This window comes from Guptibacillus algicola (genome assembly GCF_020171805.1).
GTDB lineage: Bacteria > Bacillota > Bacilli > Bacillales > Guptibacillaceae > Guptibacillus > Guptibacillus algicola.
The window spans coordinates 345,511-459,450 of sequence record NZ_JAIVAF010000001.1 but is presented as its reverse complement, the minus strand read 5'-3'; the positions used below and the strand labels follow the sequence as shown (position 1 = coordinate 459,450).

128 protein-coding genes, 7 tRNA genes and 1 other annotated feature (2 of these 136 cut by a window edge) are annotated in these 113,940 nt (G+C 39.4%); of the genes, 111 read left to right on the top strand and 24 right to left on the bottom strand.

Annotated features, from left to right (window positions below; all coding sequences use genetic code 11):
- The 5 genes from LCM09_RS02565 to LCM09_RS02545 all read left to right on the top strand — a co-directional run.
- A protein-coding gene (locus LCM09_RS02565) for an O-methyltransferase (protein WP_224878549.1) crosses the window boundary here: on the top strand, nt 1–372 show its 3' portion. It extends 276 nt beyond the left edge of the window; the window shows 372 of its 648 coding nt (coding positions 277–648); its start codon lies beyond the left edge, outside the window; its stop codon occupies nt 370–372.
- Between the two features lie 58 nt (nt 373–430).
- The gene (udk, locus tag LCM09_RS02560; protein WP_224878548.1) at nt 431–1,066 is read left to right on the top strand and encodes a uridine kinase; all 636 of its coding nucleotides are present in this window, start codon (nt 431–433) and stop codon (nt 1,064–1,066) included.
- An 84-nt stretch (nt 1,067–1,150) separates the two neighbouring features.
- Nucleotides 1,151–1,627 carry a transcription elongation factor GreA gene (gene greA, locus LCM09_RS02555; RefSeq protein WP_224878547.1) on the top strand — a complete coding sequence of 159 codons (477 nt, stop codon included), beginning with the start codon at nt 1,151–1,153 and terminating at the stop codon, nt 1,625–1,627.
- Between the two features lie 160 nt (nt 1,628–1,787).
- Complete coding sequence (locus LCM09_RS02550; RefSeq protein WP_224878546.1) at nt 1,788–3,452, top strand: peptidoglycan D,D-transpeptidase FtsI family protein; 1,665 nt, start codon at nt 1,788–1,790, stop codon at nt 3,450–3,452.
- Nucleotides 3,453–3,547: 95 nt separating this feature from the next.
- Nucleotides 3,548–4,219: a YrrS family protein gene (locus tag LCM09_RS02545; RefSeq protein WP_224878545.1), complete on the top strand. Its 672-nt coding sequence runs from the start codon at nt 3,548–3,550 to the stop codon at nt 4,217–4,219.
- A 46-nt stretch (nt 4,220–4,265) separates the two neighbouring features.
- On the opposite strand, the gene LCM09_RS02540 is transcribed toward LCM09_RS02545, so the two are convergent.
- On the bottom strand, nt 4,266–4,472 hold the full coding sequence (locus LCM09_RS02540; protein ID WP_224878544.1) for a YrzA family protein: 207 nt from the start codon (nt 4,470–4,472) through the stop codon (nt 4,266–4,268).
- A 168-nt stretch (nt 4,473–4,640) separates the two neighbouring features.
- On the opposite strand from LCM09_RS02540, the gene LCM09_RS02535 reads away from it, so the two are divergent.
- The 6 genes from LCM09_RS02535 (at nt 4,641) to LCM09_RS02510 (ending at nt 8,877) form a co-directional block, all read left to right on the top strand.
- The gene (locus LCM09_RS02535) at nt 4,641–5,279 is read left to right on the top strand and encodes a class I SAM-dependent DNA methyltransferase (RefSeq protein WP_224878543.1); all 639 of its coding nucleotides are present in this window, start codon (nt 4,641–4,643) and stop codon (nt 5,277–5,279) included.
- A gap of 19 nt (nt 5,280–5,298) precedes the next feature.
- Nucleotides 5,299–6,003, top strand: a complete 705-nt coding sequence (gene mtnN, locus LCM09_RS02530) for a 5'-methylthioadenosine/S-adenosylhomocysteine nucleosidase (protein WP_224878542.1) — start codon at nt 5,299–5,301, stop codon at nt 6,001–6,003.
- On the top strand, nt 5,996–6,463 hold the full coding sequence (locus LCM09_RS02525) for an S-ribosylhomocysteine lyase (RefSeq protein ID WP_318246481.1): 468 nt from the start codon (nt 5,996–5,998) through the stop codon (nt 6,461–6,463). The genes mtnN and LCM09_RS02525 overlap by 8 nt, the downstream gene beginning before the upstream one ends.
- Nucleotides 6,464–6,477: 14 nt before the next feature.
- Complete coding sequence (locus LCM09_RS02520) at nt 6,478–7,401, top strand: PLP-dependent cysteine synthase family protein (RefSeq protein ID WP_224878541.1); 924 nt, start codon at nt 6,478–6,480, stop codon at nt 7,399–7,401.
- 2 nt (nt 7,402–7,403) lie between these two features.
- The gene (locus tag LCM09_RS02515) at nt 7,404–8,537 is read left to right on the top strand and encodes a bifunctional cystathionine gamma-lyase/homocysteine desulfhydrase (protein WP_224878540.1); all 1,134 of its coding nucleotides are present in this window, start codon (nt 7,404–7,406) and stop codon (nt 8,535–8,537) included.
- A 106-nt stretch (nt 8,538–8,643) separates the two neighbouring features.
- Nucleotides 8,644–8,877 carry a YrhC family protein gene (locus LCM09_RS02510; protein WP_224878539.1) on the top strand — a complete coding sequence of 78 codons (234 nt, stop codon included), beginning with the start codon at nt 8,644–8,646 and terminating at the stop codon, nt 8,875–8,877.
- Between the two features lie 48 nt (nt 8,878–8,925).
- On the opposite strand, the gene LCM09_RS02505 is transcribed toward LCM09_RS02510, so the two are convergent.
- Together LCM09_RS02505 and LCM09_RS02500 are read right to left on the bottom strand one after the other, a co-directional pair.
- Entirely contained in the window at nt 8,926–9,615 is a 690-nt protein-coding gene (locus LCM09_RS02505) for an OmpA/MotB family protein (RefSeq protein WP_224878538.1), read from the bottom strand.
- Complete coding sequence (locus LCM09_RS02500; protein ID WP_224878537.1) at nt 9,612–11,153, bottom strand: hypothetical protein; 1,542 nt, start codon at nt 11,151–11,153, stop codon at nt 9,612–9,614. Before LCM09_RS02500 ends, LCM09_RS02505 begins: the two co-directional genes overlap by 4 nt.
- Nucleotides 11,154–11,651: 498 nt before the next feature.
- Here LCM09_RS02500 and LCM09_RS02495 point away from each other — a divergent pair, with 498 nt between their 5' ends.
- The 9 genes from LCM09_RS02495 to LCM09_RS02455 all read left to right on the top strand — a co-directional run bounded on the left by LCM09_RS02495 (nt 11,652) and on the right by LCM09_RS02455 (nt 16,252).
- Nucleotides 11,652–11,798, top strand: a complete 147-nt coding sequence (locus tag LCM09_RS02495; RefSeq protein WP_224878536.1) for a hypothetical protein — start codon at nt 11,652–11,654, stop codon at nt 11,796–11,798.
- Nucleotides 11,799–11,825: 27 nt separating this feature from the next.
- Complete coding sequence (locus tag LCM09_RS02490) at nt 11,826–11,972, top strand: hypothetical protein (RefSeq protein ID WP_224878535.1); 147 nt, start codon at nt 11,826–11,828, stop codon at nt 11,970–11,972.
- 114 nt (nt 11,973–12,086) lie between these two features.
- Nucleotides 12,087–12,230 carry a hypothetical protein gene (locus LCM09_RS02485; protein WP_224878534.1) on the top strand — a complete coding sequence of 48 codons (144 nt, stop codon included), beginning with the start codon at nt 12,087–12,089 and terminating at the stop codon, nt 12,228–12,230.
- Between the two features lie 130 nt (nt 12,231–12,360).
- Entirely contained in the window at nt 12,361–13,233 is an 873-nt protein-coding gene (gene nadE / locus LCM09_RS02480) for an NAD(+) synthase (protein WP_224878533.1), read from the top strand.
- Between the two features lie 607 nt (nt 13,234–13,840).
- On the top strand, nt 13,841–14,287 hold the full coding sequence (locus tag LCM09_RS02475) for a hypothetical protein (protein ID WP_224878532.1): 447 nt from the start codon (nt 13,841–13,843) through the stop codon (nt 14,285–14,287).
- 105 nt (nt 14,288–14,392) lie between these two features.
- Nucleotides 14,393–14,839 (top strand): hypothetical protein, encoded by a 447-nt coding sequence (locus LCM09_RS02470; protein WP_224878531.1) that lies wholly within the window; start codon nt 14,393–14,395, stop codon nt 14,837–14,839.
- A 93-nt stretch (nt 14,840–14,932) separates the two neighbouring features.
- On the top strand, nt 14,933–15,088 hold the full coding sequence (locus LCM09_RS02465; protein WP_224878530.1) for a hypothetical protein: 156 nt from the start codon (nt 14,933–14,935) through the stop codon (nt 15,086–15,088).
- A gap of 125 nt (nt 15,089–15,213) precedes the next feature.
- Nucleotides 15,214–15,927 carry an RNA polymerase sporulation sigma factor SigK gene (gene sigK, locus LCM09_RS02460; protein ID WP_224878529.1) on the top strand — a complete coding sequence of 238 codons (714 nt, stop codon included), beginning with the start codon at nt 15,214–15,216 and terminating at the stop codon, nt 15,925–15,927.
- Nucleotides 15,928–16,039: 112 nt separating this feature from the next.
- The gene (locus LCM09_RS02455; protein ID WP_224878528.1) at nt 16,040–16,252 is read left to right on the top strand and encodes a WYL domain-containing protein; all 213 of its coding nucleotides are present in this window, start codon (nt 16,040–16,042) and stop codon (nt 16,250–16,252) included.
- Between the two features lie 72 nt (nt 16,253–16,324).
- On the opposite strand, the gene LCM09_RS02450 is transcribed toward LCM09_RS02455, so the two are convergent.
- Nucleotides 16,325–17,104, bottom strand: coding sequence for a GDSL-type esterase/lipase family protein (locus LCM09_RS02450; RefSeq protein WP_224878527.1), 780 nt, complete (start codon nt 17,102–17,104; stop codon nt 16,325–16,327).
- A gap of 82 nt (nt 17,105–17,186) precedes the next feature.
- On the bottom strand, nt 17,187–18,296 hold the full coding sequence (gene yfkAB / locus LCM09_RS02445; RefSeq protein ID WP_224878526.1) for a radical SAM/CxCxxxxC motif protein YfkAB: 1,110 nt from the start codon (nt 18,294–18,296) through the stop codon (nt 17,187–17,189).
- Nucleotides 18,297–18,482: 186 nt separating this feature from the next.
- Between yfkAB and LCM09_RS02440 the strand changes: the two genes are divergently transcribed.
- Nucleotides 18,483–18,662: a YjcZ family sporulation protein gene (locus LCM09_RS02440; RefSeq protein WP_224878525.1), complete on the top strand. Its 180-nt coding sequence runs from the start codon at nt 18,483–18,485 to the stop codon at nt 18,660–18,662.
- Between the two features lie 37 nt (nt 18,663–18,699).
- Here LCM09_RS02440 and mnhG read toward each other — a convergent pair whose 3' ends face one another.
- Genes mnhG through LCM09_RS02410 form a run of 6 tightly spaced genes read right to left on the bottom strand, consistent with a single transcriptional unit; the run spans nt 18,700 to nt 23,954 of the window.
- The gene (mnhG, locus tag LCM09_RS02435; RefSeq protein ID WP_318246480.1) at nt 18,700–19,038 is read right to left on the bottom strand and encodes a monovalent cation/H(+) antiporter subunit G; all 339 of its coding nucleotides are present in this window, start codon (nt 19,036–19,038) and stop codon (nt 18,700–18,702) included.
- The gene (locus LCM09_RS02430; RefSeq protein WP_224878523.1) at nt 19,031–19,321 is read right to left on the bottom strand and encodes a Na(+)/H(+) antiporter subunit F1; all 291 of its coding nucleotides are present in this window, start codon (nt 19,319–19,321) and stop codon (nt 19,031–19,033) included. Before LCM09_RS02430 ends, mnhG begins: the two co-directional genes overlap by 8 nt.
- A complete protein-coding gene (locus tag LCM09_RS02425; protein WP_224878522.1) occupies nt 19,318–19,794 on the bottom strand; it encodes a Na+/H+ antiporter subunit E in 477 nt (158 codons plus the stop codon). The genes LCM09_RS02430 and LCM09_RS02425 overlap by 4 nt, the downstream gene beginning before the upstream one ends.
- A gap of 5 nt (nt 19,795–19,799) precedes the next feature.
- On the bottom strand, nt 19,800–21,278 hold the full coding sequence (locus LCM09_RS02420; protein WP_224878521.1) for a Na+/H+ antiporter subunit D: 1,479 nt from the start codon (nt 21,276–21,278) through the stop codon (nt 19,800–19,802).
- Nucleotides 21,271–21,609, bottom strand: a complete 339-nt coding sequence (locus tag LCM09_RS02415; protein ID WP_224878520.1) for a Na(+)/H(+) antiporter subunit C — start codon at nt 21,607–21,609, stop codon at nt 21,271–21,273. Before LCM09_RS02415 ends, LCM09_RS02420 begins: the two co-directional genes overlap by 8 nt.
- Nucleotides 21,609–23,954, bottom strand: a complete 2,346-nt coding sequence (locus LCM09_RS02410) for a Na+/H+ antiporter subunit A (RefSeq protein WP_224878519.1) — start codon at nt 23,952–23,954, stop codon at nt 21,609–21,611. The genes LCM09_RS02415 and LCM09_RS02410 overlap by 1 nt, the downstream gene beginning before the upstream one ends.
- Nucleotides 23,955–24,131: 177 nt before the next feature.
- Between LCM09_RS02410 and LCM09_RS02405 the strand changes: the two genes are divergently transcribed.
- Nucleotides 24,132–24,587, top strand: a complete 456-nt coding sequence (locus LCM09_RS02405) for a hypothetical protein (RefSeq protein WP_224878518.1) — start codon at nt 24,132–24,134, stop codon at nt 24,585–24,587.
- 39 nt (nt 24,588–24,626) lie between these two features.
- Here LCM09_RS02405 and LCM09_RS02400 read toward each other — a convergent pair whose 3' ends face one another.
- The gene (locus LCM09_RS02400) at nt 24,627–24,770 is read right to left on the bottom strand and encodes a sporulation histidine kinase inhibitor Sda (protein WP_224878517.1); all 144 of its coding nucleotides are present in this window, start codon (nt 24,768–24,770) and stop codon (nt 24,627–24,629) included.
- Nucleotides 24,771–25,122: 352 nt separating this feature from the next.
- Here LCM09_RS02400 and LCM09_RS02395 point away from each other — a divergent pair, with 352 nt between their 5' ends.
- From LCM09_RS02395 to LCM09_RS02360, 8 genes are read left to right on the top strand one after another with little or no spacing between them, the layout of a single operon-like run.
- A complete protein-coding gene (locus LCM09_RS02395; RefSeq protein ID WP_224878516.1) occupies nt 25,123–25,638 on the top strand; it encodes a YqeG family HAD IIIA-type phosphatase in 516 nt (171 codons plus the stop codon).
- A 2-nt stretch (nt 25,639–25,640) separates the two neighbouring features.
- Entirely contained in the window at nt 25,641–26,750 is a 1,110-nt protein-coding gene (gene yqeH, locus LCM09_RS02390; RefSeq protein WP_224878515.1) for a ribosome biogenesis GTPase YqeH, read from the top strand.
- Nucleotides 26,751–26,760: 10 nt separating this feature from the next.
- Nucleotides 26,761–27,600: a shikimate dehydrogenase gene (gene aroE / locus LCM09_RS02385; protein ID WP_224878514.1), complete on the top strand. Its 840-nt coding sequence runs from the start codon at nt 26,761–26,763 to the stop codon at nt 27,598–27,600.
- Entirely contained in the window at nt 27,600–27,890 is a 291-nt protein-coding gene (gene yhbY / locus LCM09_RS02380; RefSeq protein WP_224878513.1) for a ribosome assembly RNA-binding protein YhbY, read from the top strand. The genes aroE and yhbY overlap by 1 nt, the downstream gene beginning before the upstream one ends.
- A gap of 14 nt (nt 27,891–27,904) precedes the next feature.
- On the top strand, nt 27,905–28,471 hold the full coding sequence (locus LCM09_RS02375; RefSeq protein WP_224878512.1) for a nicotinate-nucleotide adenylyltransferase: 567 nt from the start codon (nt 27,905–27,907) through the stop codon (nt 28,469–28,471).
- Entirely contained in the window at nt 28,464–29,021 is a 558-nt protein-coding gene (gene yqeK, locus LCM09_RS02370) for a bis(5'-nucleosyl)-tetraphosphatase (symmetrical) YqeK (RefSeq protein WP_224880050.1), read from the top strand. The genes LCM09_RS02375 and yqeK overlap by 8 nt, the downstream gene beginning before the upstream one ends.
- A 23-nt stretch (nt 29,022–29,044) precedes the next feature.
- A complete protein-coding gene (rsfS, locus tag LCM09_RS02365; protein ID WP_224878511.1) occupies nt 29,045–29,398 on the top strand; it encodes a ribosome silencing factor in 354 nt (117 codons plus the stop codon).
- A gap of 1 nt (nt 29,399) precedes the next feature.
- Nucleotides 29,400–30,134 carry a class I SAM-dependent DNA methyltransferase gene (locus tag LCM09_RS02360; protein WP_224878510.1) on the top strand — a complete coding sequence of 245 codons (735 nt, stop codon included), beginning with the start codon at nt 29,400–29,402 and terminating at the stop codon, nt 30,132–30,134.
- A gap of 84 nt (nt 30,135–30,218) precedes the next feature.
- Here the strand turns inward: LCM09_RS02360 and comER are convergent, their stop codons facing one another.
- Nucleotides 30,219–31,055 carry a late competence protein ComER gene (gene comER, locus LCM09_RS02355; RefSeq protein WP_224878509.1) on the bottom strand — a complete coding sequence of 279 codons (837 nt, stop codon included), beginning with the start codon at nt 31,053–31,055 and terminating at the stop codon, nt 30,219–30,221.
- A 99-nt stretch (nt 31,056–31,154) separates the two neighbouring features.
- Here comER and LCM09_RS02350 point away from each other — a divergent pair, with 99 nt between their 5' ends.
- The 3 genes from LCM09_RS02350 (at nt 31,155) to LCM09_RS02340 (ending at nt 34,668) form a co-directional block, all read left to right on the top strand.
- On the top strand, nt 31,155–31,766 hold the full coding sequence (locus LCM09_RS02350; protein WP_224878508.1) for a helix-hairpin-helix domain-containing protein: 612 nt from the start codon (nt 31,155–31,157) through the stop codon (nt 31,764–31,766).
- A 68-nt stretch (nt 31,767–31,834) separates the two neighbouring features.
- The gene (locus tag LCM09_RS02345) at nt 31,835–32,401 is read left to right on the top strand and encodes a ComE operon protein 2 (RefSeq protein WP_224878507.1); all 567 of its coding nucleotides are present in this window, start codon (nt 31,835–31,837) and stop codon (nt 32,399–32,401) included.
- A gap of 74 nt (nt 32,402–32,475) precedes the next feature.
- The gene (locus LCM09_RS02340) at nt 32,476–34,668 is read left to right on the top strand and encodes a DNA internalization-related competence protein ComEC/Rec2 (protein WP_224880048.1); all 2,193 of its coding nucleotides are present in this window, start codon (nt 32,476–32,478) and stop codon (nt 34,666–34,668) included.
- A 21-nt stretch (nt 34,669–34,689) separates the two neighbouring features.
- On the opposite strand, the gene LCM09_RS02335 is transcribed toward LCM09_RS02340, so the two are convergent.
- Nucleotides 34,690–34,821 (bottom strand): YqzM family protein, encoded by a 132-nt coding sequence (locus tag LCM09_RS02335; RefSeq protein ID WP_224878506.1) that lies wholly within the window; start codon nt 34,819–34,821, stop codon nt 34,690–34,692.
- 405 nt (nt 34,822–35,226) lie between these two features.
- On the opposite strand from LCM09_RS02335, the gene holA reads away from it, so the two are divergent.
- The gene (gene holA, locus LCM09_RS02330) at nt 35,227–36,249 is read left to right on the top strand and encodes a DNA polymerase III subunit delta (protein WP_224878505.1); all 1,023 of its coding nucleotides are present in this window, start codon (nt 35,227–35,229) and stop codon (nt 36,247–36,249) included.
- A gap of 48 nt (nt 36,250–36,297) precedes the next feature.
- On the opposite strand, the gene rpsT is transcribed toward holA, so the two are convergent.
- Nucleotides 36,298–36,564: a 30S ribosomal protein S20 gene (rpsT, locus tag LCM09_RS02325; protein WP_224878504.1), complete on the bottom strand. Its 267-nt coding sequence runs from the start codon at nt 36,562–36,564 to the stop codon at nt 36,298–36,300.
- Nucleotides 36,565–36,720: 156 nt separating this feature from the next.
- On the opposite strand from rpsT, the gene gpr reads away from it, so the two are divergent.
- The 12 genes from gpr to deoC all read left to right on the top strand — a co-directional run bounded on the left by gpr (nt 36,721) and on the right by deoC (nt 50,495).
- Nucleotides 36,721–37,839 (top strand): GPR endopeptidase, encoded by a 1,119-nt coding sequence (gene gpr / locus LCM09_RS02320; protein ID WP_224878503.1) that lies wholly within the window; start codon nt 36,721–36,723, stop codon nt 37,837–37,839.
- Nucleotides 37,840–37,907: 68 nt separating this feature from the next.
- Nucleotides 37,908–38,255 carry a DUF3679 domain-containing protein gene (locus LCM09_RS02315; protein WP_224878502.1) on the top strand — a complete coding sequence of 116 codons (348 nt, stop codon included), beginning with the start codon at nt 37,908–37,910 and terminating at the stop codon, nt 38,253–38,255.
- Nucleotides 38,256–38,430: 175 nt separating this feature from the next.
- A complete protein-coding gene (gene lepA, locus LCM09_RS02310; protein ID WP_224878501.1) occupies nt 38,431–40,263 on the top strand; it encodes a translation elongation factor 4 in 1,833 nt (610 codons plus the stop codon).
- A gap of 101 nt (nt 40,264–40,364) precedes the next feature.
- Nucleotides 40,365–41,507 carry a radical SAM family heme chaperone HemW gene (hemW, locus tag LCM09_RS02305; protein ID WP_224880046.1) on the top strand — a complete coding sequence of 381 codons (1,143 nt, stop codon included), beginning with the start codon at nt 40,365–40,367 and terminating at the stop codon, nt 41,505–41,507.
- A gap of 170 nt (nt 41,508–41,677) precedes the next feature.
- Complete coding sequence (gene hrcA / locus LCM09_RS02300) at nt 41,678–42,718, top strand: heat-inducible transcriptional repressor HrcA (protein WP_224878500.1); 1,041 nt, start codon at nt 41,678–41,680, stop codon at nt 42,716–42,718.
- 50 nt (nt 42,719–42,768) lie between these two features.
- A complete protein-coding gene (gene grpE, locus LCM09_RS02295; RefSeq protein ID WP_224878499.1) occupies nt 42,769–43,374 on the top strand; it encodes a nucleotide exchange factor GrpE in 606 nt (201 codons plus the stop codon).
- Nucleotides 43,375–43,404: 30 nt separating this feature from the next.
- The gene (gene dnaK, locus LCM09_RS02290) at nt 43,405–45,243 is read left to right on the top strand and encodes a molecular chaperone DnaK (protein ID WP_224878498.1); all 1,839 of its coding nucleotides are present in this window, start codon (nt 43,405–43,407) and stop codon (nt 45,241–45,243) included.
- 240 nt (nt 45,244–45,483) lie between these two features.
- The gene (gene dnaJ, locus LCM09_RS02285; RefSeq protein ID WP_224878497.1) at nt 45,484–46,596 is read left to right on the top strand and encodes a molecular chaperone DnaJ; all 1,113 of its coding nucleotides are present in this window, start codon (nt 45,484–45,486) and stop codon (nt 46,594–46,596) included.
- Between the two features lie 95 nt (nt 46,597–46,691).
- On the top strand, nt 46,692–47,636 hold the full coding sequence (gene prmA, locus LCM09_RS02280) for a 50S ribosomal protein L11 methyltransferase (RefSeq protein ID WP_224878496.1): 945 nt from the start codon (nt 46,692–46,694) through the stop codon (nt 47,634–47,636).
- 12 nt (nt 47,637–47,648) lie between these two features.
- Entirely contained in the window at nt 47,649–48,401 is a 753-nt protein-coding gene (locus LCM09_RS02275) for a 16S rRNA (uracil(1498)-N(3))-methyltransferase (RefSeq protein WP_224878495.1), read from the top strand.
- Nucleotides 48,402–48,405: 4 nt separating this feature from the next.
- Complete coding sequence (mtaB, locus tag LCM09_RS02270; protein ID WP_224878494.1) at nt 48,406–49,761, top strand: tRNA (N(6)-L-threonylcarbamoyladenosine(37)-C(2))-methylthiotransferase MtaB; 1,356 nt, start codon at nt 48,406–48,408, stop codon at nt 49,759–49,761.
- A 62-nt stretch (nt 49,762–49,823) separates the two neighbouring features.
- Nucleotides 49,824–50,495: a deoxyribose-phosphate aldolase gene (deoC, locus tag LCM09_RS02265; protein ID WP_224878493.1), complete on the top strand. Its 672-nt coding sequence runs from the start codon at nt 49,824–49,826 to the stop codon at nt 50,493–50,495.
- Nucleotides 50,496–50,530: 35 nt separating this feature from the next.
- Here deoC and LCM09_RS02260 read toward each other — a convergent pair whose 3' ends face one another.
- Complete coding sequence (locus LCM09_RS02260) at nt 50,531–51,466, bottom strand: Na/Pi symporter (RefSeq protein ID WP_224878492.1); 936 nt, start codon at nt 51,464–51,466, stop codon at nt 50,531–50,533.
- 192 nt (nt 51,467–51,658) lie between these two features.
- Between LCM09_RS02260 and rpsU the strand changes: the two genes are divergently transcribed.
- The 25 genes from rpsU to LCM09_RS02135 all read left to right on the top strand — a co-directional run bounded on the left by rpsU (nt 51,659) and on the right by LCM09_RS02135 (nt 74,449).
- Nucleotides 51,659–51,835 carry a 30S ribosomal protein S21 gene (gene rpsU / locus LCM09_RS02255; protein ID WP_224593651.1) on the top strand — a complete coding sequence of 59 codons (177 nt, stop codon included), beginning with the start codon at nt 51,659–51,661 and terminating at the stop codon, nt 51,833–51,835.
- A gap of 17 nt (nt 51,836–51,852) precedes the next feature.
- Nucleotides 51,853–52,296 carry a GatB/YqeY domain-containing protein gene (locus LCM09_RS02250; protein WP_224878491.1) on the top strand — a complete coding sequence of 148 codons (444 nt, stop codon included), beginning with the start codon at nt 51,853–51,855 and terminating at the stop codon, nt 52,294–52,296.
- 209 nt (nt 52,297–52,505) lie between these two features.
- Nucleotides 52,506–53,807, top strand: a complete 1,302-nt coding sequence (locus LCM09_RS02245) for an NfeD family protein (RefSeq protein ID WP_224878490.1) — start codon at nt 52,506–52,508, stop codon at nt 53,805–53,807.
- A gap of 24 nt (nt 53,808–53,831) precedes the next feature.
- On the top strand, nt 53,832–54,821 hold the full coding sequence (gene floA / locus LCM09_RS02240) for a flotillin-like protein FloA (RefSeq protein WP_224878489.1): 990 nt from the start codon (nt 53,832–53,834) through the stop codon (nt 54,819–54,821).
- Nucleotides 54,822–54,848: 27 nt separating this feature from the next.
- Nucleotides 54,849–55,307, top strand: a complete 459-nt coding sequence (locus tag LCM09_RS02235) for a YqfB family membrane protein (protein WP_224878488.1) — start codon at nt 54,849–54,851, stop codon at nt 55,305–55,307.
- Between the two features lie 136 nt (nt 55,308–55,443).
- The gene (gene yqfC / locus LCM09_RS02230; protein ID WP_224878487.1) at nt 55,444–55,737 is read left to right on the top strand and encodes a sporulation protein YqfC; all 294 of its coding nucleotides are present in this window, start codon (nt 55,444–55,446) and stop codon (nt 55,735–55,737) included.
- Nucleotides 55,738–55,775: 38 nt separating this feature from the next.
- A complete protein-coding gene (yqfD, locus tag LCM09_RS02225; RefSeq protein WP_224878486.1) occupies nt 55,776–56,963 on the top strand; it encodes a sporulation protein YqfD in 1,188 nt (395 codons plus the stop codon).
- 6 nt (nt 56,964–56,969) lie between these two features.
- On the top strand, nt 56,970–57,932 hold the full coding sequence (locus LCM09_RS02220) for a PhoH family protein (protein WP_224878485.1): 963 nt from the start codon (nt 56,970–56,972) through the stop codon (nt 57,930–57,932).
- Nucleotides 57,933–58,102: 170 nt separating this feature from the next.
- A complete protein-coding gene (locus tag LCM09_RS02215) occupies nt 58,103–60,238 on the top strand; it encodes an HD family phosphohydrolase (RefSeq protein ID WP_224878484.1) in 2,136 nt (711 codons plus the stop codon).
- A complete protein-coding gene (gene ybeY / locus LCM09_RS02210; RefSeq protein ID WP_224878483.1) occupies nt 60,235–60,702 on the top strand; it encodes an rRNA maturation RNase YbeY in 468 nt (155 codons plus the stop codon). The genes LCM09_RS02215 and ybeY overlap by 4 nt, the downstream gene beginning before the upstream one ends.
- A complete protein-coding gene (locus tag LCM09_RS02205; protein ID WP_224878482.1) occupies nt 60,686–61,075 on the top strand; it encodes a diacylglycerol kinase family protein in 390 nt (129 codons plus the stop codon). Before ybeY ends, LCM09_RS02205 begins: the two co-directional genes overlap by 17 nt.
- A 14-nt stretch (nt 61,076–61,089) precedes the next feature.
- Nucleotides 61,090–61,488, top strand: a complete 399-nt coding sequence (locus tag LCM09_RS02200) for a cytidine deaminase (RefSeq protein WP_224878481.1) — start codon at nt 61,090–61,092, stop codon at nt 61,486–61,488.
- On the top strand, nt 61,481–62,389 hold the full coding sequence (gene era / locus LCM09_RS02195; RefSeq protein ID WP_224878480.1) for a GTPase Era: 909 nt from the start codon (nt 61,481–61,483) through the stop codon (nt 62,387–62,389). The genes LCM09_RS02200 and era overlap by 8 nt, the downstream gene beginning before the upstream one ends.
- A gap of 99 nt (nt 62,390–62,488) precedes the next feature.
- Entirely contained in the window at nt 62,489–62,626 is a 138-nt protein-coding gene (locus LCM09_RS02190) for a YqzL family protein (protein ID WP_224878479.1), read from the top strand.
- Nucleotides 62,627–62,670: 44 nt separating this feature from the next.
- Nucleotides 62,671–63,420, top strand: a complete 750-nt coding sequence (gene recO / locus LCM09_RS02185) for a DNA repair protein RecO (protein WP_224878478.1) — start codon at nt 62,671–62,673, stop codon at nt 63,418–63,420.
- A gap of 123 nt (nt 63,421–63,543) precedes the next feature.
- Entirely contained in the window at nt 63,544–64,185 is a 642-nt protein-coding gene (gene ccpN / locus LCM09_RS02180; RefSeq protein WP_318246479.1) for a transcriptional regulator CcpN, read from the top strand.
- Nucleotides 64,186–64,199: 14 nt separating this feature from the next.
- Entirely contained in the window at nt 64,200–65,024 is an 825-nt protein-coding gene (locus LCM09_RS02175; protein WP_224878476.1) for a pyruvate, water dikinase regulatory protein, read from the top strand.
- 236 nt (nt 65,025–65,260) lie between these two features.
- The gene (locus LCM09_RS02170; RefSeq protein WP_224878475.1) at nt 65,261–65,752 is read left to right on the top strand and encodes a YaiI/YqxD family protein; all 492 of its coding nucleotides are present in this window, start codon (nt 65,261–65,263) and stop codon (nt 65,750–65,752) included.
- Nucleotides 65,753–65,772: 20 nt separating this feature from the next.
- On the top strand, nt 65,773–67,593 hold the full coding sequence (gene dnaG / locus LCM09_RS02165) for a DNA primase (RefSeq protein ID WP_224878474.1): 1,821 nt from the start codon (nt 65,773–65,775) through the stop codon (nt 67,591–67,593).
- Nucleotides 67,594–67,643: 50 nt separating this feature from the next.
- Nucleotides 67,644–68,759, top strand: a complete 1,116-nt coding sequence (gene rpoD / locus LCM09_RS02160; RefSeq protein WP_224878473.1) for an RNA polymerase sigma factor RpoD — start codon at nt 67,644–67,646, stop codon at nt 68,757–68,759.
- Between the two features lie 310 nt (nt 68,760–69,069).
- Entirely contained in the window at nt 69,070–70,209 is a 1,140-nt protein-coding gene (locus tag LCM09_RS02155; RefSeq protein WP_224878472.1) for an acyl-CoA dehydrogenase family protein, read from the top strand.
- A gap of 43 nt (nt 70,210–70,252) precedes the next feature.
- Entirely contained in the window at nt 70,253–71,902 is a 1,650-nt protein-coding gene (locus LCM09_RS02150) for an AMP-binding protein (protein ID WP_224878471.1), read from the top strand.
- 215 nt (nt 71,903–72,117) lie between these two features.
- Entirely contained in the window at nt 72,118–72,477 is a 360-nt protein-coding gene (cccA, locus tag LCM09_RS02145; protein WP_224878470.1) for a cytochrome c550, read from the top strand.
- Between the two features lie 143 nt (nt 72,478–72,620).
- Entirely contained in the window at nt 72,621–73,331 is a 711-nt protein-coding gene (locus LCM09_RS02140; RefSeq protein WP_224878469.1) for a tRNA (adenine(22)-N(1))-methyltransferase, read from the top strand.
- The gene (locus LCM09_RS02135) at nt 73,328–74,449 is read left to right on the top strand and encodes a Nif3-like dinuclear metal center hexameric protein (protein ID WP_224878468.1); all 1,122 of its coding nucleotides are present in this window, start codon (nt 73,328–73,330) and stop codon (nt 74,447–74,449) included. The genes LCM09_RS02140 and LCM09_RS02135 overlap by 4 nt, the downstream gene beginning before the upstream one ends.
- Nucleotides 74,450–74,482: 33 nt before the next feature.
- Here LCM09_RS02135 and LCM09_RS02130 read toward each other — a convergent pair whose 3' ends face one another.
- Both LCM09_RS02130 and LCM09_RS02125 read right to left on the bottom strand, forming a co-directional pair.
- On the bottom strand, nt 74,483–75,427 hold the full coding sequence (locus tag LCM09_RS02130; protein WP_224878467.1) for a 4-hydroxy-3-methylbut-2-enyl diphosphate reductase: 945 nt from the start codon (nt 75,425–75,427) through the stop codon (nt 74,483–74,485).
- Between the two features lie 89 nt (nt 75,428–75,516).
- Nucleotides 75,517–76,113: a YqfQ family protein gene (locus LCM09_RS02125; protein ID WP_224878466.1), complete on the bottom strand. Its 597-nt coding sequence runs from the start codon at nt 76,111–76,113 to the stop codon at nt 75,517–75,519.
- A 198-nt stretch (nt 76,114–76,311) separates the two neighbouring features.
- Here LCM09_RS02125 and LCM09_RS02120 point away from each other — a divergent pair, with 198 nt between their 5' ends.
- Nucleotides 76,312–77,592: a DEAD/DEAH box helicase gene (locus tag LCM09_RS02120; RefSeq protein ID WP_224878465.1), complete on the top strand. Its 1,281-nt coding sequence runs from the start codon at nt 76,312–76,314 to the stop codon at nt 77,590–77,592.
- Between the two features lie 100 nt (nt 77,593–77,692).
- Nucleotides 77,693–78,586: a deoxyribonuclease IV gene (locus tag LCM09_RS02115; protein ID WP_224878464.1), complete on the top strand. Its 894-nt coding sequence runs from the start codon at nt 77,693–77,695 to the stop codon at nt 78,584–78,586.
- A gap of 31 nt (nt 78,587–78,617) precedes the next feature.
- Here the strand turns inward: LCM09_RS02115 and LCM09_RS02110 are convergent, their stop codons facing one another.
- Nucleotides 78,618–78,878: a DUF2624 family protein gene (locus LCM09_RS02110; RefSeq protein ID WP_224878463.1), complete on the bottom strand. Its 261-nt coding sequence runs from the start codon at nt 78,876–78,878 to the stop codon at nt 78,618–78,620.
- A 148-nt stretch (nt 78,879–79,026) separates the two neighbouring features.
- Between LCM09_RS02110 and LCM09_RS02105 the strand changes: the two genes are divergently transcribed.
- From LCM09_RS02105 to LCM09_RS02085, 5 genes are all read left to right on the top strand, one after another.
- A complete protein-coding gene (locus LCM09_RS02105) occupies nt 79,027–79,893 on the top strand; it encodes a YitT family protein (protein ID WP_224878462.1) in 867 nt (288 codons plus the stop codon).
- A gap of 366 nt (nt 79,894–80,259) precedes the next feature.
- Nucleotides 80,260–80,799, top strand: coding sequence for a transglycosylase SLT domain-containing protein (locus LCM09_RS02100; protein ID WP_224878461.1), 540 nt, complete (start codon nt 80,260–80,262; stop codon nt 80,797–80,799).
- A 417-nt stretch (nt 80,800–81,216) separates the two neighbouring features.
- Complete coding sequence (locus LCM09_RS02095; protein WP_224878460.1) at nt 81,217–81,975, top strand: metal ABC transporter ATP-binding protein; 759 nt, start codon at nt 81,217–81,219, stop codon at nt 81,973–81,975.
- Nucleotides 81,976–82,815: a metal ABC transporter permease gene (locus LCM09_RS02090; protein WP_224878459.1), complete on the top strand. Its 840-nt coding sequence runs from the start codon at nt 81,976–81,978 to the stop codon at nt 82,813–82,815.
- A 17-nt stretch (nt 82,816–82,832) separates the two neighbouring features.
- Nucleotides 82,833–83,243: a Fur family transcriptional regulator gene (locus tag LCM09_RS02085; protein WP_224878458.1), complete on the top strand. Its 411-nt coding sequence runs from the start codon at nt 82,833–82,835 to the stop codon at nt 83,241–83,243.
- Between the two features lie 27 nt (nt 83,244–83,270).
- Here the strand turns inward: LCM09_RS02085 and LCM09_RS02080 are convergent, their stop codons facing one another.
- The gene (locus LCM09_RS02080; protein ID WP_224878457.1) at nt 83,271–83,843 is read right to left on the bottom strand and encodes a hypothetical protein; all 573 of its coding nucleotides are present in this window, start codon (nt 83,841–83,843) and stop codon (nt 83,271–83,273) included.
- A gap of 155 nt (nt 83,844–83,998) precedes the next feature.
- On the opposite strand from LCM09_RS02080, the gene LCM09_RS02075 reads away from it, so the two are divergent.
- Nucleotides 83,999–84,409: a DUF308 domain-containing protein gene (locus LCM09_RS02075; protein WP_224878456.1), complete on the top strand. Its 411-nt coding sequence runs from the start codon at nt 83,999–84,001 to the stop codon at nt 84,407–84,409.
- 51 nt (nt 84,410–84,460) lie between these two features.
- Here the strand turns inward: LCM09_RS02075 and ispG are convergent, their stop codons facing one another.
- Both ispG and LCM09_RS02065 read right to left on the bottom strand, forming a co-directional pair.
- Nucleotides 84,461–85,579: a flavodoxin-dependent (E)-4-hydroxy-3-methylbut-2-enyl-diphosphate synthase gene (ispG, locus tag LCM09_RS02070; protein ID WP_224878455.1), complete on the bottom strand. Its 1,119-nt coding sequence runs from the start codon at nt 85,577–85,579 to the stop codon at nt 84,461–84,463.
- A 135-nt stretch (nt 85,580–85,714) separates the two neighbouring features.
- Nucleotides 85,715–86,041 (bottom strand): LysM peptidoglycan-binding domain-containing protein, encoded by a 327-nt coding sequence (locus LCM09_RS02065; RefSeq protein WP_224878454.1) that lies wholly within the window; start codon nt 86,039–86,041, stop codon nt 85,715–85,717.
- A gap of 157 nt (nt 86,042–86,198) precedes the next feature.
- On the opposite strand from LCM09_RS02065, the gene LCM09_RS02060 reads away from it, so the two are divergent.
- A complete protein-coding gene (locus tag LCM09_RS02060) occupies nt 86,199–87,071 on the top strand; it encodes a DUF1002 domain-containing protein (RefSeq protein WP_224878453.1) in 873 nt (290 codons plus the stop codon).
- Nucleotides 87,072–87,137: 66 nt separating this feature from the next.
- Nucleotides 87,138–87,791 (top strand): NfeD family protein, encoded by a 654-nt coding sequence (locus tag LCM09_RS02055; protein ID WP_224878452.1) that lies wholly within the window; start codon nt 87,138–87,140, stop codon nt 87,789–87,791.
- 43 nt (nt 87,792–87,834) lie between these two features.
- Here LCM09_RS02055 and LCM09_RS02050 read toward each other — a convergent pair whose 3' ends face one another.
- Nucleotides 87,835–88,617: a DUF1189 domain-containing protein gene (locus LCM09_RS02050; RefSeq protein WP_224878451.1), complete on the bottom strand. Its 783-nt coding sequence runs from the start codon at nt 88,615–88,617 to the stop codon at nt 87,835–87,837.
- 218 nt (nt 88,618–88,835) lie between these two features.
- Here LCM09_RS02050 and LCM09_RS02045 point away from each other — a divergent pair, with 218 nt between their 5' ends.
- The 26 genes from LCM09_RS02045 to LCM09_RS01920 all read left to right on the top strand — a co-directional run bounded on the left by LCM09_RS02045 (nt 88,836) and on the right by LCM09_RS01920 (nt 109,720).
- Nucleotides 88,836–90,464 (top strand): Na/Pi cotransporter family protein, encoded by a 1,629-nt coding sequence (locus LCM09_RS02045; RefSeq protein ID WP_224878450.1) that lies wholly within the window; start codon nt 88,836–88,838, stop codon nt 90,462–90,464.
- Between the two features lie 70 nt (nt 90,465–90,534).
- Nucleotides 90,535–91,017 carry a DUF456 domain-containing protein gene (locus tag LCM09_RS02040; protein WP_224878449.1) on the top strand — a complete coding sequence of 161 codons (483 nt, stop codon included), beginning with the start codon at nt 90,535–90,537 and terminating at the stop codon, nt 91,015–91,017.
- 137 nt (nt 91,018–91,154) lie between these two features.
- Nucleotides 91,155–91,229, top strand: a tRNA-Asn gene (locus LCM09_RS02035).
- 3 nt (nt 91,230–91,232) lie between these two features.
- A tRNA-Met gene (locus LCM09_RS02030) sits at nt 91,233–91,309 on the top strand.
- A gap of 22 nt (nt 91,310–91,331) precedes the next feature.
- A tRNA-His gene (locus LCM09_RS02025) sits at nt 91,332–91,407 on the top strand.
- A 12-nt stretch (nt 91,408–91,419) separates the two neighbouring features.
- A tRNA-Ile gene (locus tag LCM09_RS02020) sits at nt 91,420–91,496 on the top strand.
- Between the two features lie 8 nt (nt 91,497–91,504).
- Nucleotides 91,505–91,597 (top strand) — tRNA-Ser (locus LCM09_RS02015).
- 77 nt (nt 91,598–91,674) lie between these two features.
- A tRNA-Met gene (locus LCM09_RS02010) sits at nt 91,675–91,751 on the top strand.
- Between the two features lie 474 nt (nt 91,752–92,225).
- Nucleotides 92,226–92,301: transfer RNA gene (locus LCM09_RS02005), tRNA-Phe, on the top strand.
- Nucleotides 92,302–92,516: 215 nt separating this feature from the next.
- Nucleotides 92,517–93,128 (top strand): superoxide dismutase, encoded by a 612-nt coding sequence (locus LCM09_RS02000; protein WP_224878448.1) that lies wholly within the window; start codon nt 92,517–92,519, stop codon nt 93,126–93,128.
- Between the two features lie 419 nt (nt 93,129–93,547).
- Nucleotides 93,548–94,798 carry an MFS transporter gene (locus LCM09_RS01995; RefSeq protein WP_224878447.1) on the top strand — a complete coding sequence of 417 codons (1,251 nt, stop codon included), beginning with the start codon at nt 93,548–93,550 and terminating at the stop codon, nt 94,796–94,798.
- A gap of 144 nt (nt 94,799–94,942) precedes the next feature.
- Nucleotides 94,943–96,937: a peptidoglycan D,D-transpeptidase FtsI family protein gene (locus LCM09_RS01990; RefSeq protein ID WP_263622856.1), complete on the top strand. Its 1,995-nt coding sequence runs from the start codon at nt 94,943–94,945 to the stop codon at nt 96,935–96,937.
- 261 nt (nt 96,938–97,198) lie between these two features.
- Nucleotides 97,199–98,146 (top strand): PstS family phosphate ABC transporter substrate-binding protein, encoded by a 948-nt coding sequence (locus LCM09_RS01985; RefSeq protein WP_224878444.1) that lies wholly within the window; start codon nt 97,199–97,201, stop codon nt 98,144–98,146.
- An 84-nt stretch (nt 98,147–98,230) separates the two neighbouring features.
- Entirely contained in the window at nt 98,231–99,163 is a 933-nt protein-coding gene (gene pstC / locus LCM09_RS01980) for a phosphate ABC transporter permease subunit PstC (protein WP_224878442.1), read from the top strand.
- On the top strand, nt 99,163–100,041 hold the full coding sequence (gene pstA / locus LCM09_RS01975; RefSeq protein WP_224878440.1) for a phosphate ABC transporter permease PstA: 879 nt from the start codon (nt 99,163–99,165) through the stop codon (nt 100,039–100,041). The genes pstC and pstA overlap by 1 nt, the downstream gene beginning before the upstream one ends.
- A gap of 45 nt (nt 100,042–100,086) precedes the next feature.
- On the top strand, nt 100,087–100,911 hold the full coding sequence (gene pstB, locus LCM09_RS01970; RefSeq protein WP_224878438.1) for a phosphate ABC transporter ATP-binding protein PstB: 825 nt from the start codon (nt 100,087–100,089) through the stop codon (nt 100,909–100,911).
- Nucleotides 100,912–100,932: 21 nt separating this feature from the next.
- Entirely contained in the window at nt 100,933–101,592 is a 660-nt protein-coding gene (gene phoU / locus LCM09_RS01965) for a phosphate signaling complex protein PhoU (RefSeq protein ID WP_224878436.1), read from the top strand.
- A gap of 121 nt (nt 101,593–101,713) precedes the next feature.
- Nucleotides 101,714–103,687 carry a glycoside hydrolase family 15 protein gene (locus tag LCM09_RS01960; protein ID WP_224878434.1) on the top strand — a complete coding sequence of 658 codons (1,974 nt, stop codon included), beginning with the start codon at nt 101,714–101,716 and terminating at the stop codon, nt 103,685–103,687.
- An 87-nt stretch (nt 103,688–103,774) separates the two neighbouring features.
- Nucleotides 103,775–103,924 (top strand): 50S ribosomal protein L33, encoded by a 150-nt coding sequence (gene rpmG / locus LCM09_RS01955; protein WP_136947542.1) that lies wholly within the window; start codon nt 103,775–103,777, stop codon nt 103,922–103,924.
- An 80-nt stretch (nt 103,925–104,004) separates the two neighbouring features.
- The gene (locus tag LCM09_RS01950; protein ID WP_224878432.1) at nt 104,005–104,571 is read left to right on the top strand and encodes a 5-formyltetrahydrofolate cyclo-ligase; all 567 of its coding nucleotides are present in this window, start codon (nt 104,005–104,007) and stop codon (nt 104,569–104,571) included.
- A complete protein-coding gene (locus tag LCM09_RS01945) occupies nt 104,568–105,341 on the top strand; it encodes a DUF92 domain-containing protein (protein ID WP_224878430.1) in 774 nt (257 codons plus the stop codon). The genes LCM09_RS01950 and LCM09_RS01945 overlap by 4 nt, the downstream gene beginning before the upstream one ends.
- A complete protein-coding gene (gene mobA, locus LCM09_RS01940) occupies nt 105,338–105,931 on the top strand; it encodes a molybdenum cofactor guanylyltransferase (RefSeq protein ID WP_224878428.1) in 594 nt (197 codons plus the stop codon). Before LCM09_RS01945 ends, mobA begins: the two co-directional genes overlap by 4 nt.
- On the top strand, nt 105,928–106,947 hold the full coding sequence (locus LCM09_RS01935; RefSeq protein ID WP_224878425.1) for a ThiF family adenylyltransferase: 1,020 nt from the start codon (nt 105,928–105,930) through the stop codon (nt 106,945–106,947). The genes mobA and LCM09_RS01935 overlap by 4 nt, the downstream gene beginning before the upstream one ends.
- Before the next feature lie 119 nt (nt 106,948–107,066).
- Nucleotides 107,067–107,271 (top strand) — a binding site (T-box leader).
- Nucleotides 107,272–107,351: 80 nt separating this feature from the next.
- Entirely contained in the window at nt 107,352–108,737 is a 1,386-nt protein-coding gene (gene nhaC, locus LCM09_RS01930) for a Na+/H+ antiporter NhaC (protein WP_224878423.1), read from the top strand.
- Between the two features lie 57 nt (nt 108,738–108,794).
- Nucleotides 108,795–108,968 (top strand): hypothetical protein, encoded by a 174-nt coding sequence (locus LCM09_RS01925; RefSeq protein WP_224878422.1) that lies wholly within the window; start codon nt 108,795–108,797, stop codon nt 108,966–108,968.
- A gap of 41 nt (nt 108,969–109,009) precedes the next feature.
- Nucleotides 109,010–109,720 carry an HAD family hydrolase gene (locus LCM09_RS01920; protein WP_224878420.1) on the top strand — a complete coding sequence of 237 codons (711 nt, stop codon included), beginning with the start codon at nt 109,010–109,012 and terminating at the stop codon, nt 109,718–109,720.
- Here LCM09_RS01920 and LCM09_RS01915 read toward each other — a convergent pair.
- Nucleotides 109,717–110,613, bottom strand: a complete 897-nt coding sequence (locus tag LCM09_RS01915; protein ID WP_224878418.1) for a hypothetical protein — start codon at nt 110,611–110,613, stop codon at nt 109,717–109,719. The two genes, LCM09_RS01920 and LCM09_RS01915, sit on opposite strands and share 4 nt — an antisense overlap.
- Before the next feature lie 109 nt (nt 110,614–110,722).
- Between LCM09_RS01915 and LCM09_RS01910 the strand changes: the two genes are divergently transcribed.
- The 4 genes from LCM09_RS01910 to nfsA all read left to right on the top strand — a co-directional run.
- Nucleotides 110,723–111,775 (top strand): M42 family metallopeptidase, encoded by a 1,053-nt coding sequence (locus LCM09_RS01910; protein ID WP_224878416.1) that lies wholly within the window; start codon nt 110,723–110,725, stop codon nt 111,773–111,775.
- A 100-nt stretch (nt 111,776–111,875) separates the two neighbouring features.
- Entirely contained in the window at nt 111,876–113,339 is a 1,464-nt protein-coding gene (locus tag LCM09_RS01905; protein ID WP_224878414.1) for a spore germination protein, read from the top strand.
- A 95-nt stretch (nt 113,340–113,434) separates the two neighbouring features.
- Entirely contained in the window at nt 113,435–113,641 is a 207-nt protein-coding gene (locus LCM09_RS01900) for a YqgQ family protein (protein ID WP_224878412.1), read from the top strand.
- Nucleotides 113,634–113,940, top strand: the 5' portion of a protein-coding gene (nfsA, locus tag LCM09_RS01895) for an oxygen-insensitive NADPH nitroreductase (protein WP_224878410.1). It continues 443 nt past the right edge of the window; 307 of the gene's 750 nt are visible here — the first part of the coding sequence; it begins with the start codon at nt 113,634–113,636; the stop codon falls past the right edge of the window. Before LCM09_RS01900 ends, nfsA begins: the two co-directional genes overlap by 8 nt.

The following is a 113,940-nucleotide window of genomic DNA, read 5'->3' as shown; positions in this document are numbered from 1 at the left end:
GTTTCGAACGTCGAAAAAGCAGGTTATTCTCATCGAATTAAGGTATTACTTGGAGATGCATTTGAGCTTTCCGAGGAAATAAAGTCGCATGGCCCATATCAGTCACTATTTATAGATGCTGCGAAAGGGCAATACAAGCGGTTTTTTGATGAGTTTTATGATGGTCTGCAACCTGAAGGTGTGATTTTCTCTGATAATATATTGTTCAGAGGATTGGTCGCTGAAGAAGAAGTTGAAGAAAAAAGATTCCGTTCTATGGTGAAAAAGCTCCGTCAATATAACGAATTTCTTATGTCACATCCAGATTTGGATACGACGATCTATCCAATTGGAGATGGACTAGCTGTAAGCAAGCGAAAAAACTCACGATGAAGGAGAAGCCGGCGTACGCATGTACGGACGGTTTTTCTATAATAGAAAGGGAAGGATTATGGTTAATAGACCTGTAGTAATTGGTGTTGCCGGGGGTTCTGGTTCAGGCAAAACTACCGTAACTAGAGAAATATTCAAGCAGTTTGCCGATCAATCGGTATTAGTAATAGAACAAGATTCTTATTATAAAGATCAAAGTGAGAAATCGATGGACGAGCGACTCGATACAAACTATGATCACCCACTCGCTTTTGACAATGATTTACTTATTCAACACGTAAAGGAATTAATGTCTTATAATTCCATTGAAAAACCTGTCTATGACTATACAGTTCATACAAGATCTGATAAAATTATTCCTGTTGAACCAAAAGATGTCATTATTTTAGAAGGTATATTAATATTAGAAGACGAACGCCTCAGAGACTTGATGGATATTAAGCTATTCGTCGATACAGATGCTGATATTCGTATTCTAAGAAGAATGGTTCGAGATATACGCGATCGAGGACGTACACTTGATTCGGTTGTTGAGCAGTATACTTCTGTTGTTAGACCGATGCACTTGCAATTTATTGAACCTACTAAGCGCTATGCAGATATTATTATTCCAGAAGGCGGACAGAATCGGGTTGCTATCGATTTAATGACAACCAAGATTCATACGATATTAGAGGACAAAGCAATGCTATAACGAATTATTGAGGTAATAAATACCTCTTTTTTTCATACAGTTTATTACGACTGATTGCCCTTAATTGATGAAGGAGTGAACAAAATGGCAGACGACAAGAAATATTATATGACCAAAGATGGTAAAGAGAAGCTCGAGCAAGAACTTGAGCAATTAAAGACAGAGAAAAGAAAAGAAGTAGTAGAGCGTATAAAAGTTGCGCGTAGCTTTGGAGATCTTTCCGAGAACTCTGAGTACGATGCTGCTAAAGATGAGCAAGCATTCGTTGAAGCTCGAATTACGACTGTAGAAAACATGATTCGTAATGCTGAAATTATTGAAGAAGATCAAAGTGCTTCCAATGTAGTTACAATCGGCAAGCGAGTTAAGTTTCTTGAGATTCCTGATGGTGACGAAGAGGAATATATTATCGTAGGAAGTGCGGAAGCAGATCCATTCGAAGGCAAGATATCGAATGATTCTCCTATGGCAAGAAGTCTTCTTGGCCGTAAAATTGGTGAAAAGGTTAATGTGCAAACACCAGGTGGAGAAATCCGCGTAGAGATTTTGGAAGTTAGATAATGATTTGGAAGGGACGACCACTTGGTCGTCTTTTTTTATTTACCTAATCAGATAGCCCGTACGTTTGAAACCCATTAGAAGAGGCGAGACTCTTACTGAGGTGAAGGAAATGAAGGTTCGAAGAATAACCGTAGTGGGCATCCTTTTTTTATGTGGGTTCATGTTACTTATAGGACGTTTGATACAGATTCAGCTTGTCGATACGGATTCTTTTTCGAATCATGAAGTAAATCTTGTTGAAGCAAGTATCAATCAACGTACACAATCGTTTATCCTTAGTGACGGAAGAGGAACGCTTGTAGACCGCAATGGTGAACCGATGAGAGGTTCAATTCCCTCTTTAATCCTATTTCCTTTTTTGAACGAAAGAGAATGGCCAATTCATAAAGTTTCTGAGATCATAAACGTTACTCCAGATGAGTTAAGGAGAGCGCTTCAAGGGAAGAAGCAACCCTTCAAGTTTGGGAAAACCATTACGAAAAATGAGATGGTGAAAATTAATGATCTACGTATCCCAGGGGTTTATGCTGTTTACCAGCCGGAATCTAGTGATCGGTTAGCGAGTCATTTAATAGGAAGTGTCAGAACAAATCCAGACTTAGTTAAATCCAAATATCCTGAGAAGTGGAATGAAGGATTAGTGGATCAACACACAAGGCTTGGCATATCTGGTTTACAACTAGCATTTGATCCTTTCCTTATTTCTGAAGGAGAGTCAAAACTTTTATACCACGCTGATCGAAAAGGAAATCCGCTGCTCGGCCTCGATGTTAAGATGTTTACAAATTCAGACTCATTTTATCCACTTCAAGTGAAAACAACGGTAGATACAGACCTTCAAGGAGTTGTAGAAAGCAGTCTTGATCAGACGAACATAACAGACGGTGGAGCGGTACTAATCGACATTAAGAATAGCAACGTCCTTAGTATGGCCAGTCGCCCTACATTCGATGAGAACAATCCTCTTGGAGATGGAGCGACGAACAAGATGGTAAAAGGGTACTTTCCTGGGTCTGTCTTTAAAACAGTGATACTTGCTGCTGCTTATGAAGCTGGTATCCCTAACAATAGAACGTTCGATTGCAATCAAAATGTGTATCGAGATGGTCCTGAAAAACGGGAACTTGGTGTGCTCGATTTGAAGCAGAGTTTTGCAGCGAGCTGTAACGCGACATTCGCAATCCTTGCTGAAGAATTAATCAAAAAAGATCAAGATGTCATCGAAAAGACGGCTGAGAAACTCGGTATTTCATCAACTGTTGGTTGGAATGATAAACTTTACCATTATGACCATTTCGAACAATTCCCTGATGAATCAGATCCAGTCTTTTTTAAGAGTGAAAAGGACAAAGGTATTCGAAAAGCGATCGATCAAACAGCTATAGGCCAATTGAACGTGAAAGTAAGTCCACTTTCATTAGCAAATATGATGGCTACAATTGCAAGAGGTGGAGATTCGAAACAGGTGAGGGTTGTATCTGACATCCTCTACCAGAATAATACGACTTTCTTAAGCTTTCAGGAAAAAAAGAATAATAGTAAGCCATTGCCTTCTGATGTTGTTGATGAACTACAAGGTGCGTTAAGAGAAGTTGTCGCTAGTGGTACAGGGAAATCTTTTTTAGGTAATTTACCAGTTGAAGTGGCAGGTAAATCTGGGACAGCAGAGCCTGGAGGAAATGCAGACTATGATTATCAATGGTTTGTAGGTTATTTTCCATATAATGAGCCGCGCTATGCGTTGGCAGTTGTTGATTTTGAGCGCAGAGAGAAAGAATACAAGGCATACCAAGCCTTTGCGAAAATTGTAGATGCTTTATATTAGAAAATATTCGATTATAGAAAGAAAAGTCAAGCCTTAAACGAATCCTCTAGAGATGATAAAATATGAGCAACAGTTAAATAGAGGAGTGGATGAACGTGAAATCGCGATATAATGCTCGTCATTCAAAAAGAAAACAAAATATAATATTGAATAGTCTGATTGGAATCGTCGGAGTAGTAATTTTAGTTCTTGTTATTAATATCTTTTTCAATGGTGGGAACACTGAACCAACTGCTGGGGAAGAGACTCAGTCTAATGCGACAGAATCTACACAATCAGCATCAAATAACTCAAATAACACCAATACTGAAGATACGGTTACCTCTGATGAGGCTGATTCGAGTGATTCAGCAAAAGAAGAAGAGAACGATAAAGACTCAAATGAAGAAGAGTCTAGTAAAGAAGATGAAAAAGATGCAGAAGAAAATGAAAGTTCTTCTGAAGAAGAGAGTTCAAATGATCCGAGCGGTGAGGTTAACCTCGACGGACCGTGGGAACCTGTTGGTACTGAGCAAACAACAGATGGAAACCATGTCTCAAACTATGATAAGGGTAGCGTTGACTGGAACGAGAAGCTAGAAGCAGTTGAGACAGTTGTTGGATATCCGAAAGAGGAAATGGTTGTGCATTGGCTTGGTGGAAACGGCGGACCTCAAAAATCTGAAGCCACAGTAAGTCAAAAAGGTGGCGATGATACACAGTACGTTGTCGAATTAGAGTGGGTCGAGGATAAAGGCTGGAAAGCAGTAAGTGCCAGAAAAAAATAATAAAAAAGAGGGAGTCCATCTCAATAATCGAGATGGGCTCCCTTTTTTATTTCGCTTTAAAATGAACAACAGCAGAATAGTAAGGTCTACCTGTTTTTTCGTTTGTTAGCACCTGGTGCTGGACGTTGTGCACTTGCAGCATCAATGCACGGTTGTTATCGATCTGAACTTGAATTTGTTTTTCTAAATCTTTAAGTGAAAACCCTTCGAAAAATTCTACCTTGTCATCGATTCGTTCAAGAGAAAACCCCATCTATACTCTCTCCTTTTTCTTCATACAAACACATCTTATAATTTTACACCTTCATTAGAAAACTGACAAATTGATATCTACAAAGGATTGTGATAAATTAGAACCATTAAAGCATATTATTCATACCTTAATACTATGAATTAAACAAGAAAGCGATGTGAAGGTAATATGGGGAGAGAGTTCATTGATTTATTCGAGCGATGGGCGGAGTCTTATGATACAACAGTATCAGGGCAGGATGAGGAGTATCGAGATGTATTCAAAGGATACAGTCATATCCTCACTTCTGTAGCTCACGCTTCTGTGGGTAATGTGCTTGAGTTTGGCGTAGGAACAGGTAATCTCACTGCTATTCTATTGGATAAAGGATTAAGTGTGACTGGAGTCGAACCATCCAAAGCAATGCGAGACAAAGCAGCGGAAAGGTTCCCGAAATTAACGCTTTTAGATGGAGATTTTATAGACTTTCCAGAACTTGATGATTCTGTTCAAACGATCGTAAGTACGTATGCATTTCATCATTTAACTGACACTGAAAAGGAAGTAGCTATTCGCAAATATAGCCAACTACTCAGTGAAAATGATAAAATTGTATTTGCAGATACGGCTTTCCAAAATGAGGATGCCATGAAACAAATGCATGAGAAAGTGAAGTCGAAAGGGTATTTGAATTTACTTCAAGACTTGCAGACGGAATATTATACAACCATCCCAGTACTAGAAGAATTGTTTAAGAAAAATGGATTTGAGGTAGCTTTTACTCAATTGAACGATTTTGTTTGGTTGATAGAAGCGGTCAAAAAATGAAAATGTAAAGGAGTACGTCATGAAGATCGGTATTATTGGAGCTATGGAAGAGGAAGTTAGAATCTTACGAGATCGCCTTGATAATAGAAAAGAGCACACTATTGCAAAATCAGAATTCACAACTGGTGAAATAGATGGGCAAGAGGTGGTTCTTTTAAAATCAGGAATAGGAAAAGTAAATGCAGCGATAGGGACAACGTTGTTGAACCAGTTGTTTGAACCAGATTATATTATTAACACGGGATCAGCTGGAGGTTTTAATCCTGATTTAAAAGTAGGCGATATCGTAATCTCGAATGAAGTTCGCTACCATGATGTGGATGCGACCATATTTGGGTATGAATATGGGCAAGTACCTCAGATGCCGGCTCTTTATGAACCTGAAAGAATGCTTGTAGAAGCAGCAGAACGAAGTGCAGAAAAAGTAACGGAGCATCAAGTAGTTAAAGGACTAATCGCAACTGGAGATTCCTTCATGAATGATGCTGTAAGAGTGGATTACGTAAGATCGCGTCTTAAGAACTTGGATGCAGCGGAGATGGAGGCTGGTGCAATCGCTCAGGTTTGTTACCAATTCAACACGCCATTCGTTGTGATTCGTTCACTCTCTGACATCGCTGGAAAGGAATCGAATGTTTCCTTTGAACAATTTCTTGAGACTGCATCGATCAATTCAGCCAACTTGGTTTTAAATCTTGTAGAGGAGTTGAAGAATATTGGCTAACAAAATGAACGTAGAAAGTTTTAACCTTGATCATACGAAAGTTGCAGCACCATATGTAAGATTAGTAGGCGTAACAAAAGGGCCTAAGGGTGACGAGATTTATAAATACGATATTAGGTTCAAACAACCAAATAAAGCACATATGGAAATGGCAGGTCTTCACTCGATCGAACACTTGATGGCAGAAAACATTCGAAATCACTTAGATAACGTAGTAGATATTGGACCTATGGGTTGCCAAACTGGTTTCTATCTTGCTGTCTTAAACCATTCTGATTACGATGAAGTGCTAGATGTATTAGAAAAGACGTTGAATGATGTCCTAGCTGCTGATGAAGTGCCAGCATGCAACGAAGTTCAATGTGGATGGGCTGCAAACCACAGTCTTGAAGGAGCAAAAGAAATCGCAAACGAAATGCTGTCACATCGTAACGAATGGCATGTCGTTTTCGCTGAATAGAGAGAGGCATGTTAATGGATATTTATAATAATATTCACGAGCTCGTGGGCCGTACTCCGGTCATCGAGCTCCATCATTTTAAAATACCAAAGGGCGTTCGCTTGTTCGCGAAGCTTGAGTTCTACAATCCTGGAGGTAGCATCAAAGACCGTCTGGGTCAGGAGCTTCTTCAAGATGCGGTTGAGAATAATAGAATTGAGCCTGGTGGGACATTTATTGAACCTACAGCAGGAAATACTGGAATCGGGCTCGCACTTGCCGCTGTTAACAAAGGTTACACGGTCATGTTTGTCGTTCCAGAGAAATTCAGTATCGAGAAACAAGATTTGATGAGTGCGCTAGGTGCCCAAATCGTCCATACACCAACTGAACTAGGTATGAAAGGTGCAATCGCGAAAGCAAAAGAATTGCATGAGGAGATTCCAAATTCTTATATGCCACAACAGTTCGGCAATCCTGCGAATCCAGAAACGTACTACAAAACAATGGGGCCAGAACTTTGGCACCAGCTTGATCGTGAGCTAGATGTTTTCGTAGCGGGAGCAGGTACAGGTGGGACGTTCATGGGAACAGCTCGTTATTTAAAAGAACAGAATCCTAATGTTAAGACTGTAATCGTAGAGCCTGAAGGATCGATCCTTAATGGTGGAGACTCAGGTCCTCACAAAACAGAAGGTATTGGAATGGAATTCCTCCCAGGATACATGGATGATTCATATTTTGATAGCATTCACACGATATCTGACGAGATTGCCTTTCAACGAGTGAAAGAACTTGCTGAAAAGGAAGGGTTACTTGTAGGAAGTTCTTCAGGAGCAGCACTAGAGGCAGCCCTTATCGAAGCGAGAAAAGCAGATCCTGGAACGAACATTGCAACTATTTTTCCAGACAGTAGTGAACGATACTTAAGTAAAAAGATATACCAGGGAGGCATTTAGGAATGAAGCCGAAAACGAAACTAATACATGGTGGGATAACAGGCGACCCCCAAACTGGTGCAGTGTCTGTACCGATTTATCAAGTTAGTACGTATAAGCAGGAAGCGGTTGGGAAATTCAATGGATACGAGTACTCTCGCACAGGAAACCCAACTCGTCATGCTCTTGAAGAGCTTATCAAAGACTTAGAAAATGGATATGCTGGGTTTGCATTCGGATCAGGGATGGCTGCCATTACATCTGTTATGATGCTGTTTAATTCAGGCGACCATGTCGTGATGACTGACGATGTATATGGTGGTACCTACCGTGTGATGACTAAGGTATTGAATCGTCTAGGAATCGATTCTACATTTGTTGATACGACTGATATCGATGCAGTGGAACAAGCAATCAAACCTAACACGAAAGCTGTTTTCATTGAAACGCCTACAAATCCATTACTAAAAGTAACAGATATTAGTAAGGTTTCAAAGAAGGCAAAAGAACATGATCTACTAATGATCGTTGATAACACTTTCAATACACCATATTGGCAAAATCCGATCGACCACGGTGCAGATATTGTTCTCCATTCTGCTACTAAGTACTTGGGAGGACACAGTGACGTTGTTGCTGGGTTAGTTGTTGTTAATTCGAAGAGCTTAGCAGAAGAGTTGCACTTTGTTCAAAACTCAGCAGGAGGCATATTAGGACCTCAAGACTCTTGGTTATTGATTAGAGGATTAAAAACATTAGGCGTGCGTATGGAAGAACATGAGAAAAATACAGCGAAGATCGTTCAATTCCTTAGCGACCACCCTGATGTAGAGAAAATCTATTATCCTGGATTGAGCACTCATCCTGGAAATAACATCGCTGTTAACCAATCAAGAGGCTTCGGAGGCATGGTTTCTTTTGATATCGGAAGCGCGGAGAAAGCAGATGAACTGCTTAGTAAAGTAAAATACTTTACGCTTGCAGAAAGTCTTGGTGCTGTAGAGAGTTTAATTTCAGTTCCAGCACGGATGACGCATGCATCTATTCCAAAAGATCGTCGAGATGAACTAGGTATTACTGAAGGACTGGTTCGTATCTCAGTTGGTCTTGAGGACGCAGAAGATCTGATCGAGGATCTTAAAAATGCACTAAGTTAACTTCGAACCCCCTTTTAAAAGGGGGGTTCCTTTTATTTGGAAATAGTTACATTCCTCTGTTTGTACACTTCTATGCTAGAATAGTAGTGTGAGAGGTGATCGCAACATGAAGGAACTTCAAGATAAAATGACAGATTATAAACGCTTTGCATTTATTTTATTAAGTTTAAGCGTATTCCTCTATATCGGTTCTTTTCTTCCAATGGAAGGACAAACAGATGAACGCGTCCTTATTCTGACTGGTGGAGGATTTCTATTAATAGGAATCGCGCTATTTTTCTATTCTCGTGCGATTGCCATCCAGAAAAAGTTAAACGATTCTGATACGACAAACGATTAATAAAAAGACCATTCTTTGTGGAATGGTCTTTTTTAATTCTTATCGTCATTAATACGTCATGATTTCTTTTAGACGTCCTTGCCATTTTTCATCATCCAGGATGATTTGAAAAGAAATGCGCCTGTTTTTTCTGAACGCATCACTAGTCGTACCTTCTACAACAGGTTTAAATTCAGAGTATCCTGTTGCTCCAAGGTATTTCGCATAGTCAGTGGTTGCGAGCTTAGGGTTAGCTTTCATAAGCTCTTTTACGACTGCAACTGATCGATCTGCTGATAACGTCCAATTATCATAGGGAACTTTATCAGTGTGACCTTCGATTAGAATAATATAGAGGTACTGACTGATATCTTCTTCTTCTATTAAGCTCGCAAAAACATCTGCAAGTTCATTCAGTACTTTTTTGCCTTCTGGGCTAACTTCAGCACTCCCCGTATCAAACAAGATGTCGCCCTCAACAGATATCGTATTGTTAGGACCCCTTACAATTTTGTCTTTCCCTACGTCCTCCTCTAACTGCTGCTCGATTAAATCACTTATATGTTTTTTAACATCTGCAACTTTCGCGAGCTCCTGTTTCATAACGGTTTGGTCATAAGCATCATAGATCATCTGTACAAATGCGATGATAGCTACGAAAAGCATAACCAACACGATCATTGCCATCATATCAGCAAAGCTTGGCCAGTAGTGTTCTTCTCCGTTTTCTGATTGAAAACGCCTCTTTCTACTTTTCATCGGTTATCACCAATAATACGAGAATGGATTTGTTGTTGAGCAGCTGTTTGTCTTCGTAAGTGATCCTCATATGATCGTAGTTGGAGCTGATACGACTCTGATAAATGATGCTGTATGTCTTTTAATTCCCGCGAGAGGCCTTGATACAGGGAGTCCATGCTAGTTGAAAGGGCTCTTAATTCATGCTGAAGCGGTTGATCTTTTTGTTCTCTTTCCATTTTATACATAATTGGTTCAAGTGCTTCACGTTTAATTTTATCAATTGCCGTAAACCATGCTTTTTCAAGCTGTGACACGGACTCAGCGAAGTCTTGAGATGCTCTTCCGTACTGATTTTGTTTATCTTGATAACGATAATACCACTCATCTTGCATTTGATGGATCCTTCGTTCGAGTTCTTCTTGAGATGATTGGTATCTTTGCATCTGCTCATCTAATCCTCTTAAGTAATGCTGTCCGGTTTCTTCTGCTTTCTTTTGTGTTTCCTTTATTAAGTGATCTGATCGTTGGACAAGCTGTTCGAACTTACGCTGACCATTTTCGTGATGTCTTGATAGTGCTTGAAGCTGAGAATCTAGTGTTTTAAGCTGACCAGATAGCTCTAATATACTCTGATTCACTTTTTCCTGTACGCCATCTAGCTGTGTAAAAGAACCCTGTAATTTATCAGAGAATACTTCTAGTGTAGAGGTGCTTTCTGCAAATTGATCTGTATAAGTTCGTTGTGAGGTAAGGATACCGTTAACATCCTGCATAGCTTTTTCTAATCCAGCCGTGAAATTAACCATGTTTGAAGAGAAGTCGCCTAGTGTTTCCTGGAAGCTGTCCTCGATGCGACCCGCCAGTCTATCTAAAATTCGTTCCATTTCATCATGAGGTTTTTCCTTGCTTAAACTTGCATGTAAATTATGATCGAGAAGAGCCTCACAATCAGAAATGATCTTATCGAGGTAATAGGCAGTTGTTCTACCACCAGTTAATACACCATTTTGAATCAACGTAAGAAACAACGCATTGCCAATACCAGCAATACTCGTAACAAAAGCTACACTCATCCCTTGGAATGGGCTTGAAATGGCAGCGATGACAGATGCAAGGTCTAAATTTGCATCTTCTGGTCTTTGTGATAAGAAGAGCAGGGTCTCTTGCATTGAAGCGATAGCCATTGTTAAACCGATAAAGGTTCCAAGAATTCCAATGATGATAGAAGTGGGGGGAAGCTGCTGCATGAACCTCATCATGCCACCCGCAGGTACTCTTACTAATCCAAATATGGCGACAGATTCTTTATAAAAATGTTTTTCGATTAGCGCCTGAGTATTAATAGGAGATATACCAGCAAGGTGGTACGCTTTATATTCCTCGATTACCTTCTGAAGCCACGGTGCCGCATACGTATTTTCATCGATTTTCATCTCAGAATGTTCAATATCTCTCAACCACTTTTTCATTTGAATAGCAATTTGAATTGTTGCCGTCACACCAAGAATAGCCAAAAAAACAATGATTGCGAGGACAACTGTTGTCACATTGAGCATGTACTCACCTCCGCTTTGTATAAGTGTATGTCCGGAGAATGAGAACTTTCATGCTTTCTTCGCGCGTTAGTAATGTCGAAATAAAACGATAAATGTCGTAAAATAATATTTTTACAAAATTATCAGGTAATTTAGTAGAAAAGGTTTACAAAGCCAAAAGACATCGATATACTAACCTTTGAAATCACTAATACAAAAGGAGGTCGAACAAAATGATGACAATTACAAAAGCAGTTGCAGAAGCGAAAGTTGAATATCTTAAAATGGTTCGACCGGCGCCTAATTTATAGGCATCCTTTTAGTTAATTAATTGGATATAATGCCGCAGGTCGATCCCCTGCGGTATATTTTAATTCTGCCGTAGGTATATTGCCTGCGGCCTTTTTGTGTCCAAAATTCGAGAGGAGGATTTAAATGATGTTGAAGATTGAAATGACTAGAAGAAAAGTAAGGAAGAAATGGGTGCCCTGAACTCTCGTATGAAAGGAGGTCGTTAGCATGGTACCGTTCCATTTACTGATCATTACTAGAGTAAAGAATCTGTTTGAGCCAAGTCTCTCATCTGAATGCCATCAGCGTGATATCAAACAACAACTATCTGAAAACAAGATGAAAGCATGCCGCACTGGTTCAATGTGGATGTAATAACAAAAACACTAAGGAGAAATGATCATGTTAACGATAAATTTATTATTTATAAAAGTAGGAATTACAGTTCAAGAGAAAACGGTGGAGGAAGAAATTCATTATCATAAGGTGAAAGAAGACATGACTAATCGTACTACTGGCGTAATGGAAAGACAGCCTTGGCTATTCTAACTATGAAAGGATGATTGAATGATGATGCATGCTTCAGGGAGAACGATTCAAAAATGGATGGCAGTAGAGAAAGGCTTAACCTGACAAAGTTAGAGGTAAGAGGAGGATTATCAAATGACGTTACATTTATTATTTATAACAGTGTCGATCACATTTTCAAAGAACCATAGATCGCTTAATGATGAGTTAGACGCGAAAAGAAAACGCGAACTAATCGAAAATATGGAGTATAAGAAAAGCTTGCATAGCCATTATTAAGCAACGAAAGGCAGAACGTTTCAGTTCTGTCTTTTTGAGTATATTAAAGATTGAGAACGTAATTTCGTTTTGAAATTAAGGTTGTGGGTATTGATAAGAATAGGACATTGTATAAAAATAAGGTTAATGGATGAAAAACGCTTTATCTTTTCGCCAATTATTAAACTTAGGAGTGAGAAACTTGAGAGAATTACAGAAACAGATCGTTAATGAATTAGGTGTTCAACCTTCAATCGATGTAAAAGAAGAACTAGAAAAACGAATTACATTCTTAAAAAACTACATAAAGAAAAGTGGTACGTCAGGTTTTGTTCTTGGTATATCTGGAGGGCAAGACTCTTCTCTCGCGGGGCGTCTCGCTCAACTAGCAGTTGAACAACTTCGAGAAGAAGGAACGGATGCATCCTTTATTGCAGTTCGTCTGCCATACGGAGAGCAAAAAGATGAAGACGATGCTCAAGCAGCACTCAAATTTATACAGCCAGATCAAACTGTTACGATAAATATTAAACCAGCTGTAGATGCTTCTGTTTCAGCTTACTTAGAGGCGACAGGAAACGACCTGACTGACTTTACGAAAGGTAACAACAAAGCACGTGAGCGAATGATATCACAATATAACATTGCTGGTGACGAGAATAAGCTAGTCATCGGAACAGATCATGCTGCTGAAGCAGTTACAGGTTTTTATACCAAGTTTGGCGATGGTGCATGTGATATCGCTCCATTGTTTGGTCTTAATAAAAGACAAGGTCGTTCAATGCTTGAACACCTTGGAATGCCAGACCACCTCGTTGATAAGGTACCAACAGCAGATTTAGAAGATGATCGCCCTGCACTTCCTGACGAAGAAGCGCTAGGGATAAGCTATAAACATATCGATGACTATTTAGAAGGAAGAGAAATTCCTGAAGATGCAGCCAAAACGTTAGAAAGCCACTACTTAAAAACAAAACATAAGAGAAACCTACCACCTACAATTCATGATAATTGGTGGAAGTAACAAGGAAAGAGACCTAAATAAGGTCTCTTTTCAGTTTGGAGAAAAGCCTGAATAATGTGTTCCCTATGCCGTAGGAGACCACCACTTGTCTTCGTTTATACGAACGCCCGAGCTCCCCTGCGGAAAATATGCCGTCCACTTCGAGACTGAAAGCCCGTTTTCATGGGAGTCAAGTGGTATTCACTCCTACTAGGTTGCGATCAATCAAAGCAAAATTATTATTAAGTAATCCTCAGCTTTAGTGTTCTAGAAGTAATTTATTTTGCTTTTGTCTTATTTTCAAAACCACATAATAATGTTGATTGGAGCAGAAAGATGCTCGATTCCTGCGGGACGTGTGCGACAGGTGAGACCCCACAGGAGCGTTTTTCAGCGACGAGGAGACTCACCACCCGCCCCGCGCAAAGCGAGCATGCTTAAACGAAAATCACCACGTTATTAATGGCGGGTGGTCGTCAAGACTTTCTCGACAACCTGGAAAGAGACCTGAATAAGGTCTCTTTTTTTTCATATTAATATCTATAAGTAGGACTGATTTCTTCCGTATAAAGTGCATTGTGAAGGGAAAGCATGTACATAAAATCACTATAAATAAAGGGGTCACGTAATGGGGGAATCAAAAGAATATTATTATTCGCTTGTAGCTAGTATCCTTAATTCACTTTCCTTGAACATCAGCGTTAGTATTGAGAGTCATTTCCCAGGTAACAGAAATATTGGAGGCAAATACTGTTTGAAGACAGACACGATTACGATGTATCTTGAGGAAATTAAAGATCAGTGTAGAAGTGTGCTGGGATCTGAGGAGAGACTGGTTGATTATTTTAAGGTGATTTTAGCACATGAGCTTGGTCATTCTGAAGATAGGGATTTAGAAGACCTCGCTATACGTAAATATAAAGCAAAGAGTAATTATGAAAAGCACCAGTTGGCGTTGGGAATTGAGGAGAATGCTTGGAACTATGCAAAACAAGTATTACCTGAACTTTTACCATTAATCCAGGTGATACAAAACCACTCTATGAAGATCTATGTGAATCGACATACGGGATAATTTGACAGAATATTCTGTGTACAAAACTTTTAGAAGCTGATAAAATAAAACAAACTAATCGTGCCCCCTATGTCTAAAGCCAACGAGTGTAAAGGTGTGAAGGACATGGAAGTAATCAAGACATATTATCCTAGAGTTAAGACAATCGAGGTGTTTATGATTCTTGTTTATTGTATTGTTGTCGCATTTGGCACTGTCCTCCTGTGGGTGAAAGGTGATTTAACTATTGAAAGATGGCAGACCTTTATGTTGATCGGCCTCATTTACATCGCATTCTGCATTTTATTAAGTTTATGTATACGCACTCAGCGAATCGAACTTACTGAAAAAGGAATGCAGCACAAACTGTTTGGGTTAAATCGAAGAGTCGTTTCATTTTCTTCTGTAAAAAGGGTTACATTTGGAAAAGTAAATGGTTCCATCGTAATCGCGATCGAAAAACATTACGATAAGAAAATAACGTATGTTCCTTATCTTCCATTTGAAGAAGACTGGGACGAGATTAGCTCATATATTAAACAAAAAAATAGCGAAGCCATCATTGCCATCTAAACGTCCAGTAGGACGTTTTTTGTTATATTCTCTAAAGATGGTAACAAGTTATGATCTAAACGAATACACTGCCATAAGTGAGGTGTGGCACTGATGGAATGGTTCGAGATTGTTGGTGTAGCTTCTATTGTAACTGCTCTTACGTTTATTCGTTTAAAGTTTGGACGTAATTCTAGACATTACCGCTACCTAAGAGAAGAATATATGTCAGAGAAATGGTCAAAAGAAAGAAAAGCTCATCGAGATTAGTGAAATCACGCTAATTAGGTGAGCTTTTTACTTTTTTAGGTATATAGAGATGGACAGACACAGTAGCCTCGCTTCACACATAAACTTAAGTTAAGGTGTAAGCCCAACATATGGGAGGTGAGTTTGTGTCGTTACTGGCAGCACTTGCTTACTTGTGTAAGGAAGTTCTTTTCTTTGTCTCATTCGTGAAAAACAACGCTTTTCCACAACCCTTATCCAAAAAGGATGAAAGAAAGTATTTAGAATTAATGGCACAAGGAGATGAAGAAGCTAGAAATCGATTAATCGAGCACAATTTACGTCTTGTAGCCCATATTGTTAAGAAATTCGAGAACACCGGAGAAGACCCTGAAGACCTCATCTCAATCGGAACGATCGGTTTGATCAAAGCGATCGAGAGCTATTCGACCGATAAAGGAACAAAGCTTGCAACCTACGCAGCTAGGTGTATTGAGAATGAAATCTTAATGCATCTACGCGCTCTTAAGAAAACAAAAAAAGATGTTTCCCTACATGACCCGATTGGTCAGGACAAAGAAGGGAATGAAATTTCGTTAATCGATGTATTGAAGGCTGAAACAGAAGATATTGTGGATCTAATACAGCTAAATATGGAAAAGCAGAAGATATATGATTATATTCATATATTGGATGAAAGAGAAAAGGAAGTAATCGTAGGCAGGTTTGGATTAAACCTCGAAAAAGAGCTTACCCAACGAGAGATTGCAAAGAAGCTAGGTATCTCAAGAAGTTATGTGTCTAGAATTGAAAAGAGAGCGTTAATGAAGCTCTTCCATGAGTTTTATCGTAATCGAAAAGAAAAAGGAAACGGAGCATAAGCCTGCCATTTGGCGGGCTTTTCATATGTTCCGAAAATTGGAAGTGAAATAAAGTTGATAAGAACAAGTGTTCTGAATATAATATGAGCAAAGGGAAAAAGGGGGAGCTTTTATGTTAAAGATGTTGCATCGCTGTTTACAACACCATCTCCCTATCGATTTAATTTACATGACTTCAGAACAGTTGATCACACACCGGACAGTCACGTTATATGTCATTACAGAACATGAGGTAAAAGGGTATTGTCATTTAAGAAATAGTTTGCGTACTTTCAAACTAGACGGAATCCTGGCTGCATATCCAACATCAGTTCAGAGTAAGTGAAAACCTTCTATACAAAAGAAAAGCCTCAGATTATAAAATCTGAGACTTTATCGCAAACTAAATTGCCTAACCCTATTCGATTGTGTCGCTGTCCGTGTTGTACGTGGTCATTAGTTTTTTAGTCCATACTTTATATCCTTCTCCATTTAAATGAAGGCCATCATACGTATAATCCTTATTAAGCTGACCATATTTCAAAAAGTCAGGGTGTAAGTCAATATACTGATAGTCATATAATAACGCAAGGTTCTTAATCTGCTCATTTAACTTTTTGATATCTTGATTTCTAACGTTGTGTCTCGTCAGTTTTTTATTGATTGGAAGAAGACTTTGGACGTAAACAGATGTAGTAGGAGATTTCTTTTTGATTGTATCAAGAATATACTTATAGTTAGTCTCGATTTTCTCAATGGATTGACCAGCTATCATGTCATTGATACCGATCATCAAATACAGTCGTGCAGGGTTAGCATTTGTAATTTCTTCTATCCTATTGATAACGCCTGTAGTTGTATCTCCTGCGATTCCTCTATTCAATACCTGATGATCACTTAATGCTTCTCCCCATTCGTAATAATCCGTTAAGCTATCTCCGAGAAAAATTGTTTCACTTTCCTGATGTTTATAAGAATCATATATGCTTTTCTTCGTTTGATAATATTTGGTGTAATACGTAATATTTTTCTTCTTAGATTCAGAATCGTTTTCCGGCATCTCATTTGCATTGGTTCGAATGAAGTTCGCTTGATTTTCTGCAATTAGAAGTAATAACGCTAATGCGCATGAAATAAGGGTTAGGATTAGTATTCTTTTCTTCAACATCATCACGCTCCTATTGAGTACGATAGCCATTATACCCTTTCTTCATCCAACCGAAAGGAAAAAATGCGATTTTTTTATGAAAATAGTAAAAAAACCCCCGACTATGAGGGGGTTAGAGAGTGATTTGTGTTTCTCTTGTTAGGAAATCTACGTCTTTGTAATAGGAATCTTTAACAAGAAGATTTGGACCGAGGCATTTAACCGCTGGGCAATGACAGCTAACTGATTTAGCGATTTTGCTCTCTTGCCACTTTCTATACGCTTCATTTAAGTTCGTATGTTGAATGTTTCCAAGAGGAGGTGTGTCGCCAAAGTCTGTAACGATAATATCACCATCAAATATGTTCATATTGAGGCGAGAGCGTCCATCTGGATCGTTTCGCACCGTAACATTAGGCTCAGCATATAAACGTTCCAAAAGCTTTAGGTCATCTGGATTGGAACTACATGGATAGAAAGGAAGTGTTCCGAAAAGTAACCATACGTTTGGATCTCTATGATCCAATAGTCTATGAATACCTTCTCGAATTTCTTCTAAAGAAGCTATATCCAGGTCAGAAGCAAAGTCGGATGGATACATCGGATGAATCTCGTGTCTTTGACAACCCATCTCAGCAATTTGTTGATGGATCGCTTCAATGTTTGGTATTGTTCTTCGATTTATCATCGTTTCTGCAGAAACTAAAACCCCGTTCGATGTAAGGTCTTTTGCATTTTCGACCATTCGATGAAAATATGCTTCACGTTGTTTTAGAGTTGGCTTCTTTTCCATTACAGCGAACCCTATATCCGTGAAATCATCTATGCTTCCATAGTTATGAGAAATATGTAATACATCGAGATACGGCAATATCATGTCATATCGTTTTCGATCTAATGTTAGATTCGAATTGATCTGAGTACGTGCTCCTCGTTCATGTGCGTACTTGAGAAGGGGGGCAACGTAATTCTTAACAGATTTCATTGATAGCATAGGTTCTCCACCAGTGATACTTAAAGCTCTAAGGTGTTCAACTTCATCTAAACGGTCTGTTAAAAGTGTAAGAGGCAGTGGGTCAGGATCTTTTGGTTGCAACGTATATCCTACCGCACAGTGCTCACACCTCATATTACATAAAGTTGTTGTTGTTAATTCAATGTTTGAAAGGACCTGCGTCCCATGTTCTTCAACGTCCATATAAGCTTCCCACGGGTCATTAGTGGGGGTAATGGTTGTTGTCATTATAATCGACCCCTTTTTAAATAGATAGCTATTATGTCTTCTTTCATTGTAGAACAATCACACATATAAAAATAGCCACCTCAAGGAATTCAGAAAACTCCGCTAATCCCTATACAACAATGACAAACTCTACATAAACTATCTTATCTAGGTGGAGTAGGTATAAATGAGAGAAGGAGGGGGAACATGAGTTACGGTTATGGCGGTTATGGCTGCGGATACCCCGGGTACGGATACCCATATCCACCGTACCCTTATCCAGGCTACGGCGGGTACTTTGCATTAATTGTTGTTCTTCTTGTATTGCTGCTAATAATTGGCGGCGGTTATTACTACTACACGAATTTTTACGGAAGAAGATATTGATAGGGTTTCGAACAAATAAAAAAACAAACACGTGAGGTTATCCTCTTGTGTTTGTTTTTTTTGTTGATGAACGTAAATCATCTCTTGTTGTTTTCTCCCAAAGCGGAACACCTTTTTGATAAGCGGCTCTAGAAATCATATGTCCTGATACTGGAGCAGTCATTAAAATGAATATAATTCCAAGCACCAGTTTTCCACTAACCATATTCTGTTCTACCAGAAAGTATAGAAAAGCAGCGATCATTATTCCAGCTACACCCAAAGTAGCACTTTTTGAAGCTGCGTGAAGGCGTGTGTAAACGTCGGGTAGACGAAAGACACCTAGGGCTCCAGAGAAAAGAAAAAACGTTCCGATGATCAATATGATACTAATCACGATTTCTTTCAATGATAACACCCTTTTCTAAGAATTTGGCGATTGCAACAGTACCAATGAAAGCAAGAATACCTATTAGAAGGATAATGTCATTAAAATACTGTGTTTCAAGTTTTATTGCAAGAATCCCTGCGATTGCCATTAGGTTGATTCCGATTGTGTCCAACGCTACTGCACGATCAGGATTAGATGGCCCTTTTATAGCTCTATATAACAGAAAAAGTGTTGAGATGGCAATGACGATTATACATATAGTAGATACAGTTGATAAGAGTGATGTCATCTCGTCACCTCCATGATTGCTTTTTCAAAGGTACCTTTAATTTCCTTGATGACTTCGTCAGCATCAGGTGCATCCATGGCATGTACATAAATAAACATATTGTCTGGTGAAACCGAAACGGAAAGCGTTCCTGGTGTCAAAGTGATTAGATTAGCAAGCATAGTTATTTCCCAGTTCGTTCTCACTTCGATTGGAACAGCAATAATTCCCGGTTCCATATTGAGCTTAGGACTATAGACAAGTTTAACCACTTGAATGTTTGCCATAATAAGTTCTTTTATAAATAGAAACAGTAGCTTGATGATCGACCATAGGCGGTAGAAATAGAATCGATCCGGAATAAAGCGCTCCATTAGTAACAACAGTACGATTCCTGATAGATATCCGATAAAGAATGTGCTGAATGAATAACTTTCAAACAAGAACATCCATAATACAGCGATGATCAGATTGATTATAATTTGAATTGACATGCCATCTACTCCTTCATCACCGAATCGATATAGTTGATTGGATCAATGATCTGATCTCCAATCGATTGAACGGTTGGGTAAAAGAATTCTGCACCAATTCCAAGCAGTACAGTAAAGAACAGTAGAAATGCAGCGGGCATGATCTTATTTCTAATAGAAATGTTTGGAACCTTTTCAAGTTTGTCTTCTCCCCAGAATCCTTTGATAAAGATTTTAATGATCGATATGAGGATAAGTAGACTAGTTAAAAGACCAATGACTGCTACAGTATAGTGTCCTTCTTCAAACGCCCCTCTTAAAATAAGTAGTTTTCCTACGAATCCACTGAATGGAGGAAGTCCTGCTAGTGCAAGTGCAGCGATAAAGAATAGCCAGCCAAGTACAGGTTGGTGTTTGATTAATCCACCCATTTTTCTTAAATCAGAAGTACCACTGTACGCAGCCATCGCACCCACTAGTAAAAACAATGCTGCTTTGATGATCATATCGTGAACGAGATAGTAAACAGATCCCGCAAGCGCCGTTGCGGAAAACACGCCAATGCCGAGTATCATATAACCAACCGCTGGGATGATGTTATAGGCTACGATCAATTGAATATTGTTTGTTGATAGTGCACCTACAACACCGAAGATCAATGTAAATGCAGCTAAAATGATGAATAGCTGATGTGTGAACGTAAGGTCATAAACAAAAATCAATGAAAAGACTCTTAATATCGAATATACCCCTACTTTCGTTAATAAAGCCCCAAAAAGAGCTGAGATAACGGTTGGGGGCACTGTATACGATTTTGGTAGCCAGAAATATAACGGAAATAACGCTCCCTTAGTTGCAAATACAACTAGTAACAGGATTGCGATCGTAGTAAGAATTCCGCCCTGTTCGACTTCACCAACTCGTTCTGCTAATTGAGCCATATTCACGGTCCCAACCACTGCATAGAGGAAGGATACTGTCGTGACAAACAAAATTGATGAAAACAAATTGATAATAATGTACTTAAAAGACTCTCTAAACTGTTCTTTCGTTCCTCCTAGAACAATTAACCCATAAGAAGCAATCAGTAATACCTCAAAGAATACGAACAGGTTAAACAAATCACCAGTAAGGAAGGCACCACTCACACCAGCAATCAAAAGCTGGAAGAGTGGATAGAAGTAAAACCGTTCTCGTTGTTCATCGAGTGAATGAAACGCATAAAATGCACAGGCAGTTGCAACGATGTTTGCTGTTACGACAAGCACCATTGCAAGAGGGTCTGCTACAAGAACGATTCCATAGGGAACTGTCCAGTCCCCTGCTTTTAATACCATCGTTCCATTCTGAACAACTTCATAGGCAATTGCCGACACAGCGATCAAGTTTATAATTACCATCACTTTAGTAATCATTCTGACGAGAGGAAGCTTACTGTTGAAGAATACAAGAAATATTCCGGTCAAAAGTGGTAGTAATATTGGCAATATGACTAAGTTACTCATGGTCGTTTCCCCTTAATTTCTCCATATTATCTGTTCCGTTAGTTTGATACGCTCGATACGCTAGCACAAGAAGAAATGATGTTACGCCGAAACTGATAACGATTGAAGTTAAGATTAACGCCTGCGGTAGCGGGTCGGCATAGTTCGTTACGTCTTCAGCTAAGATGGGTGGTTTTCCTCGATTAAGTTTCCCCATCGTTATAATGAAAAGGTGAGCACCGTGTGACAGTAAGGCAGTTCCTATGACGATTTTAAGTATTTGTTTTTGAAGCATCATATAGACGCCTGCTGTGAAAAGTAATCCAGCCAGCACGGACATAATTATTTCCATTATTCATTTCCTCCCTTCTTGCCGGGACGTAGTTTGATCATCGTGAAAATCCCGATTGCAGCAAGTCCGAGTACGAGAATTTCAAGCATTGTATCAAGACCTCGGAAATCCACTAGTATGACGTTTACAATATTGTCTCCTCCACCAAGTTTGTATGAATTCTTGATGAAGTAATCGGAAATTGGCTCGAACATCTTCGTGCTGTGTGAAGCAATTCCAATCAGTGTCACGATCACACCAACAGATATTGAGATGACCCAATTCACAACCTTCGTTCCTGAAGAAGATTTCTCTTTATCAAGGTCAGGAAGGTGATAGAAGCAAAGTAAAAATAAAGCTACTGTAACTGTTTCTACGATGAGCTGAGTTAGAGCTAAATCAGGTGCTCTGAAGAACACAAACAATAATGATAACCCATACCCTACGATACCCAATACAAGAATAGCCGCAATCCGATTATTCATAAATATTGTTCCAAAAGCTGCAACAGCCATAACGACCGCAATCATTACTTCAGGAAGAGCTATTGGGGCAAGGTCGTCGAACGATAGTGTAAAACCTCCTGTTACACTCATTGTTATCGCTAGTAGTGCAATGAAGAAGGTAAGGATGTATACAAGATAATGTCTTAATGATCCAGTCATATAGATGTTAGTTACCTTCTCAGATCCTTTAACCATACCGTTCATTAACGCATCAAATACTTTTGCGGCAGACATTTTACCTGGTAAAACATCGTATATGCGTACCCACTTTGTTCTCGTCATGTAGAGAAGCGTTCCAAAAATCAGAACAGCTAAACTCATGTACAGCTCAGGATTATAAAGTCCATGCCAGAACTTGATATGTGGATCAACAACTAAATTTGTAACCGAGTCAACCATCGGTGCTAATAGCAAGTGTCCAAAGGTATCTGGAATGATTGCAATGATAACGACTAAAGCAACTAGAATCATCGGTGAAATCAACATACCGATCGGTGCTTCATGAGGCTGTTTCTCAAGTGTATCCCGCTGCTTCCCAGTGAAGGTGCGGAAAAATATCATAACAGAATAGATAAACGTAAAAATACTTCCTCCAACTGCAAAATAAGGGAAGAAAGGTGATACGGCTTCAACGATTGGCGAAGCATGTTCAAAGTGAAGAGAAGATTTGAAGAACATCTCTTTACTCAAAAATCCGTTCAGTATTGGTAACGGAAAACCAGCCATTGAGAACGTTCCAATGAGAGCGAGAGTAGCCGTAATCGGCATGAACGTGAATAGTCCACCTAGACGGCGAATATCGCGTGTGCCTGTTTCATGATCGATAATTCCTGCCACCATGAACAGACTTCCTTTGAACGTAGCATGGTTAAGAATATGAAATACCGCTGCTAAGATAGCAGCCTTAGTTCCAAAACCAAGCATAGCCATGATCATACCTAGCTGACTGATCGTCGAATAAGCAAGAATTGCTTTGAGGTCCGTTTTGCGAACAGCCATGTAAGATCCCCAACACAAAGTCAGTAAACCAAACCCACTAACAATTAAGAAAAAGAGATCTGTTCCTGCAAAAACAAGGCTTAATCTAGCGACAAGATAAATCCCTGCTTTAACCATTGTTGCAGAGTGCAGAAAAGCACTTACTGGAGTTGGCGCTTCCATCGCATCTGGAAGCCAGGTGTGAAATGGAAACTGAGCTGATTTCGTAAAAGCCCCTAATAAGACTAGTATTAAAATGAATGTAAACAATGGAGAATTGACGATGAGATCGGCATTCTCGATGATTCCTCTTATGCTGGTTGTCCCCGTGATGTCTGACATAAGTAGAAATCCGCCAAGCATCGCAAGACCACCAAATACTGTAATGACCATTGATTTCAAAGCACCAGAAGTAGATTTCTCACGCTGGTACCAGTAACCGATCAATAGGAATGATGAAATACTTGTAAGCTCCCAGAATGTGTAAAGGACGAACAGATTATCTGAAAGAACGACACCAAGCATCGCACCCATAAATAAAAGCAGATAAACATAAAAATGGCCAAGTTTTTCCGCTTTACTTAAGTAATAGATGGAATACAGAACAACGAGCGATCCGATTCCGGTAATCAGAAGCGCGAAAAATAGGCCAAGACCGTCAATGAAAAATGTGACGTTTACACCGAGTGAAGGAATCCACTCAAACGTTTTAAGCGTATGTACTCCTTTTAAAACACCATTGATAAAAGTTAAAAAGTACCCGAATAACAAAATCGGAACTGCTAGAACAAACCATCCTAAGTGGACCTGTTTGACGCCCCGATAAATAAACGGGATGAAAAACGCTGCCAGAAAAGGAAGCAAGACAGCTGCATGAAGCATTCTATAAAACCCTCCCTAATTAAAGCTCACTATGAAAAAGTTCAAATGAACTTATTTTGCAATATCTCAATTGTAATCAAAAATCGACTCATTTTTCAACTTTTCATGCTCGAAAACTAACTTTACCGTATAAGTTTTCCAAACAACGCCAATTCTATTTGCGAAAGGAGTCATCTAATGATAAAATCCATATTTATTCTTATCCTTATAATAATTGGCGTAGCAGGTTGCGAAACGATATACGAAAGCAAGGACCTCTCCCCTTATGGTTCTAGAGAATATTATCGAGTAGTTGAAATGGAGCCGATTGGAGCAGCAATATGGGAGGATACACATTTATCGAATACATTAGCATCGATCAAGTCTCAACTAAAGAATGAAACAACTGTAAAGGACGTCATTGTTTTGTCGCATAATGAACAAGTCGTGGTAGCTCTTAAGCCTTATGCTTATGATAGGAGAACAATAGGTGATGTGCTTTCTAAATACGATGGTTGGTTTGAAGACCAAGGAATGAATGTCGCACTACTAACAGCTCCAAATCATTATCGCAAAGCAAAACAAATGAAGAAAAACGATGAGATGAATAGTGAGATGTGGGAATCGGAGTGGGGAAGTTTCTTTAGTAAGTGATCAAACAAAAAACCAACCTCACATAATAAGGCTGGTACATTACATTCTTATGAGAGATACCTTTTCATTTAAGCTTCTTCGTTCGATCTCTTTTTGGATTAATTTAATAAAGTCACTGCTAAGTTTAAGCTCTCTCGCTTTTACATAGGACTCGATCAATAGATCGTCTGATAATTTCTCCAATGAAGCACCTCCTAATAAGTAGGTTATTTTAACCGGTCATTCCGCATATAGTGTATGTGGATCTTTTATTTGCAGTTAGCTTACCACGTATGCAGAATCAGAACAACCGTTCCGTTATCCACAGTTAATAGTGGATAAAGTGTGGGTATATTGTTTATATACTTCAAATATTCAATAAACTTATGGCGTATTATGTGCATAAGGTTATCCACAGCTTAACGGATTAACAAATTTTGTCGAAAAGTTTTAGTTCTCAATTACTATTTAGTACAGCTTGTATAGAAATAAGGTAGTTGTACGTCTTTAAAATATTGATACAATAGGAATGTCATAAATACTAGGAGTGTTGCAATTGTTAAATTCTTTGTTACCTAATGAACATGTAGAAAATATATACCATATTAAACCTGAAGTTCTTAAAGAACGAGGGGTCAAAGGTATCATTACAGATTTGGATAACACGCTTGTCGAATGGGACAGGCCTGATGCTACACCTGAACTATTAAAGTGGTTTAGGCAGATGAGTGATCAGGGTATCATGGTGACGATTGTTTCAAATAACAATAAAACTCGAGTAGAGAAGTTTGCTTCTCCTACGGAAATCCCGTTTATCTATGAAGCAAAAAAGCCAATGACGAAAGCGTTCCGTAAGGCTTTGAAAGATATGAAGATCCAAGCTGATGATGCTGTGGTTATTGGTGATCAAATATTTACCGATGTACTTGGTGGTAATAGAATGGGACTTCATACTATACTTGTTGTTCCAGTAGCTAATACTGATGGTGTTTTCACGAGGTTTAACAGAAAAATGGAAAGTGCCTTCCTTTCTTGGATGAAACGTAAAGGGAAGATAAAGTGGGAGGAATAGGGTTGGAAAAAGATAGAATTATTTGTGCCGGTTGCGGCGTGAACATACAAACGGAAGATAAAAACGAATTGGGATATGCTCCTCCATCAGCTTTAAAACGCGACGTTGTGATTTGTCAACGCTGTTTTCGATTAAAGCACTATAATGAATTACAGGATGTATCACTGACCGACGATGATTTCTTGAAGATATTGAACGAAATCAGTCAAACTGATGCACTAATTGTTAAGATTGTCGATATTTTCGATTTTAACGGTAGTTGGTTGCCAGGTATTCAGCGATTCGCGGGTAACAATCCTGTATTGCTTGTTGGAAACAAGGTAGATTTATTACCAAAGTCTACAAACAAAACGAAGTTGATCAAATGGATGCAAGGAAGTGCTAGAGAAAATGGCCTAAAACCTGCTGATGTGAAATTGATGAGTGCGTCAAAAGGAGACGGTGTAATGGAAGTCGCAACTGAAATCGATCAGTTACGACAAGGAAGAGATGTTTATATTATTGGTTGTACAAACGTAGGTAAATCTACGTTCGTTAATAAACTAATTCAGGAATTTGGCGGAGATGCTGAGCAAATGATCACAACGAGTCAATTCCCAGGTACAACACTCGACCTTATCGATATTCCTCTAGATGATGGGAATACGTTATATGATACTCCTGGGATTATTAACCACCACCAGATGGCTCATTATGTTGATGCTGAAGAACTAAAGCTCATCAGCCCTAAAAAAGAAATTAAGCCAAAGGTATTCCAATTAAATGAAGGTCAAACGTTATTCTTTGGGGGACTGTCCCGACTGGATTTTGTTGAAGGCGGACGTCAGTCGTTTATTTGTCATGTTTCAAACGATTTGTATATCCACCGAACAAAAACAGAGAAAGCAGACGACCTTTATCGTGATCATCTCGGAGAAATCTTATACCCGCCCGGAGAAAAAACGAAATTAGAACTTCCTCAATTAGTTGGGCATGAATTTAAAATTAAGGAAGATAAGATGGATATTGTATTTTCAGGACTCGGGTGGGTAACGGTTTCTGGTAAAGGATCAACTGTAAAAGCTTATGCTCCTGAAGGTGTAGGCATTTCTATTCGAAATTCACTAATATAGGAGGATTGCTATGGGGAAACTATTTGGACTAGTAGGTCATCCTCTTGGCCACTCGATGTCTCCTCTCATGCATAATACTGAGTTTCGAGAGCTTGGATTACCCCATCACTATCAACCATTTGAGTTGAAGGAAGATGAGCTTGAAGAAGGTATTAAAGCAATGAGGTTACTAGGAGTAGAAGGGTTTAACGTTACGATTCCTCACAAAGTGTCGATCATACCTATGTTAGACGAAGTTGAACAAGAAGCGATGGAAATAGGCGCGGTAAATACCGTTTATCGTAAAGAAAACCTTTTGATTGGCGCAAACACAGATGGACAAGGCTACCTACAATCATTGCTGAAGCTAACCGGTGAAGATAGTCTTGTAAATAAAAACGTATTGGTTATTGGAGCAGGAGGGGCAGCAAGGGCTGTTGCGGTCTCAATTTCTAGATCTGGAGTAAGTTCAATGACCATTGCGAACAGAACCGTAGAAAAAGCAGAAAAGCTAAGTGACGTTTGTCGTCCTTATGCAGAGGTTGACGCAATTTCTCTTGAATTAGCGAACTTGTCACTAGAAGCTTACGATATTATCATCAATACTACTTCAATCGGCATGAGCCCAGACATAAACAATGTGCCTATACCTGTTCAAGATGTAAAAGAGGGTGTTGTGATGAGTGATTTAATTTATAATCCACTCGAAACGCTCTGGCTTACAGAAGGAAGAGAGAAGGGCGCTATCACGGCGAATGGTCTCTCGATGTTCGTTGAGCAAGGTGCACTAGCATTTGAAAAATGGTTAGGCATCAAACCTGATCGATCTAGGATGACAGAAACGGTGTTAAATAAGTTAGGAGGAAAATAATGTTAACAGGTAAACAAAAAAGATTTTTACGTTCAAAAGCTCATCATCTTAATCCAATTTTTCAAGTTGGTAAAAGTGGTGTGAATGAAAATATGGTGCAACAAATTGAGGAAGCATTAGAAGCTAGGGAACTAATAAAGGTAAGCATCCTACAGAACTGTGATGAGGATCGCAATACGGTAGGACAAGAACTATCAAGTGAAGCTGACGCTGAGCTCGTACAGATTATCGGAAACACAATCGTCCTTTATAAAGAATCAAAAGAGAACAAAGAAATTATTCTTCCATAATGGTAGCTAATAAGATGAGAGTTGGTCTCTTAGGAGGAACGTTTGACCCACCGCATATCGGACATTTAACACTCGCTCAGGGAGTTCTTGAAGAATGTCAGTTGGATGAAGTGTGGTTCATGCCTACTCACCTTCCCCCTCATAAAAATGGCAAGGTGAGCGATAATCATCATAGAGCTGAAATGGTGCAGCGGGCAATAGAAGGAAACCCTTCATTTAAAATCTCGTTGGTTGAGTTTGAAAGAAATGGGCGTTCATACACGGTTGATACAATTGAAATATTGAAGAAGAGCTATCCCGACATTGATTTTCATTTCATCGTCGGGGGAGATATGATAGAGGACTTACCGAATTGGCACCGAATCGAAGAACTTTCTCGCATGATCTCTTTCATAGGTGTCAATCGTCCTGGATATGAACCGGGGGAAGAAACTAAAAGTGTAACGTTAGTGGATGTCCCTCAGATTGACGTATCCTCCAGTATAATTAGGGACGCAATAAAGTTTGGTAGGAGTGGACGGTACTTGCTAACTGATTCTGTCCGAAATTATATTGTGAGGAAGGGATTGTATGATGAATAGAGACGAGGCATTACAGCTTGTAAAACCACACCTAACAGATCATCGGTATGAACATACGATAGGGGTTACAGATACAGCAATCGAACTTGCAAAGATGTATGGCGCAGATGTGAAGAAGACAGAAATAGCAGCTATCTTTCATGACTATGCCAAGTTTCGTCCAAAAGATGAAATGAGGCAGATTGTTAAGGAACATGGGTTGTCTAACGACTTGCTAGATTATTCTACAGAGCTACTTCATGCTCCTGTAGGTGCAATTCTTGTGAAAAGAGAAATAGGTATCAACGATGAAGATATCCTTAATGCTATTCATTATCACACATCCGGCCGCCCTAACATGACTATTATTGAGAAGTGTGTATTTCTAGCTGACTATATTGAACCAGGAAGAAAATTTCCGGGTGTGGAAGAAGTTAGAGAACTATCACGTGAAGATCTTGATAAAGCCATCGTTCAGTCACTAAAAAACACGGTGAACTTTCTGATGAAGAAAAATCAACCTGTTTATCCAGCAACGCTTGATACGTACAATAATCTTGTAAAAGCTTAGCTGAAGAGAGAAGGGAGAAACAAATGGAAGAAACGAACATGATTACGTTGGCTGCAAAAGCAGCTGATGATAAACGAGCAGAAGATATTATCGCGCTAAACATGAATGGTGTTTCTTTAATCGCAGATTATTTCTTAATCTGTCACGGTAATTCTGAGAAACAAGTTCAAGCGATTGCAACAGAAGTCAAAAACCAAGCTTTAGAGCAGGGGATGGATGTGAAAAGACTTGAAGGATACGATCAAGCACGTTGGGTGCTTGTCGATTTAGGATCCGTTATTGTCCATATCTTCCATAAAGACGAGCGAAATTATTACAATCTAGAAAAGCTATGGGGAGATGCTCCACATCTTCCTTTAAATGAAATACTAGCGTAATATGGATTCTTATGAACAGTTTTCATATGTCTATGATCGACTCATGGATGAGGCACCTTATGATAAGTGGACGGAATTAGTTTTAAATGAGCGCGGGTCTGGCAAAGTATTAGATTTAGGGTGTGGCACGGGTGAGTGTTCGGTAAGGCTCGCTGATAAGGGGTTTGACGTAACAGCTGTAGACCTTTCAGAGCAAATGCTTTCTGTTGCACATGACAAAGCAATCAGACATAGCTTGAACGTTCGGTTCATTCAACAAGATATGCGTGACCTAGAGACAGCTGAACGCTATGATGTGGTTACAATTTTTTGTGATTCGTTAAACTATATTACGGATGAACACGGTGTAAAATCCACATTTGCTAGAATATATGACCATCTAAACCCTGGTGGGGTTTTGCTATTTGATGTACATTCCATGCACAAAATCACCAACCTTTTCGTAGGTCATACATTTGCAAGTAATGATGAGGAAATCTCATATATTTGGAATAGCTTCGAAGGAGAGGAAAAAGGCTCTGTTGAACATGATTTAAGCTTTTTCCTTGAGAACGAGGAAGGATTGTATGAGCGATTTGATGAAATGCATCTACAAAGAACGTTTTTAGTTGAAGAATACACTGAATGGTTACGTGAAGCAGGATTCAGTAATCTCAGTGTTACCGCTGATTTTTCTGACCTTTCTCCTACCGATAACTCCGAGAGAATATTTTTTAGAGCATGCAAAGAAGGTTGATTTCGATCGAAATCAACCTTTTTTTGTTCAATAAGAGGAGTTAGCCAATGAAAGGAGAATATACACTGTTACTGTCGTGATCACCTAATTTTGTCTCGTTTCTTCTTTAAACTGCGTTTTAATTCCTTTTCTATCTTCATCGAACTTTCTGTGCGTACTTTGAATCACTTGATTAAACATGTCTCCTGTTTCGTGTTCAAGAACCTTCAATCCTTCTCCGGTTACCCCTCCTTTAACAGTAACTTTCTTCTGAAGAGTTTCCAGCGAGAAATAATCTTTTTCTAACAGTTTGCCCATCCCAATTAGCATTTCTGTAGCTAGAATCGTAGCCTGTTCCCTAGAAATATCTGTTTCATCAACTGCACCGTCAATAAACTTCTTGATCAAGTAACTTAAGAAGGCTGGACCACAGCTTGCAAGATCTGAAGAAACTCTTGTCACTTCCTCTTCCGTTTCGATAGGGGTGGAGATTTGTGACATGAGATACAGTAACTTTTCCTTGTTAACTTCTGAGCACCGATTGCTAAACGTTACAAGTGAAGCCCCACTCAGAGCTCGATTTGTGATACTTGGGATTGCTCTTGCCACATCACATGATACAAATGTTTCGAGCTCCCTGACCTGGATAGGGCTCGTAATGGATACGACAAGTTGATCATCTTTCAACTCATTACGGATGCTTTTCAGCAAAGGGAAATATTCATGAGGCTTTACACAAATAAAGATGATTTCCGAATTTCGAATGATTTCTTCTGCATTTTGAGCTACGTGAATTCCTTTATACTGCTTCTTTAAAGTATGCGCTTTTTTACTTGTGCGGTTATTGATAATAAGCTGTGAAGGCTTTACTGCGCATGAGTCAATAAAGGAAGATATTAGGATCGTGCCCATATTTCCGGTGCCAATCACCCCGATTTTCAATTAGCTTCCCCTCCTTCCACACGCATTTCTCCTAAATAGATATGACGGTATAGCACATTTTATGTTTCTTGATCATTTTTTCGAAAGGAATGAAAAAAGTTGGAGTTGTTGAAAAGCCTCTCTTCTCGTGAGAAAGCAATTGCTGGAGTATCGTTGTTAACAATAGCTGTTTGTCTTTGTGTGATCTATCTATCTTCTGAAAAAGTAGAGAATGACTTCTTAATCGAAGAAGCAGTAGTTGAGGAAGAAGAGAACGGTAATGAAGAGGTAAGGGAAAAGGAACCTGAATACATAATGGTCGATGTGAAAGGTGCGGTCGTTAAACCTGGGGTCTATGAGCTGAAAAGCGATGCTAGGGTAAAAGATATCATCACTCGAGCAGGAGGTTTTTTGGAAGAAGCAGATCAGACTCAGCTGAATTTGGCAGGTAAAGTTGTAGACGAAATGATGATTTATGTTCCTGTAATAGGGGAAGGAGCGGGTGGTTCTGAGCTTTCTTCTGTTGAAGCAAATAGCGGTTTAATTTCTATTAACAAAGCAACGCTTTCCGAGTTACAAGAGCTACCTGGAATAGGTCCTGCAAAAGCTGAAGCGATTATTGCTTACCGAGAAGAACAAGGCGGTTTCAGTACTATAGATGACTTAAAAGAAATTAGTGGTATAGGAGAAAAGACTTTTGAGAAATTAAAGGATTTAATAACAGTGCAATAAGGTGGATTGACGGCAGAGAGGAAATCACTCAAACTTAACAATAGAGTATAGAACATAGGGGGTATAACATGAACCGAATTTCGTGGGACCAGTATTTCATGGCCCAAAGTCATTTGCTCGCACTGCGTAGTACGTGTACTCGATTAACTGTGGGTGCTACCATCGTTAGGGATAAGCGGATGATCGCAGGAGGTTACAATGGATCTGTATCAGGAGGAGTTCATTGTATCGATGAGGGCTGTTATGTCATAGATAATCATTGTGTAAGAACGATTCACGCAGAAATGAATGCAATTATTCAATGTGCAAAATTCGGTGTTCCAACAACAGGAGCAGAGATTTATGTTACCCACTTCCCTTGCATCAATTGCTGCAAGGCAATTATCCAAGCTGGAATAAAATCTGTTATTTACGCAACGGATTATAAAAACCATCCATATGCAATAGAATTATTTGAAGATGCAGATGTACAAGTTCGTCAAGTGGAATTAGAAGAAATGATTCTTGATCACAATAGTCAAGAAAAACTTGATCTAACTGCTGAATTGCTTTCAAAATTAGCTGATGCAGGGGTATCTTCAGATGAGGTAAGACCATTATATGAAAAAGCCTCAAGCCTCTATAGTAAGATGTGAGAGGGAAACTTTGGCTCCTATCGGCATCTGCACTAATCGGTATAACGAATAGAGAATCGATTTATTCATTGTTAATGTTAATTATTCTTATTTTATGGTGTGCGAGGAAAGCTCCTCGCTTAACTCTTTATATGCTAATCACGTTTTGTTGTTTCTACTTCTATACAGGTATCATTGAAAGCCAATACCAATCAGACTTTTCAGGTGAAGAAAAAGTATTAAATGGAGAAATCCATACGATTCCAGTCATTGATGGTTCTAAAATGACTTTTGAATATCATACCGCTAACGAAGACGTCATTGTGAATTATCAAATCTCCTCTGAAAATGAAAAAGAAACCTTGAAAACCCTTTCGGTGGGTTCGATATGTGTTCTATCTGGAGCATTAGAAGCTCCAACAGAATCAGGTACTTCATCACAGTTCAATTATCAACGCTATCTTAAACATAAGCGTATTTTTTGGGTTTATCATCTTAATAAACCACCTCAATGTAAGCCTCCTACTAGCTTCGGGATAAAGCAAATTAGACAGAAAGTCTTTTTTGACATAAGAGACCACTACCCTGATGAGTTAAAAGGTATTGCGGCCTCACTGTTAATTGGCGAAAGAAACCTAATGGATTCAGAAGTTGGAACCGCCTATAGAGAGCTAGGGTTAAGTCATGTACTAGCTGTGTCAGGTTTGCACGTTGGTGTCATCTGTGGAATATCTTTCTGGATTCTTATTCGACTAGGAGTAACCAGACAACGCTCTTATGAGTTACTATTTATCGGTTGCCCCTTTTATATGGTTTTTGCAGGAGCTGCACCTTCAGTGGTGAGAGCCACGTTTATGATGATGATTATTTTTGCTCTTCTAAGGCTGCGAATAATGCCGAATCCTCTTGATGGTATTTCTGTTGCGTGTTTTCTTATAGTAGTCCACAATCCATTTGTTGTTTATCATATTGGATTTCAACTCTCATTTCTTATTTCATTCGCTCTAATTATTTCTTCGAGTCATCTTCTTAAACGATTTACTACACCCTTCTCACAATTGTTCAGCGTATCGATGATCGCCCAGGTCATTTCACTTCCTCTCGTGTTGTACCACTTTTATGAAATATCTCCGCTTAGTTTACCTTTGAATATTTTATATGTACCAGTCATCTCTGCCTTTATCCTTCCCGCTATCTTCATATTAGCTATTCTCCGCTTTCTTCATTTAACATCTCTTTTTTACGTTTGTACAGCTATACTTTCATTTGTTGTCGACTTCATCCATACGCTGTTAGTGTGGTTGAACCATTTTCACTTCACATTGGTTTTCGGTAGTCCGTCAACGATTGTACTGCTTTTACTGTTTGGTACTTCGTATACAGTGCTATTACTATGGGAGAAAAATAAATTCGTAAATGGAATGACCTTATGGGTTTTGGTTATGTTCGTTTTATATATGCTGCCTAATGTAAATCCATATGGAAAGGTAACGTTCTTAGATGTCGGACAAGGAGATTGCATCGTTATCACGTTACCTTTCCAGAGGCAAGTTATTGTTATCGATACAGGTGGAGTCCCGGTTTTTGGAGAAGTCGAAGACTGGGAGGAAAAGAAAGATCCTTTTGACATAGGTGCAGACTTCGTTGTCCCATACTTAAAATCGAATGGAATCCGTTCGATAGATATTCTTTTGTTAACTCATGGCGACTTTGATCATGTGGGAGGCGCAAAGGGAATTTTAAGTGAAGTGCCAGTTAAAAACGTTATTGTAGACAGAAGTGATGAACAAACATCCACTGAAAAAGAAGTCATTTTCTTCGCGAAAGAGAAGGGAGGAAATATTGTAAAAGCCAAACCGGGTATTTCATGGCGTTCTGGAGAAGCTTTATTTTCCATACTCCAGGTCATGGATACAAAGGAAGAAAACGATGGGAGTATTGTGCTTTTTGCAAACCTTGGGGAACATAGGTGGCTATTCATGGGTGATTTGGAAGGAGGGGGAGAAAAGGAGTTACTTAAACTTGAACTAAAAGCTGACGTTCTTAAAGTTGGGCATCATGGAAGTGACACATCGACCTCAGATGAATTAATAAAAGCTGTCGACCCAGACATAGCAATCATATCGGCTGGGAAAAACAATCGGTATGGTCATCCAGATCTGGGGGTAGTAGAGCGCTTGAAAGAATCAGGGGCAATCGTTATGAGAACTGATGAGAATGGATCGATCACATACACTTATCATGATCAGTGGGGAGGTGAGTGGAACGTTCATCGAAATGAAAAATAGACTGCCTTGAAGGCAGTCTATTTAGCTGATTGCTTTAATAGCGACAGCCGTGAAGAAAATGATGGAAAAGAATAGAAATGGTACAACAAATCCAACTGCAGATTCGACCGCGTCATTGGACTTATGCTGAACATCTTTTTCAAACTCGTTCATTAGCCTTCCCTCCTGCTTCCCTGTTAGTATAATCAATCAACTACCTTCGTAGTCGTTATGTATGAAGGTGTTTTTACAGGTGCATTTCAATCAATATTGTAACATGTTTTATTTAAGATGTCTTTATAGGGATATATGATATGTGTCATTTTGAAGAATATTGGGTTAAGAATGAATTCGCTCCCTTTCCTGTAAAGAGTTGTCACCTATAGTTTATCTCCGCATAGGATATCCTATCTACTACAACAGAATATCGTTGGTGGGCGGGAGTCCTAGGCCCCTCTCACCAGCGTTTACTATAAATGGGAGGCTGGTGACTGTAGCCGGCTTCCCTTTTATGCTTGCCAATGACGTAGTCACCGATTAGGATAGAAATGGACAAACGAAAATTGAGGTGTGCAGATTATGTCCGTTTCGGAAATTAAAAAGAAAATAAAGCAAGGTAATTTAGATCCTGTCTATTTACTAACGGGTACGGAAGCGTTTTTAATAAATGACCTTGTAAAACTAATCATCGATAAGGGACTGCCTAAGGAAGAAAGAGAATTTGGACTAGCTACATATGATTTGAACGAAACGCCTGTTCAAGAAGCAATCGAAGAGGCGGAAACGATGCCGTTTCTAGGCGAGAAAAGAGTAGTGGTGTTAAAGAACCCATCTTTCCTCACTGCTGTCAAAGATAAGAGTAAAGTAGAGCATAATCTCGATTCGTTAGTGAATTATGCAGGTAACCCTTCTCCGTTTACTATTCTCATTATTGAAGCTCCATATGAAAAGTTAGATGAGCGAAAAAAATTAGTGAAATCACTAAAAAAAGCGGGAGCCTTTGTTAAAGCGGAGGCGCTAGAAGATCGTCACCTTGGTGATTGGCTGCAACAGCGAGCGAGGGAACTTCATGTAACGTTAGATAAAGCAGGGGAAGAGCGATTAGTACAGTTGATCGGTAGTCATCTCATGCTATTAAAACAAGAAATCGATAAGATGGCTCTTTATGTGGGAGAGGGCGGAACCGTTAACGAAGAAGTTGTGGATTTGCTTGTGGCTAGAACGCTCGAGAATGATATTTTTGCACTCATTGATCGGATCGTAAGAAAAGATTTGAACACAGCCTTTCGAATCTTGTATGATCTGTTGAAAATTAATGAAGAGCCGATCAAAATTTTATCCCTCATCGGACGACAATTTCGTATTATTTATCAGGTGAGTGAACTTGCTAAAAGAGGATACGGGCAAAAGCAAATGGCTTCACAGCTTAAGTTGCATCCGTACGCAGTTAAGATTGCTCATCAACAGAGTAAGGCCTTTAATGAAGATCAACTACTGTATATTTTGGATCAGATTGCCGAAACAGATTACGAAATGAAAACCGGGCAAATGGAGAAGAAATTACTTTTAGAATTGTTGCTAACAAAAATAAAAAGCACTTAAAAAAGCTGTTGGGGAATTTTCCCCAACAGCTTTTAACATTTTAAGAAATTAAGCGGAAATCTCGTTATACATTTTAGCAAGACGAGACTTTTTACGTGCTACTGAATTCTTATGGATGATTCCTTTATCAGCAGCTTTATCAATGCGCTTAGAAGCTTCACTTAGAGCTGTTTGAGCAGCTTCTACGTCTTTTGCTTCAGCTTTGTTTTCAAAGTCTTTGATAGCAGAACGCATTGCAGATTTGATCGCAATGTTATGAGCGCGACGATCTGATGAAGTCTTAACGCGTTTAACCGCAGATTTAATATTTGGCATACCTTTCACCTCCTTGCAAGGCTTAACAATTCCATGTCATATCCGTGCATAGAACAAGAAACATTCTATCAAATAGATCGCTTAAATGCAATAGAGAATGAAAAGCTATTACAAAGGAAAGGCTAACATTTAAAAGATAGAATTAGAGGTGAGCTCATGGATCAGCTTGATTTAGATATGTACCAGGTGAGAACAGATTTAGCGGTTGAAGCTCAGGAAATGGTGAAAGAGAAAAAAGCAAAACAGATGGAATCTGAAAAACCAAATGAGCTAAAGGGTGTAATTGTAAAGGAAAGAAATGAAGAAGGTGTGAAAATAACAACAGTAGAGGTTACTGAAGAAGGCGAGAAAGAAATCGGAAAAAAGCCAGGACATTATATTACATTTGAAGTGCAGGGAATTAGAAGAAAAGATTCCGCGCTTCAAGAAACGGTGCAAAAGGTCTTTGCGAAAGAGTTTGCAGCGTTTATCGATCAACAAGGTGTGAAGAAAGATGCGAGTTGTTTAATCGTTGGATTAGGAAATAGGCAAGTGACACCAGACGCGCTTGGCCCTAACGTTGTATCTAATTTATTAGTCACAAAGCATTTGTTTGAATTACAACCAGAATCCGTATCAGAAGGTTTTCGACCAGTGAGCGCTATTACTCCAGGAGTAATGGGAATAACGGGTATCGAAACGAGTGATATCATTCACGGTGTTATTGAAAAAACTAAGCCTGATTTTGTCATCGCGGTTGATGCGCTAGCATCTCGTTCGATCGAGCGAGTAAATACTACAATACAAATTTCTGATACGGGCATCCATCCCGGCTCCGGGGTTGGAAACAAACGAAAAGAACTGAGTTTTAACACACTAGGTATTCCGGTGATCGCTATCGGCATCCCTACAGTTGTCGATGCGGTTTCGATTACGAGTGATACGATCGACTATATTTTAAAACACTTCGGACGAGAGCTTAAAGAAAAAGATAAACCCTCTAAATCACTAGCACCGGCAGGTATGACGTTCGGAGAGAAAAAGACGTATACAGAAGAGGACCTACCTGATGCTGAAAAGCGACAAACGTTCTTAGGCATGGTTGGTACGTTAGAAGACGTTGAGAAACGAAATTTAATTAAAGAAGTACTAGCCCCAATGGGTCACAATCTCATGGTCACTCCTAAAGAAGTAGATGTCTTTATTGAAGATATGGCAAATGTTATTTCGGGCGGATTAAATAGTGCGCTGCATAGCGAAGTTGATCAAAATAATAGTGGGATGTATACACATTAAGCATATTAAATAACGATGTGCATACGAATAGGGAATAGGACAAGCTTTAAAAAGGAAGGGGTATGGCTATGGCAGCCTTTTTTCTAAAGTGCTTTATGCTGATCTCTTTATTATTGTTCGGCGTTCTACTTGGAATGGAGCAAGCTTCAAAGAATATGAATGCGATGCAAGGAAGTGATGATACAGGTGCATTCCAGCTGACGAAAGCATCTGATGGAGTAGAAGCAGAAATACTAGGGACATCTATTACGAATGAAGATTTGGAAGAAAAACAACGTATCCTTGAAGATGCAAATGAATTCAACGTTTTGGGGGATTTAGGTACTAAAATTAGTAGTATTATTTCATCAACCATACAAACGTTGCTTTCGTTTACTTTCACACTCATTACAGAATTTCTTTCGATTTTTAAATAATATTAGACAATAGGTTGTTTCAAGTAGGCGAACTGGCTTGAACCGTAAAATAAGTCGCTGATGTGGCTTATTTTTTTGGGGATAATTAACGAGGAGTTGGATTGTTAATTGATTATGGACACCGGTATTGCTATAATCTATACTAGCGTAGTTTCGCCTTTAGGAGTGATTGTAGATGAACCGTGACCAGAAATTAGAAAGACAGTCGAGGATTCGTAACTTTTCCATCATTGCTCACATTGACCATGGAAAATCAACGTTAGCCGATCGAATATTAGAAAAAACCGGTGCCCTCACTGATCGAGAAATGAAAGATCAAACGCTAGATGCGATGGATCTTGAACGTGAAAGAGGAATTACAATTAAGCTGAATTCTGTGCAGCTTACTTATACAGCGAAAGATGGAGAAGAATATATCTTTCATCTTATAGACACACCAGGACATGTAGACTTCACGTATGAAGTATCGAGAAGTCTTGCAGCATGTGAAGGTGCTTTGTTGATTATAGATGCTGCTCAAGGAATTGAAGCACAAACACTTGCGAACGTATATCTTGCTTTAGATAACGACTTGGAAATTCTCCCTGTCATCAATAAGATCGATTTGCCTAGTGCTGAGCCAGAGCGTGTCGCTCAAGAAGTTGAAGATGTCATTGGACTTGATACATCAGATGCGGTTCTTGCATCTGCAAAAAATGGAATTGGTATCGAGGAGATCCTTGAACAAATCGTTGAGAAGGTGCCTGCACCACAAGGTGATCCTGAAGGTCCTTTACAAGCTCTAATTTTCGATTCGCTTTATGACCCTTACCGAGGAGTAGTTGCTTACATACGAATTACGGAAGGTTCTGTAAAGGTCGGAGAGAAAATCCGAATGATGGCTACAGGCAAAGAATTCGAAGTGACAGAGCTCGGTGTTTTCACACCGAAACCTGTTGCCAAGAAAGAGCTATCTGTTGGGGATGTAGGCTTTTTAACTGCAGCTATTAAGAACGTAGGCGATTCTCGTGTGGGTGACACGATTACGTCTGTTAAGAATTCTGCAGACAAGCCTCTACCAGGATACCGTCGAATGAATCCTATGGTTTATTGTGGACTTTATCCAGTTGATTCAGCTGAATATAACGACCTCAGAGAAGCATTGGAACGACTAGAGCTTAATGACTCTTCGCTTCAATACGAAGCTGAAACATCTCAGGCATTAGGATTTGGTTTCCGTTGTGGATTCCTTGGTCTTTTGCATATGGAAATTATTCAAGAACGTATTGAGCGTGAATTCAATATTGACTTGATCACAACAGCTCCAAGTGTTATTTACCAAGTTAAGCTAACTGACGGTGAAGAGAAGATCATCGATAACCCAGCATTGATGCCAGATGCTCAAACGATAACTGAAGTACAAGAGCCATTTGTTAAAGCGACGATTATGGCACCAAATGATTATGTTGGTCCTATCATGGAACTTTGTCAGGGGAAACGTGGAGACTTCATCGACATGCAGTATCTTGATGAGACACGTGTAAACATCGTTTATCATATCCCGCTCTCTGAAATTGTGTATGATTTCTTCGATCAACTTAAATCAAGCACGAAAGGCTATGCATCTTTTGATTATGAGATGATGGGCTATAAGCCTTCTAACCTTGTCAAAATGGATATCCTTCTCAATGGTGAAACGATTGACGCACTGTCGATTATCGTCCATCGAGATTTCGCATATGAACGCGGAAAGGATATAACGGAAACGTTAAAAGACCTAATCCCAAGACAGCAGTTTGAAGTTCCAGTTCAAGCATCGATCGGTCAGAAGGTTGTTGCTCGTTCAACAATTAAAGCGATTAGAAAGAACGTTTTAGCCAAGTGCTATGGTGGAGATATTTCTCGTAAGCGTAAATTGCTTGAGAAACAAAAAGAAGGTAAAAAACGAATGAAGACTGTCGGTAAGGTTGAAGTACCACAAGAAGCCTTTATGGCTGTGCTTCGTCAGGATAATACAAAGAAGAACTAACCCGTTCTATTTGATGAAGGAAATTGATTTTTATAGTATAGGTTAAGGAGACCGCAGAGCTTTCTGCGGTCTTTAGATTATTTTAGAAAGCAGTGATTAAAATGGTAAACGCTGTTTATTTACACATTCCATTTTGTGATTATATATGTCACTATTGTGATTTTAATAAAGTGTTTATGCAGGGGCAGCCTGTTGTCGAATACCTCGAACATATGGATATTGAGATGGAGCGGACCCTTGAGCGGTTTCCAACATCCGGAGTAACCACTATTTTCGTAGGTGGAGGGACGCCGACCGCTCTTAATGAACAACAGCTAGAGCAATTTCTTCAATCTGTTTCTAACAGGTTCTTACCTTATGGAGAGAACGATTTGGAGTTTACGATGGAAGCCAATCCAGGCAGTGTTACCCCACGTAAGCTTGAAATTATGAAGAAGTATGGTGTGAACAGGTTAAGTATAGGAGCACAGGCTTTTCAAGATTCGTTATTAAAACGTCTTGGAAGAGGCCATAATGTAGATGAGATTGGTGATATCGTCACGATGGCGAAACAAGCTGGGTTTGAAAACCTTTCTCTTGATTTAATGTTTGGACTTCCTGAGCAAAAGGTAGAGCAGCTTTCTGAATCCATTGAACGAGCGGTTAGTCTCGGTATTACACATATATCTTCCTATTCACTTCAAGTTGAAAAGAAGACAGTATTTTACAATCAATGGAGAAAAGGTGAATTACCTCTACCTACAGAAGAAGCTGAAGCCGAGATGTATTCAGAGCTGATCAATCGCTTAGAAGCACACGGGTTAAAGCAATACGAAATAAGTAACTTCGCTTTGCCTGGTTATGAAAGTCAGCATAATATCACGTATTGGAAAAATAACGAATACTACGGTATTGGTGCTGGGGCACATAGTTATGTGAATGGAGTGAGACGTGCGAATGCAGGACCACTCAAACAGTATATGACTAGAATCGATGAGCATGGCTTCCCATATATGGAAGAGAACGAACTTACAAAAGTGGAAATGATGGAAGAAGAGATGTTCATGGGACTTCGTATGAGAAAAGGTGTATCAAAACAAACCTTTGAAGAAAAATACGGTGACTCAGTAGAGTCTGTTTTTGGTGAACAGATCGAAAAGTTAGTGAGCAAGGAACTATTAAAAGATACAGGAACTCATATTGCTTTAACGGAGCAGGGATTTTTCCTTGGAAATGAAGTTTTTCAGGAATTTCTTGCGGTTTGATCCATTTTACACATGGATACGATGTGGTAGTTTGTGTGCTCCTTTAATTTCGTTCGAAAGCATCTTGAACGACGTGTAACGTAATCATTGACAACTAAAATAAGTTTCTGTTACCTTATTATTAGATTTAGCACTCAAGGAAACAGAGTGCTAACAGAGGTGATGAGAGGATGTTAACTGAACGTCAACTGTTTATTTTGCAGATTTTGATCGATGATTACATTCGAACTGCTGAGGCTGTAGGATCACGTACAATTTCAAAGCGAAAAGAAGTAACTTTTAGTTCAGCCACTATTCGTAATGAACTTGCAGATCTTGAAGACATGGGCTATATCGAGAAGACTCACAGTTCTTCAGGTCGTGTTCCTTCAGAAAAAGGCTATCGCTTCTATGTAGACAATCTTCTATCACCGCCAGTTTTATCAAACAATGATGTCAAAGATATTCACTCACTTTTTGCAGAGAAAATGGTCGAAGTTGAGAAAGTTATTCAGCAATCCGCGAAGATACTTTCTGAATTAACTCAGTATACATCCATCATTTTAGGACCTGAAGTTTTCGAGACGAAACTTCGCCAGGTTCAAATTATTCCTCTCTCAAAAGAGACGGCAGTTGTAATCCTGGTAGCTGATAGTGGACATGTAGAGAATCAAACCATTACAATACCACCGTCAGTAAGCATGTCCGATATTGAAAAAGTCGTTAACATTATGAATGAACGTCTTAAGGATATCCCTTTAGTATCACTGAAATCGACCATGATGCAAGAAATGGCTACAGTTTTGAAAAAGCACATAGAAAATTACAATCAAGTCAACACGATGCTTGATAATCTTTTTCTCTATACTAATGCAGAAAAAGTGTACTACGGCGGAAAGACAAACATTCTAGCCCAGCCTGAATTTAAGGATGTAGAAAAAGTAAGGCTCCTGTTAAATACTTTTGAGCAGGATGACTTGATGTACAATATCCTTCGTCCTGAGAAAAAAGGAATTGAGGTTAGAATCGGTCAGGAGAATGATCTTGAAGCGATGCAGGAATGTAGTATCATTACTGCAGATTACTTTATTGAAGGTAAACGAATGGGATCTCTCGCTCTGCTAGGACCTACAAGAATGGAATATCATCGTTCGATGAGTCTTTTAGGTTTTCTAGCTAATGACCTTACGAGTACATTGACTGAGAGATATCGAAGTTTCAAACACTGGTAATTTGGTAATAGTGAAAAAGGTGGAAGATACGAATTCTTCCATCCTTTTCAATGAATATAAATGTAAATTTTGATGGGGAGGTGAAATTCGTGGAAAAGCAGAACAGTCATCATGAGGAAGAGATTGTAACTGAAGAAACTGAAAATCTTGAACAAGAAGTTGAAGAGGGACAGGATTCTGAAGTTATCGAACCTGAAATGAATGAAGAAACAGAGCTTGAAAGCTTGCAGAAGCAAGTGGATGAGCTTGAAAATAAATATTTGCGTACTCAGGCGGAGTATGATAACTTCCGTCGTAGAACACGTGAAGAGCGCAGTGCTGATGCGAAATATCGTTCTCAAAAACTTGCTGAAGAACTTCTACCGGCAATCGATAATTTCGAGCGAGCGCTTGCTGTTCAAAGCGATCATGAAGAAGTGAATTCTCTACTCACTGGGATGGAAATGGTTTATCGCCAGTTGAAGGATGCTCTTGTAAAAGAAGGTATTGAAGAAGTAGGATCACAAGGGGAAGAATTTAACCCTCACCTGCATCAGGCAGTTATGCAAGTTGAATCAGATGAGTATGATTCAGATGTTATTGTAGAAGTGTTGCAAAAAGGGTACAAGTTGAACGATCGCGTTCTTAGACCTGCAATGGTAAAAGTAAGTTCATAATTACATATGAAGAAATAGGAGGTAGAAACAATGAGTAAGATTATTGGTATTGATCTTGGTACAACAAACTCTTGTATCGCTGTTATGGAAGGTGGCGAAGCAACGGTAATTCCTAACCCAGAAGGTAACCGTACGACACCTTCAGTGGTAGCATTTAAAGATGAAGAAAGACTAGTAGGTGAGGTTGCAAAGCGTCAAGCAATCACAAACCCTAACACGATTCAATCAATCAAACGTCATATGGGTACAGACCACAAAGTAGACGTGGAAGGTAAATCTTACTCTCCACAAGAAATTTCAGCTATCATTCTTCAAAAGCTTAAGTCTTATGCAGAAGACTATCTTGGTGAAGGCGTTGAGAAAGCAGTTATTACAGTGCCTGCATACTTCAACGATGCGGAGCGTCAAGCTACAAAAGATGCTGGTAAAGTTGCTGGTCTAGAAGTTGAGCGTATTGTAAACGAGCCAACTGCTGCAGCGCTTGCTTATGGCCTTGATAAAGAAGACGAAGATCAAACAATTCTAGTCTTTGACCTTGGTGGTGGTACATTTGACGTATCTATCCTTGAACTCGGCGGAGGCGTATTCGAAGTTAAATCTACAGCTGGTGACAACCGTCTAGGCGGAGATGACTTTGACCAAGTTATCATCGATCACCTTGTTGCTGAATTCAAAAAAGAGAACGGTGTAGACCTTGGTCAAGATAAAATGGCACTTCAACGTTTGAAGGATGCTGCTGAGAAAGCTAAGAAAGACCTTTCTGGAGTAGCTCAAACTCAAATTTCACTACCATTCATCACGGCTGATGCTTCTGGTCCTAAACACCTTGAGCTTAACTTGACTCGTGCTAAATTCGAAGAGCTTTCTGCAAACCTTGTAGAACGTACAATGGGACCTACCCGTCAGGCTCTTAAAGATGCTGGTATGTCACCTTCTGAAATTGACAAGGTTATTCTTGTAGGTGGTTCTACTCGTATTCCTGCAGTACAGGATGCAATCAAGAAAGAAACTGGTCAAGATCCACATAAAGGCGTTAACCCTGATGAAGTAGTTGCACTTGGTGCAGCAATCCAGGCTGGTGTTATCGCTGGTGATGTGAAGGACGTTGTTCTTCTAGACGTAACGCCACTTTCACTTGGTATCGAAACAATGGGCGGCGTATTTACAAAGCTTATCGAGCGTAATACGACGATCCCAACAAGTAAGTCACAAACGTTCTCAACTGCTGCTGATAACCAGCCTTCAGTAGACATCCATGTTCTACAAGGTGAGCGTGAAATGGCTCAATATAACAAGACTCTCGGTCGCTTCCAGTTGACGGATATTCCTCCAGCACCAAGAGGAACTCCTCAGATCGAAGTATCATTTGATATCGACAAAAACGGTATCGTGAACGTTCGTGCGAAGGATCTTGGCACAAACAAAGAGCAATCTATCACGATTAAATCATCAAGCGGTCTATCTGATGATGAGATCGAAAACATGGTTAAAGATGCTGAAGCGAACGCTGAAGAAGATAAGAAGCGTCGTGAAGAAGTTGAAACTCGTAACGAAGCTGATCAGCTAGTATTCACAACTGAGAAAACTCTAAAAGACCTTGAAGGTCAAGTAGAGGAAGAAGAAGTGAACAAAGCTAACGAAGCAAAAGATAAAGTCAAAGCTGCTCTAGAGAATGATGACATTGAAGAAATTCGCACTGCAAAAGACGAACTTCAAGAAGTGGTTCAAGCTCTAACGACTAAGATGTATGAGCAAGCAGCTCAAGCTCAACAGGCTCAGCAAGCTGAAGGCGCTGGTTCTGAAGAGAAGCAAGATGACAACGTCGTTGACGCTGAGTACGAAGAAGTTAACGAAGACGATAAAAAGTAAGAAATAAGAAATAAGATAAAGAAAAAAGTCAAAGTCAAGCGTATCTCGGCTTTGACTTTTTTCTTAATGTAAGCAGGTTTTTAGCAATATATGGCTATTGCCTTCTATCAAATCGCTAGCTTTTTGCAAGTGTGCCAACAGTGAACTGCATGCTAACTGATTCTTTCGATATAGTATTGCAGTCAGTATAAAATCAATGGTAAGATAAAGGTTATGTGAAGAGAATCGGGAGTGGATACGATGAGTAAACGAGACTATTATGAGGTGTTGGGCGTAAGTAAAGATGCCTCTGAAGCAGAGATGAAGAAAGCTTATCGAAAGCTTGCTAAACAATACCACCCGGATATCAACCAGGAACCGGGGGCAGATGAGAAGTTTAAAGAAATTACTGAAGCATATGAGGTTCTTAAAGACCCTCAGAAAAAAGCGCAATATGATCAATTTGGTCATACGGACCCTAACCAAGGATTTGGCGGAGCTGGTGGAGCTGACTTTGGAGGCTTCGGTGATATTTTCGATATGTTCTTTGGTGGCGGAGGTCGTAGAAATCCAAACGCGCCAAGACAAGGTGCTGATCTTCAATATGCCATGACACTAACGTTCGAGGAAGCAGCTTTCGGAAAAGAAACGGACATTTATATTCCGAAAGAAGAAGATTGTTCAACATGTGACGGATCAGGAGCAAAACCTGGAACAACACCTGAAACATGTCACCACTGTGGTGGAAATGGCCAGCTGAACGTTGAGCAGAATACACCGTTTGGACGTGTCGTTAATCGACGTGTATGTCATCATTGTGAAGGTACAGGGAAACTCATTAAAGATAAATGTAAAACATGCCGTGGAAAAGGTAAAGTTGAAGTTAAAAAGAAAATTCATGTTAAGATGCCTGCTGGAATCGATGAAGGCCAACAAATCCGTATCACCGGAAAAGGTGAAGAAGGCGTTAACGGAGGACCTCCAGGAGACCTATTCGTTGTGGTCTATGTAAAACCTCATGAATTTTATGAGCGTAACGGTGATGATGTTCACTGTGAAATGCCAATTACATTTGCTCAAGCTGGACTAGGAGATGAAATCGAAGTTCCGACATTGCATGGTAAGGTCATGCTTAAAGTCCCTGCTGGAACACAAAGTGGCACCAACTTTAGGTTGAAAGGCAAAGGAATTCAAAATGTACGCGGGTATGGACAAGGCGATCAACATGTAAAAATTCAAGTTGTTACGCCAAAACATTTAACAGATCGCCAGAAAGATCTTCTACGTGAATTTGGTGAAATATCCGGCCAAGTACCAGAAGAACAGCATGAGAATTTTTTCGCTAAAGTAAAAAAAGCGTTTAAAGGGGAATAACAAAGGAGAAAGCTGGTAACAGGAAGCAGGTCTAGTGAATAGGCCTGCCTGTTTCCTTTCCGAGATAAAAAGGATCCAAAGAGGAGTGGGAATGAATGAAATGGTCTGAGATTAGCATTCATACAACAAATGAAGCAATAGAAGCAGTATCGAATATATTGCATGAAGCCGGTGCAAGTGGGGTGGTCATAGAAGACCCTATGGACCTTGTGAAAGTTTGGGATACCTCATTCGGAGAAGTCTACCAGCTCAATCCAGATGATTACCCTGAAGAAGGCGTTATTCTGAAAGCGTACATACCAGTGAATAGTTTTCTTGGTGAAACAGTTGAACAAATCAAAGAAGCGATCAATGGTCTGCTTGTTCATAATATCGACCTTGGACATAACACTGTACAAATCAGTGAAGTTAATGAAGAAGAATGGGCTACAGCATGGAAGAAATATTATAAGCCCGTCAAAATATCTGAAAAAATCACAATTACTCCAACCTGGGAAGATTACACTCCAGTGAACACGGATGAGATCATTATTGAATTAGATCCAGGAATGGCTTTCGGAACAGGAACACATCCGACTACAGTCATGTGTGTTCAGGCGCTAGAAAGAATAATTGAACCTGGACAAAAGGTAATCGATGTAGGTACTGGATCTGGAGTATTAAGTATTGCCGCTGCAAGCCTTGGAGCTGATACAGTCGAGGCGCTAGATCTTGATGAAATTGCCGTTAAGAGCGCGTATTTAAATGCGAAGCTTAATAAGATTCACAATAAGATCGATGTCAGACAAAACAATTTACTTGAAAACGTAGAGGGTACCTACGATGTGGTTGTCGCAAACCTACTTTCAGAAATCATAGTACGTTTTACTGATGATGTAGCGAGAGTACTTAAACCGGGTGGAGCATTTATTACTTCAGGTATCATCACTGCGAAAAAGCAAGAAGTAAAACAATCGATCGTTGATCAAGGGCTTATTATCGAGGAAACCCTTCAAATGGAAGACTGGGTCGCGTTCATAGCTAGAAAGCCGTTCGAGTAAGGAGATCAATTGATGCAAAGATATTTTATTCTGGACTCAACGATCAATGAGGAAGTTGTAGATATAGTCGGAGAAGACGTGAAGCACATTGCGAAAGTCATGCGTATGGAAGTTGGAGATGAAATTATTGTCTGCTCTTCTACTGGTCATTCCGCTATTTGTGAGTTAACCACCATCAGTCAAAGCCACATTCAAGCTAGACCTGTTCGTTGGTTAGATGAAGACAAGCAGCTCCCTCTTCAAGTGACGGTTGTTCAAGGTTTGCCAAAAGGTGATAAACTCGAGACCGTCATTCAAAAGGGAACGGAGCTTGGTGCCGATCAGTTCGTTCCTTTTAAAGCAGAGAGATCTGTTGTAAAATGGGATAAGCAAAAAAGCGAAAAGAAGCTACAGAGGTTGAACAAGATTGCGAAGGAAGCGGCTGAGCAGTCCCATCGCACGACGATTCCTGATATTAGTGAGCCTTATACGATTTCTGAACTCATCGAGTTCAGCAAGTCCTATGACCATAAAGTCATTGCATTTGAAGAAGAGGCGAAAGCTGGTGAGTCTGCAAAGCTTGTTCAAACGCTTCAGCAAGCGAACAAAAATGACCGGTTTATAGTAGTATTCGGGCCCGAAGGTGGGCTTTCTACCAACGAAGTTAAAAAGCTAGAAGAAGCTGGTTTTTCTCCCTGTGGTCTTGGTCCACGAATTTTGCGAACAGAAACGGCTGCTTTATATGTCTTAGCAGCTATTTCTTATCATTTTGAATTAATGAGGTGATCCTATGCCTTCAGTTGCATTCCATACATTAGGTTGTAAAGTGAATCATTATGAAACGGAAGCGATTTGGCAGTTATTTAAAGAACAAGACTATGAAAGAGTCGAGTTCGATAACGCTTCGGACGTATACGTGATCAATACGTGTACCGTTACGAATACTGGCGATAAAAAAAGTCGTCAGGTCATACGAAGAGCAATTAGAAAAAATCCTGATGCAGTGATATGTGTAACAGGTTGTTATGCTCAAACATCTCCAGCAGAAATTATGGCTATTCCTGGCGTTGACGTTGTAGTTGGTACTCAAGACCGTGTTAAAATGCTCGATTATATCGAACAGTATAAACGTGAGAGAGAGCCAGTGAATGGAGTAAGTAATATTATGAAAGCTCGAGTTTATGAAGAGTTAGAGGTGCCTGCATTTACAGACCGCACTCGAGCATCATTGAAGATTCAAGAGGGGTGTAATAACTTTTGTACGTTCTGTATCATCCCTTGGGCTAGAGGCCTTTTACGTTCTAGAGAACCAGAGGCGGTCATTGAGCAAGCACAACAACTCGTGCAAGCAGGCTATAAAGAGATCGTTCTTACAGGTATCCATACAGCAGGATATGGTGAAGACCTAAAAGATTATAACTTTGCACAGTTGTTACGTGATCTTGATGCAAAGGTAGATGGCTTAAAGCGAATCAGAATTTCATCCATCGAAGCTAGTCAAGTGACTGATGAAGTAATCGAGGTATTGAATTCTTCTAGCAAGGTTGTTCCTCACCTCCACATTCCGCTTCAATCTGGGTCAAATACTGTCCTTCAGAGAATGAGAAGGAAGTATACCATGGAGATGTTCGGTGAACGTCTAGAACGTTTGAAGAAAGCTCTCCCTGGACTAGCGATCACATCTGATGTAATCGTTGGATTCCCTGGTGAAACGGACGAAGAATTTAAGGAAACATATGATTTTATTTCTAAACACAAGTTCTCAGAACTTCATGTGTTCCCGTTTTCCAAGCGTACAGGAACTCCTGCAGCAAGGATGGATGACCAGGTTGATGATGAAATCAAGAATAAGCGCGTCCATCAATTGATCGAGTTATCCAATCAGCTTGCCAAAGAGTATGCATCTCAATATGAAGGAGAAGTATTGGAAGTAATTCCCGAGGAAAAATTCAAGGATTCTCCTAATTCTAACCTTTACGTAGGGTATACTGCTAATTATATGAAAGTAATCGTTGAAGCTTCTGAAGAGATGATCGGAAAGATCGTAAAAGTGAAAATCACTAAAGCTGGGTACCCTTATAACGAAGGACAGTTTGTTAGAGTGATGAACGAAGAAGAACCAACTTCAGCTGTTGCCTCATTATAATTGTAAGGACTGCCGAACTCCTTCAAGTTCGGCATACATAAGATTTGGAAGGATGATATGAAATGAATAAAGAACTAGCAAACATGATTGATCACACAGCACTAAAACCAGACACTACTCAGAAACAAGTAGAAAAACTATGTGAAGAAGCAAGAGAATTTAATTTCGCATCGGTTTGTGTAAATCCTACATGGGTTACACTAGCAGCAGAAATGCTTAAAGGCGCTGAAGCAAAAGTATGTACAGTAATCGGTTTCCCTCTTGGAGCAACAACGACTGAGACGAAATCATTTGAAACGAAAGATGCCATCGAAAAAGGTGCAACTGAAGTAGATATGGTTATCAACATTGCTGAATTAAAAGCTGGCAACGACGACTACATTGTAGACGACATCAAAGCAGTCGTAGAGGCAGCTAAAGGTAAGGCCCTTGTTAAGGTAATCATTGAAACGTGTCTTCTTACTGATGAAGAGAAAAAGCGTGCATGTGAGCTTGCTGTTAAAGCAGGTACGGATTACGTGAAAACTTCTACTGGTTTCTCAACTGGTGGCGCAACAGTTGAAGATATCAAACTTATGAGCGAAACTGTTGGACCGAATATTGGAGTGAAAGCTTCTGGTGGCGTACGTGACCTTGAAGGTGCACAAGCAATGATCGATGCTGGTGCAACTCGTATCGGCGCAAGTGCTGGTGTGAAAATCGTACAAGGCGAAACAGCTGACACAGATTATTAAGAGAAAACAAAAACCAACCCTAGCGGTTGGTTTTTTTATGATATCACCTTGCCGCCATGTAATCTTTCGATCGTATTTGCAAGAATTCCAGCTAACGGAAGAAAGAGTAGTGACGAAAATACATTAAATAAAATCGACACATGAGCAAGTTGGACATCAGGTAGTGTTGTAACATACACAACCATTCTACTAAATACTTCGATTAGAGGATAAAACAACAATACTCCAAGCACATTGATCCAGATATGTGCATAAGCTGATAACTTTGCTTCTCTAGAACTACCTATACTTGCAAGCCATGCAGTTACACATGTACCAATATTAGCTCCATACAGGATCGCGATTGCAGAAGGTAGGGTAAGTAAGTCTTGATTGATGAAGCTCATCGTTATTCCTGTAGTAGCAGAGCTCGATTGAATGAGTGCAGTTAGAATCGTCCCGATACCTATGCCGTAGAGCAAACTTGTATTCGTTTCATTAATAATATGATCAAAAAACGATAAAGACGAAAGCGGAATGGACATCGCTTCTAGTCCATGCATCGCAACAAAAATACATCCTAATCCAAACAATATTGTGCCGACACTAAATAGAACTTGTTTTCTAACTTGTAATAAAATGAACCCCACTATTAAGAGTGGTAAAGTGAATTTGTCAGGATTTAGGGTCATTAATTCAGCAGTAATCGTAGTTCCAATATTCGCACCGAGGATTATCCCGATCGATTGTCGGAAAGTTAGGAGTTTCGTCGCGATTAACCCCACAGTAATGACCATGACCGCTGAACTACTTTGAATGAGTGCTGTCACTAGCATTCCCACTATTAGGCCTCGTAAGGGGGTAGCTGTCATCGTTGTCAACAATCTCTCCACTTTATGCTCAGAAAACGTTTGGAGGCCGATGCGAAGAATCGCCATGCCAAATAAAAAGATACTGATAAAAACGATAAACGATGCCACATAGGGACTCATAGTTTTCGCCATCTCCTCTCCATAAAAAGTGTATGGACAGGATATGAAACACATGCTTGTTTTTTATAAACATAAAAAATCAATTAAAGAAATGTTGATAAACCTTGCAGCATGTATTATAATTGCAGGTGACATGTCTTTGTTAGAAAGTCATGTGTTATGATTGTGTATGTTTTGGAGGGAGGGATAGAGATGGCGGAAACTCGCGTGCGTAAGAACGAGTCGATCGATGATGCTCTGCGTCGCTTCAAGAGAACGGTTTCTAAAGAAGGCACTTTGGCTGAAGTTAAGAAGCGCAAGCACTATGAAAAGCCAAGTGTAAAGCGTAAAAAGAAATCTGAGGCAGCAAGGAAAAAGCGTAAGTTCTAAGAGAGGGTGTTAGGTCAGTGAGTCTAAATGACCGTTTAACAACAGATATGAAAGTAGCGATGAAGAACAAAGAAAAGCAGAAACTATCTGTTATTCGTATGGTGAAATCTTCACTTCAGAATGAATCCATTAAATTGGGTCATGACCTGACGGAAGAGGAAGAACTTACCGTTCTCACTCGCGAAGTTAAGCAACGCAAAGACTCCCTCCAAGAATTTGACAAAGCTGGTCGAAGTGATCTTGTGCAGAATCTCGATGAAGAGCTGTCGATTTTAACTGCCTACCTGCCGAAACAATTGTCTGAAGAGGAAGTTGAATTACTAGTTAAGCAAGTTATTGCGGAAACTGGTGCTACTTCTAAACAGGAAATGGGTAAGGTAATGGGTGCGCTTATGCCGAAAGTAAAAGGCAAAGCGGACGGCGGACTTGTAAATCGCCTTGTACAAAAGAACTTATCATAAATATGATCAAGCTAAAACACGCCCTGTGCATACAGGGCGTGTTTTTTATGCATAATATATTAATTCCTGCTAGCAATTCTTTCTTCCTTTTGTCATACTTAATTTAAATTCTTTACATATTTTGAAACCTGCCTATGTGTTGAAACGTATATAGAGAAAGCTTGAAAGGAGGGGTCGCTATCAAACATGTCGCCATCAAGCTATTATGCATGACAGCATTACTAATGGTAATCGGTGTTTCATTCTTTGGAAACATAGCAAATGGGCAAGGAGAAGGTAAACTTGTCTACTTTATCCCTGTTGAGCAAGAAGTAGAACGGGGGCTTGAAGCGTTTTTGAAACGCTCTATCGAGGATGCTGAAGAAGCAGGCGCCGATCATATTGTTTTGGAGATCGATACACCTGGTGGAGCAGTAAATGCAGCAGATAATATAGGCAAGATCATTAAAGCTACAGAAGTACCGATTACTGCATATATATCTGATCGTGCTCTTTCTGCAGGAGCTTACATTGCACTAAATGCAGATCAAATCATAATGGAGCCAGGTGCTTTGATGGGTTCAGCAGCTATCATCGACCAGTCAGGGAATGCAGCTGGTAAAAAAGCAGAGTCTTTTTGGCATGCGGCCATGAAGTCAGCTGCTGAGTTAAATGATCGAGATCCGAAATTTGCGCTTGCAATGGCTGATCCAGATGTGAGCTTGCCAAAATATAACGCACCAAAAGGCGAGTTGTTAACTCTCAATGATGTTGAAGCTAACGAAGTAGGTTATTCAGAAGGCTCAGCAGAGGATCGAACAGAGTTATTAGAAGAACTTGATTTAGCAAGTGCCAAAGTAATGGATGCTGAAGTCAGCGTAGCTGAAAAGATAGCAAGGTTTGTTACAAACCCGATTATCATTCCGATCCTTTTATCAATCGGTAGTCTAGGACTTGTTCTTGAACTGTATTCTCCTGGGTTTGGGATCCCTGGCTTTATGGGAGCTGGAGCCTTGTTGTTATTCTTCTTTGGGCATATGATTGCTGGATTTGCAGGATGGGAATCCATTTTGTTACTAATTACTGGTATAATATTAATTCTAGTGGAAATATTTATACCGGGCTTTGGTATTTTCGGTGTATTAGGTGCACTAGGAATCGTAGCGAGTATCGCGCTAGGGTCAGGTCAGTCGTTGCAATATGTATTAGTTGCGGTACTCTTAGCAGTAGCCATCACAATCGGTGGGTCATACCTCTTCATTAAATTATTTGGCTATCGAGGGTTTTTCAAGAAGATTGTTCTTTCTGATTCTACGAATTCAGAACAAGGCTATGTATCGAACGTTTCACGAAACGAGCTGATTGGGAAAGAAGGAACAGCAGTTACTCCTTTGCGCCCAGCTGGTATAGCAGACTTCGGTAGTGAACGATTGGATGTAGTAACTGAGGGGGGATATCTACCCGTCGATACGAGTGTAACGATTACTAAAGTCAACGGGTCACGTATTGTCGTTCGAGCCGTTAACAAATAAAAAAGATTTATAGGGAGGAAAACAATGGATACAGGTTCATTAGGGTTAATTATTATAGTAGGTCTCGTGATTATAGGTCTTGCGATCTTATTCACTTTTGTACCAGTAATGCTATGGATTTCAGCACTAGCAGCTGGAGTAAGGGTAAGTATTTTCAATCTTGTTGGAATGAGACTTAGACGTGTTATTCCATCACGTGTTATCAATCCACTTATCAAGGCTGTGAAGGCAGGACTGGATTTGAATACGAATCAATTGGAAAGTCACTATTTAGCAGGTGGTAATGTTGACCGAGTTGTGAATGCATTGATTGCAGCTCACCGTGCTAATATTGAACTTAGTTTTGAGCGTTGTGCGGCTATTGACCTTGCAGGTCGTGACGTACTTGATGCTGTGCAAATGAGTGTTAATCCAAAAGTTATCGAAACACCATTTATTGCCGGTGTAGCAATGGATGGTATCGAAGTGAAAGCAAAAGCAAGAATTACAGTACGTGCCAACATTGATCGTCTCGTTGGTGGAGCTGGTGAAGAAACTGTAATTGCGAGGGTTGGTGAAGGGATCGTAAGTACGATTGGTTCGTCACACGATCATAAGAAGGTTCTAGAAAACCCTGATATGATTTCTCAAACCGTTCTAGCAAAAGGTTTAGATGCTGGAACAGCATTTGAAATTCTATCCATCGATATTGCCGATATCGATATTGGCAAAAACATCGGAGCAGTTCTTCAAACTGATCAGGCTGAGGCAGATAAGAATATTGCTCAAGCGAAAGCAGAAGAGCGTCGCGCAATGGCTGTTGCTCAAGAGCAAGAAATGAGAGCAAGAGTTGAGGAAATGAGAGCGAAAGTTGTGGAAGCAGAAGCAGAAGTTCCAATGGCTATGGCGGAAGCACTGCGCTCTGGAAATATTGGAGTTATGGATTACATGAACCTTAAGAATATCGAAGCAGATACTGATATGCGCGACATGATCGGAAAGTCAGATCAAGAAGAAGATGAGGATGATCGCTAACCATCTTTTCAACAGACGGAGGTGACGATGTTGGATGGTATTATTGAGTTACTGTTAAATAACATCGTTTTCGTAATTATCGCAATTGGGGGGATCTTGAGCTTCTTCAAGAGGATGGGTTCTGAAGAAGAGGAAGCGAAGCCACGCACTGGCCGCCCCAAGGGTGACGTGCAAAAGCAGTACAATCAAGGTCAAAAACCATATTCACAGTATGATGATTCATCTGAACCTAGCTTTGACGATATGAAGCCAGAGCAATATGAAGCATACGAAGAGGCCTTGGAAAGAATTTCTTCTAGAAGAGGTAAATCTGCTGAGCTTAAAGTATATAAGCCAAAGTCTTCTAGTAAGAGTGAATATGGTGGCATTTTAATAAATAAAAGGGATGTGAAGAAAGGGGTTATTTGGTCAGAGATTTTAGGCCCGCCAAGGTCGAAAAACCCTCATCCATCCATGATGAAGATGAAACAAAGTTACAAAAGGTAAAGGTTTTAAGCTTATTCAAGCCGTCGAGTAAATCTCGACGGCTTTTTTTATGTGAAAAAGGATAAGGTTTACTTTTACGAAAAAGTGATAGTTTGGTTTTGTCTATCATAAAGATGAGATGAAAGGGGGAGTATCCATGGCAAAATGGAGGCATGGCCTAAAAGGATGGTTAACGAGTAGATTAAAGCTTCCAGCTGACGCAGTCATGGATTTACCGCGCATCACGATGGTTGGACAGCTTCACATTTACATAGAAAACCATCAGGGTGTTTTAAAATTTTCAAATGAAGAAGTGCGGCTCCTCCTAAAACAGGGTCAATTGTTAATTAAAGGAAAAGACTTCATGCTAAAAACCATATTGCCTGAGGAGATTTTGCTAGAAGGCAAAATAGAGCATGTTTCCTACCTTGAGAGACCTGAAGATATGTAGGGACTTTCAAGACCCGGACTGAATACAGGGGGTCAATAATGAAAGAATATATTCGAGAACTTTTTTCAGGGTATGTGCGAATCAAAGTGGTGGGCAGCTACACAGAGTTGTTTATTAACAGGTGCATCGAATATCGTATACCGATTTGGGATATTCGCCGTTTGGATGAAGAAACAATTCTTTTGTCTTTATATATTTCTGACATTAGAAGAATAAGACCGCATCTGAAGAGGACGAGGTGTAAGGTTAGAATCCATGAACGAAAAGGCTTCCCTTTCATTGTTCAGAGGGTAATTTCTTCTCGAGGTTTCTTAGCTGGAGCTATTGGGTCTATTTTATTGATTTTACTTTTATCGAATATGGTATGGGGTGTTTCGGTTAATGGTGCCACTCCAGAAGTTGAGCATAAGCTTAGAAAAGCAGCATATGAACTAGGGGTGAAGAAGGGAACATTCATTTTTCGATTGCCAACAAACCAGGAAATTCAACAAGAGCTATCTGAAAGTTTAAAAGAAGTGACGTGGATCGGGGTCAAGCGGAATGGGACATCTTATCATTTTCAGGTTGTACAAAAACAACTTCCAGAAAAAGAGCCTGCTGCAAGCCCAAGGCATATTGTAGCGAAGAAAAAAGCTGTGATCACAAAGATTTATGTTGAAGAAGGCCAAGCCAAGGTGAAGGAAAATGCCTTTGTGAAACCTGGTCAGCTTTTAATCTCGGGATTCATCGGGAAGGAAGAAAAGAGTCAGCTTGTACCTGCTAGTGGTAAAGTCTTCGGGAGAACTTGGTATGTTTCAACAGTTTCTATACCGCTTAAATCTTCTTTCGTTACACATACAGGAGAAACAAAAACGAATCATTCTCTTGGAATAGTTGGATTCTACTTACCAATTTGGGGATTAAAAGCACCAGAGTTTGAGAATTATGAAGTCAATGAGCGCGAAACAAATTTCCGTTTCTTGAAATGGCAATTGCCGATCTCACTCATGTCGAAGAAAATGTTGGAAACAAAAGAAGTTGAGCGAACTTATACAAATAAAGAAGCGGTCGATGCTGCGCGGAACGTTGCTAGAGAAGATATAAAAGACAAAACGGCAGAGGACGCTGAAATAAAAACAGAAAAGATTTTGCACGAGAAGGTAGAGAATGGTAAAGTAAACGTAAAGATACACTTTGAAGTGATAGAGGAAATTGGAAAAAATATACCTATTGTTCAAGGAGATTGAGGTCTATTGACAGAACGATTTGTTGACTTATCATTGCAATTAGAAAATTCAAACGAAGCTCAAACTCTATTTGGTCCTGGAGATGAGCATCTCAAAATAATTGAAGAAGCACTCGAGGTTTCGCTTGTTACGCGTGGCGAAGGCATATCAGTTAAAGGTAGCGAAGACGCTGTTGAGATGGTTAAGGACGTGATGTCCACCCTTCAATCACTCATAAAGCGAGGAGCAAGTATCTCGGGAAGAGATGTCGTGTATGCCTGCCAACTAGTGCAACAAGGCATGATCGATCAGCTTTTAGAGCTATACCAAGAAGAAATCACAACAAACGCAAAAGGGAAACCTATTAAAGTTAAGACATTAGGACAACGTCACTATGTGTCCGCAATGAAGAAGAATGATTTGGTTTTCGGAATTGGCCCCGCAGGTACAGGTAAGACGTATTTAGCAGTTGTTATGGCAGTAGCAGCACTGAAATTTAATCAAGTAAAGAAAATCGTGTTAACACGACCTGCAGTTGAAGCGGGTGAGAGCCTAGGATTTTTACCTGGAGACTTAAAAGAAAAGGTTGATCCTTATTTACGTCCGTTGTACGACGCTTTGCATGATGTGCTAGGAGTCGAGCAAACCACTCGTTTAATTGAGCGAGGTACGATCGAGATTGCTCCATTAGCATATATGAGGGGGAGAACCCTCGATGATAGCTATGTCATCCTAGACGAAGCTCAGAACACAACATCACAGCAAATGAAAATGTTCTTAACGAGATTAGGATTTGGTTCTAAGATGGTCATCACTGGTGACATCACTCAGATTGACTTACCAAAAGGAAAAGAATCTGGGCTAGCAGCAGCAGAAAAGATTTTGAATCGAGTGAAAGATGTGTCGTTCATTTATCTTCAGCAAACGGATGTCGTCCGTCATCCACTCGTTCAAAGAATTATTGATGCATATGAACATAAAGAAAATTAGGCTTCCTGTTACTACCTGAGTTCTACACAACTAGAACTCAGGTTGTTTTTGTATTCGTGAATCGTTAGAGGTCCTTATTTTCCCTAATCTCGTCCTTTTTGTGGTGAATTCTGATAAAATATGAGAAGGGTATAAGCTCTGAGTGTTAATACTGTGAGGTGAAGCAGTTAATGTTTTCGAAGATTAAAAGCTTTCTTAAGCATAATCTCCGTCTTCTTGAACGTGGTCATATTACGAAATGGTCATTATATGCTGTTGCAGCAATCATAATGTACGTAACGATGCTTTCAAATGTTATTCCAGAATCATTAAATATTTCTCTATATTCAAGAGCTAACCATGATATTGCTTCACCGATTACAATAGAAAATAAGAAAGCAACCGAAGAAGCTCGTTCCAAAGCTGCCCAAATCGAAGGCAAGTACGTTTATAGGGATGAAGTGTTACAAGGTCAAGTAGATAATCTGAATGACTTGTTTTCAGGGATCGAAGAGGTAAAGAAGCCTGAAGGAAATCAGAATGATAGTAAAACGAACGTGGAACAACTAAAAGAACTACGAACACTTTTATCTGCTTCAATGGCTGAGGATATCAGTGATGATACTCTTAGACCACTGTTAGAGGCAGAACTTACTCAAATGAGTTTGATTAAAGAACTTACGTTATCTGAGGTTATGGAAGTAATGACAGATAAAGTATCGATCGATAATCTTGAACAAGCACAAAGTGACGTTGAAACGAGGCTATCGATAACGTCATTGCCTAAAGATCAAAAGCAAGCAATGATCACCGTTGCCCAACAAGCGATCGTTCCCAACTACTTCCTCGATCCAGAGTTAACGGAACAAAGTAGACAGGAAGCTATCGAATCTGTGCAGCCTGTTATGATTCGTGAAGGACAAATCATCGTTGAAGAAGGCATGATCATCAATAGGGAAGTGATGGACAACCTCAGGCTTGCAGGATTACTAGACGATGGGTTTGATCCGATTCCTTACATCGGTCTAGCATTATTAGTCTTATTGCTTACAGGTTATCTTTATTATTTTGTACAAGATTTAGAAGATCGAATAAGAACGAAGAACACGAATCTATTCATTATCGTCCTGGTTTTCTTTAGTACCCTACTCGTCCTAAAACTCTCAAGTTTACTTGGAAAGATCGAACTTCCTGGGATAGCATATATCGTACCAGCAGCATTGGGATCTATGCTTATAAAAATGTTGTTCAACGAGCAGATTGCAATCGCTTCCAGTTTGTTGTTCGCAGTATGTGCAGGTGTGTTTTTTAATGGAGAGATCACTGGACCTATGAACGCTTCTCTTTCTTTCTATGTACTGATGAGTTCACTATCTGGAGTGTTTTTTCTAGGTAGAAGAAACCTTCGTTCTAATATTTTGAAAGCCGGATTGCTCGTCTCATTAATAAACATGCTGGCTGTGGCTATATTATTAATGTTAAAGAATGGGCAATATGGCGGTGGAGAAATCGGCTATCATATGATCTTCGCATTCTTGTCAGGGTTTCTATCATCCGTTCTTACATTAGGGTTGATGCCATTCTTCGAAGCTGGATTTAGAATCGTATCAGCTACAAGGCTAATCGAACTCTCGAGTCCTAATCATCCTCTTTTAAGAAAGATACTTGTAGAGACACCGGGCACGTATCATCATAGTGTGATGGTAGCGAATTTATCTGAAGCTGCTTGTGAAGCGATTGGAGCAAATGGATTACTTGCAAGAGTCGGTGCTTATTATCATGATATAGGTAAAACGAAGAGGCCGCATTTTTTCATTGAAAATCAAATGAATATGGAAAACCCACATGATAAAATTGCTCCACACTTAAGTAAGACCATAATTATTTCGCATGCAACAGACGGGGCAGAGATGTTAAGGAAATATCGACTTCCTAAGGAAATTGTGGATATTGCTGAACAGCATCACGGTACAACCCTATTGAAGTATTTTTATTATAAAGCACTTGAATTTACTGACCATGGAATTCCAGAAACCGATTTTCGGTATCCAGGCCCTAAAGCTCAAACAAAGGAAGCGGCAGTCGTAGGAATAGCAGATTGTATTGAAGCGGCTGTTCGGTCGATGCAAAAACCTAGTCCTGATCAAATAGAGACGCTGGTTAAGAAAATCATTACAGAACGACTTGAAGATGGGCAGTTCGATGAATGTGATCTGTCCATAAGAGAACTTGATATTGTTGCTAAAACCATATTGGAAACGTTAAACGGCATCTTTCATAGTAGAATTGAGTATCCAACAGAATTAAAAAAGAAGGTGACATCATGAGCTTAGAAGTTGAGTTTTTTGACGAAACAAATGAAATAAAAGAAGAACAATTTAACATGATGAAAGAACTGCTTATGTTTGCAGCAGAAAAAGAAGAAGTAGAGGACGCAAGTGAAGTATCTGTTATGTTCGTTGATACTCACCGGATTAAGGAGATTAATCGAGAGTACCGTGGCAAGGATTATGCCACTGATGTCATTTCGTTCGCTCTTGATGATGGAGAAGAAGATCAGATTATCGTCGGTGAGGGCTTTCCTCATTTACTAGGTGAAATTGTCATATGCGTTGAGAAGATCTCAGAACAAGCGAAGGAATATGGACATAGCTTCGATAGAGAGCTTGGTTTTCTGACGATTCACGGTTTTCTTCACCTATTAGGTTACGACCATATGAATGAAGAAGACGAAAAAGAAATGTTTGATAAACAAAAGCATATTTTGGAGCAATATGGGCTTTCGCGTTAGAAAATCCAGGCTTTCGCGTTTTCTGAATAGTTTTAAGTATGCATCTCAAGGCTTTCTATACTTAATTCGAAATGAGCAGAACTTCCTATTCCACCTTATTGCAGGGACGATTGTTATAGCAATGGGACTTGTACTTAACTTATCCGTTGTAAAGATGAGCATCCTACTTAGTGTGATCGGAATCATGTTAAGTATTGAAGCACTTAACACTGGAATTGAAAGAGTTGTTGATTTGATTACGGAAGAGGAGCACCCGATAGCAAAGGTAGCTAAGGATGTATCAGCTGCTGCAGTCTTTCTTTTTGCAATTATTTCGGTTATAATCGGATTCCTTCTATTTTTTGAACCAATCATGCGTTTGTTACAGTCATAAGGAGGCTACTATACATGGATAAAAAAATGTTGATAGAAGAAGCAAGAAAAGCAAGAGAGATGGCATATGTGCCATATTCAAAATTCAAAGTAGGAGCAGCACTACTTTCAGAGGATGGAACTGTCTTCGGTGGATGTAACATCGAAAACGCAGCCTACAGTATGTGTAACTGTGCTGAACGAACTGCTCTTTTTAAAGCTTATTCAGAAGGGCACACGAAGTATAGTGCGATCGCTGTAGTGGCAGATACGAACAGACCAGTACCTCCTTGTGGAGCGTGTCGACAGGTTATATCTGAACTATGTGATCCTTCTATGCAGGTAATCCTTACTAACCTAGATGGACAAATTCAAGAATTAACAGTCAGTGAATTACTTCCTGGCGCATTTTCACCGGAGGACTTAAATGAGTAAAGAAACGTTTAAATCTGGCTTTGTTTCAATTGTAGGACGACCAAATGTTGGGAAATCAACATTATTAAATCAAGTGATCGGTCAAAAAATCGCAATTATGAGTGACAAAGCCCAAACAACGCGTAATAAAGTGCAAGGCGTATATACATCAAACGATTCTCAGGTAGTGTTCATCGATACTCCTGGCATCCACAAACCAAAGCATAAACTAGGCGATTTTATGATTAAGATGGCCCAGAGTTCATTAAACGAGGTTGATTTAATATTATTCGTGATCAATGCTGAAGAAGGGTATGGAGCAGGAGATCAGTATATTATCGAACGTCTACAAAACGTTGAGAGTCCTGTTTTTCTAGTTATTAATAAAATTGATCAAGTTCATCCTGACAAACTCTTTCCACTGATTGATTTTTATAAAGACAAATATTCATTTGCAGAGATAGTACCGATTTCTGCTCTACAAGGGAACAATGTAAATACTCTTCTCGATCAGGTAATTGGTTATATGGAGGAAGGTCCTCAGTATTATCCAAGTGATCATGTGACAGACCATCCAGAACGCTTTATTGTTTCTGAACTTGTTAGAGAGAAAGTACTTCATTTAACTAGGGAAGAGATTCCTCATTCAGTTACGGTCGTAACCGAACAAATGAAGCAGCGAGAAGGTTCAGACGTTATCGATATACATGTAACCGTTGTCGTTGAGCGATCTTCCCAGAAGGGCATCATCATTGGAAAGCAAGGGAAATTGCTGAAGGAAATTGGTAAAAGAGCTAGAAAGGACATCGAAGCGTTACTTGGTTCTAGAGTTTACATGGAGATTTGGGTCAAAGTTGTGAAAGACTGGAGAAACAAATCGACATCTCTTAGAGACTATGGCTATAAAGAAGACGATTATTAAGATAAAATTTGTCAAATATTCCATCACATAAACCAACATAACAAGGGTCAAGCTAGTTAGTAAGAGGAAAGCTTTTAAAATTGAAAGGTGGGATCTGAGTTGTTGGAGTTTACCTGGAAAGTGTTTTGTGAAACAGGGAACATCGATACTTATCTTCTTTTAAAGGAAATGGAATGCCTGGATACTGAAGATTCTGAGCCACTGATAGAAACCGAAGAGGTGCCTCGACTTACTTGACGTTATGATGGAATGTTTGACAAGGAATAGGTTGGTGAAACTCCTTGTTAAAAAAAGTTGAAGGTATTGTAATAAGAACAGTTGATTATGGAGAAACCAACAAAATAATTACTCTTTATACAAGGGAGACGGGTAAGGTTGGCGTCATGGCAAGAGGCGCGAAAAAACCAAAAAGCCGTCTTTCTGCCGTTTCTCAACTTTTTGTATATGGTCACTATTTATACCAACATACATCTGGATTGGGTGATTTGAATCAAGGTGAAGCGATCGACTCCTTCCGCTCTATACGAAATGACTTATTTTTGACTTCATATGCGGCCTATGCGGTAGAACTTGTCGATAAATTAACTGAAGATAAGAAGCCTAACCCTTATTTATTTGAAACCCTTTATCAAGTCATGCATGCTCTCGATGAAGAAAAGGATCCTGAAGTCGTATTATTTATATTTGAACTAAAAATGCTTAGTGTTGCAGGAATCAATCCTCAGCTAAGGTGTTGTGTAAACTGCGGGCTTGATACAGGTAAATTTGAATTCTCAATCCGAGAAGGTGGATTTCTGTGCCACCGTTGTTTATCGATCGACCCGTATCATATCCCGCTGAAGAAAAGAACTGCAGAACTTCTTCATTTATTTGCTCATATGGATCTTGCAAGACTTGGTAATATTTCTTTAAAGTCAGAAACTAAGAAAGAGATCAGAGATGTATTGAATCAATACTTTGATGCATACTCAGGACTCTATCTAAAATCAAAGCGTTTTCTTGAACAGTTAGATCGTTTCAAGCTTGATTAGCAAAAACCCTGGAAAGTCTCCAGGGTTTTTGCTATTCATTATGCTGATATGATTCGTACACTTTTACGAAATGACGTTAATAGTATATAATAATTAAAATAAAGTATAACATTTTTAAGTAAGGTGGTGAGTCAAATCGAACTGAACAATCGTCAGGAAACAATCCTTCAAATCGTTAAGAACGAAGGTCCTATAACTGGTGAAAATATTGCAGAGAAACTTAGCTTAACAAGGGCTACACTTCGACCTGACCTTGCGATATTAACGATGGCGGGTTATCTCGATGCAAGACCCAGGGTTGGATACTTTTACACTGGTAAGACTGGTTCTCAGTTACTTACCGAAAAAATAAAGAAAATCAAGGTTGATGATTATAAATCGATTCCGGTTGTTGTACAGGAAAATACGAGTGTATACGATGCGATTTGCTCTATGTTTCTAGAAGATGTCGGAACATTATTCGTTGTAAATAAAAAGGCTCACCTCGTAGGCGTTCTTTCAAGAAAAGATTTGCTTAGAGCTGCACTAGGGAAGCAGGATCTACAGAGTATTCCTGTTACAATAATAATGACGAGGATGCCGAATATCACAGTTTGTCTTCAAGATGATATGCTTATTGAAGTAGCGAATCGATTGATCGAAAAACAAATTGATGCGTTACCGATCGTAAAAGAAGATGCTGAAGGGATGGAGGTTATCGGGCGGATAACCAAAACCAATATTACGAAGGCTCTTGTCGACTTAGCTAAGAATGAAATTATTTAATGTAGGAGGTACATATGACGAATACAACAAATCGCGCAGTCGTATATGTCATTTCTGACTCCGTAGGTGAAACTGCTGAGTTAGTGGTGAAGGCTGCAACAAGCCAATTTGATCCAACTGACTTCGATGTCAGAAGGGTCCCATATGTAGAAGACACTGCTACGATTCAAGAAGTAATGACACTAGCAAAAGAAATGAATGCAATCGTTGCCTTTACTCTTGTTGTACCAGAACTTAGGGAGTTTCTATTGAATGTGGCATCTAAAGAACAAGTTCAAGTCGTTGATATCATAGGACCAATGATCGATCATATCCAAAAAGCAATCGGCAAAGAGCCTCGAAATGAACCAGGTCTTGTACATAAGCTTGATGAAGATTACTTTCGAAGAGTAGAGGCTATCGAGTTTGCCGTTAAATACGATGACGGAAGAGATCCAAGAGGTATCGGTCTAGCTGATATCGTTCTTGTTGGGGTATCTAGAACTTCGAAGACGCCATTGTCTCAGTATTTAGCTCATAAGAGGTTGAAAGTTGCTAATGTACCGATCGTGCCCGAAGTTGAGCCTCCAGAAGAATTATTCAAGGTCAATGAAGGGAAGTGCTACGCGCTCAAAATTAGCCCTGAAAAATTAAACGACATACGTAAAGAACGATTGAAAGCGTTAGGACTAAATGCTGAAGCAAGCTACGCAAATATGTCCCGCATTAAGGAAGAGCTAGAGTATTTCGACAAAATTATTCATAAAATGAACTGTCAGGTAATCGATGTATCCAATCGAGCTGTTGAGGAAACAGCAAATTTAATTTTAAGCCTATATAGGGGAAAACATTCTTCTTAACATAATTTTCAGAGCATACTACCAAAAAAATAGACTTGGTAGTATGTTTTTTGTTGCAAATATCTGTTCAATTTAATTAATTTAGTATATAATCAAATATTGTCAATAAAATTTGTCTATAATCATAATAATAACTTTATCGATCACTTAATAAATGCAGAAGTAGTTAAAATTCTGAAAGTTAAAACATAAATGCTAAAAGAAGGATAACTCAGGGAGATGTAGAATAGAGAATTATGACGAAAAAGAAACTGACGCTTTTTGTCGATGCAGACGCCTGTCCCGTTCCGATAAAAGAAGAAATCATGTCTTTTCAACCAGCATTGGTAAATACTGAGATTGTATTTGTTGCTTCATACGCTCATATGAGCTCAACATTCCAAAGCGCTAAGTGGGTTATGGTAGACTCAGAAAAAGAAGAGGCAGATCTTTATATTCATCGCCACGTGACAAAAGGAGATATTGCCATCACACAGGACTATGGACTGGCAAGCCTTTTATTACCAAAAGGTGTTTTTATTCTATCTCCTAGAGGGAAAAAGTACACTGAAGAGAACATTTCCACTCTTCTACATACACGATACCTTGCGTCTAAAAGTAGACGGGCTGGTAAGCATACGAAAGGCCCTAGAAAGTTTACTAACCAAGATCGTGAACATTTTCGTAAAGAATTTATTAAAATTTTGTCGAAATATGAAGGAGATTATTTTTGTTTATCGAATCTATAAAAACCTGTTGGTGATAAATAATGAGTGGCAGAATCCCGGAAGAAAAGATTGAAGCGATTCGCCGTTCCACAGATATTGTGGATGTAGTAAGTGATTACGTCCAGCTTAAGAAGCAAGGAAGAAGCTTTTTTGGACTTTGTCCTTTTCATGGAGAAAGTACACCTTCTTTTTCAGTAGCACCTGATAAACAAATCTATCATTGCTTCGGATGTGGAACTGGCGGCAATGCATTTTCATTCTTAATGGAAATTGAAGGGTATAATTTTATAGAAGCTGTTCAAACACTTGGACAAAGAGCGGGTATCGAACTACCCGAAATCGACAATGATCAGCAATCAAGCTCGAAAGCTTCATCTGATAAAGATGTCATGCTTAAAGCACACGATTTTCTTGGTAAATTATATAATTATTGCATGGTTAAGACGCCTGAAGGGAAACAGGCAAAAGAGTACCTTGAGAAGCGTGGATTCACTGAAGAAATGATTGAGAAATTTCAGCTTGGCTTTGCACCTGACTCATGGGACTACGCTACAAATTATTTAACCAAACGAAATTACCCTCTATCAAAAGTTGCTGATGCAGGTCTCCTCTCAAGACGAGAGTTTGATGGAAAGTATTTTGATCGTTTTCGAAATCGAATCATGTTTCCAATTTGGGATACGAAGGGGAAAACAGTTGCTTTCGGTGGAAGAATAGTTGGAAGCGGAGAACCTAAGTATCTTAATAGTCCAGAAACTGCCCTTTTTCAAAAGGGGAAAATGCTTTACGGTTTCCACTTATCAAGGTCGGCTATTCGCATGAAAGATCAGGCGATCCTTCTTGAAGGATATGTAGACGTGATTAGCGCTTACGGTAATGGGGTAGAAAACGTTGTAGCGAGTTTAGGAACTGCCTTAACAAAAGAACAAGCACGGTTGATTCGTAGACAAACCGATTCAGCGATCATTTGCTACGATTCAGATAAAGCTGGTATTAATGCAGCATTACGAGCAGCTGAAGAGCTTCAGGAAGCAGGTTGTTATGTAAGGATTGCTAAGATGCCGGATGGACTTGATCCCGATGACTATATCCAAAAATACGGTGCAGATCGTTTTGAAAAGGATGTAATAGGGGCAGCGCCAACTGTAATGGCTTTTAAAATGGAGTTTTTCAGAACAGGAAAAAACCTATCAGATGAAGGAGAACGAATCCGCTATATAGAAGAAGTACTCAGAGAAATAAGCGGACTGACAAAAGCTGTTGAACGTGATCACTATCTTAGACAGCTGTCACAAGAATTCTCCATTTCACTTGATGCGTTGAAGCAGCAAGCATCCCAATTTTATAAGGAGAGGAAGAATAAGAAGGATAAAGCCACTCCTAAAAGGGATAATAATGCTAGGAAAAATTTCTATGTGAAGAAAAAACTTCTGCCCGCGTTTCATAATGCTGAGCGTATCCTTCTTGCTTACATGATGCGTGATCTTGATGTCGCGGAAAAAGTTCAAGAAGAAGTTGGCGGTTCGTTTAATATTGATGAGCATAGTGCGATTGCAGCGTATTTATACAGCTTCTATGCTGCTGGCCATGAGGCAGATATCAGTCACTTTATGGAACAGCTTACTGACTCTAACCTTGTTAAAATCGCTTCTGAGCTAGCTATGATGGATTTGAATAACGACGTGTCGGACAAAGAGTTACAAGATTACATCCGACAGGTGTTAATTTATCCAGAATGGATAAAGATAGAAGAGAAAGAAAAAGAGAAGAAAGAAGCTGAATCAAAACAAGATTTTGTACAGGCAGCAAAAATCGCTATGGAAATTCTTGAGATGAAAAAGAACCTTAAAAATTCATCTTAAGCTTACGAATAATACTTGATGTGTCGAGATGTATGGAAGGAGGGGATCGAATGGCTGAGAAACCTACACGCCAACCGGCGGAAGGTGAATTAACCATCGATCAAGTAAAAGAGCAGTTAGTAGAGCTTGGTAAGAAGACAAGCTTGATTACTTACTCTACGATCGTTGAGCGGTTATCGCCGTTTGAGCAAGATTCAGACCAAATGGATGAATTTTTTGAATATCTAGAGGAACAGGGTGTTGAAGTTATCGAAGATAATACAGACAACCCTTCTCCACAAGAAGTTCAAAAAGAAGAAGAATTTGATTTAAACGACCTGAGTGTACCACCGGGTGTGAAAATAAATGACCCAGTACGCATGTACCTTAAGGAAATCGGTCGTGTAGATTTGCTTTCAGCTGATGAGGAGATCAATCTCGCTCAGCGTATAGAAGAAGGCGACGAAGAAGCGAAACGCCGTCTTGCTGAAGCAAACCTTCGACTCGTTGTAAGTATTGCCAAACGTTATGTTGGTAGAGGTATGCTTTTCCTTGATCTCATTCAAGAAGGAAACATGGGATTGATCAAAGCTGTTGAAAAGTTTGATTATCGTAAAGGGTACAAGTTTAGTACGTATGCAACTTGGTGGATCAGACAAGCGATCACTCGTGCGATTGCCGATCAGGCGAGAACAATACGAATTCCAGTGCATATGGTTGAGACGATAAACAAACTTATTAGAGTGCAACGTCAGCTTCTCCAGGATCTTGGTCGAGAGCCATCTCCTGAAGAAATCGGTAAAGAAATGGAGCTTTCTCCGGACAAAGTTCGTGAAATCCTAAAGATTGCACAAGAGCCAGTCTCCCTCGAAACACCGATTGGTGAAGAGGACGATTCTCATCTTGGTGATTTCATCGAAGATCAGGATGCGTTAGCACCTTCAGATGCTGCAGCTTATGAGCTTCTAAAAGAACAGCTTGAAGATGTCCTAGATACTCTTACTGACCGTGAAGAGAACGTGCTTCGACTTCGTTTTGGATTAGATGACGGCCGAACAAGAACCCTTGAAGAAGTGGGACGCGTGTTCGGAGTTACACGTGAACGAATCCGTCAAATTGAAGCGAAAGCTCTCCGTAAACTTCGTCACCCAAGCAGAAGTAAGCGTCTAAAAGACTTCCTAGAATAGAATAGTGTGTAAAACTCTCTGTCAGATGATAATCGGGCAGGGAGTTTTTTGTTTTCGTTAAATTTGTAACCCCTATTATAAGATACATTTCTTGTCATTTATTTTACTGATTTTTCTTTCGATTTGCAAATCCACAATTGACAATATTTATCCTAAAACGCCCTCTACCATAGATAAACAAAAAGAATTGACGAAAAATTACCTTAATAAAATTATTTTTATTTTCTAAAATGTTGAAAAAATGAATCTTAAACGAGATAATAAAATGAAAGCGTATACAAAAAGCGCATAAAACAGGAGGTTCTTGAGAATGCATTTCGACTTAACAGAAGAACAAAAAATGATTCAAAAAATGATTCGTGAATTTGCAGATGAAGTAGTAGCTCCAGATGCAGAGAAGCGAGACAAAGAAAAAAAGTTTCCGGTGGAGATTTTTAAACAGCTAGGAGATTTAGGCATCATGGGGTTACCATTCCCTGAAGAGTACGGTGGTGGAGGAGCTGACACGATAAGTTTTGCGATCGTGGTTGAAGAGTTAAGCCGTGCGTGTGGTTCAACGGGTATTACGTATTCAGCACATGTATCTCTTGGTGGAGCTCCATTAAATCTCTTTGGTACTGAAGAACAAAAGCAAAAGTATTTAGCTCCTATTTGCTCTGGTGAATCTCTAGGTGCATTTGGTTTAACTGAGCCAAACGCTGGGTCTGATGCTGGAGGTACAGAAACAGAAGCACACCTTGAGAACGGTGAATGGGTAATCAATGGAAGCAAATGCTATATCACGAATGCAACTTATGCAAATCACCTTGCGTTGACAGCAATTACTGATAGAAAAGATGGTCAGAAAGAAATTAGTGCGATCATTTCTCCGACAGACGCAAATGGCTTCAAAGTAATTGATAATTACGAGAAGTTAGGTCTTCATTCTTCGAATACAACTGAATTAGTTATGGAAGATGTGAGGGTTCCTGAAGAGAATCTTCTAGGAAAGCGCGGAGACGGCTTTAGGCAGTTTTTAATCACTTTAGATGGTGGACGTATCGGAATTGGTGCGATGGCTGTAGGAATCGCTCAAGCGGCTTATGAGAAGGCGTTACAGTATGCAAACGAAAGGAAACAATTTGGACGTCCGATTTCGAAGTTCCAGGCTATTCAATTTAAGCTTGCTGATATGGCAATGAAGATTGAACTTGCTAGAAACATGGTATACAAGGCTGCATGGTTAAAGGATCAAGGCAAGCGTTTTACGAAAGAAGCTTCTATTTGCAAGCTTTATGCATCTGAAATTTGTATGGAAGTTTGTAATCAAGCTGTTCAAATCCACGGAGGAAATGGGTACATGCGAGATTACCACGTTGAAAGATATTTCAGAGATGCTAAGCTACTAGAAATTGGTGAAGGAACTTCTGAGATTCAACGTACAATTATTGCTCGAGAAATTGGCTGTTAAACTGATCGAGCGCTCGGTTAGAATAAACGATAGGAGTGAGCTTATGTCGGAATTGCTTCACGAAACTATTGGTTCCATGCTTGAACGCCAAGTTGAACGTTTTTACAGTAGGGAAGCTGTGGTTTATTCGAAAGAGGAAGTACGCTATACGTTTAGAGAATTTAATGAGGAAGTTGACCGAACTGCAAAAGCCCTTATGAACCTTGGAGTAGAGAAGGGTGAGCATGTGGCAGTTTGGGCGACCAACGTTCCTGAGTGGCTTTTACTCCAATTTGCTACTGCCAAGATTGGCGCAGTACTCGTAACAGTCAATACAAACTACCAAAGTACCGAGTTAGAGTATGTTTTAAAACAATCAGATGCAACACGATTATTCCTGATCGACGGGTTTAAAGGAACATCTTATCCTGAAGCATTACTAAGTCTTTTAAAGGTTAGCGATAAGGTCGTGAACGGTAGTTGTGCGATTTCTGCCTTGCCACATTTAAACGACGTTATTTTTATAGGTTCAGACAATCGAGAAGAATTTAAATCGTGGCAGTCCTTCATAGGTGGACATGTGAATATTAACGATGATGAATTTTCAAGTCGTAAAGAGAGTCTTGATCCTCATGATGTGATAAACATGCAATACACTTCAGGTACAACAGGCTTTCCGAAAGGTGTTATGCTAACTCACGCGAATATCCTGAACAATGGATATCATATTGGGCAATGTATGGAGCTTTCAGAGAAAGATCGTTTGTGTATTCCGGTTCCATTCTTTCATTGCTTTGGCTGCGTGCTTGGTACATTAGCAGCATTTTCTTCTGGAGCTTCAATCTTCCCTATCGTTGAATTTGATCCAGAAGTAGTTCTTAAAACTGTGGAGAAAGAAAAGTGTACCGCTCTCCACGGCGTACCGACGATGTTTATTTCTGAATTAAACCACCCAACTTTTGAGATGTTTAATTTAGAAACATTAAGAACAGGTATTATGGCAGGAAGTCCATGTCCGATCGAAGTAATGAAGAAGGTCATGGATCGAATGAACATGACTGAGATTACTATTGCCTACGGGCAGACTGAATCATCACCGGTTATTACTCAGACAAGAACGAATGATCCAGTAGAGTATCGTGTGAATTCAGTTGGTAAAGCTCTTCCTGAAGTTGAGGTCAAGATTGTAGATCCGGTTTCCGGTGATGATGCTGGATTAAATGTTACTGGGGAACTATGTACCAGAGGGTATCATGTAATGAAAGGCTATTATAAAATGCCTGATGCCACACGCGATGCAATCGATGACGAAGGCTGGTTACATACTGGGGATTTAGCTGAAATGGATGAAGAGGGGTATGTGAAGATTACTGGACGCTTAAAAGATATGATTATCCGAGGCGGAGAGAACGTTTATCCTCGGGAGATTGAAGAGTTTCTTTATACTCATCCAGCAATCCTAGATGTTCAAGTAATCGGAATTCCAGATGAAAAATATGGAGAAAAGGTAGTTGCCTGTGTGCAGAAAAAAGAAGGTCACGAGGTAACTGAGGCTGATATTCTGAAGTACTGTCAGAACAAAATAGCGAGGTACAAAATACCTGCTCATATATTCTTCATCGATCACTATCCGATGACAGCATCTGGAAAAATACAAAAATATCGCCTTCGAGAAACGGCTGTAGAATGGGCGCAACAGAATTCTCAAGTTTAATCGAATGAATGCACCGGCTCAACCGCTGGTGCATTTTGTTTTATGAAGAATATTTGCTATGATAGTACAAGGTTGAACAAAAGTTGACAAATATGTGATTTGCCCTGGTTTCCCTTTTCATTCATAGCGTTTTCAAGTAAAATATATAATGATTTGTTTACTCTTACATATTTGGGGAAAACTACATCAGCGAATCGGTACAAGGAGGAAAAAAAATGAAAAAGAATCCGCTTATTCCATTTGCATGGACAGCAGTCATCGGATTTATTCTCATTATTGGCGTTTCTTTTTGGGCAATGCAACAGGGTGGCGAAGAAGAAGCTTCTGGAGGAAATGAAGAACAGAAAGCCGAAGCTGCAGCTCCTGAAGAGATTTATTCCCAGAACTGTGCATCATGTCACGGAGGAGACCTTGGAGGTCAAGTCGGCCCAGCTTTGAACGCAGCTGGTAGCAAATATTCCAAAGATGAGATCTTAGACATTATTAATAATGGTAAAGGGTCTGGAATGCCTGCCGGTCTAATTCAAGGTGAAGAAGCAGAAGCTGTAGCCAAATGGCTAGCTGAGAAGAAATAAGATGAGTTTAGAAGCTTTCTGTGCAAACAGAAGGCTTTTCTATTTGATCGCAACAAACGGTTCTTTATGAAAGTCCGATCAACTAACCGAAAGCGTTAACGGGTATCCTATTAAATGAAAATCTAATAAGTAGTGGTGACATAATGAACGATAAACTATTGTCAGACCGATTAAAAATGGTGGCTAGTTTTGTACCTGCTAATAGTTCAGTTGCAGATATTGGCTCAGATCATGCGTATTTACCGTGCTATTTAATGAATAAACAAAGAATTTCTTATGCAATCGCAGGAGAAGTGAATGAAGGACCTTTTCAATCTGCCATTAACCAGGTAAATAGGAGTGGGTTTTCAGATAAGATTTCAGTAAGAAAAGGGAATGGTTTACAAGTTATAAAGCCAGGGGAAGTAGATGTTATTACGATAGCAGGTATGGGTGGACAACTCATTCGTAACATACTTCTCGAGGGGATCGATAAGTTAGATGGGGTTTCACGTCTAATTCTGCAACCAAATGTAGCTGCTCACCTTTTAAGACAAAGCCTTTCTGAATTAAACTGGGAGTTAGTCGATGAAAGGATCCTTGAAGAGGATAAGAAAATTTATGAAGTACTTGTGTTTGATGTTGGGAATGGAAGTAACCCATATCGTTCGTTAAGTGAACGAGATCAAGCAAAAGCGATCTTATTTGGACCAAAGCTTGCCAGTGAAAAAAATGAAGCATTTATTAAAAAATGGAAGCACGAACTCGAAAAAAGAGTGCGAATTCTTCGTTCGATGGAGAACGCCGAAGTGCCATCAGAAAAAGAAGCGAGTGTTAAGACTGAAATTGATTTAATTAAGGAGGTCATATCTTGAGTAAGCAAGCTTCAGGACAAGCGATCATTCAAGAATTCGAATCTTGGTCAAAAAAGAAGTATGCAGAAGATGGTGATCCGATAGGTCTGCAGGTTGGGAGTCTCAACAAAAAAATAAGCAAAGTAATGACGACGTTAGATGTCTTGCCTACAGTGGTTGATGAAGCTATTCGTGAAGAAGTAGATTTGATCATTGCCCATCATCCTATTCTGTATAAACCCTTAAAGAAAATTAATTTAGACACGGAACAGGGCAAGATGGTTGAACAATTGATCAAGCATGATATTACGGTGTACGCTGCTCATACAAACTTGGATGTTGCACCAGGTGGTGTAAACGATATGTTAGCAGAAGCACTCGGCTTATCGAATACAGAAGTACTCGTGAAAACACATGAAGAGCCTTATAAGAAGATCGCAGTATTTGTTCCATCCACGCATGAATCTGAAGTGCGAGAAGCTCTTGGTAAAGCTGGGGCTGGTTTTATAGGTGGCTATAGTGATTGTACATTTAGCTCAGAAGGTACTGGCAGATTTAAACCGAAGGAAGGCACTAACCCATATTTAGGTGAGCAGGGGAAGGTTGAAGCTGTGAATGAAGTGAAAATAGAGAGTATTTTCCCAGCTGACGATCAGACCAAAATTCTGAGAGCCGTGTTTAAAGCACACCCTTATGAAGAAGTTGCGTATGATATTTATCCATTAGAGAATGAACCGAAACACTACGGACTTGGGCGTATCGGGAAGTTAGAGAACGAGATGACGCTTGAAGAGTTTGCACAGTTCACGAAAGAAAGGCTTGGATCAAAAGGCGTAAGAATCGTAGGAGATCTCTCATCTACTGTGAAGAAGGTTGCTGTTCTAGGTGGAGATGGTAATAAGTTCATCAGTGCAGCGCGATTTAGCGGAGCGGATGTATTTGTATCTGGAGATATCTATTATCATGTAGCCCATGATGCAATGATGGAAGGATTACAAATCATCGATGCCGGTCATAATATCGAGAAGATTATGATCGAAGGAGTAAGAAAGAAACTCCAAACGGTAATGACTGAGAAGAAGTATTCAACTGAAGTGATCGGCTCAACGGTAGACACAGACCCATTTCAATTTAAATAAAAAAAGATTCCGTCGCAAGACGGAATCTTTTTTTTATTTCTTAGCTTTTACTTTTGGAAGAATTTTTGAAGAAGGAACGTTTCGTTCTCTTTCCCAAGTTTCTGGATTATCATGATCAAACTGGTCAAGGAAGCGAATAACTTCTTTTGTTATTGGAGTTGGCGTTGAGGCGCCAGCGGTAACACCCACGGTTTCAACACCTTTGAGCCATTCCAACTCAATTTCGGTTACATCTGCAATACGGTATGCTGGTGTACCAGCAACTTCAATGGACACTTGAGCCAACCGGTTTGAGTTATTACTTTTTGGATCACCAACAACAAGTAGTAGATCTGTGTCTCCTGCTTGTTCAGCTACAGCTTCCTGGCGAACTTGTGTGGCGTTACATATTTCATTATGAATGACTGCATGAGGGTATTTCTCAGTGGCCTTTTCAATAATTTCTTGAACATCCCACTGACTCATTGTCGTTTGATTCGTTATAATAATACGTTCAGAGTCAATGTTGAGTTGTTCCACTTCTTCTGGCTTCTCAACAAGATGTACGATATCAGGAGCGATACCCATAGCACCTTCTGGCTCTGGATGCCCTTTTTTACCTATATAAATGACATGATAGCCTTCAGCTTTCTTCTCACGGATAAGATCGTGTGTAACAGTTACATCAGGGCATGTAGCATCAAGGACAGTTAGTCCTTTTTCTTCAGCAAGGTCTCTGACTTGTGGAGAAACACCATGTGCTGTGAAAATGACGGTTCCTTGATCAACTTTTTCTAGAATTTCCATACGGTTTGGGCCGTCGAGTGTGATGATGCCCTCATCTTCAAATGCATCAGTAACGTGCTTATTATGAACAATCATGCCAAGAATGAAAATTGGCCTTGGTAATGTTTTATCCATTGCTGCGTTGCGGGCGATGACCATAGCATCGACTACTCCATAGCAGTATCCTCTAGGTGAAATTTTCTTTACGTTCATCGAGTACCTCCTCAATCCACATGAATTGTCGTATAACTTATCTTTGATTAATTATAAAGCAGATTGAGGTATATCTCAATGAAATGACGTTAAACGTAGAGTTTTGGTTTGGATTTGCTTGTCTGGTTTATAGCAGGTTTTGGTTTATTCTTTTTCTTAGGTTTTTGTACAGGAACCTTTTTCGCGGTTTCTTTTTTATCTTCGGTCGATTCAGTTGCTTCTTCGCTAACGTCAGTTTCGTCATCTTCTGAACTAGAAGAATTCTTGTATTCTTTAAATAGTGCAATCATCTCGGGCAATTGTTTTACCATTGGTCCATATTGTTGCACCATCGGTTTAATTGTATCTGCAGCTTGCATGACTTTTTGAACATTTTGTACCATGCCCATCATGTCCATGCCGCCCGCGCCCTGTGTACTTCCCTGTATTAAATTCGAAAGCATACCTCCAGCACGTTGTGCTCCACCTAAACCACCGGCTTGCATTCCTTGAAAAGAGCCTGGAGGCATTGGAAGCGATTGAGTTGAAGCTCCGCCTCCGCCCAATAGTTTAGATAGGAGTCCGCCCATTCCGGATGGAGTGGGTGGAGTAACTCCAGGACCGGGTGCTCCGCCGAATCCACCGGAGAATGGAAAGCCCATCCCCGAACCTAAACCACCTGGAGGGGAGGGAGGGAATTGATTCATATGTTGTCCTCCTTTCCATAAGGTGACCATTGTATATTCTTATTAATAATAAGATATGCTGAGAAAAATTGAAGGTGTGGGAACAGGAGATAATGGGCATGACAGAATATAAGGGTCCTTTTCCCTTCTTAGAATGTATGGCGTATTTGCGTAATCTGGTCTATAATACAAGGTGGATTAATGGATGGAGGAAAGATAATGAAACAACATTTCAATAGATTAGAACTTAAACCGTTTTTAATTAAGTCTCTAGAAGAACAAAATTTTAATAGGCCAACAGAGATTCAAGAACGTCTGATCCCTGCAATTCGAAATGGAGAGAGCGCCATAGGCCAATCTCAAACCGGATCTGGAAAGACGCTTGCTTTCTTGTTGCCAATTATTCATAGGATAGATCAAACAAAGAGTGAGTGTCAGGCTGTGATTACCGCTCCGACTCGTGAGCTCGCAAATCAAATTTACGATGAAGCGGTGAAACTCGTAGCTCATCTTCCTGAAGAGGAAGCAATATCCATCAAACAAGCAGTTGGTGGTACAGACCGCAAACGAATGATCACTAAAATGAAAAATACACCCCACATTGTTATCGGAACGCCAGGCAGAATTAAAGACCTTGTTGAAGAACAAGCATTGAATGTTTATACGGCATCGATGCTAGTAGTAGACGAAGCAGATCAAATGCTCGATATGGGCTTTATCGAAGACGTTGACTTTATTGCAGCTAGAATGGCACAAAAGTTACAGATGCTAGTATTCTCGGCTACAGTTCCACAGAGCCTTCAGCCTTTCTTGAAGAAATATATGAACAATCCAAAGTTTGTTCAAGTTAACGCTGAGAAAGTAACAGCTGATAAAGTTGAAAACATTTTCGTACCTGCAAAATATCGCGAAAAGAACGACGTCCTTCTTAACGTTACGAAGGCGATCAATCCTTATCTTGCGCTAGTATTTACGAATACAAAACAAACAGCTGACGAAGTTGCTGATTTCCTTATCGAAAGTGGCTATAATGTTGAGCGACTTCATGGAGATGTACAACCTCGTGCACGTAAGCAAATCATGAAAAAAATTCAGCGTGCAGAATGTCAGTACGTTGTTGCAACAGACTTAGCTTCAAGAGGAATCGATATTAAGGGTGTATCTCATGTTATTAACTTTGAACTCCCGAAGGATTTGGATTTCTATATTCACAGAGTGGGTAGAACCGCAAGAGCTGGTTTAGATGGAATCGCTTATACGTTAGCAGAACCTTCTGATCAACAAGCTATTCAAAAGCTGATTGACAAAGGAATCAGCGTTACCTATAAGGAAGTTAAGAACGGAGAATGGGTTGAATCGAAACCATTAACACCACGAAAGAAGCCGACGTCATCCAAACCTGACGTATTCGTCCCTAAACCTAAAAAGGTTAAGCCAGGCTACAAGAAAAAAATGGAGCGCGAACGCGAGCGTCTTCAGCATAAGCGCGGAAGAAAATAAGACCAAAAGCCCTCTCGCTAAGTAGAGGGCTTTTGTTTGCTTTACCTAATAAAAGTCGCTGTGCTATCATAAAAGTTGTGTTAAGAAAGGATGAAGTTAAATGCTTAAGATTGGATCACACGTCTCCATGAGTGGTGACAAAATGTTATTGGCTGCTAGTGAAGAGGCAGCATCTTACGGAGCGACAACGTTCATGATTTATACTGGTGCTCCACAAAATACACGAAGAAAAGCGATCGAAAGACTTAACATTGAAAAAGGAACTGCACATATGAAAGAGCACGGCATCGATAATATTGTTGTCCATGCTCCTTATATTATCAATATTGGCAACACAACAAAGCCTGAAACATTCCAGTTAGGTGTAGATTTTCTAAGATCAGAGATTGAGCGTACACACGCACTTGGAGCTCGTCAAATTGTGCTCCATCCTGGTGCACATGTTGGTGCAGGAGCAGATAAGGGAATCGAGAAGATTATCGAAGGCCTTAACGAAGTGCTCACTGCAGATCAGGAAGTTCAAATCGCTCTTGAAACGATGGCAGGAAAAGGGTCTGAGTGTGGGAGAACATTCGATGAGCTTGCTAAAATTATCGATGGCGTCACACATAACGATAAGCTTTCTGTATGCTTCGATACGTGCCATACTCACGATGCTGGTTATGACATCGTAAATAATTTCGATGACGTTCTAGATGAGTTTGATAAGATTGTAGGAATTGATCGCCTGAAAGTCTTGCATATTAATGACAGCAAGAATGAGAGAGGCTCTCATAAAGACCGACATGAAAACATTGGATTTGGCCATATTGGCTTTGATGCTTTGAATAAAATCATTCATCATGACCAGCTCAAAGAAGTGCCGAAAATTCTAGAAACACCTTATGTAGGAGAAGATAAGAAAAGTAAAAAGCCTCCGTACAAACTAGAAATCGAAATGCTTCGTGCACAAAAATTCGATGATAACCTTAAAGAGAAACTCTTAGGAAACTAACAATTAAAAAACCGCTAAAAAAGCGGTTTTTTTACTCATTGAGGAACGATTTAATCAGCTTATTCACTTGTGATGCAACCCCAGGGTTCACTTCACGACTGATCTTTATCAATATCCTTTTTCGCTGCTCTTTGTTAGAAATATCGATATTCTCTTGTTTTAATATTTGAACGATTTTTTCTGCATCTGTTCTTGAAAGCGTTAAATTATATTGGCCCGAGAGCTGTAATAATTCATCAGTGGTGATCCTGTTTAGTTTAAAATTAACAAGTTGAAGCTGAATTGGATTCATCACGATTCCTCCTTTGACTATCACATACTATGCGTGTAGTCGTTTGAGGTGTTAACAAAATACAAAGTGTTTCGATTGAATGGTATAATAATGAGTGTGCAATTTAATATAATAGTATCTACATATTTACTTTGCCTAGGAGGGCACAATGCAAAAAAAACAACATCGAAAAGAAAGTAAAACACACCTGATCTATCGGTTGTTAATGATTATGATTGGAGCTTTTCTTGCTGCTGCATCAATCGAATTATTCTTAGTGCCAAATCAATTGATCGATGGTGGGATAATTGGTGTCTCGTTAATCTTAGACCATATCACACCGTTTAATTTCGCTGTATTAGTCATCATACTTAACCTTCCATTTATGTATTATGGGTACAAACAAATAGGAAAGACTTTTGCTTTTTCTACATTGTTCGGCATTATAGGACTAGCAGCCTTTGAGACTCTTCTTCATCACACAGAGCCTTTTACAAATGAGCCTATTTTAGGAACAGTTTTTGGTGGCCTTACGTTAGGTGTAGGGGTTGGTCTTGTTATTCGTCACGGTGGGTCGATGGATGGAACAGAAATATTAGGTATTTTACTAACTAAGAAACTTCCGTTCTCTATTGGAGAATTCGTGATGTTTGTGAATATCTTTATTTTCATTTGGGCTGGTTTTGTTTTCAGTTGGGAAAATGCAATGTATTCGGTTATGGCTTACTATATTGCTTTTAAAACGATCGATACGGTAATCCAGGGACTAGATGAAACAAAAGCTGTTTTAATCGTATCGGACGCTTATGAAGAGATTTCAAATGCCATATTAGATCGATTAGGTAGAGGCACAACAAAGCTCATTGGAAAAGGCGGCTATACGGATGAGGAAAAAGAGGTCATCTATGTTGTTATAACTCGTCTTGAAGTAACAAAATTAAAAGGCGTGATTTATGATATCGATGATCACGCATTCATTACAATTATGAACACCCAAGAAACAAGAGGGGCCAAGTTCAAATCTCCAATTCACTAGACTTCCTTTTGCAGGAAGTCTTTTTTCATCCTTTTTTAATATATCTGGGCAGATAATCATATCCCAAGGCTATAAGCAGTATAGTAGAAATGTTTGAGATTAACGTGATAGGGTATAACCTTAACTGGTGCTCTCCAGAGTCAAATACCAGTTGTAAAGGAGTGCAAGACTATCAATTTTTCTCAACAAAATTCCAAAAAGAAATTATCAGTAATCACTGCAATTGTTCTCACAACCATATTCGCTCTAGTTCTAATTAATAATCATCTATTAAATGAACAAGTTGCTGACGCTAAAACAAAAGTCGGGGTATTAAATAAGAAGACTACATCCCAGGATGAATCAAAGAAAGCTCAAACAGAACTTGTGAAGCTTGAAAAGGAAACAGGTTATTCCTTAGACGCAAGCTCAATAAGTATTGAAGAATGGAAACAGGCGAAAGAATATTCGAAGAACTTCTATGAAGACAGCGAAGGAAGATTTAAAGAAAAGTGGGGATTGTTCTTAGCTTTTCAATCAATGAAGTCTGATATCGATCCTGCGATTGCATACGAGTTGTTAAAGGTAGAAACAGGTAATAAGTTCGATCCGGATTTAACAGGACCTCAAACGAAATACGGACGGGCTTACGGTATGGCGCAGTTCATGAAGAATACAGCTCCTTGGATCGCAGATATGGCAGGTATCGAATACTCAGAAGAAAAACTATTTGATCCTTATTACTCCATGACATTGTCAGTCACGTATTTAGAATACCTTTATCAAAAGTATGATAATTGGGATGAAGCCCTGACGGCTTATAACCGTGGCATTGCTGGTTTGGAGACTTACGTTTTAGAAAAAGGAACACCTAAGAGTGGCTATTCAGAAGAAATACAAGAAAAAGCAAGTCTCCATGAAAGTTAATACCAACGTGGAATAGCACCTGCGTTTCAAGAAATAGTGAAACGTGAAGAAAGACCCGCCTTTTTGGCGGGTTTTTTTGTGAGGGTTATGATTGGAAGGAGAAGATGAGCTTTTCTACTTACTTAATAAAGAATAAGCAGTAGATTATTTAAAACATAGTGCCCCATCATTGTTAATTTCGTTGTTTCCTCGAATCATACTTGTATGATAAAATAACTTTTTTAATAGTTGAATTTTTGTTTCTAAATGATTGATGGTTATTGATTTTTCTCCAAAGGATCATAGTGCATTCAACCTATATGGATAAATTGAAATAATAAAATTTACAAAATCATTCATTAGAGATATACTACTAATGTAAATCGTAATCATTCTTAAATAGATGGCGGGTTTTAATTTATGACAACAAACGCAAACATGATTGACGTGAATAACATTTCCTTCCATTACGGTGATCGTTATGTTCTAGAAGATGTTTCTTTCTCTGTTCCAAAAGGAGCTTTCGTTGGACTTGTCGGTCCTAATGGTTCAGGTAAATCAACCTTAATTAAGATTATCCTTGGTTTGTTGAAACCACAAAAGGGCCAGGTTCAATTACTAGGTAACAAAGTTAATAAATTCCAACAGTGGTGTAAGGTAGGGTATGTGTCCCAAAAAGCAAATAGCTTCAACTCTGGTTTCCCTGCTACGGTTTTTGAAGTAGTGTCTATGGGGCTTACGAGTAAACTTGGGTTGTTTCGATTTATGAATTCAACCCATAAACAAGCGGTAGCGGATGCTCTCGCTCTTGTAGGAATGGAAGAGTATTCTGAGAGCAATATAGGAGAACTTTCAGGAGGGCAGCAGCAAAGAGTCTTTATCGCTAGAGCATTAGTAAGTGATCCGGATTTTCTTATTCTCGATGAACCTACAGTAGGTGTAGATTCTGGATCAACTAGTGAATTCTACAACTTACTTGGAAAGTTGAACAAAGAAAATGGGATAACGCTGCTACTCGTCACACATGACATCGGTACAATTACAGACAAGGTCACTCATGTGGCTTGCTTAAATAGAACATTACATTTTCATGGTGAAACAGAAGAATTTGAACAGTTTAACGAAAGTGATCTATCTGACTTTTATGGACATCATGTACATGTATTAAATCACGACCATGGTCACGGAGGAGTCTAGATGATTGAAGCAATATGGAAATTTGAATTTTTACAAAATGCTTTCTTAGCGGGAATTTTAATAGGGATTATTGCTCCGCTTCTTGGAGTTTTCCTTGTTGTTAGAAGACAAGCGTTGATTGCTGACGCTTTATCTCACATCACCCTTGCGGGGATTGCTGCTAGCCTTCTAATGGGGAAATACGTTACAAGTTGGCAAGCCGTAAATCCGGTCTATATGGGAATGGGTTTCTCAGCAGTTGGCTCTCTATTTATCGAGCAGCTTCGAAAAGTATATAAACATTTCGAGGAACTTGCGATTCCAATCACCCTCTCTGGTGGGATAGGGTTAGGCGTCGTTTTTATTTCTTTAGCGGACGGTTTTAACTCCGATTTATTTAATTATTTATTCGGAAGTGTTATTGCAATCAGTAGAGGAGATCTCTTGGCTGTTTCAGTGATCACATTTGTGGTACTCGTAGTCGTTATCATGCTATACAAAGAATTATTTTTTCTATCATTTGATGAAGAGCATGCCATTGTCTCTGGTATAAGAGGGAAATGGATTCATATCGTGTTTATTCTAATTGTAGCTTTTGTTATCGCTGTATCGATGCAAATCGTCGGTGTCCTTTTGGTTTCAGCATTGATGACCCTTCCGGTTGCAGCAAGTATACGGGTTGCAAAAGGATTCAAACAAACGATCTTTCTTTCCATCATCATCGGGGAGTGCTCAGTGATTGGGGGATTGGTTCTCGCATACTATCTTGATATTGCTCCTGGCGGGACTATTGTCTTGTTATCTGCAATCATCTTAGTACTGATTCTTCTCTTTAAACGCTGGAAACAAGGGAAATCTTAATGCAAAGAGGTGGAAAGATGAATGTATCTATTGCTTTAGAGATTTTGAAGAATGAAGGATTTAAATATACTGAGAAACGAGAGAATTTAGTGGCTTTCTTTGCGGAAGAAAAACGATATCTTCCTGCAAAAGAAGTTCTCACATATATGCAAAAAAGTTATCCAGGGATGAGTGTAGATACAATTTACCGGAACCTTACGCTTTTTAGGGACTTAGGTATTCTTGAAGAAACAGAATGGAATGGTGAAAAGCGCTACAGATTGAGCTGCGCGACTGATGCTCATCACCACCATCTAATCTGCCTTGATTGTGGGAGAACGCGTCAAATAGAAGCTTGTCCAATGGATAATATTCCGGTTTATGATGCAGATTTCGAAGTTGTTGGTCACAAGTTTGAAATTTATGGTAAATGTGGTGCGTGTCAATAATAATAAGCATACAAAAAGCGGAAGGTGCTACCTTCCGCTTTTGTTTTGATTTAGCCATTTTTTGGCGTCGATCCAGTTGTCCATTCGTATGACACCAGAAGGGACTGTTCCTTGGTTATATGGTGTATTGAAGAGAACAACGGGGATATTGCATTCTTCAGCAATCGCACATGCATTATCATGTTTGTCTTCAAAGAAAACGTCCACTTGATGCTCTTTAATGGATTCAATCTTATTGTGTTTGCCGAGTAATTCAATGTGGTGATATGGAACATCGTTAACCGTGAACCATTCCTTAGTTGTTTCAAACAAATGATTGCCTCTCGCACTAATGTAAAAAAGCTCGTACTCATTTTTCCAACCATGTAGAGTAGGGTGAGCATGATCAGCGATATATGCGTTAGAGTAGATGTGTTCTTCGTTCTCTTTTAACCAATTGAAAAAGTCAGTTTTTGACACATTTAATAGTCCTGCAAGGTCATATTGAGTAATATCTTCAAGCACTAATTTTTTGTTAAATGATGAATTTAAATACGGTAAGAATGTTTTTGGGCTAGTTACAGTACCATCAATATCTAACCCGAGTCTTTGTAGTGGCATAAAAAAACTCCTTTTCTTTCGCTCTTCTTTAATCATATCATATTCAGAACTTTTCTTATGGAATTGGCAGTAACTTACTTCTTATGTGCAAATAAGCGATTGATTTTTTGCGAATACTAATCATGCTCCACTACACACAAAAGTGAGGGATGTAAATGACAGAAGACAGAAAAGATGAGGAATTGGATCTTCTCGAAGAAAGAAGAGCCGACATCACATCAGAAGAGGATTTCCTTGAGGAGTCAGCTGCAGAAGTAGCTCCGTCGGGAGTTCTTGATCGTCCTTATTTACAGTCGCCTGAAAATGAACGCCCAACATCTGAGGAGCGGGAAGAGCATTTTGAAGCTAAAAGGCAAGAGCAAGAAAAGACCGGTGTTGGTGTGGGTGTGGCTGCACTAGCACTATCGGTTATCTCTTTGTTCATATTACCCGTCATATTTGGAGCAGCGGGTATCGTGGTAGGTTTTATCGCGAGAAGGAGAGGGCTACAAACTCTAGGAAGCTGGGCTATCGGAGTTGGAGTTGCCTCAATGATTATTTCGCTATTCTTTGCCCCATTCTTTTAGTGAATAAGTGAAAAAAAGCCTGTTCTCCAAATGGAGAACAGGCTCTCTTAATTATTTATTTGCTTCAACTTTCGCTTTTTCTTCTTCCATCTTCTTATAATGTTCTTCTGCAATTTTATCGACTTCTTTTTTCAGCTCATCAACCATAATTTCTTCAGGTACTTTTCGAATAATTTCCCCGTGACGGAATAGTAACCCTTCTCCGCGAGCACCTGCAATTCCGATATCCGCTTCTCGTGCTTCTCCAGGTCCGTTTACCGCACAGCCTAACACAGCGACTTTGATTGGAGCTTTTATTGTGGAGATATACTCTTCCACTTCATTTGCAATACTGATCAAATCAATTTCAATTCTTCCGCAAGTAGGACAAGAAATTAATGTTGCAGCATTGGCAGCGAGGCCGAATGATTTAAGAAGTTCACGTGCAACTTTCACTTCTTCTACAGGATCAGCACTTAGTGAGATACGAGCTGTATTTCCAATTCCCTTAGAAAGAATAACTCCGAGACCTGCGGCACTTTTTACAGTTCCTGCAAAGAGCGTTCCAGATTCAGTAATTCCGAGGTGCAGTGGATAATCAAAAGCTTTCGCAGCTAATTCATATGCTTCTGTTGCAAGGTTTACGTCTGAAGCTTTCATCGATACGATGATATCATAGAAATCAAGATCTTCTAGAATCTTAATATGGTGAAGTGCACTTTCTAACATTCCTTGTGCAGTTGGGTAACCGTATTTCTCAAGAATCTTTCTCTCGAGTGAACCAGCGTTTACGCCGATTCGAATTGGAATCCCTTTTGCTTTCGCAGCTTTAACAACCGCTTCGACTTTCTCTCTTCGCCCAATGTTACCTGGGTTGATGCGGATTTTGTCTGCACCGCCTTCGATAGCTTTAAGTGCAAGCTTATAGTCAAAGTGAATATCAACAACAAGTGGAATGTTGATGCGTTTCTTTATTTCTGGAATCGCATCTGCAGCGCGCTCATCAGGACAAGCTACACGTACAACCTGACATCCAGCTTCTTCCAAACGTTCGATTTCTGCCACAGTAGCTTCAACGTCGTGTGTTTTTGTCGTTGTCATACTTTGAATAACAACTTCATTGTTTCCGCCTATTGTTAAAGGACCTACTTTTACAGGTCTTGTTTTGGTACGGTGAGTAATTTCATTCATGCGAAAATCGCTCCTTTTACATGTAGGATCATACCTCATGATTAGATAGCTAAATTATTTCCCGAATAAGGATTTGGACTCATAAGTAATACTACCTCATTGTAGCAACTTATGAATACGATTGACAAGAAATAATCACTGGCTTTCCACATCCTTGTATGAAGGTACCTTATATTGTTCACCGATTTGGATATGAGTAGGAGAGATACCATTTAATTGTTTGAAGTCATCTACCACTGTATCGATGGAAACGGGAATCGATCCATTTGTCTTTTCTACAATAGAAAGGACGGTATCCCCTGCGTTTACTTTATAGGTGATATACGGCTGTTTTTGATTTGCTGGGTCAGAAACTACTGTGGTAGATGCTGGTTTGTAGGTCGCTAACGTGCCTGTTGTTAAATCGTAGTACGTTGTATGAAGAACCAAAATTATGATAAAAGCAGATAGTAGTTTACGCATTGCAAACCCCCGCTTTCTTAAACTATTTTATTTCTACACTATGCTTGTCCACAAAGGGGTATGACATTGTTTTTCGAATTTTCTTTTCTTTCCAATGCGACTGCAGTAAAATAACATGGAGACAGATCAATCTTTTACCATATAAAGGAGTAATAATATGAAGAAACTCTTACCGTATCTCTTATCATTTTGTTTGATCGTTTTTGCTTTTCCTATATATGCTTTTGCTGATGCTAGTGAAGGAGACGTTATTGTAACCCTCGGTGAAGATTTAACTGAGGAGCAGAAACAGGAGTTATTAAAAGAAATGGAAGCACTAGAGAACGCGATGACTGTTACTGTAACTAACGAGGAGGAGCATAAGTACCTTGGAGATTATATCAGTAAGGCTTTGATTGGGACTCGTGCCCTTTCTTCATCATCCATAACAATCGGAAAGAAAGATCAGGGTCTTAGTGTCGAAACGAATAATATCAATTGGGTTACTGATGAAATGTATACGAACGCTCTGATTACAGCAGGTGTAAAGGATGCTGAAGTTTATATCACTGCGCCTGTTGAAGTTTCAGGAACTGCCGCATTAACTGGTCTGATCAAGGCATATGAAGTAAGTACTGACAAAATAATCCCTGAGGATCAGAAACAAGTCGCGAATGAAGAACTCGTGAAAACCGCTAAGCTCAGTGAGAGTATCGGAGCAGACAAAGCTACAGAACTTATGACAAAAATTAAAGATGAACTATCAACAAACCCACCAGAAACAGAACAAGAACTTAGGGATCTTATTCAACAAACCGCAAATGACTCTGGAATCGAATTAACAAACGAAGAGTTAGATGGACTTGTTGCTTTGTTCGAACGAATGAAGAATCTAGATATTGACTGGGATCAAGTAAGAAGTCAATTAGAAAATGCGAAAGAAAACTTAAATGAATTCTTAAACAAGGAAGAAACAAAGAATTTCATTAGTAAGTTCATTGATTTTGTGAAATCAATTATCGATAGCATTGCAGGTGCTCTTCAATCTTAAAAATGAGAAACTTTTTTGAAGTTCATTCGTATATAGGAGAGAGGAATAAATAGGAGGCGAGTTTGGATGGATATATTAGCTATACCTACGATCGGATTCTTCGTCGTCTTGTTAGGGATCCTTTTCTTATTCGGCGAAATTCTCGTTCGAACAAAAGGGATTTTTGGCCTTATAGGAATATTGATCTTAACCTTATATTTCAGCTTCCATCTTACTTCTACCGTATCGATTATATGGATGGCACTTGTATTTGCAGTAGGCTTAGGATTAGTCGTCCTTGACGGAAAATTATTGAACGATGGGACATTTGGCATAATTGGTCTCTTAATTATGGTTACTGCAGTAGCATTACCATCACCTACTTTTTTATATGGACTTCTAGTTTCAAGTGGTTTTCTTCTAGGAGCAGCCGCATCATTTCTGTTCTTAAAAGTATTTACGCCCCGAAAGATGTGGACGAAGATGACTTTAACTGATCGGTTGAGTGGTGAATTTGGGTATAACTCAATGAATAGTGAATACAAGGATCTAGTTGGGCATACCGCAAAAGCAATTACACCGTTTAGACCGAGTGGAACGATTGAAGTAAATAATAAAAAATACAGCGCTGTTTCAGTTGGAAGATGGATAAATGAAGGCACGTCCGTAACGATTACAGATGTAGACGGTACGAGAATTCTTGTGGAAGAAAAAGTGAACGATGAAACACAACCTGTGTAATACAAATGCCCCTGGGAATTCCCGGGGGCATTTTTTTATTGAATTATTTAGTTTCTTCAGGACGCTTTTTTGGAAGCGGGATTTCTTTAATCACCATAAATAGGAGCATCGTTGCAACTAGCCAATAAAGTAAAAAGCCGAAAGGTACTTGCGTGCGTAACAAACTCATTATCGCAAAAAACAAAGTGGGAATGGTAACCGCATACGCTGAGAGTACCCACAATTGCTTATAGGAAACTTTTCTTTGTGTAATGTTTTTCAACAGCAAACCAATTGTCGCAAGCACAGTAACCCCGATGAACTTAAGTCCTGTTTGAAGAAGATAAACGACAAAAATAACAAGAGGAATAAAAATTGGTAGTAAATCGTCGAGGTTCTCTGAAAGCTCTATCACTTCCTGTTTTGTAAAGCTCATCGTACTAAAATTATTATAACTAAACTCTTGAACCGTACCGGAGTCTTTGATAATCATGCGATCTCCTAAAAATGCGGTAACCGACTGATATCTTTCTATATCATCAGGTTTTGTCTCGCCTGTAGTATCAAAAAGGAACGTGTCGCCGTTATCCTTTTTAATAAACGGTTCGTCTTGGTCACTAGATAACTCCCCTTCGACTAACTCGAAGTCCGGTACATCTTTAATATGAGATTTTAGTTCACCGTACGCATTTGTAAATGTGACAGTGGTAAGTATTCCAACTGGAACAGATGCGATTGCCATTAAAAGGAATACATAGAGAATGGGCTTTCCTAGTTTTTGGAAGCGGAAACGCGCCATCATCTTTGGAGAATACAAACTATAAAAGAGTTGCTTAAATATGTTCAAAATCAAATCTCCTTCCATGAATTACACAAACCTCTAAACTAGTTTAGCTTATTAACCTCTTGGGGAACAATATACTCGTTCAAACTTTTTTCCCTATGCAAATAATTTTTAAGAAATCTATATTTAGTCTTTACAAAAGAAAGGGTGATGTAGATAATAGACAAGGGACTTTGTTGAGTATTGTCGAAAATAATAAAATGGTGCAAGGGGTTGAAAAGATGGAACTCAACGTTCAGGAGATGATCTTTCAATTTGTGGGAGGTCTAGGAATTTTCCTGTTTGGACTTAAGTATATGGGTGATGGCCTTCAAAGATCTGCGGGCGATCGGTTAAGAGATATATTGGACCGATTTACAACGAACCCTTTTATGGGTGTTTTAGCGGGGATAGTTGTTACTATCTTATTACAAACTAGCTCAGGCACTACGGTTCTTACAGTAGGACTAGTAAATGCAGGGTTTATGACTCTCAGACAGGCTATCGGGGTCATAATGGGTGCAAACATAGGAACAACCGTAACGGCATTCATTATTGGTATACCTATTAAAGATTACGCATTACCAATAATCTTTATTGGTGCAGCATTAATCTTCTTTGTTAAAAAGAAAAAGATTACGTACCTTGGACAAATCATATTTGGTTTTGGTGGATTATTCTATGGTTTAGAACTGATGAGTAATGGTATGAAACCACTAAGAAGTCTTCAAGCGTTCCAAGACCTTACTGTTAGTATGAGTGACAATCCATTATTAGGGGTAGTCATTGGTACCGTATTTACAGTCATTGTACAGAGTTCGAGTGCGACTATTGGTGTTCTTCAAAGCTTATTCTCTCAGGATGCTATGTCGCTTCAAGCTGCTATGCCAGTACTATTTGGAGATAACATAGGAACAACCGTAACGGCTGTTTTAGCATCAATTGGTGCCTCAGTAGCAGCAAGAAGAGCAGCTCTTACTCATGTTATATTTAATTTAATTGGTACAACAGTCTTCTTGATTATTTTATCACTGTACACACCGTTTATTTCATATATCCAAGGTGTACTAAACTTAAATGCAGAAATGACAATAGCATTTGCGCATGGTATCTTTAATGTTTCTAATACAATCATTCAGTTCCCATTCATCGCTTTACTTGCTGTATTAGTAACAAAAATTATCCCTGGTGATGATACTGCTATTGAATATAAGCCAAAGCACCTTGATCCAGTCTTTATTGAACGATCTCCATCTGTTGCGCTTGGTCAGGCAAAAGAAGAAGTTATCCGAATGAGCGAGTTTGCTTATAAAGGTGTTAAAGAAGCTTCGAAATATGTGACTTCAAAAGATCAGAAGAGTGCAGAAAAGACTGCTCAGTATGAAGAAGCTATTAATAACTTAGATACTAAAATAACAGACTATTTAATCCAACTGTCGGCAACTTCTCTTTCTGGTGAAGAATCAACTCGTCACGGTATGTTGATGGACTCTGTACGTGATATTGAACGTATAGGAGATCACATGGAAAATATCGTTGAACTTGCAGATTATCAACTTAGTAATAAAGTGAAGATGACTGAGGGTGCGATGAAAGACCTTGATGACATGTTTGAGTTAACTCTCACAACCCTTCAACAAGCATTCGATGCTTTAGATAATTGGGATACTGAGAAAGCTCAAGAAGTTGTGAAGTTAGAAGATAAAATAGATAAGATGGAAAGAACCCTTCGTAAACAGCATATTTTAAGATTGAACGAAGGCGAGTGCACGGGTAGTGCAGGAATCGTTTTTGTCGATATGATCAGTAATCTAGAGCGTATCGGCGACCATGCTGTGAATATTGCAGAAGCAGTTATTGGAGAAGAGTAATGATGGTCAGGGCTTATGTAGCCCTGACTTTTTTTATACTATATAATAGAAGAAAAAGGGGGGGGAGTTTATGACTATCTTATATTGGATAATCATTGCAGCACTTTTCTTAATTGCATTTATTGGACTAATTTATCCAATTATTCCTTCTGTGTTGTTTATTTACATAGGATTCTTTGTTTATGGATTTTTATTTGAGTTCGGATCAATGACACTTTCTTTTTGGATCATTGAAATCTTGTTGACTTCTCTATTGTTCCTTGCTGACTATGCCAGCAATTTATTTGGTGTAAAGAAATACGGTGGATCAAAAGCGGCTATTTGGGGGAGCACATTTGGTTTACTTCTTGGTCCATTTGTTATACCGTTTCTTGGAATCATCCTTGGCCCATTTATTGGTGCGGTTGGTGCAGAGTTAGTCTTTCATCGTAAACCCATAAAAGAGGCTGTTAAAGTAGGAGTAGGGTCTTTACTTGGTTTCCTTGGAGGAGCATTAATGAAGGGGGTTATTCAAGCAGCGATGATCATAATCTTTTTGGTCTATATCCTATAGAAATCTTGATAGAGAAACGAAACCGTGCTATAGTAATTTCATCGCTGATTTTTCAGCCAAGAAAATTATATTGCAAAAGTTATTGACATTAAATCTACTGCTGTGATATAGTTATTCTTGTCGTTAAGAGAGATTATTCCACAGTAGCTCAGTGGTAGAGCTATCGGCTGTTAACCGATCGGTCGTAGGTTCGAATCCTACCTGTGGAGCCATATGGCGGTGTAGCTCAGCTGGCTAGAGCGTACGGTTCATACCCGTGAGGTCGGGGGTTCGATCCCCTCCGCCGCTACCATATAATTTCACGATACCTCATGGCGGTTGTGGCGAAGTGGTTAACGCACCGGATTGTGATTCCGGCATTCGTGGGTTCAATTCCCATCAGCCGCCCCATTAATTACATACGGACCCTTAGCTCAGCTGGTTAGAGCTGACGGCTCATAACCGTCCGGTCGCAGGTTCGAGTCCTGCAGGGTCCACCAAAGTGCTCGGAGGAATACCCAAGTCTGGCTGAAGGGATCGGTCTTGAAAACCGACAGGGGCTTAACGGCCCGCGGGGGTTCGAATCCCTCTTCCTCCGCCATTTATTTCTTTCACAGCAAGAGAAAGAAACAGTGCACAGCATATAAAAGCAAGTGCAGATTCAATCATTCATATCGTCGCGGGATGGAGCAGTTCGGTAGCTCGTCGGGCTCATAATCCGAAGGTCGCAGGTTCAAATCCTGCTCCCGCAACCATAGTCAAATTTTAACTACGTCGATTAACCTTCGAAGTTAAAATTTAATCGTAGTCCCTTTAGGGGCAACCTAAACTCATAATTAGTGATTACTCTCTATGACTTAAAAGCACGCTACATAATCTAAACTATAGCTTCACTTGTTTTAATTACTATTTGAGAACATACATATTGATTCGGCTCTGTAGCTCAGTCGGTAGAGCAACGAGCAAAACATCATTGAATATCCGACGAGTTGTCCCGACACAGCAAGCTTCGAAGCATTGCTAGAAGAGGAAGGGGCAGTGGTATACACATTACAAACTGATGGACAAATTAACAAACTCGGCTCTGTAGCTCAGTCGGTAGAGCAACGAGCAAAACATCATTGAATATCCGACGAGTTGTCCCGACACAGCAAGCTTCGAAGGATTGCTAGAAGAGGAAGGGACAGTGGTTTTACACATTACAAACTGATGGACAAATTAACAAACTCGGCTCTGTAGCTCAGTCGGTAGAGCAGTGGACTGAAAATCCACGTGTCGGCGGTTCGATTCCGTCCGGAGCCACCATTATTAAATCGATTCACCACCTATCAGGTGGTTTTTTTATGTTTATTATCCTTTAAACGTGGAAATATAAAAAGTGGCTAGGCGATTAGGTGTTAATCATTTGAAAACAGTGGATAAATCTGCTACTGTAAAAATGTGATACATCGTAATCACGCCTTGTGACAATGAACGTCTAGTCACTTGGAGTTACATACTTTTAAAGGAGGAGATTTACAATGGCTAAATTTGAACTACCACAACTACCTTACGATTTTAACGCACTAGAACCACATATTGACGAAGAAACAATGAAGATCCACCACGGTAAACACCATAATGCTTATGTAACAAAGCTTAACGGTGCACTTGAGGGTCACGATAATCTAGCAGACAAGAGCCTTGAAGATCTTCTTGGCAACCTGGATGCTGTACCAGAAGGTATTCGTACTGCTGTAAGAAACAATGGTGGCGGACATGCTAACCATACTCTTTTCTGGCAAGTACTTAGCCCAAATGGCGGCGGAGAGCCATCAGGTGACCTAAGCGAAGCAATCAAAAAGAAATACGGTAGCTTTGAAAGCTTTAAAGACGAATTCGCTAGTGCTGCTGCTGGACGTTTTGGTTCAGGTTGGGCATGGCTAGTCGTTAAAGGCGGAGAGCTAGAAATTACAAGTACTCCAAACCAAGATACTCCTGTAATGGAAGGAATTACTCCAATTCTTGGGTTAGACGTTTGGGAGCACGCGTACTACCTTAAATATCAAAACAAGCGTCCAGATTACATTAGTGCATTCTGGAATGTTGTTAACTGGGATGAAGTAGCTAAGCGTTACGAAGCTGCAAAATAATCTTTAATAATAAACCCTGGCGATTATGCCAGGGTTTTATTTATGACTCTATTACTGTATACATACTTCCGAGATGACTTAAAATATATTGGATAACTGCATCTGTTACCAAACATCCGTCACAGTAATCATAAGGACTAGAAACAAGAATCTGGTTCTCTCTACGTGATATGAATAGTGAAGATACCGCAATCGAATTTTTTTCTTCATTAAATGTATAACGATGACCGGTTTTTATAGCTTTACTATCTATTTCGATAACAAGGTTATTCAATATTTGATCGGGAATAACTTCCCCTCTATAGATGAAATAATACATAGAACTCTCCTTTCAAAAACATCTTGCCCTTTTGTATTCTTTCGCATAACGAACAAGAATTAATACAAAATAAGGATGGAGGAAAAAAGGGGAGTTCGCTATGAAAGTTCTTAAACATGTGATGGGTGATATAGAAGTTACAAAAGACCTACTTTTGCTATTAACGATAGGTGGATTATATGCCTTGAGCATCGCACTATCCAATACGTTCGTCAACGTATATTTATGGAAGCAAACCGGTGAATTTGCGGACATTGGGATATATAATTTATCTGTAGTCATAAGCCAACCACTCACATTTATTTTAGCCGGTAGATGGGCTAAAAAGATGGACCGGGTGATTGTTCTCAGAATCGGAGTTATATTCCTAGCGCTGTTTTATATTACAGTCCTTTTCTTAGGGCAAAATGCAGGGCACTTGCTTATTTTACTAGGGGCATTATTAGGAATCGGATTCGGCTTTTACTGGTTAGCATTCAATGTCTTAACTTTTGAAATAACTGAACCAGATACGAGAGATTTTTTTAATGGCTTTCTTGGACTACTCACTTCATTTGCGGGGATGATCGGTCCTATCTTTGCGGGGTTTGTCATTTCAAGCCTTGAATCTTATACAGGATATAAGATTATATTTGGTGTATCGTTACTACTCTTTTTTGCTGCAGTGATATTGAGTTTTTTCTTAAAGCGACGATCTGCCAAAGGGAATTTCTCATTTATGAGAGTTTTTAATGAACGTAAATCCAACAGCGATTGGTTAAATGTTCTCCATGCCCATTTTTTTCAAGGGCTACGAGAAGGAACATTCATTTTTATCATAGCTGTTCTTGTATTTATTACGACTGGTAGTGAACTTGCGATCGGCACGTTTGGGTTAGTTAACTCAGCTGTATCGTTTCTAGTTTATTATTTAGCCACACGTCTAATAAAACCACGATTCCGCATTAAGGCAATATTATATGCAGGAACGATGTTATATCTCTCTGTGTTCATCCTAACACTCGACTTAACCTTCCCTCGATTGCTTATATATGGAATATGTATTTCGATTGCTTACCCAATCTTTTTTGTGCCTTATGTGTCTCTAACGTATGATGTCATCGGCAAAGCATGGAATGCTGCTGAGATGAGAATAGAGTATATCGTTGTGAGAGAAGTTTATCTAAATTTAGGCAGAATCGTATCAATAACAATATTTCTTATTGCAATTTCCATTTCAAAGGACACTGAAATTGTTCCCTTTCTATTGTTGATCTTAGGTATAGGTCATTCTGTTATTTACCTTTTTTATCGAAAACTTAAAATTGTTAAGGCGTTTAATGAAAAGTCAGCATCAAAGCCTGCGCAATAGCTCGTTAGACCCTTTACAATCTGACTATCACTAAGTATAGTAAATAAATATGGGATAGGGCACCTGTACTCTACAGGTGTCTAATTGTGTTTTGAAAGGAAGAATAGCGTGAACCATCATAAAAAGAAGAAGAACCATGTACCTATGAGGTTAAATATATTGTTTTTATCAGTATTTGTTTTATTCTCCGTGCTCGTCTTACGCTTAGGTGTCATTCAAATTGTTGAAGGTGAAGAATACGAACGAGTATCTGAACAAACTGAAAATGTTACGGCAGAGTCTAGTGCACCAAGAGGGAAAATGTATGACCGGTATGGACGAGTTCTTGTGGACAATAACCCTCAATTTGCCCTCACTTACATAAGGACCCAAAACACGAATCAACAGGAAAGGTTAAATCTTGCTAAAAAGCTTGCAGAATATATAGATAAAGACCCTGAAGACGTAACGGATCGTGATTTAAAGGATTACTGGATCGTAACCCGCCCTGATAAAGCGAAAGAGAAACTTTCAGAGAAAGAGTGGGACGAGTTGGATTCATCAGATGCATATAAGCTTCAAATAGAGCGAATTACTGAAGAAGATCTAGCTGAAATTAAAAATGATGCTACAGAATTAGAGGTAGCTGCTATAAAAAGAGCAATGGATAATGGCTATGCATTATCATCTCAAACGATAAAAATGGATTTATCTGAAGATGAAATCGCTCGAGTGAGTGAGAATCTTGGTGAATTACCAGGAGTTGATATTTCTGCAGATGCGACGCGGGAATATCCATATGGTGAGACCCTACAGACGATCTTTGGAAATGTGGGACATATTCCTCGTGAAAGTTTAAGTTTTTACAGAATGAGAGACTATGACAGAAATGATCAAGTAGGCGTGAGTTATCTTGAAAAGCAATATGAAGAATTCCTGAAAGGACAAAAAGAAAAACAAAAGTTTGTAACAGATAAAACCGGTGAACCAATCGGAGAACCAGAAGTGATAGAAGGGCAGCGAGGCAATGATCTTGTTCTTTCTATCGATATTGATCTACAGCAAAAAGTAGAAAAGATCCTCGAAGAAGAATTGCGATCTGCGAGAAAGTACGGAGCAACTAGAGGATATGTTGTGATGATGGACCCTGATACGGGAGAAGTCCTTTCGATAGCGGGAAAAAGTTACAATAATGGAAAGTTTATAGGAAGAACGTTCGGAGTAATCGGAGATTCATATGCGATGGGCTCCACCATAAAGGGCGCCACTGTGCTAACCGGATATCAATATGATGTAATCGATCCTAATAGTAGACTAGTAGATGAGGTGCTTCGTTTTTCTGATGGGAGGACGAAATCTTCCTATACTTCAAGGGCTATGGGCAGAATATCAGATCTAGTTGCACTACAAAAATCATCCAACGTCTACATGTTTAAGATTGCAATGATGATGGCAGGGTATGATTATGAGCCAAAGAAGCGTAGTAGTTACGACCCGGAAGCCTACAACAAAATGAGAGAGTCATTTTCTCAATTTGGACTGGGGGTACCGACTGGTATCGATCTTCCTGGTGAAAGCGCAGGGCTTAACGGAGGAATCGGCCAATTTGGTAATCTACTCGACTTATCGATAGGGCAATACGATACGTATACTCCAATGCAAATGGCTCAATACATTTCAACGATTGCAAATGGCGGATACCGTATTAAACCACATCTATTAAAAGAAGTACATGAGCCATCCGAAACTGAATCGCTGTCAAACACGATTCTTTATCAAAATACACCGAATGTATTAAATAAAGTGAAGATGAGTAAAGAAGAAGTAGAACACATCCAAAGAGGTATGTGGATGGTCATGAATACTAAAGAAGGTACGGCAGGTACGAACTATAATTTCTTCCAGAGTGATGATTATGTAGCTGCTGGGAAAACGGGTACTGCTCAGATAGGTGAAGATTACAATTTAACACTAGTTGGATTTGCTCCTTATCAAGATCCTGAAGTTGCTTTTTCAGTTGTTGTCCCTGAAGTGAATGATTCGAGTTCAGATTTTGTTAATAAGAGAATCGGAGGAAGAATCTTAGATGCTTACTTTGAACTAAAGAATCAGGCAAAAACTCCTAGTGGTAGTAAAGATAAAAAAGAAAATGAGGAATAAAATAAAAACCGCAGAGATGCGGTTTTTATTTTTTTGATTGGGTAAAGTAAGTGATAATCTAGTCGAGAATCATGTATTTTCGACAATGATTCTCAAAAACATGCACAAAAAACAGCTTTTCTACACGGATTATTTACACTATCTTTACAATCGGTTTATATGTCATTAATAATCAAGCTGTATTCTTGTAATTGTGGTTGAGAGGTCAGTAGGAGTCCTAATGACCCATAAAAAACACATCCATTTAGGGGGAAAGAGCACATGAAGTTTAAAAACATCGCATTAATGCTAGTAATGTCATTCGTATTGGTATTGGCTGCAGCTTGTGGAAACAATACAGGCGGTGAGTCTGGTAACGGAGAAGAATTATCTGGAGATGTTATGGTAGACGGTTCTTCCACAGTATTCCCGATTTTTGAAGCTCTTGCTGAAGAATACGCTGCTGTTCAACCTAAAGTAAAAGTAAGTGTTGGTGTTTCCGGTTCTGGCGGAGGATTTGAAAAGTTCTCTAACGGTGAAACTGACATGAGTAACGCTTCTCGTCCGATTAAGGAAGAAGAAGTTTCAGCGCTAGAAGAAGCTGGTATTGACTACACTGAATTCGAAGTTGCTAAAGATGGTCTTACAATCGTAGTAAACTCAGAAAACGACTGGGTAGACAAGATGACAATCGATCAACTTAAGCAAGTATGGACTGGTAAAGCTACAATGTGGAGTGACATTAACTCTGAATGGCCTGAAGAAGAAATCAAGCTATATAGCCCAGGAACTGACTCTGGTACTTATGATTATTTCAATGAAGTTGTTCTAGAAGAAGAACAAATGAATAAAGAAGCTACACTTTCTGAAGACGATAACGTTCTTGTAAACGGCGTTACAGGTTCTAAAAATGGTATGGCTTTCTTCGGATATGCTTACTATCTTGAAAACAAAGAAAACCTTAATGTTGTACCAATTGTAAACGGCGAAGGCGAAGCAATCGAGCCTAGTGCTGAAACTATTCAAGACGGAACTTACGAGCCACTTTCTCGTCCGCTATACAACTATGTTAAGCACTCTGCTGTAAAAGACGACGCTGCAGTGTATGACTTTAGTAAGTATGCACTTGAAAATGCTGGTGCGATGGCAGATGCTGTTGGTTACGTAGCACTTCCTGAAGAAAAGTATACAGAAGCACTTGAAAAGCTAGATGAAATTGCAGGAAAGTAATGAATTAAATTAAAACGGGTGTAGTGAGGAGTAAAAGCTCCTCACTTTAACCTGTTTTGCTCTTGTGTGAGGGGGAGTATTAGAATGGAAAGATCTATTCGTCAGATGATAAAAGATAAAAAAGAAAAGCAAAAAACTCGTCTAAATTTCATGGAGAAACTAGTTCCAGGATTATTACTTTTATGTGCAATCCTTTCAGTACTTACTACGTTAGGGATTGTCTTTACGTTGATTGTAGAAACCTTCACGTTCTTTAATCGGGTTTCTATTATAGAATTCTTTACAAACAAAGATTGGTATCCGTTCTTTGAAGGTGATCCTGATTACGGTATTTGGCCACTTATCTCAGGTACACTTATGATAACTGGAATTGCTATGTTGGTTGCTATTCCATTTGGATTAGCTGCTGCCATTTATTTGAGTGAATATGCAACTGATCGTGTAAGACGATTTATTAAACCGATTCTAGAAGTATTAGCGGGAATCCCAACGATCGTTTATGGATTCTTTGCTTTAACTTTTGTGACACCTGTATTGCAAAATGTTATTCCGAGTCTCCCTGTGTTCAATGCACTAAGCCCTGGTATTGTAGTGGGTATCATGATTATACCAATGGTCGCTTCGCTTTCTGAAGATGCTATGAGTTCAGTACCAAATGCAATTAGAGAGGGTGCTCTCGGACTAGGTGCAACACGTTTTGAAGTTGCAGTGAAAGTCGTTCTACCTGCAGCATTGTCTGGGATTATCGCTTCATTCGTGTTAGCCATTTCACGTGCAATCGGTGAAACAATGATTGTAACGGTAGCGGGTGGTGCTACTCCGAAACTGACAATGGATGTTACTGAGTCAATTCAAACAATGACTTCATATATCGTTCAAGTTAGTCTTGGAGATGCAGGATTTGGTACAACGATCTACTATAGTATCTATGCAGTAGGGATGACGCTGTTCTTATTCACCCTAATCATGAACCTCATCGCTCAATATATTTCTCGTAGATTTAGGGAGGAATACTAATGCAATTAATCGATCAGGCAAAAGTTAAAAAAAATATGCAATCGAGGTTAACAAAGAACAACATTCTAAAAGGGGTCTTTTTTGGGGCTACTCTTTTTGCACTCGTTGTTTTAGTTATCCTTTTATATCGGATATTCACTCAAGGAATTGGTTATTTAGATTTACAATTCTTCCAAAACTTCGCATCACGATTCCCTGAAAAAGCTGGGATAAAGGCTGCCTTTTTCGGTTCTTTATGGGTGATGGCAGTAATTGCGCCCGTTTCATTAATCATTGGAGTTGGGACAGCGATTTATCTTGAAGAATACGCAAAGAAGAATCGGTTTACTACCTTTATTCAGTTGAACATCTCAAACTTAGCAGGTGTTCCTTCCATTGTATTTGGTTTGCTCGGTCTTACTGTTTTTGTTCGTATGCTTGAGATGGGCCGCAGTGTACTTGCAGGTGGGTTAACGATGAGCTTATTGATTCTACCTATTATCGTGGTAGCAGCACAAGAAGCAATTCGTTCTGTACCAAAGGAGTTAAGAGAAGCTTCCTTCGCTATGGGAGCAACGAAGTGGCAAACCATTCGAAGAGTCGTATTGCCTGCATCCATTCCTGGGATCTTGACAGGTGGAATATTGGCACTATCGAGAGCAATTGGGGAAACAGCCCCATTGCTTATGATCGGTGCACTTACGTTCGTTGCTTATCTACCTGAAAACCTTCTATCTGGGTTTACGGTTATGCCAATTCAGATTTTTAACTGGACAAGTCGTCCACAGACTGAATTCCACGATGTAGCAGCTGCAGGAATCATTGTGCTACTTGTTATGCTATTGATCATGAATTCAATTGCTGTGTTAATTCGTAATAAATTTTCAAAACGATTATAAGAGAAGTCATGCTCTAATCATCAACATGAAAAGGGGAATAGTATCATGAAAACGATTATGGATGAAAAAAAGGTCCAAAAAGCTCCTCGCAAGGAAGTAGAACAGAAAAAAGATGGTCAGCCTGTATATAGCATTGAGAACTTTAACCTTTGGTATGGAAAAGACCAGGCGTTAACTGATATTAGCTTTGATATTCCAGAACACCAGGTTACAGCAATTATCGGACCATCTGGTTGCGGTAAATCAACCTTCATTAAAGCACTTAACCGTATGGTAGAAATGGTTCCAATCGTGAAGATGTCTGGTGACATCAAATACCGAGACAACAACATTTTTGATAATAAATATAAAGTAGAAGATCTTCGTACAAAAGTGGGAATGGTTTTTCAAAAGCCAAACCCATTTCCAAAATCCATTTATGAGAACGTGGTTTATGGGCCGAAGATTCACGGAATTAAGAATAAAAAAGTACTTGATGAAATCGTAGAGAAAAGCTTAAAAGGTGCAGCTCTATGGGAAGAAGTAAAGGATCGATTAAATGAGAATGCGTACGGTCTATCTGGAGGACAACAACAGCGTCTTTGTATCGCGCGTTGTCTTGCGATCGAACCAGACGTAATCTTGATGGATGAGCCAACATCCGCTCTTGACCCTATTTCCACACTAAAAGTTGAGGAACTTGTTCAGGAATTGAAGAAAGAATTCAGTATCATCATCGTTACGCATAACATGCAGCAGGCAGCTCGAATCTCTGACAAAACTGCGTTCTTCCTTAACGGTGAAGTGGTTGAGTTTTCTGACACGAACAAACTGTTTTCTAATCCATCAGATAAGCGCACAGAAGACTATATTACTGGCCGTTTCGGTTAAAAATTTCGGGGGTGACTGTATATGGTAGTTAGAGAAAATTTTCAAGAACAACTAGATGAAATCAAAGCTCAACTTTTAGAGCTAGGTTCTCTTGCTCAGCTCGCTGTTGATGATTCGATAAAAGCATTGAAAAATCAAGATGTAGAGAAAGCTCTTGAAATCATCGATAATGATCACAAAATTAATGAGCTAGAAGAAGAGATTAACGAAAAAGTAATCTGGCTTATTGCAAAAGAGCAACCTCTTGCTTCAGATTTACGTCGTTTAATTTCCGCGCTAAAGATTTCTACTGATGTAGAACGAGTAGGTGATTTGGCTGTTAACATCGCAAAGTCGATCATCCGAATCGGCGATAAACCTTTCGTAAAACCAATTGAGGAAATACCTGCTCTTGCTGAAAAAGCAAACAACATGCTAAGAGAAGTGTTGTCTTCTTTCTATGAAGAAGATGTGAATCAAGCGAAAGATGTAGCGGATGCTGATGACGAAATCGATAATATGTATGGACGCTTAGTAAAAGAGCTACTAGAGCTTATGACTAAATACCCTGATAGCATCAGTCAAATCCAGCAATTAGCATTCATCTGTCGTTACATTGAAAGAATCGGTGATCACTGTACGAACATTTCAGAAAGTGTCATTTACGTTGTGAAAGGTAAACGATACGACTTGAACTCATAATAAGAAATCCACCTGCCTTTAGAGGAGGTGGATTTTTTTGTGATTCTTTCTTCCTTCCTCTAGTAATCTCTCGACTCTTTATGAAATACACTAAACTAGATGGTGGACGAGGAGGGACGAGATGCCAAGACACTTAGTGATTGGGAATGGGCAGCTCTTGATCAACATGGATCAATTCTTGCAAATTCGAGATATTTTCTACCCTTATGTAGGTCAGCAAAATCATGTACAAGGACATGCGAACAGAATTGGAGTTTGGGTTGATGGGAAATTTTCTTGGCTCCACTCATCAGAATGGGAAATTAACCCCAATTATGATGAAGACACGCTGGTCACGTATAGTACAGCTTATCACCCTCATCTTGGTTTAAAGCTCATATTTGAAGAAGGTGTACACCAACGAGAAATGTTGATGATTCGGAAGATTACGATTCAAAATCTAGAAGAGAAAAACAAAGAAGTCCGATTGTTCTTCCACCAAGATTTAAATATTTATGAAACGGAAGTGGGGGATACCGCATATTATTGTCCGGATACAAAATCGATTATTCATTATAAAAGATATAGGTATTTTCTTTTTAATGGAGAGGTGGATGGCGCTGGGATCGAACAATATACAACTGGCGTGAAGCGATTCCAAGCAGCAGAAGGTACGTGGCGAGATGCTGAGGATGGCCACTTGCATGTGAATCCCATTGCACAAGGGTCTGTAGATAGTACCTTCTCTCTCGAAACCAAAATTGCTGGGAAAGCTGAGACTACTGCGTATTATTGGATGACTGTTGGAAGAACAAAAGAAGAAGTCAGCAATCTTCATGCGTATGTTAGTGAGATTGGCACCCGACTAACCCTCGAGAAAATTCGCATGTATTGGAATAGGTGGGTAAACAAATCGATTATTCCTGAATCTGACTTAAGTCCAGAGCTATTATCACTCTATAAACGTAGCCTTTTGATCGTTCGAACCCAAACGAATCAGAATGGAACAATCATTGCAGCCAATGACTCAGATATCCTTCATTATAATCGTGACCATTATAGCTATATGTGGCCAAGGGATGGGGCACTTGTTGCCGCTTCTTTATCAAAGGCTGGTTATCATGGTATGGTATCAAACTTCTATCGATGTTGCGCTGAACTATTGTCTGTAGAAGGATACCTTCACCATAAATATAATCCTGATGGATCGGTAGGTTCAAGTTGGCATCCTTATATCGACCGAACAGGTTCTTCGCAACTTCCTATTCAAGAAGATGAGACAGCACTAGTCTTATGGGCATTCTGGGAACATTATCAGTCGACAGGGGATATTGAATTTGCACAATCGCTCTATAAATACCTTATTCGTCCTGGAGCGAGGTTTTTACTGGATTACATGGATGACTCTCTGGATTTACCTTTCCCATCATATGACTTATGGGAAGAGCGTCTAGGGGTGTTTAGTTTTACAGCTGCTGCTACGTATGGCGGTCTTATGGCAGCTCACTCATTTGCAACCCTTTTCGGTGAAGATGATCGTGCAGAAAGCTATTTTGCAGGTGCTGAAAAAATAAAAAAAGGGATCGAAAAACACCTCTATGATCAGGATCGATCGTGTTTTATTAGAGGAATTTATACAAACAGTGAAACAGAAGAAATTACAAAAGATTATACGATCGAAAGCAGTGTCTTTGGGCTTTTTGCCTTTGGAGTTCTACCACCTGATGATCCTAGGATGGTCAAGACAATGGAATTAATAGAAGAGCGTCTTTCTGTAAAAACATCTGTCGGTGGTATAGCGCGTTACGTTAGCGATTATTACTTTCAACAATCACAAAATGTTGAAGAAGTTCCAGGGAACCCGTGGATTATTTGTACATTATGGATGGCGAAATGGAAGATCGCACGAGCGAAAACGATCGAAGAGCTAGCAAAAGCTAAGGTACACCTCGAGTGGGCACAGCGTCATTCCCTTTCAAGTGGAATTCTTCCTGAGCAAGTAAACCCTTATACAGGAAAGCCACTTTCGGTCGCGCCACTTACCTGGTCACACTCGACTTATGTTGATGTTGTTAAAGATTATATTGAAAAATATAAAGCTCTATCTAACCATTAAAAACAACTTGATAGAACGGAAATTGTTTGTTATCATAATAAAGTATGTTGTTAAATGAACAGTTTGATAGGATTTGGAGGGATATTCATGCGCGTACAAATTACATTGGCTTGCACTGAAACTGGCGATCGTAACTACATTACTACTAAGAACAAACGTACAAACCCAGATCGTCTTGAACTTAAAAAATATAGCCCAAGACTAAAGAAACACACGTTACATCGCGAAACAAAGTAAGCAGTAGGTTATCCTACTGCTTTTTTATTTGTCATTTTTCCCTTAAACTGATAGTAACCACGTAAAAGGGAGAGGGACCAATGCAAACAAAACATAAATGGCGTACAGAAATGAAGGATCGATTGAAGGAGCTTTCCGAGGATGAGAAGAGCAAATACGACCATCAGCTTTTAGAACAACTATTTACATATGAGCCTTATAAGAGTGCGAATACGATTGGGTTAACCATTGCTATGAAAAATGAAGTGGACACGAGGAAAATTATTGAGCATGCTTGGTCAGTTGGCAAAAAAGTAGCTGTACCAAAATGCCATCCAGAAGATAAAACAATGACATTTCGTTATTTAACTAGTTGGAATGAGTTAGAAACAGTGTATTTCGGCTTGCAAGAACCAAAACCAGAAGTAACTGAAGAATGCTCACCAGAAGAGATTCAGTTATTGATCGTTCCTGGCCTGTTGTTTGATGAAAGAGGGTATCGTATTGGGTTTGGAGGAGGCTATTATGACAGGTTTCTTCAGCACTATCACAACTCTACAGTTTCTTTAGCTTATGATATTCAATTAGTCAAAGAATTACCTGTCGAGCCATTTGACCTTCCCGTTGGAGCTCTTATTACTGATAAAAAGATCTTATCCTTCACATGATTATCCTTTATTCTGTCATTTGTATTGTCGCGGGGGTACTCGGGCTCAGAATGGATGCATTAAATAAAATGGGTGCCTTAGCCTCGGTTATTGTAGGAACAGCTGTAGCGTTTGGTTTTGGCTGGAGAGGATTAGTTCTCCTCGGCGTATTTTTTGTGACTTCAACAGGTTGGAGCAAATACAAATGCGAACGAAAAAACACTATCAACCAAATTGTGGTAAAAGGAGCAGCGAGAGACGAGGCTCAAGTTTTCGCTAACGGGGGTGCTGCAGCATTTGCTGGACTAATGATGGGGATTTTTCCTTCCACATGGTGGTTAGCTTTTTTTATTTCTGCTCTAGCGACATCGATCGCAGATACATGGGCTTCAGAAATAGGTGTGCTCTCAAAAAAACCTCCATTTCATATTCTGAATCTTAAATTAGTACCTAGAGGAACATCCGGAGCTGTAAGTATCCTAGGATTTCTAGCCTCGATCGTAGCAGCCTCATTATTATCGGGAGTCGGTTTTCTTCTTTTTGGATTTTCCTCTTCCCTATTCCTTGCCGCAACATTCGCTGGAATACTAGGTTGCTTATTAGACACAATCATCGGTGCTACAATCCAGGAAGAGTTCTACTGTGAACGTTGCGAGATAAAAACTGAACACCACTATCATTGTGGTCACAAAACGATTCAAACACGAGGAGTACGTGGTATAAATAATGATGCTGTAAACATAATTTCTTCTGTGTGCGGAGGTCTAGCAGGAGGTGTTTGGTTTTTATGAGAATATGTGGCGTGTTATTAGCCGGAGGAGCATCACGTAGGTTTGGTAGTGATAAAGCGTTCATAGACTATGAAGGTGTTCCTTTCTATTCAAAGATATTGAATGAACTAGAATTACATGTGAACGAAAGCATTGTCGTGACAAAGCCTGAGCTAATAAATAGGTTCCAAATCCTTAAGAAAGTAGAAGTTATAACGGATGAACAGAATTTGTCTGGAAACGGCCCATTAGCAGGGATGTTGACGGCGATGAATACAAAGAAAGCAGCCAATTACGTTGTCGTTGCTTGCGATATGCCACTTGTAACTGCTGAACTCTTTTCTAAACTTTTAGATGAAGCGGAGCGTTATCCAAATGCGGATGCTATTATTCCAGTAGCAAATGGTCGCATTCAGCCGTTATGTGCAGTGTACAGATATGCGTGTAAAGAGATGATCGACCAGAAACTACAACTTGGTAGCAAGCGTGTTATGGATGTTTTAGAACAGTTGAACACTCGATATGTAGCGTTTAATGAGTCATCACATTTGTTTAGTAATGTTAATACAAAAGAAGACTATACTGAAATCCGAAGGGGGAGAGAGGGATGAGTCAATACCAGCGTTATTCACGTCAGATGTTATTCTCTCAAATTGGAGAAGAGGGTCAAAAGAAGTTTGGTGATACGAGTATTTTGATCGTTGGAATGGGCGCACTTGGAACTGCGATAGCCAATCATATGGTAAGAGCGGGTTTTGGGAAAGTTAGAATCGTTGATCGTGATTATGTTGAGAAAAGTAATTTGCAAAGACAAATGCTATTTGACGAGAATGATGTAGAAGCTGCATTACCTAAAGCGGTGGCTGCTAAAAATAAGCTCGAAAAGATGAATTCAGAAGTAACGATTGAGGCGATTACTGCTGATGTGGATGCTTCAAACATCATTGAGTTATTAGATGGAATCGATATGGTCATGGATGGTACCGATAATTTTTCGACTCGTTTTTTATTGAATGATGCAGCATTTAAGACAGGTGTGCCTTACGTTTATGGAGGTGCTGTTAGTTCGAGGGGAATGACTGCACTCTTCATTCCGGGCGAAACACCTTGTTTACGATGCTTCATACAAGGCTCTGATTCTACTACTGGCGAGACGTGTGATACGATTGGTGTCATATCACCTATTGTTGATGTTATCGCGTCATATCAAGTGACAGAAGCAATGAAATACGTCGTAGGTGCCCATGACAAACTTACTCGTTGCTTACTCACAGTTGATTTATGGAACAACCACACGTATTCAATGAAGTATTCGTCCCCTAAAGCAGACTGCAAAGCTTGTCAGAAGAAGGAGTATCCTGCATTACACCATGGCGCCACAGATAATATAGCTTCACTTTGTGGGAGAGAAACGATACAGATTAAGATTGAAAAGACCTTTGATCTAACAGAATGGTCGAACAAGTTAGAGAATATAGCTAAAGTAAAGAAAACACCGTTCCTACTTAAAGCAGAACTCGAAGAAGGGGAGAGGTTAGTTATTTTCCCCGACGGGCGAGTACTTGTTCAAGGTACGAGCGACAGTGGTCGTGCGAAAGCTCTTTATTCTAGGTATATAGGCATGTAACGGAGCACCAAAGTATACTGGTGCTTTTTTCATTTTTGTATGGCATTATTTTGTCTTGACAGACTAAAGTATCAGGTATAAAATATCAGTATTACTTAAACGCGCAAAAGCATAAAAGCACAAAAGTTATGATTCAGTCGAGTAGCTTATGATGAGCAGCAGCAGAGACCCGTTGGTAGGTGTGAATCGGGGCAATCATGAAGTGAACTTACAGCTGAGGAACTTGGTGAAAATACACCCGGCAATCCTGTCGTTATGATGGAACTTGAGAGGACAGCATTTGCTGTCAACTAGGGTGGTACCGCGATCAAATTCGTCCCTTCTTTTTAGAAGGGATTTTTTTATGGGAAAAATAGTGTTAGGACAAACTGAGTAATAGTTATAAAAAAAGGGAGAGTTAAGTTGTGAAGAAATTATCGTTTTCATCCGCGCTCATCGTTATTTCGCTTCTCATGGGCTGGATGCTTTTCAGTATTATTATTATGGGGGTAGAACCCCACATGCCACTATTTGTTGGCATCGTAGGCGTAAGTATCTTTGGACTTGTGAGGGGAATCAAGTGGGAAAACATAGAAAAAGGCTTACTGGATAGTATTACAACCGGATTAAAGCCCGTGCTAATTCTATTCATAGTAGGAATGATGATTGCCATATGGATGCAAAGTGGGACAGTTCCTGCCCTTCTGTTTGGTGGATTGAAGTTTATTCAACCAGAATGGTTTTTAATTAGCGCTCTAATTATTACGATTATCGTCTCGAGCTTTACTGGAAGCTCATTCACAACGATTGGTACGATAGGTATAGCGATGATGGGGATCGGGACTGCGATGGGAGTTAATCCCGCTTTAGCAGCTGGAGCTGTTATCTCTGGTGCATGTTTTGGAGATAAGATGTCGCCATTATCGGATACGACGAACTTTGCTCCGGCTGTATCAGGAGTAAATCTCTTTACGCATATAAGACACATGATGAATACGACGATTCCTGCAATTATTGTTACGATTATATTCTTTTTCATTATGAGTAATCAGTTTTCAACTTCTGTGAACCCTGAAGATTTATCGACAGCTCTCTCTGTATTATCAAGTGAGTTTACCTTATCGTTTTGGACGCTACTACCACCATTGGTCGTACTAATTTTAGCTCTAATGCGTGTACCCGTGTTATTAACTTTAGTTTCTGGCTTGATTGCAGGGATTCTAGTTGCAATTGGGGCTCAGGGTGTTTTTTCTCTGACGGCAATTATCAATACGATGCAGAATGGGTTTGTGCTTGAGACATCGAGTGAGCTAGTTAATGGAATTATTAATCGAGGTGGCTTACAATCAATGATGTGGAGTGTTTCCTTAATTTTACTAGCACTTGCACTAGGGGGGGTCCTGCAGGTTCTTGGGATTATCCAAGCCCTGATGACAGGTTTAACAAAATTATTAAACCGAAAAGGCCATTTGATATCAGCTACAGCAGGCTCTGCTATTGGAGTGAATTTATTAACAGGTGAGCAATATTTATCGATATTACTGCCTGGGCAAACGTTTGAGCCATTCTTTGACAAAGCAGGAGTCGATAGGAAATACCTATCTAGAACACTTGAGGATGCTGGAACGTTAGTGAACCCACTTATACCTTGGGGAGTCTCAGGAGCGTTTTTTGCAGAGACGTTAGGTGTTTCAGTACTAAGTTATTTACCGTTCGCTATATTCTTGTGGCTATCTCCGATTTTCACAATTGTATTAGGGTATGTGAATGATGTACGTTTCAAAAACGCTAATACAATTCAAAATGGATAAAACAAGCCCCTCCTGTAAACAGTAGTACTAACATACTGTTTCAGGAGGAAACCATTCATGAGAATTTCTAGATTGATCTTACTGTTTTCGTTAGTGATCGTGATTTATGAATACCGTTATAGAATAACAAACAGCTTACTTGGCATTGCGGTGGTGAGACGCTTTGTAGTAGGAAATACATTGAAAATCCCTGGTGTTAGCAAAAAGCTGTTTTCTTCGTTTTTATCTTAAATCTCTGCCATAGGGCAGGGGTTTTTTAGGTGGTGAAAAACATGTATTGGACACATATTTATTTTGATTTAGATAACACGCTCTACGACCATGAGAAGGCTTTCCGAAAAACAATGCTACACTTTGCGGAGAAGATGCTCAGAAGAAAAAAAGCTTCTGTTTCACCTGAAAAATGGTTTGAGGTTTTCAAAAGGTACTGTGATGACTATTGGGATCATTATGAATCTGGAAGCTGGTCTAGAGAAACGTATCAAATTAATCGATTTCAATCAGCAAATGAGAGCTTTAATATTAACAGTAATGCTGAGGAAGCTCTAGATTTTCAATCAAATTATGAATGGAATGTAGCGACTTTCTCGGAGTTATTTCCAGGTGTTGAGGAGCTTCTAACGAAACTTTCAAATCAACCAGTATTATTAGGAATCATTACGAATGGTTCCGACGAAATACAACGCTCAAAGATTAAAGAATTACGTTTAGATCGATGGTTCAATAATGAAAATATTTATATATCACAGCATGTGGGGTTATCTAAGCCAGATCCTCAAATCTTTAATTATGCAAAAGAAGAGGAAGGAAACTTCCTCTACGTTGGAGATTCATTGAATCAAGATGTAAGGCCGGCCATAGAAGCTGGGTTTGATGTTATTTATTTCAATTCTAGAGACACAGATAAGAGACCATCTAATTCGACTATTCCAGAAGTGACTACCTTCAATGAGGTCTCAACAGTAATCCTTGCAAACCTCTAGCTTGGTTCTCTAATGATAGGTTTGTTTAGATATTGAATCAGTTGAACATTCTTTCCGCTTTTTGTTTGATAAAGAACTAACAAATACGGTGAATCTTTATGAAGCAAAATATATGGAACGGTGCTTCCGATAGGGGATTCAACTTCCCCTTCTTCAGGCTGAGTTCCTAAAAAATAATATTTGTATATCCCTTCCCATATTCCACCTATTGCGTCTACGGATTGTTTCTTAGTCAAACCAGGTAATGGTGCATCTTGATAGTTGTGTAATTTGGTCAAGGGTATGATGTAATAATCTTCTGCATTAATTTGGAACTGGTCGATCAATGATTGAAAAACGACCTGAGACTGTTGAGAGACTGCATGATCGAGGAGCTTTTTCCACTCTACTTCCTCTTGACTAGTAGGCTCCTTGAACGATTCAAGCGGTGTCATTGGAGAATCAATTACATATAGTTGAGCATAGCTCATCTCTTGAGCGCTTTTAATAACATCATTAGGATAATGAATCTCACCATAATGATAGGATACTGCTTCATAATGACCGCTATCTTCACTCTTTATTTTCTTTTTGTTGGTAAGTTTTTTTATGTTTTCTTCCCACTTGGACATTGTTTCTAATAAGCGACCTTCTTCATAAAGCATCGTAATGTCTTGCCTTAAATAGGCAGTATCACTTAATTTAGACTCTGTTTTCAGGCTTAGTGTGTATTCATCTTCATCTTCCTGCGTTAAGATGGAAAGTGAGGTTTTTGCTGATTCAAACGTTGTGTCTGGATCAGGAGGAAAATATATAAAAGATTCCCTCACAGGATTGCTGTTTGTGTTTATGAGGATGAGTGCAAAAAATCCTATCAAACTAAGCATGATGATATAATGTATTTTTTTAATCATCCCAAACCTCCAAAATTAATAAGCTTGTCATCATACTATGATGGGAAATTGATTTTTAGTAGAGGTAAAACGCGGGACTGTTGGTGGGAGAGAAAAGGGAGGCACTTGAATGAACAATCATTTTAAAGCGGATGAATTATTACAAACGACTAAAGAATTAGTTAGCATTCCTAGCCCTTCAGGATATACAGATGAAGTGATCAGTTGGGTTGAAGGAAGACTACAAGAATTCGGCATGAAAAGTAGAAGAAATAATAAGGGTGGACTCATCACCACGATCGAAGGAGAAGATACTTCCAAACATCGTATGCTAACTGCACACGTTGATACGCTAGGGGCAATGGTGAAAGATATTAAGAGTGATGGACGACTTAAGCTATCTCTCATCGGTGGTTTCAGATGGAATGCGATCGAAGGGGAGTATTGTGAAATCATCACCTCCTCAGGTAAAAGGTACACGGGCACAATCTTACTTCATCAAACGTCTGTCCACGTTTATCAGAATAATGGCGAAATTAAAAGAGATGAAAAGAACATGGAAGTCCGGTTAGATGAGCGAGTACATTCTAAAGAGGATGTCTTACAACTTGGAATCAATATAGGAGATTTCACTTCGTTTGATCCGAGAGTTCAGCTAACTGATAGTGGTTTTATTAAATCGAGACACCTAGATGATAAAGCGAGTGTGGCTTTACTTCTCGCAATCATTAAGAAACTAAAAGAAGACAATGTGACGCTGCCATATACGACGCACTTCCTTATTTCAAATAACGAGGAAATCGGTTATGGTGGGAATTCAAACATTCCAACAGAAACGATTGAATATATAGCAGTTGATATGGGCGCTCTTGGCGATGGACAAGCGTCTGACGAATTTACTGTTTCTATATGTGCGAAAGATTCAAGTGGTCCATACCATTACAGACTTAGAAATCAGTTAGTTAACCTTGCTGAAGAATTCAACATAGACTACAAAGTAGATATTTATCCATATTACGGTTCTGACGCTTCTGCTGCTATTCGGGCTGGTGCTGATATACGCCATGCTCTTATCGGGCCAGGGATCGATGCTTCACATGCATATGAGCGTACTCACGAGTCTTCGATGCTCCATACTGCAGAACTGATTTATCAGTACCTTCAGTCTTCAATGATCGATTAATTCGAAATCAGCCACTTCGGCTGATTTTTTTTGTGCCCAATTATTATTCATGTATGCACGACATTCAATTGGTTAATGATGGATATGAGGAGGGGCATGTATGTCTGAAAATAGAATTGAGCATCCTGTTACGAAATCTTTTGCGCATAACGTGGAGTATTTACATAATGAGCTCGGTGTTGGGAAAAGTTTCGATGTTATTCAGCTTGACCTTCAATATGCTGGTAGAAGTATGGCGATGTTCTTAATAGATGGTTTTGTTAAAGATGATATCCTGCATTATTTGATGAAGTTGTTATCGCAACTAGAGCCAGACCAACTAGAGCCAGATCCATTAGAAAAGTTAATGCAAGTGCATTTACCATATGTGGAGATTGATAAACAGAATGATCTCGACACTGTCATCGATCTTATATTATCAGGTCCAACGGCCCTCGTAGTCGATGGAATCGATGAAGTTATCATGATCGATGCTAGAACCTATCCGGTAAGGGGACCTCAGGAACCTGACTTAGAGAGGGTTACTAGAGGAGCTAGGGACGGTTTTGTTGAAACAATCGTTTTTAATACATCACTTACGAGAAGAAGAGTTCGAGATAAAACGCTTAGGATGGAATATACGCAGATTGGAAGACGTTCTAAAACAGATGTGTGTATAAGTTATATCGAAGACATCGCGGATCCGTCTATCGTGAATAGAATCAAAGAGTCTTTAAAGAAAATTGATACAGACGGGATTCCTATGGCAGAAAAGACAGTGGAAGAGTTCATTTGTGGACGCCCATTGAATCCCTATCCTCTCGTAAGGTATACAGAACGACCAGATACTGCAGCAGTTCACCTATACGAAGGTCACGTATTAATTTTTGTGGATGGCTCACCGAGTGTGTTGATTACTCCCACGACGTTTTGGCATCACCTTCAACATTCTGAAGAATACAGGCAAAAGCCACTTGTAGGAGCATATCTTAGACTAATTCGTTTTATTGCTGTGTGGATTGGAATCTTTATCTTGCCATTATGGTATTTGTTTGCATCAAACCCGGATTTACTAGGTGGGAACATGAGGTTTATTGGAGCAGATGAAACTGGTACGATACCAATCTTCCTTCAGTTTTTGTTGATAGAAGTGGGGCTAGACATATTAAGGATGGCGACAATTCATACACCGTCGTCACTTGCGACAGCGCTCGGTCTTGTTGCAGCTGTTCTAATAGGACAAGTAGCAGTTGAGGTTGGATTGTTTATCAATGAAGTGATCTTATATCTGGCATTAGCAGCTATGGGAACCTTTGCTACACCATCTTATGAGCTTAGCCTAGCAAATCGTATCGTTAGAATAGGATTATTAATTGTAACTGCAGCATTTGGAGTGGTAGGCTTTTCGATTGGAATCACATTATGGATCCTTTTGCTAATCCGGACAAAATCATTTCATATTCCTTACTTATGGCCATTTATTCCGTTTTCCTATCGTGCATTTCGAGATGTTATTCTACGCTCGCCTATGCCGATAAAGAATAGAAGACCGACTGTACTTCATCCAAAAGACCCAGATCGATAAGACATAAGGCATTCTCCATTTTGTGAGGATGTCTTTATTTGTGTTTATCATTTTACTTAAGTGTGTGGATTGCTATAATAAACGTGGTGAGAAAAATGAAAAAAACACTCTTTGAAGTACAACAACTACTAAAGAAGTTCGGTATGATCGTCTATACGGGAAGCAGATTAGGTGATCTTGAACTAATGGAAGAAGAATTACATGAACTATATGAAATGAAAATGATCGAACAAGAGTTATATCTCGAATCAAGAATGATCTTAAAAGCCGAAATGCAAAAAGAGAGGGACAAAAATGAATGAAACAATTAATACACTTCTTGAACATCGATCGATAAGAGCGTTTGAAAACAAACCTTTAACTGATGAACAGATTCATACAATTGTACGCTCGGCTCAAGCAGCTTCAACATCCAGTTATATTCAGGCGTATTCAATCATTGGTGTAAAAGATGATGCCAAGAAGAAAAAGCTAGCTGAACTTGCTGGAAACCAGAGTTACGTTCGGGAAAATGGGCACTTCTTTGTTTTCTGTGCGGATTATAATCGTCACCATGAAGCGGCTAGACTGCATGATATCGATATTACTGAAACGACTGAGT

Bases quoted from the DNA above. Each gene is read 5' to 3' on its own strand.
- LCM09_RS02130 (WP_224878467.1), bottom strand. From the start codon at position 75,427: ATGAACGTAAAGAAAATTTCACCTAGAGGATACTGCTATGGAGTAGTC.
- LCM09_RS02095 (WP_224878460.1), top strand. From the start codon at position 81,217: ATGATTGACGTGAATAACATTTCCTTCCATTACGGTGATCGTTATGTT.
- rsfS (WP_224878511.1), top strand. From the start codon at position 29,045: ATGGAAGAAACGAACATGATTACGTTGGCTGCAAAAGCAGCTGATGAT.
- deoC (WP_224878493.1), top strand. From the start codon at position 49,824: ATGAATAAAGAACTAGCAAACATGATTGATCACACAGCACTAAAACCA.
- LCM09_RS02410 (WP_224878519.1), bottom strand. From the start codon at position 23,954: ATGCTTCATGCAGCTGTCTTGCTTCCTTTTCTGGCAGCGTTTTTCATC.
- LCM09_RS02500 (WP_224878537.1), bottom strand. From the start codon at position 11,153: ATGCTCAATGTGACAACAGTTGTCCTCGCAATCATTGTTTTTTTGGCT.
- rpmG (WP_136947542.1), top strand. From the start codon at position 103,775: ATGCGCGTACAAATTACATTGGCTTGCACTGAAACTGGCGATCGTAAC.
- LCM09_RS01935 (WP_224878425.1), top strand. From the start codon at position 105,928: ATGAGTCAATACCAGCGTTATTCACGTCAGATGTTATTCTCTCAAATT.
- LCM09_RS01990 (WP_263622856.1), top strand. From the start codon at position 94,943: ATGAGGTTAAATATATTGTTTTTATCAGTATTTGTTTTATTCTCCGTG.
- holA (WP_224878505.1), top strand. From the start codon at position 35,227: ATGTCCGTTTCGGAAATTAAAAAGAAAATAAAGCAAGGTAATTTAGAT.
- LCM09_RS02080 (WP_224878457.1), bottom strand. From the start codon at position 83,843: ATGCCACTACAAAGACTCGGGTTAGATATTGATGGTACTGTAACTAGC.
- yqfD (WP_224878486.1), top strand. From the start codon at position 55,776: ATGAAAGAATATATTCGAGAACTTTTTTCAGGGTATGTGCGAATCAAA.
- LCM09_RS02520 (WP_224878541.1), top strand. From the start codon at position 6,478: ATGGATATTTATAATAATATTCACGAGCTCGTGGGCCGTACTCCGGTC.
- udk (WP_224878548.1), top strand. From the start codon at position 431: ATGGTTAATAGACCTGTAGTAATTGGTGTTGCCGGGGGTTCTGGTTCA.
- LCM09_RS02155 (WP_224878472.1), top strand. From the start codon at position 69,070: ATGCATTTCGACTTAACAGAAGAACAAAAAATGATTCAAAAAATGATT.
- LCM09_RS02275 (WP_224878495.1), top strand. From the start codon at position 47,649: ATGCAAAGATATTTTATTCTGGACTCAACGATCAATGAGGAAGTTGTA.
- LCM09_RS02550 (WP_224878546.1), top strand. From the start codon at position 1,788: ATGTTACTTATAGGACGTTTGATACAGATTCAGCTTGTCGATACGGAT.
- LCM09_RS01945 (WP_224878430.1), top strand. From the start codon at position 104,568: ATGATTATCCTTTATTCTGTCATTTGTATTGTCGCGGGGGTACTCGGG.
- pstA (WP_224878440.1), top strand. From the start codon at position 99,163: ATGCAATTAATCGATCAGGCAAAAGTTAAAAAAAATATGCAATCGAGG.
- LCM09_RS02540 (WP_224878544.1), bottom strand. From the start codon at position 4,472: ATGGGGTTTTCTCTTGAACGAATCGATGACAAGGTAGAATTTTTCGAA.
- mobA (WP_224878428.1), top strand. From the start codon at position 105,338: ATGAGAATATGTGGCGTGTTATTAGCCGGAGGAGCATCACGTAGGTTT.
- LCM09_RS02470 (WP_224878531.1), top strand. From the start codon at position 14,393: ATGGAAGTAATCAAGACATATTATCCTAGAGTTAAGACAATCGAGGTG.
- LCM09_RS02215 (WP_224878484.1), top strand. From the start codon at position 58,103: ATGTTTTCGAAGATTAAAAGCTTTCTTAAGCATAATCTCCGTCTTCTT.
- mtaB (WP_224878494.1), top strand. From the start codon at position 48,406: ATGCCTTCAGTTGCATTCCATACATTAGGTTGTAAAGTGAATCATTAT.
- LCM09_RS02345 (WP_224878507.1), top strand. From the start codon at position 31,835: ATGAACCGAATTTCGTGGGACCAGTATTTCATGGCCCAAAGTCATTTG.
- LCM09_RS02075 (WP_224878456.1), top strand. From the start codon at position 83,999: ATGACAGAAGACAGAAAAGATGAGGAATTGGATCTTCTCGAAGAAAGA.
- mtnN (WP_224878542.1), top strand. From the start codon at position 5,299: ATGAAGATCGGTATTATTGGAGCTATGGAAGAGGAAGTTAGAATCTTA.
- LCM09_RS02420 (WP_224878521.1), bottom strand. From the start codon at position 21,278: ATGAGTAACTTAGTCATATTGCCAATATTACTACCACTTTTGACCGGA.
- LCM09_RS02495 (WP_224878536.1), top strand. From the start codon at position 11,652: ATGGTACCGTTCCATTTACTGATCATTACTAGAGTAAAGAATCTGTTT.
- hrcA (WP_224878500.1), top strand. From the start codon at position 41,678: ATGTTAACTGAACGTCAACTGTTTATTTTGCAGATTTTGATCGATGAT.
- gpr (WP_224878503.1), top strand. From the start codon at position 36,721: ATGGATCAGCTTGATTTAGATATGTACCAGGTGAGAACAGATTTAGCG.
- LCM09_RS02425 (WP_224878522.1), bottom strand. From the start codon at position 19,794: ATGTCAATTCAAATTATAATCAATCTGATCATCGCTGTATTATGGATG.
- LCM09_RS02090 (WP_224878459.1), top strand. From the start codon at position 81,976: ATGATTGAAGCAATATGGAAATTTGAATTTTTACAAAATGCTTTCTTA.
- LCM09_RS01960 (WP_224878434.1), top strand. From the start codon at position 101,714: ATGCCAAGACACTTAGTGATTGGGAATGGGCAGCTCTTGATCAACATG.
- LCM09_RS02125 (WP_224878466.1), bottom strand. From the start codon at position 76,113: ATGAATCAATTCCCTCCCTCCCCTCCAGGTGGTTTAGGTTCGGGGATG.
- LCM09_RS02375 (WP_224878512.1), top strand. From the start codon at position 27,905: ATGAGAGTTGGTCTCTTAGGAGGAACGTTTGACCCACCGCATATCGGA.
- LCM09_RS02065 (WP_224878454.1), bottom strand. From the start codon at position 86,041: ATGCGTAAACTACTATCTGCTTTTATCATAATTTTGGTTCTTCATACA.
- LCM09_RS02440 (WP_224878525.1), top strand. From the start codon at position 18,483: ATGAGTTACGGTTATGGCGGTTATGGCTGCGGATACCCCGGGTACGGA.
- rpoD (WP_224878473.1), top strand. From the start codon at position 67,644: ATGGCTGAGAAACCTACACGCCAACCGGCGGAAGGTGAATTAACCATC.
- LCM09_RS02235 (WP_224878488.1), top strand. From the start codon at position 54,849: ATGTTGGATGGTATTATTGAGTTACTGTTAAATAACATCGTTTTCGTA.
- LCM09_RS01985 (WP_224878444.1), top strand. From the start codon at position 97,199: ATGAAGTTTAAAAACATCGCATTAATGCTAGTAATGTCATTCGTATTG.
- LCM09_RS02485 (WP_224878534.1), top strand. From the start codon at position 12,087: ATGACGTTACATTTATTATTTATAACAGTGTCGATCACATTTTCAAAG.
- pstB (WP_224878438.1), top strand. From the start codon at position 100,087: ATGAAAACGATTATGGATGAAAAAAAGGTCCAAAAAGCTCCTCGCAAG.
- rpsU (WP_224593651.1), top strand. From the start codon at position 51,659: ATGGCGGAAACTCGCGTGCGTAAGAACGAGTCGATCGATGATGCTCTG.
- phoU (WP_224878436.1), top strand. From the start codon at position 100,933: ATGGTAGTTAGAGAAAATTTTCAAGAACAACTAGATGAAATCAAAGCT.
- LCM09_RS02170 (WP_224878475.1), top strand. From the start codon at position 65,261: ATGACGAAAAAGAAACTGACGCTTTTTGTCGATGCAGACGCCTGTCCC.
- LCM09_RS02110 (WP_224878463.1), bottom strand. From the start codon at position 78,878: ATGAATCCAATTCAGCTTCAACTTGTTAATTTTAAACTAAACAGGATC.
- LCM09_RS02260 (WP_224878492.1), bottom strand. From the start codon at position 51,466: ATGAGTCCCTATGTGGCATCGTTTATCGTTTTTATCAGTATCTTTTTA.
- LCM09_RS02055 (WP_224878452.1), top strand. From the start codon at position 87,138: ATGGATATATTAGCTATACCTACGATCGGATTCTTCGTCGTCTTGTTA.
- LCM09_RS02490 (WP_224878535.1), top strand. From the start codon at position 11,826: ATGTTAACGATAAATTTATTATTTATAAAAGTAGGAATTACAGTTCAA.
- yhbY (WP_224878513.1), top strand. From the start codon at position 27,600: ATGTTAACAGGTAAACAAAAAAGATTTTTACGTTCAAAAGCTCATCAT.
- nadE (WP_224878533.1), top strand. From the start codon at position 12,361: ATGAAAAACGCTTTATCTTTTCGCCAATTATTAAACTTAGGAGTGAGA.
- LCM09_RS02455 (WP_224878528.1), top strand. From the start codon at position 16,040: ATGTTAAAGATGTTGCATCGCTGTTTACAACACCATCTCCCTATCGAT.
- LCM09_RS02245 (WP_224878490.1), top strand. From the start codon at position 52,506: ATGACAGCATTACTAATGGTAATCGGTGTTTCATTCTTTGGAAACATA.
- LCM09_RS02415 (WP_224878520.1), bottom strand. From the start codon at position 21,609: ATGGAAATAATTATGTCCGTGCTGGCTGGATTACTTTTCACAGCAGGC.
- LCM09_RS02000 (WP_224878448.1), top strand. From the start codon at position 92,517: ATGGCTAAATTTGAACTACCACAACTACCTTACGATTTTAACGCACTA.
- LCM09_RS02085 (WP_224878458.1), top strand. From the start codon at position 82,833: ATGAATGTATCTATTGCTTTAGAGATTTTGAAGAATGAAGGATTTAAA.
- LCM09_RS02315 (WP_224878502.1), top strand. From the start codon at position 37,908: ATGGCAGCCTTTTTTCTAAAGTGCTTTATGCTGATCTCTTTATTATTG.
- grpE (WP_224878499.1), top strand. From the start codon at position 42,769: ATGAATATAAATGTAAATTTTGATGGGGAGGTGAAATTCGTGGAAAAG.
- LCM09_RS02475 (WP_224878532.1), top strand. From the start codon at position 13,841: ATGGGGGAATCAAAAGAATATTATTATTCGCTTGTAGCTAGTATCCTT.
- LCM09_RS02515 (WP_224878540.1), top strand. From the start codon at position 7,404: ATGAAGCCGAAAACGAAACTAATACATGGTGGGATAACAGGCGACCCC.
- prmA (WP_224878496.1), top strand. From the start codon at position 46,692: ATGAAATGGTCTGAGATTAGCATTCATACAACAAATGAAGCAATAGAA.
- hemW (WP_224880046.1), top strand. From the start codon at position 40,365: ATGGTAAACGCTGTTTATTTACACATTCCATTTTGTGATTATATATGT.
- LCM09_RS01910 (WP_224878416.1), top strand. From the start codon at position 110,723: ATGAACAATCATTTTAAAGCGGATGAATTATTACAAACGACTAAAGAA.
- LCM09_RS02505 (WP_224878538.1), bottom strand. From the start codon at position 9,615: ATGAAAAGTAGAAAGAGGCGTTTTCAATCAGAAAACGGAGAAGAACAC.
- LCM09_RS02405 (WP_224878518.1), top strand. From the start codon at position 24,132: ATGATAAAATCCATATTTATTCTTATCCTTATAATAATTGGCGTAGCA.
- LCM09_RS02205 (WP_224878482.1), top strand. From the start codon at position 60,686: ATGGGCTTTCGCGTTAGAAAATCCAGGCTTTCGCGTTTTCTGAATAGT.
- LCM09_RS01995 (WP_224878447.1), top strand. From the start codon at position 93,548: ATGAAAGTTCTTAAACATGTGATGGGTGATATAGAAGTTACAAAAGAC.
- LCM09_RS02450 (WP_224878527.1), bottom strand. From the start codon at position 17,104: ATGGCTATCGTACTCAATAGGAGCGTGATGATGTTGAAGAAAAGAATA.
- LCM09_RS02115 (WP_224878464.1), top strand. From the start codon at position 77,693: ATGCTTAAGATTGGATCACACGTCTCCATGAGTGGTGACAAAATGTTA.
- floA (WP_224878489.1), top strand. From the start codon at position 53,832: ATGGATACAGGTTCATTAGGGTTAATTATTATAGTAGGTCTCGTGATT.
- aroE (WP_224878514.1), top strand. From the start codon at position 26,761: ATGGGGAAACTATTTGGACTAGTAGGTCATCCTCTTGGCCACTCGATG.
- LCM09_RS02040 (WP_224878449.1), top strand. From the start codon at position 90,535: ATGACTATCTTATATTGGATAATCATTGCAGCACTTTTCTTAATTGCA.
- LCM09_RS02150 (WP_224878471.1), top strand. From the start codon at position 70,253: ATGTCGGAATTGCTTCACGAAACTATTGGTTCCATGCTTGAACGCCAA.
- LCM09_RS01915 (WP_224878418.1), bottom strand. From the start codon at position 110,613: ATGATTAAAAAAATACATTATATCATCATGCTTAGTTTGATAGGATTT.
- LCM09_RS01920 (WP_224878420.1), top strand. From the start codon at position 109,010: ATGTATTGGACACATATTTATTTTGATTTAGATAACACGCTCTACGAC.
- LCM09_RS02465 (WP_224878530.1), top strand. From the start codon at position 14,933: ATGGAATGGTTCGAGATTGTTGGTGTAGCTTCTATTGTAACTGCTCTT.
- LCM09_RS02060 (WP_224878453.1), top strand. From the start codon at position 86,199: ATGAAGAAACTCTTACCGTATCTCTTATCATTTTGTTTGATCGTTTTT.
- rpsT (WP_224878504.1), bottom strand. From the start codon at position 36,564: ATGCCAAATATTAAATCTGCGGTTAAACGCGTTAAGACTTCATCAGAT.
- LCM09_RS02510 (WP_224878539.1), top strand. From the start codon at position 8,644: ATGAAGGAACTTCAAGATAAAATGACAGATTATAAACGCTTTGCATTT.
- pstC (WP_224878442.1), top strand. From the start codon at position 98,231: ATGGAAAGATCTATTCGTCAGATGATAAAAGATAAAAAAGAAAAGCAA.
- dnaG (WP_224878474.1), top strand. From the start codon at position 65,773: ATGAGTGGCAGAATCCCGGAAGAAAAGATTGAAGCGATTCGCCGTTCC.
- LCM09_RS02335 (WP_224878506.1), bottom strand. From the start codon at position 34,821: ATGAACGAGTTTGAAAAAGATGTTCAGCATAAGTCCAATGACGCGGTC.
- dnaJ (WP_224878497.1), top strand. From the start codon at position 45,484: ATGAGTAAACGAGACTATTATGAGGTGTTGGGCGTAAGTAAAGATGCC.
- yfkAB (WP_224878526.1), bottom strand. From the start codon at position 18,296: ATGACAACAACCATTACCCCCACTAATGACCCGTGGGAAGCTTATATG.
- LCM09_RS01900 (WP_224878412.1), top strand. From the start codon at position 113,435: ATGAAAAAAACACTCTTTGAAGTACAACAACTACTAAAGAAGTTCGGT.
- ybeY (WP_224878483.1), top strand. From the start codon at position 60,235: ATGAGCTTAGAAGTTGAGTTTTTTGACGAAACAAATGAAATAAAAGAA.
- LCM09_RS01950 (WP_224878432.1), top strand. From the start codon at position 104,005: ATGCAAACAAAACATAAATGGCGTACAGAAATGAAGGATCGATTGAAG.
- LCM09_RS02430 (WP_224878523.1), bottom strand. From the start codon at position 19,321: ATGACATCACTCTTATCAACTGTATCTACTATATGTATAATCGTCATT.
- LCM09_RS02045 (WP_224878450.1), top strand. From the start codon at position 88,836: ATGGAACTCAACGTTCAGGAGATGATCTTTCAATTTGTGGGAGGTCTA.
- LCM09_RS02340 (WP_224880048.1), top strand. From the start codon at position 32,476: ATGTTAATTATTCTTATTTTATGGTGTGCGAGGAAAGCTCCTCGCTTA.
- LCM09_RS02200 (WP_224878481.1), top strand. From the start codon at position 61,090: ATGGATAAAAAAATGTTGATAGAAGAAGCAAGAAAAGCAAGAGAGATG.
- dnaK (WP_224878498.1), top strand. From the start codon at position 43,405: ATGAGTAAGATTATTGGTATTGATCTTGGTACAACAAACTCTTGTATC.
- LCM09_RS02535 (WP_224878543.1), top strand. From the start codon at position 4,641: ATGGGGAGAGAGTTCATTGATTTATTCGAGCGATGGGCGGAGTCTTAT.
- lepA (WP_224878501.1), top strand. From the start codon at position 38,431: ATGAACCGTGACCAGAAATTAGAAAGACAGTCGAGGATTCGTAACTTT.
- LCM09_RS01905 (WP_224878414.1), top strand. From the start codon at position 111,876: ATGTCTGAAAATAGAATTGAGCATCCTGTTACGAAATCTTTTGCGCAT.
- yqeK (WP_224880050.1), top strand. From the start codon at position 28,464: ATGAATAGAGACGAGGCATTACAGCTTGTAAAACCACACCTAACAGAT.
- era (WP_224878480.1), top strand. From the start codon at position 61,481: ATGAGTAAAGAAACGTTTAAATCTGGCTTTGTTTCAATTGTAGGACGA.
- LCM09_RS02360 (WP_224878510.1), top strand. From the start codon at position 29,400: ATGGATTCTTATGAACAGTTTTCATATGTCTATGATCGACTCATGGAT.
- LCM09_RS02175 (WP_224878476.1), top strand. From the start codon at position 64,200: ATGACGAATACAACAAATCGCGCAGTCGTATATGTCATTTCTGACTCC.
- LCM09_RS02105 (WP_224878462.1), top strand. From the start codon at position 79,027: ATGCAAAAAAAACAACATCGAAAAGAAAGTAAAACACACCTGATCTAT.
- LCM09_RS02120 (WP_224878465.1), top strand. From the start codon at position 76,312: ATGAAACAACATTTCAATAGATTAGAACTTAAACCGTTTTTAATTAAG.
- LCM09_RS02140 (WP_224878469.1), top strand. From the start codon at position 72,621: ATGAACGATAAACTATTGTCAGACCGATTAAAAATGGTGGCTAGTTTT.
- greA (WP_224878547.1), top strand. From the start codon at position 1,151: ATGGCAGACGACAAGAAATATTATATGACCAAAGATGGTAAAGAGAAG.
- yqfC (WP_224878487.1), top strand. From the start codon at position 55,444: ATGGCAAAATGGAGGCATGGCCTAAAAGGATGGTTAACGAGTAGATTA.
- ispG (WP_224878455.1), bottom strand. From the start codon at position 85,579: ATGAATGAAATTACTCACCGTACCAAAACAAGACCTGTAAAAGTAGGT.
- LCM09_RS01925 (WP_224878422.1), top strand. From the start codon at position 108,795: ATGAGAATTTCTAGATTGATCTTACTGTTTTCGTTAGTGATCGTGATT.
- cccA (WP_224878470.1), top strand. From the start codon at position 72,118: ATGAAAAAGAATCCGCTTATTCCATTTGCATGGACAGCAGTCATCGGA.